The 113,219-nt window shown below is 72.8% G+C and carries 102 protein-coding genes and 1 pseudogene (1 of these 103 running past the window's edge); 63 read left to right on the top strand and 40 right to left on the bottom strand.

What is annotated here, in order from left to right; genetic code table 11:
- On the bottom strand, positions 1-8 hold the 5' portion of the coding sequence (locus ACIHAR_RS34145; protein ID WP_400023121.1) for a sensor histidine kinase. It extends 1,246 nt beyond the left edge of the window; only the first 8 of its 1,254 coding nucleotides appear in the window; it begins with the start codon at positions 6-8; the stop codon falls past the left edge of the window.
- A gap of 300 nt (positions 9-308) precedes the next feature.
- Between ACIHAR_RS34145 and ACIHAR_RS34140 the strand changes: the two genes are divergently transcribed.
- Positions 309-854, top strand: a complete 546-nt coding sequence (locus ACIHAR_RS34140) for a heme-binding protein (protein ID WP_365465439.1) — start codon at positions 309-311, stop codon at positions 852-854.
- Positions 855-953: 99 nt separating this feature from the next.
- Here ACIHAR_RS34140 and ACIHAR_RS34135 read toward each other — a convergent pair whose 3' ends face one another.
- On the bottom strand, positions 954-1,811 hold the full coding sequence (locus tag ACIHAR_RS34135; protein ID WP_365465436.1) for a DMT family transporter: 858 nt from the start codon (positions 1,809-1,811) through the stop codon (positions 954-956).
- A 171-nt stretch (positions 1,812-1,982) separates the two neighbouring features.
- Here ACIHAR_RS34135 and ACIHAR_RS34130 point away from each other — a divergent pair, with 171 nt between their 5' ends.
- Positions 1,983-2,462 (top strand): MSMEG_6728 family protein, encoded by a 480-nt coding sequence (locus ACIHAR_RS34130; protein WP_365465434.1) that lies wholly within the window; start codon positions 1,983-1,985, stop codon positions 2,460-2,462.
- 84 nt (positions 2,463-2,546) lie between these two features.
- Positions 2,547-2,960, top strand: a complete 414-nt coding sequence (locus tag ACIHAR_RS34125; RefSeq protein ID WP_400023100.1) for an ATP-binding protein — start codon at positions 2,547-2,549, stop codon at positions 2,958-2,960.
- Positions 2,961-2,993: 33 nt separating this feature from the next.
- On the opposite strand, the gene ACIHAR_RS34120 is transcribed toward ACIHAR_RS34125, so the two are convergent.
- The 3 genes from ACIHAR_RS34120 to ACIHAR_RS34110 all read right to left on the bottom strand — a co-directional run bounded on the left by ACIHAR_RS34120 (position 2,994) and on the right by ACIHAR_RS34110 (position 7,238).
- Positions 2,994-4,427 carry a 3-hydroxybutyrate oligomer hydrolase family protein gene (locus ACIHAR_RS34120; RefSeq protein ID WP_400023099.1) on the bottom strand — a complete coding sequence of 478 codons (1,434 nt, stop codon included), beginning with the start codon at positions 4,425-4,427 and terminating at the stop codon, positions 2,994-2,996.
- Between the two features lie 121 nt (positions 4,428-4,548).
- Positions 4,549-5,991 (bottom strand): PHB depolymerase family esterase, encoded by a 1,443-nt coding sequence (locus ACIHAR_RS34115; RefSeq protein WP_400023098.1) that lies wholly within the window; start codon positions 5,989-5,991, stop codon positions 4,549-4,551.
- A gap of 500 nt (positions 5,992-6,491) precedes the next feature.
- Positions 6,492-7,238: a rhomboid family intramembrane serine protease gene (locus ACIHAR_RS34110; protein WP_400023096.1), complete on the bottom strand. Its 747-nt coding sequence runs from the start codon at positions 7,236-7,238 to the stop codon at positions 6,492-6,494.
- A gap of 207 nt (positions 7,239-7,445) precedes the next feature.
- Here ACIHAR_RS34110 and ACIHAR_RS34105 point away from each other — a divergent pair, with 207 nt between their 5' ends.
- Positions 7,446-7,856, top strand: coding sequence for a VOC family protein (locus ACIHAR_RS34105; protein WP_365465420.1), 411 nt, complete (start codon positions 7,446-7,448; stop codon positions 7,854-7,856).
- 384 nt (positions 7,857-8,240) lie between these two features.
- Positions 8,241-8,705, top strand: coding sequence for a helix-turn-helix transcriptional regulator (locus ACIHAR_RS34100; protein WP_400023095.1), 465 nt, complete (start codon positions 8,241-8,243; stop codon positions 8,703-8,705).
- 331 nt (positions 8,706-9,036) lie between these two features.
- Here the strand turns inward: ACIHAR_RS34100 and glpK (ACIHAR_RS34095) are convergent, their stop codons facing one another.
- Together glpK (ACIHAR_RS34095) and ACIHAR_RS34090 are read right to left on the bottom strand one after the other, a co-directional pair.
- On the bottom strand, positions 9,037-10,542 hold the full coding sequence (glpK, locus tag ACIHAR_RS34095; protein ID WP_365465414.1) for a glycerol kinase GlpK: 1,506 nt from the start codon (positions 10,540-10,542) through the stop codon (positions 9,037-9,039).
- A 43-nt stretch (positions 10,543-10,585) separates the two neighbouring features.
- Positions 10,586-11,353, bottom strand: a complete 768-nt coding sequence (locus ACIHAR_RS34090) for an IclR family transcriptional regulator (RefSeq protein ID WP_384649701.1) — start codon at positions 11,351-11,353, stop codon at positions 10,586-10,588.
- Positions 11,354-11,550: 197 nt separating this feature from the next.
- Between ACIHAR_RS34090 and ACIHAR_RS34085 the strand changes: the two genes are divergently transcribed.
- Positions 11,551-11,979: an ATP-binding protein gene (locus ACIHAR_RS34085; protein WP_365465408.1), complete on the top strand. Its 429-nt coding sequence runs from the start codon at positions 11,551-11,553 to the stop codon at positions 11,977-11,979.
- A gap of 175 nt (positions 11,980-12,154) precedes the next feature.
- Here ACIHAR_RS34085 and ACIHAR_RS34080 read toward each other — a convergent pair whose 3' ends face one another.
- Both ACIHAR_RS34080 and ACIHAR_RS34075 read right to left on the bottom strand, forming a co-directional pair.
- Positions 12,155-13,489, bottom strand: coding sequence for a PP2C family protein-serine/threonine phosphatase (locus ACIHAR_RS34080; RefSeq protein ID WP_400023092.1), 1,335 nt, complete (start codon positions 13,487-13,489; stop codon positions 12,155-12,157).
- Positions 13,490-13,589: 100 nt separating this feature from the next.
- Positions 13,590-14,348: an IclR family transcriptional regulator gene (locus ACIHAR_RS34075; protein WP_365465403.1), complete on the bottom strand. Its 759-nt coding sequence runs from the start codon at positions 14,346-14,348 to the stop codon at positions 13,590-13,592.
- A gap of 370 nt (positions 14,349-14,718) precedes the next feature.
- On the opposite strand from ACIHAR_RS34075, the gene ACIHAR_RS34070 reads away from it, so the two are divergent.
- Genes ACIHAR_RS34070 through ACIHAR_RS34055 form a run of 4 tightly spaced genes read left to right on the top strand, consistent with a single transcriptional unit; the run spans position 14,719 to position 18,162 of the window.
- Positions 14,719-15,057, top strand: a complete 339-nt coding sequence (locus ACIHAR_RS34070) for an antibiotic biosynthesis monooxygenase family protein (protein ID WP_365465400.1) — start codon at positions 14,719-14,721, stop codon at positions 15,055-15,057.
- Entirely contained in the window at positions 15,054-15,941 is an 888-nt protein-coding gene (locus ACIHAR_RS34065; protein WP_400023091.1) for an NAD(P)-dependent oxidoreductase, read from the top strand. The genes ACIHAR_RS34070 and ACIHAR_RS34065 overlap by 4 nt, the downstream gene beginning before the upstream one ends.
- A complete protein-coding gene (locus ACIHAR_RS34060; protein ID WP_365465394.1) occupies positions 15,938-16,924 on the top strand; it encodes an amidohydrolase family protein in 987 nt (328 codons plus the stop codon). The genes ACIHAR_RS34065 and ACIHAR_RS34060 overlap by 4 nt, the downstream gene beginning before the upstream one ends.
- Complete coding sequence (locus ACIHAR_RS34055) at positions 16,921-18,162, top strand: cytochrome P450 (RefSeq protein ID WP_365465391.1); 1,242 nt, start codon at positions 16,921-16,923, stop codon at positions 18,160-18,162. The genes ACIHAR_RS34060 and ACIHAR_RS34055 overlap by 4 nt, the downstream gene beginning before the upstream one ends.
- Before the next feature lie 176 nt (positions 18,163-18,338).
- Here ACIHAR_RS34055 and ACIHAR_RS34050 read toward each other — a convergent pair whose 3' ends face one another.
- Entirely contained in the window at positions 18,339-19,031 is a 693-nt protein-coding gene (locus tag ACIHAR_RS34050) for a CAP domain-containing protein (RefSeq protein WP_384649685.1), read from the bottom strand.
- Between the two features lie 796 nt (positions 19,032-19,827).
- Here ACIHAR_RS34050 and ACIHAR_RS34045 point away from each other — a divergent pair.
- The 3 genes from ACIHAR_RS34045 to glpK (ACIHAR_RS34035) all read left to right on the top strand — a co-directional run bounded on the left by ACIHAR_RS34045 (position 19,828) and on the right by glpK (ACIHAR_RS34035) (position 22,657).
- Positions 19,828-20,121, top strand: coding sequence for a hypothetical protein (locus tag ACIHAR_RS34045; RefSeq protein WP_400023089.1), 294 nt, complete (start codon positions 19,828-19,830; stop codon positions 20,119-20,121).
- Positions 20,122-20,269: 148 nt separating this feature from the next.
- Entirely contained in the window at positions 20,270-21,115 is an 846-nt protein-coding gene (locus ACIHAR_RS34040) for an MIP/aquaporin family protein (RefSeq protein ID WP_365465387.1), read from the top strand.
- A 24-nt stretch (positions 21,116-21,139) separates the two neighbouring features.
- Positions 21,140-22,657, top strand: a complete 1,518-nt coding sequence (gene glpK / locus ACIHAR_RS34035) for a glycerol kinase GlpK (RefSeq protein ID WP_365465384.1) — start codon at positions 21,140-21,142, stop codon at positions 22,655-22,657.
- Positions 22,658-22,674: 17 nt separating this feature from the next.
- On the opposite strand, the gene ACIHAR_RS34030 is transcribed toward glpK (ACIHAR_RS34035), so the two are convergent.
- Positions 22,675-23,028 (bottom strand): hypothetical protein, encoded by a 354-nt coding sequence (locus ACIHAR_RS34030; protein WP_400023088.1) that lies wholly within the window; start codon positions 23,026-23,028, stop codon positions 22,675-22,677.
- On the opposite strand from ACIHAR_RS34030, the gene ACIHAR_RS34025 reads away from it, so the two are divergent.
- Complete coding sequence (locus ACIHAR_RS34025) at positions 23,010-23,924, top strand: CHAT domain-containing protein (protein ID WP_400023087.1); 915 nt, start codon at positions 23,010-23,012, stop codon at positions 23,922-23,924. The genes ACIHAR_RS34030 and ACIHAR_RS34025 overlap by 19 nt on opposite strands.
- A 2-nt stretch (positions 23,925-23,926) precedes the next feature.
- On the top strand, positions 23,927-24,268 hold the full coding sequence (locus ACIHAR_RS34020) for a CHAT domain-containing protein (protein WP_400023086.1): 342 nt from the start codon (positions 23,927-23,929) through the stop codon (positions 24,266-24,268).
- A 66-nt stretch (positions 24,269-24,334) separates the two neighbouring features.
- Here ACIHAR_RS34020 and ACIHAR_RS34015 read toward each other — a convergent pair whose 3' ends face one another.
- Positions 24,335-25,099, bottom strand: a complete 765-nt coding sequence (locus ACIHAR_RS34015) for a class I SAM-dependent methyltransferase (protein ID WP_400023084.1) — start codon at positions 25,097-25,099, stop codon at positions 24,335-24,337.
- A gap of 357 nt (positions 25,100-25,456) precedes the next feature.
- On the opposite strand from ACIHAR_RS34015, the gene ACIHAR_RS34010 reads away from it, so the two are divergent.
- Complete coding sequence (locus tag ACIHAR_RS34010; RefSeq protein ID WP_400023083.1) at positions 25,457-26,953, top strand: glycoside hydrolase family 6 protein; 1,497 nt, start codon at positions 25,457-25,459, stop codon at positions 26,951-26,953.
- An 86-nt stretch (positions 26,954-27,039) separates the two neighbouring features.
- On the opposite strand, the gene ACIHAR_RS34005 is transcribed toward ACIHAR_RS34010, so the two are convergent.
- Positions 27,040-28,002, bottom strand: coding sequence for a hypothetical protein (locus ACIHAR_RS34005; protein ID WP_400023081.1), 963 nt, complete (start codon positions 28,000-28,002; stop codon positions 27,040-27,042).
- A 645-nt stretch (positions 28,003-28,647) separates the two neighbouring features.
- Between ACIHAR_RS34005 and ACIHAR_RS34000 the strand changes: the two genes are divergently transcribed.
- The 5 genes from ACIHAR_RS34000 (at position 28,648) to ACIHAR_RS33980 (ending at position 36,419) form a co-directional block, all read left to right on the top strand.
- The gene (locus ACIHAR_RS34000) at positions 28,648-29,937 is read left to right on the top strand and encodes a glycosyltransferase (RefSeq protein ID WP_400023080.1); all 1,290 of its coding nucleotides are present in this window, start codon (positions 28,648-28,650) and stop codon (positions 29,935-29,937) included.
- A gap of 201 nt (positions 29,938-30,138) precedes the next feature.
- Positions 30,139-30,552: a hypothetical protein gene (locus tag ACIHAR_RS33995; protein WP_365465370.1), complete on the top strand. Its 414-nt coding sequence runs from the start codon at positions 30,139-30,141 to the stop codon at positions 30,550-30,552.
- Positions 30,549-32,462: a GMC family oxidoreductase gene (locus tag ACIHAR_RS33990; RefSeq protein ID WP_400023078.1), complete on the top strand. Its 1,914-nt coding sequence runs from the start codon at positions 30,549-30,551 to the stop codon at positions 32,460-32,462. Before ACIHAR_RS33995 ends, ACIHAR_RS33990 begins: the two co-directional genes overlap by 4 nt.
- A complete protein-coding gene (locus ACIHAR_RS33985; protein WP_365465364.1) occupies positions 32,459-34,312 on the top strand; it encodes a peroxidase family protein in 1,854 nt (617 codons plus the stop codon). The genes ACIHAR_RS33990 and ACIHAR_RS33985 overlap by 4 nt, the downstream gene beginning before the upstream one ends.
- Before the next feature lies 1 nt (position 34,313).
- Positions 34,314-36,419, top strand: coding sequence for a trypsin-like serine peptidase (locus tag ACIHAR_RS33980; RefSeq protein WP_400023076.1), 2,106 nt, complete (start codon positions 34,314-34,316; stop codon positions 36,417-36,419).
- A 230-nt stretch (positions 36,420-36,649) separates the two neighbouring features.
- On the opposite strand, the gene ACIHAR_RS33975 is transcribed toward ACIHAR_RS33980, so the two are convergent.
- Both ACIHAR_RS33975 and ACIHAR_RS33970 read right to left on the bottom strand, forming a co-directional pair.
- Positions 36,650-37,702: a sugar ABC transporter substrate-binding protein gene (locus ACIHAR_RS33975; RefSeq protein WP_400023119.1), complete on the bottom strand. Its 1,053-nt coding sequence runs from the start codon at positions 37,700-37,702 to the stop codon at positions 36,650-36,652.
- A 59-nt stretch (positions 37,703-37,761) separates the two neighbouring features.
- On the bottom strand, positions 37,762-40,299 hold the full coding sequence (locus ACIHAR_RS33970) for a SpoIIE family protein phosphatase (RefSeq protein ID WP_365465358.1): 2,538 nt from the start codon (positions 40,297-40,299) through the stop codon (positions 37,762-37,764).
- A gap of 456 nt (positions 40,300-40,755) precedes the next feature.
- On the opposite strand from ACIHAR_RS33970, the gene ACIHAR_RS33965 reads away from it, so the two are divergent.
- From ACIHAR_RS33965 to ACIHAR_RS33945, 5 genes are all read left to right on the top strand, one after another.
- Positions 40,756-41,844 (top strand): substrate-binding domain-containing protein, encoded by a 1,089-nt coding sequence (locus ACIHAR_RS33965; RefSeq protein ID WP_365465355.1) that lies wholly within the window; start codon positions 40,756-40,758, stop codon positions 41,842-41,844.
- A 46-nt stretch (positions 41,845-41,890) separates the two neighbouring features.
- Positions 41,891-42,664, top strand: a complete 774-nt coding sequence (locus ACIHAR_RS33960; protein ID WP_365465352.1) for an ATP-binding cassette domain-containing protein — start codon at positions 41,891-41,893, stop codon at positions 42,662-42,664.
- The gene (locus ACIHAR_RS33955; protein ID WP_400023075.1) at positions 42,658-43,944 is read left to right on the top strand and encodes a sugar ABC transporter permease; all 1,287 of its coding nucleotides are present in this window, start codon (positions 42,658-42,660) and stop codon (positions 43,942-43,944) included. Before ACIHAR_RS33960 ends, ACIHAR_RS33955 begins: the two co-directional genes overlap by 7 nt.
- A gap of 156 nt (positions 43,945-44,100) precedes the next feature.
- Positions 44,101-45,696, top strand: a complete 1,596-nt coding sequence (locus ACIHAR_RS33950) for an alpha/beta hydrolase (protein ID WP_400023073.1) — start codon at positions 44,101-44,103, stop codon at positions 45,694-45,696.
- 392 nt (positions 45,697-46,088) lie between these two features.
- Entirely contained in the window at positions 46,089-48,242 is a 2,154-nt protein-coding gene (locus tag ACIHAR_RS33945) for an RICIN domain-containing protein (RefSeq protein WP_400023117.1), read from the top strand.
- On the opposite strand, the gene ACIHAR_RS33940 is transcribed toward ACIHAR_RS33945, so the two are convergent.
- A complete protein-coding gene (locus ACIHAR_RS33940) occupies positions 48,233-50,305 on the bottom strand; it encodes a SpoIIE family protein phosphatase (RefSeq protein WP_365465462.1) in 2,073 nt (690 codons plus the stop codon). The genes ACIHAR_RS33945 and ACIHAR_RS33940 overlap by 10 nt on opposite strands.
- Before the next feature lie 450 nt (positions 50,306-50,755).
- On the opposite strand from ACIHAR_RS33940, the gene ACIHAR_RS33935 reads away from it, so the two are divergent.
- Together ACIHAR_RS33935 and ACIHAR_RS33930 are read left to right on the top strand one after the other, a co-directional pair.
- Entirely contained in the window at positions 50,756-51,064 is a 309-nt protein-coding gene (locus tag ACIHAR_RS33935) for a hypothetical protein (protein WP_400023071.1), read from the top strand.
- 259 nt (positions 51,065-51,323) lie between these two features.
- Positions 51,324-52,508 (top strand): PP2C family protein-serine/threonine phosphatase, encoded by a 1,185-nt coding sequence (locus ACIHAR_RS33930; RefSeq protein WP_400023069.1) that lies wholly within the window; start codon positions 51,324-51,326, stop codon positions 52,506-52,508.
- Positions 52,509-52,690: 182 nt separating this feature from the next.
- Here the strand turns inward: ACIHAR_RS33930 and ACIHAR_RS33925 are convergent, their stop codons facing one another.
- From ACIHAR_RS33925 to ACIHAR_RS33905, 5 genes are all read right to left on the bottom strand, one after another.
- Positions 52,691-53,569: an SDR family oxidoreductase gene (locus ACIHAR_RS33925; RefSeq protein ID WP_365465459.1), complete on the bottom strand. Its 879-nt coding sequence runs from the start codon at positions 53,567-53,569 to the stop codon at positions 52,691-52,693.
- Between the two features lie 798 nt (positions 53,570-54,367).
- The gene (locus ACIHAR_RS33920) at positions 54,368-55,999 is read right to left on the bottom strand and encodes a phytoene desaturase family protein (RefSeq protein ID WP_400023068.1); all 1,632 of its coding nucleotides are present in this window, start codon (positions 55,997-55,999) and stop codon (positions 54,368-54,370) included.
- Entirely contained in the window at positions 55,992-56,555 is a 564-nt protein-coding gene (locus tag ACIHAR_RS33915; RefSeq protein ID WP_400023067.1) for an SRPBCC family protein, read from the bottom strand. The genes ACIHAR_RS33920 and ACIHAR_RS33915 overlap by 8 nt, the downstream gene beginning before the upstream one ends.
- A 68-nt stretch (positions 56,556-56,623) precedes the next feature.
- Positions 56,624-57,484 (bottom strand): restriction endonuclease, encoded by an 861-nt coding sequence (locus ACIHAR_RS33910; RefSeq protein ID WP_400023066.1) that lies wholly within the window; start codon positions 57,482-57,484, stop codon positions 56,624-56,626.
- Between the two features lie 606 nt (positions 57,485-58,090).
- On the bottom strand, positions 58,091-58,552 hold the full coding sequence (locus ACIHAR_RS33905; protein WP_400023065.1) for a hypothetical protein: 462 nt from the start codon (positions 58,550-58,552) through the stop codon (positions 58,091-58,093).
- Positions 58,553-58,695: 143 nt separating this feature from the next.
- Between ACIHAR_RS33905 and ACIHAR_RS33900 the strand changes: the two genes are divergently transcribed.
- Both ACIHAR_RS33900 and ACIHAR_RS33895 read left to right on the top strand, forming a co-directional pair.
- Positions 58,696-59,343: an HAD family hydrolase gene (locus ACIHAR_RS33900; RefSeq protein ID WP_400023063.1), complete on the top strand. Its 648-nt coding sequence runs from the start codon at positions 58,696-58,698 to the stop codon at positions 59,341-59,343.
- A gap of 419 nt (positions 59,344-59,762) precedes the next feature.
- Complete coding sequence (locus ACIHAR_RS33895; RefSeq protein ID WP_400023061.1) at positions 59,763-61,064, top strand: phytase; 1,302 nt, start codon at positions 59,763-59,765, stop codon at positions 61,062-61,064.
- Between the two features lie 237 nt (positions 61,065-61,301).
- Here the strand turns inward: ACIHAR_RS33895 and ACIHAR_RS33890 are convergent, their stop codons facing one another.
- Positions 61,302-62,783 carry an MFS transporter gene (locus ACIHAR_RS33890; protein WP_400023060.1) on the bottom strand — a complete coding sequence of 494 codons (1,482 nt, stop codon included), beginning with the start codon at positions 62,781-62,783 and terminating at the stop codon, positions 61,302-61,304.
- 481 nt (positions 62,784-63,264) lie between these two features.
- Here ACIHAR_RS33890 and ACIHAR_RS33885 point away from each other — a divergent pair, with 481 nt between their 5' ends.
- Both ACIHAR_RS33885 and ACIHAR_RS33880 read left to right on the top strand, forming a co-directional pair.
- Positions 63,265-64,590, top strand: coding sequence for an alpha/beta fold hydrolase (locus ACIHAR_RS33885; RefSeq protein ID WP_400023058.1), 1,326 nt, complete (start codon positions 63,265-63,267; stop codon positions 64,588-64,590).
- Positions 64,591-64,775: 185 nt separating this feature from the next.
- Complete coding sequence (locus ACIHAR_RS33880) at positions 64,776-65,288, top strand: molybdenum cofactor biosysynthesis protein (RefSeq protein WP_400023056.1); 513 nt, start codon at positions 64,776-64,778, stop codon at positions 65,286-65,288.
- A 12-nt stretch (positions 65,289-65,300) separates the two neighbouring features.
- On the opposite strand, the gene ACIHAR_RS33875 is transcribed toward ACIHAR_RS33880, so the two are convergent.
- Both ACIHAR_RS33875 and ACIHAR_RS33870 read right to left on the bottom strand, forming a co-directional pair.
- The gene (locus tag ACIHAR_RS33875; protein WP_365465314.1) at positions 65,301-65,750 is read right to left on the bottom strand and encodes an ATP-binding protein; all 450 of its coding nucleotides are present in this window, start codon (positions 65,748-65,750) and stop codon (positions 65,301-65,303) included.
- A 212-nt stretch (positions 65,751-65,962) separates the two neighbouring features.
- Complete coding sequence (locus tag ACIHAR_RS33870) at positions 65,963-66,235, bottom strand: hypothetical protein (protein WP_365465311.1); 273 nt, start codon at positions 66,233-66,235, stop codon at positions 65,963-65,965.
- 163 nt (positions 66,236-66,398) lie between these two features.
- Here ACIHAR_RS33870 and ACIHAR_RS33865 point away from each other — a divergent pair, with 163 nt between their 5' ends.
- Positions 66,399-67,133, top strand: a complete 735-nt coding sequence (locus ACIHAR_RS33865; RefSeq protein WP_400023054.1) for a hypothetical protein — start codon at positions 66,399-66,401, stop codon at positions 67,131-67,133.
- A gap of 315 nt (positions 67,134-67,448) precedes the next feature.
- Positions 67,449-67,919 (top strand): hypothetical protein, encoded by a 471-nt coding sequence (locus ACIHAR_RS33860; protein ID WP_365465305.1) that lies wholly within the window; start codon positions 67,449-67,451, stop codon positions 67,917-67,919.
- A 33-nt stretch (positions 67,920-67,952) separates the two neighbouring features.
- Here the strand turns inward: ACIHAR_RS33860 and ACIHAR_RS33855 are convergent, their stop codons facing one another.
- Positions 67,953-68,405 (bottom strand): NAD(P)H-dependent oxidoreductase, encoded by a 453-nt coding sequence (locus ACIHAR_RS33855; RefSeq protein ID WP_365465302.1) that lies wholly within the window; start codon positions 68,403-68,405, stop codon positions 67,953-67,955.
- Positions 68,406-68,539: 134 nt separating this feature from the next.
- Between ACIHAR_RS33855 and ACIHAR_RS33850 the strand changes: the two genes are divergently transcribed.
- A complete protein-coding gene (locus tag ACIHAR_RS33850) occupies positions 68,540-69,829 on the top strand; it encodes a DUF3500 domain-containing protein (protein WP_400023053.1) in 1,290 nt (429 codons plus the stop codon).
- An 82-nt stretch (positions 69,830-69,911) separates the two neighbouring features.
- Here the strand turns inward: ACIHAR_RS33850 and ACIHAR_RS33845 are convergent, their stop codons facing one another.
- Complete coding sequence (locus tag ACIHAR_RS33845; protein ID WP_365465296.1) at positions 69,912-70,148, bottom strand: hypothetical protein; 237 nt, start codon at positions 70,146-70,148, stop codon at positions 69,912-69,914.
- A 276-nt stretch (positions 70,149-70,424) separates the two neighbouring features.
- Here ACIHAR_RS33845 and ACIHAR_RS33840 point away from each other — a divergent pair, with 276 nt between their 5' ends.
- The 7 genes from ACIHAR_RS33840 (at position 70,425) to ACIHAR_RS33810 (ending at position 76,479) form a co-directional block, all read left to right on the top strand.
- Positions 70,425-70,892: a hypothetical protein gene (locus ACIHAR_RS33840; RefSeq protein ID WP_365465293.1), complete on the top strand. Its 468-nt coding sequence runs from the start codon at positions 70,425-70,427 to the stop codon at positions 70,890-70,892.
- Positions 70,893-71,178: 286 nt separating this feature from the next.
- The gene (locus ACIHAR_RS33835; protein WP_400023051.1) at positions 71,179-72,609 is read left to right on the top strand and encodes a sensor histidine kinase; all 1,431 of its coding nucleotides are present in this window, start codon (positions 71,179-71,181) and stop codon (positions 72,607-72,609) included.
- Positions 72,606-73,028, top strand: coding sequence for a roadblock/LC7 domain-containing protein (locus ACIHAR_RS33830; RefSeq protein ID WP_365465287.1), 423 nt, complete (start codon positions 72,606-72,608; stop codon positions 73,026-73,028). Before ACIHAR_RS33835 ends, ACIHAR_RS33830 begins: the two co-directional genes overlap by 4 nt.
- Positions 73,025-73,387 (top strand): DUF742 domain-containing protein, encoded by a 363-nt coding sequence (locus ACIHAR_RS33825; protein WP_365465284.1) that lies wholly within the window; start codon positions 73,025-73,027, stop codon positions 73,385-73,387. Before ACIHAR_RS33830 ends, ACIHAR_RS33825 begins: the two co-directional genes overlap by 4 nt.
- A complete protein-coding gene (locus ACIHAR_RS33820; protein WP_400023049.1) occupies positions 73,359-73,982 on the top strand; it encodes a GTP-binding protein in 624 nt (207 codons plus the stop codon). The genes ACIHAR_RS33825 and ACIHAR_RS33820 overlap by 29 nt, the downstream gene beginning before the upstream one ends.
- The gene (locus ACIHAR_RS33815) at positions 73,979-75,241 is read left to right on the top strand and encodes a cytochrome P450 (RefSeq protein ID WP_400023047.1); all 1,263 of its coding nucleotides are present in this window, start codon (positions 73,979-73,981) and stop codon (positions 75,239-75,241) included. Before ACIHAR_RS33820 ends, ACIHAR_RS33815 begins: the two co-directional genes overlap by 4 nt.
- Positions 75,238-76,479: a cytochrome P450 gene (locus ACIHAR_RS33810; RefSeq protein WP_400023045.1), complete on the top strand. Its 1,242-nt coding sequence runs from the start codon at positions 75,238-75,240 to the stop codon at positions 76,477-76,479. The genes ACIHAR_RS33815 and ACIHAR_RS33810 overlap by 4 nt, the downstream gene beginning before the upstream one ends.
- 119 nt (positions 76,480-76,598) lie before the next feature.
- On the opposite strand, the gene ACIHAR_RS33805 is transcribed toward ACIHAR_RS33810, so the two are convergent.
- From ACIHAR_RS33805 to ACIHAR_RS33795, 3 genes are all read right to left on the bottom strand, one after another.
- Complete coding sequence (locus tag ACIHAR_RS33805) at positions 76,599-78,122, bottom strand: helix-turn-helix domain-containing protein (RefSeq protein WP_365465272.1); 1,524 nt, start codon at positions 78,120-78,122, stop codon at positions 76,599-76,601.
- Positions 78,123-78,271: 149 nt separating this feature from the next.
- On the bottom strand, positions 78,272-79,858 hold the full coding sequence (locus ACIHAR_RS33800; RefSeq protein WP_400023043.1) for an MFS transporter: 1,587 nt from the start codon (positions 79,856-79,858) through the stop codon (positions 78,272-78,274).
- 165 nt (positions 79,859-80,023) lie between these two features.
- On the bottom strand, positions 80,024-80,497 hold the full coding sequence (locus ACIHAR_RS33795) for a MarR family winged helix-turn-helix transcriptional regulator (RefSeq protein ID WP_365465266.1): 474 nt from the start codon (positions 80,495-80,497) through the stop codon (positions 80,024-80,026).
- 170 nt (positions 80,498-80,667) lie between these two features.
- Between ACIHAR_RS33795 and ACIHAR_RS33790 the strand changes: the two genes are divergently transcribed.
- From ACIHAR_RS33790 to ACIHAR_RS33770, 5 genes are all read left to right on the top strand, one after another.
- Entirely contained in the window at positions 80,668-81,309 is a 642-nt protein-coding gene (locus ACIHAR_RS33790; protein WP_400023041.1) for a TetR/AcrR family transcriptional regulator, read from the top strand.
- 656 nt (positions 81,310-81,965) lie between these two features.
- Positions 81,966-82,586 carry an L-threonylcarbamoyladenylate synthase gene (locus tag ACIHAR_RS33785; protein ID WP_365471253.1) on the top strand — a complete coding sequence of 207 codons (621 nt, stop codon included), beginning with the start codon at positions 81,966-81,968 and terminating at the stop codon, positions 82,584-82,586.
- Positions 82,587-82,755: 169 nt separating this feature from the next.
- Positions 82,756-83,511 carry a dienelactone hydrolase family protein gene (locus ACIHAR_RS33780; RefSeq protein WP_400023040.1) on the top strand — a complete coding sequence of 252 codons (756 nt, stop codon included), beginning with the start codon at positions 82,756-82,758 and terminating at the stop codon, positions 83,509-83,511.
- A 146-nt stretch (positions 83,512-83,657) separates the two neighbouring features.
- Positions 83,658-84,851: a glycoside hydrolase family 64 protein gene (locus ACIHAR_RS33775; RefSeq protein WP_365471259.1), complete on the top strand. Its 1,194-nt coding sequence runs from the start codon at positions 83,658-83,660 to the stop codon at positions 84,849-84,851.
- Between the two features lie 165 nt (positions 84,852-85,016).
- On the top strand, positions 85,017-86,522 hold the full coding sequence (locus ACIHAR_RS33770; RefSeq protein WP_400023038.1) for a metallophosphoesterase family protein: 1,506 nt from the start codon (positions 85,017-85,019) through the stop codon (positions 86,520-86,522).
- A gap of 248 nt (positions 86,523-86,770) precedes the next feature.
- Here ACIHAR_RS33770 and ACIHAR_RS33765 read toward each other — a convergent pair whose 3' ends face one another.
- Entirely contained in the window at positions 86,771-87,763 is a 993-nt protein-coding gene (locus tag ACIHAR_RS33765; protein WP_400023037.1) for a TauD/TfdA dioxygenase family protein, read from the bottom strand.
- 267 nt (positions 87,764-88,030) lie between these two features.
- Here ACIHAR_RS33765 and ACIHAR_RS33760 point away from each other — a divergent pair, with 267 nt between their 5' ends.
- The 4 genes from ACIHAR_RS33760 to ACIHAR_RS33745 are packed head-to-tail and all read left to right on the top strand — an operon-like array spanning position 88,031 to position 92,652.
- Positions 88,031-89,440 (top strand): extracellular solute-binding protein, encoded by a 1,410-nt coding sequence (locus tag ACIHAR_RS33760; protein ID WP_400023116.1) that lies wholly within the window; start codon positions 88,031-88,033, stop codon positions 89,438-89,440.
- Positions 89,437-90,387, top strand: coding sequence for a carbohydrate ABC transporter permease (locus ACIHAR_RS33755; RefSeq protein ID WP_400023036.1), 951 nt, complete (start codon positions 89,437-89,439; stop codon positions 90,385-90,387). Before ACIHAR_RS33760 ends, ACIHAR_RS33755 begins: the two co-directional genes overlap by 4 nt.
- A gap of 13 nt (positions 90,388-90,400) precedes the next feature.
- Complete coding sequence (locus tag ACIHAR_RS33750) at positions 90,401-91,255, top strand: carbohydrate ABC transporter permease (RefSeq protein ID WP_365471271.1); 855 nt, start codon at positions 90,401-90,403, stop codon at positions 91,253-91,255.
- Entirely contained in the window at positions 91,252-92,652 is a 1,401-nt protein-coding gene (locus tag ACIHAR_RS33745; RefSeq protein ID WP_400023035.1) for a glycoside hydrolase family 32 protein, read from the top strand. Before ACIHAR_RS33750 ends, ACIHAR_RS33745 begins: the two co-directional genes overlap by 4 nt.
- Here the strand turns inward: ACIHAR_RS33745 and ACIHAR_RS33740 are convergent.
- A complete protein-coding gene (locus tag ACIHAR_RS33740; protein WP_388751334.1) occupies positions 92,615-93,679 on the bottom strand; it encodes a LacI family DNA-binding transcriptional regulator in 1,065 nt (354 codons plus the stop codon). The two genes, ACIHAR_RS33745 and ACIHAR_RS33740, sit on opposite strands and share 38 nt — an antisense overlap.
- A 96-nt stretch (positions 93,680-93,775) precedes the next feature.
- Here ACIHAR_RS33740 and ACIHAR_RS33735 point away from each other — a divergent pair, with 96 nt between their 5' ends.
- Both ACIHAR_RS33735 and ACIHAR_RS33730 read left to right on the top strand, forming a co-directional pair.
- Positions 93,776-94,606 carry an aldo/keto reductase gene (locus ACIHAR_RS33735; protein ID WP_365471280.1) on the top strand — a complete coding sequence of 277 codons (831 nt, stop codon included), beginning with the start codon at positions 93,776-93,778 and terminating at the stop codon, positions 94,604-94,606.
- Positions 94,607-94,746: 140 nt separating this feature from the next.
- On the top strand, positions 94,747-95,328 hold the full coding sequence (locus ACIHAR_RS33730) for a DNA polymerase ligase N-terminal domain-containing protein (RefSeq protein ID WP_400023034.1): 582 nt from the start codon (positions 94,747-94,749) through the stop codon (positions 95,326-95,328).
- 148 nt (positions 95,329-95,476) lie between these two features.
- On the opposite strand, the gene ACIHAR_RS33725 is transcribed toward ACIHAR_RS33730, so the two are convergent.
- Positions 95,477-95,914 carry a hypothetical protein gene (locus ACIHAR_RS33725; RefSeq protein ID WP_400023032.1) on the bottom strand — a complete coding sequence of 146 codons (438 nt, stop codon included), beginning with the start codon at positions 95,912-95,914 and terminating at the stop codon, positions 95,477-95,479.
- A gap of 83 nt (positions 95,915-95,997) precedes the next feature.
- On the opposite strand from ACIHAR_RS33725, the gene ACIHAR_RS33720 reads away from it, so the two are divergent.
- On the top strand, positions 95,998-96,699 hold the full coding sequence (locus ACIHAR_RS33720; protein ID WP_400023115.1) for a helix-turn-helix transcriptional regulator: 702 nt from the start codon (positions 95,998-96,000) through the stop codon (positions 96,697-96,699).
- A gap of 159 nt (positions 96,700-96,858) precedes the next feature.
- Here the strand turns inward: ACIHAR_RS33720 and ACIHAR_RS33715 are convergent, their stop codons facing one another.
- From ACIHAR_RS33715 to ACIHAR_RS33705, 3 genes are all read right to left on the bottom strand, one after another.
- Positions 96,859-97,326 (bottom strand): peroxiredoxin, encoded by a 468-nt coding sequence (locus ACIHAR_RS33715; protein ID WP_365471292.1) that lies wholly within the window; start codon positions 97,324-97,326, stop codon positions 96,859-96,861.
- On the bottom strand, positions 97,323-97,730 hold the full coding sequence (locus ACIHAR_RS33710) for a hypothetical protein (protein WP_365471295.1): 408 nt from the start codon (positions 97,728-97,730) through the stop codon (positions 97,323-97,325). The genes ACIHAR_RS33715 and ACIHAR_RS33710 overlap by 4 nt, the downstream gene beginning before the upstream one ends.
- Before the next feature lie 102 nt (positions 97,731-97,832).
- Complete coding sequence (locus ACIHAR_RS33705; protein WP_400023114.1) at positions 97,833-98,684, bottom strand: AraC family transcriptional regulator; 852 nt, start codon at positions 98,682-98,684, stop codon at positions 97,833-97,835.
- Positions 98,685-98,717: 33 nt separating this feature from the next.
- Between ACIHAR_RS33705 and ACIHAR_RS33700 the strand changes: the two genes are divergently transcribed.
- Positions 98,718-99,848 carry an MFS transporter gene (locus ACIHAR_RS33700; protein WP_400023112.1) on the top strand — a complete coding sequence of 377 codons (1,131 nt, stop codon included), beginning with the start codon at positions 98,718-98,720 and terminating at the stop codon, positions 99,846-99,848.
- A gap of 2 nt (positions 99,849-99,850) precedes the next feature.
- Here the strand turns inward: ACIHAR_RS33700 and ACIHAR_RS33695 are convergent.
- Positions 99,851-99,958 (bottom strand): annotated as a pseudogene (locus tag ACIHAR_RS33695) (MarR family transcriptional regulator); the annotation flags it as partial.
- Between the two features lie 248 nt (positions 99,959-100,206).
- Between ACIHAR_RS33695 and ACIHAR_RS33690 the strand changes: the two are divergent.
- From ACIHAR_RS33690 to hemC, 3 genes are all read left to right on the top strand, one after another.
- Positions 100,207-101,187, top strand: coding sequence for an ATP-dependent DNA ligase (locus ACIHAR_RS33690; protein WP_400023031.1), 981 nt, complete (start codon positions 100,207-100,209; stop codon positions 101,185-101,187).
- A 144-nt stretch (positions 101,188-101,331) separates the two neighbouring features.
- The gene (locus ACIHAR_RS33685) at positions 101,332-102,108 is read left to right on the top strand and encodes an NPP1 family protein (RefSeq protein WP_400023030.1); all 777 of its coding nucleotides are present in this window, start codon (positions 101,332-101,334) and stop codon (positions 102,106-102,108) included.
- 291 nt (positions 102,109-102,399) lie between these two features.
- Positions 102,400-103,335, top strand: coding sequence for a hydroxymethylbilane synthase (gene hemC / locus ACIHAR_RS33680; RefSeq protein ID WP_400023028.1), 936 nt, complete (start codon positions 102,400-102,402; stop codon positions 103,333-103,335).
- A 6-nt stretch (positions 103,336-103,341) separates the two neighbouring features.
- On the opposite strand, the gene ACIHAR_RS33675 is transcribed toward hemC, so the two are convergent.
- Positions 103,342-103,863: a hypothetical protein gene (locus ACIHAR_RS33675; RefSeq protein WP_365471309.1), complete on the bottom strand. Its 522-nt coding sequence runs from the start codon at positions 103,861-103,863 to the stop codon at positions 103,342-103,344.
- A gap of 44 nt (positions 103,864-103,907) precedes the next feature.
- Entirely contained in the window at positions 103,908-104,642 is a 735-nt protein-coding gene (locus tag ACIHAR_RS33670) for an ATP-binding cassette domain-containing protein (protein ID WP_400023027.1), read from the bottom strand.
- Between the two features lie 233 nt (positions 104,643-104,875).
- On the opposite strand from ACIHAR_RS33670, the gene ACIHAR_RS33665 reads away from it, so the two are divergent.
- Both ACIHAR_RS33665 and ACIHAR_RS33660 read left to right on the top strand, forming a co-directional pair.
- Positions 104,876-105,667 carry an RNA polymerase sigma factor SigF gene (locus ACIHAR_RS33665; protein ID WP_365471315.1) on the top strand — a complete coding sequence of 264 codons (792 nt, stop codon included), beginning with the start codon at positions 104,876-104,878 and terminating at the stop codon, positions 105,665-105,667.
- Between the two features lie 337 nt (positions 105,668-106,004).
- Positions 106,005-106,808 carry a VOC family protein gene (locus tag ACIHAR_RS33660; RefSeq protein ID WP_365471318.1) on the top strand — a complete coding sequence of 268 codons (804 nt, stop codon included), beginning with the start codon at positions 106,005-106,007 and terminating at the stop codon, positions 106,806-106,808.
- Positions 106,809-106,891: 83 nt separating this feature from the next.
- Here the strand turns inward: ACIHAR_RS33660 and glgX are convergent, their stop codons facing one another.
- Positions 106,892-109,015: a glycogen debranching protein GlgX gene (gene glgX / locus ACIHAR_RS33655; RefSeq protein WP_365471321.1), complete on the bottom strand. Its 2,124-nt coding sequence runs from the start codon at positions 109,013-109,015 to the stop codon at positions 106,892-106,894.
- A gap of 26 nt (positions 109,016-109,041) precedes the next feature.
- Positions 109,042-109,551, bottom strand: a complete 510-nt coding sequence (locus tag ACIHAR_RS33650) for a pep a2 (RefSeq protein WP_365471324.1) — start codon at positions 109,549-109,551, stop codon at positions 109,042-109,044.
- Between the two features lie 291 nt (positions 109,552-109,842).
- On the opposite strand from ACIHAR_RS33650, the gene ACIHAR_RS33645 reads away from it, so the two are divergent.
- The 3 genes from ACIHAR_RS33645 to ACIHAR_RS33635 form a co-directional block, all read left to right on the top strand.
- A complete protein-coding gene (locus tag ACIHAR_RS33645; RefSeq protein WP_365471327.1) occupies positions 109,843-110,139 on the top strand; it encodes a DUF5133 domain-containing protein in 297 nt (98 codons plus the stop codon).
- Positions 110,140-110,232: 93 nt separating this feature from the next.
- On the top strand, positions 110,233-112,188 hold the full coding sequence (locus ACIHAR_RS33640; protein ID WP_400023026.1) for an alpha-1,4-glucan--maltose-1-phosphate maltosyltransferase: 1,956 nt from the start codon (positions 110,233-110,235) through the stop codon (positions 112,186-112,188).
- Between the two features lie 33 nt (positions 112,189-112,221).
- Positions 112,222-113,219, top strand: a 998-nt coding sequence (locus ACIHAR_RS33635; RefSeq protein ID WP_400023025.1) for an alpha-amylase family glycosyl hydrolase, incomplete at its 3' end; no start/stop codon positions are given.

The following is a 113,219-nucleotide window of genomic DNA, read 5'->3' as shown; positions in this document are numbered from 1 at the left end:
GCGTGCATGACGGCGCCCAGCCATCGGCTGTCCGGGTCGTCCGGCTTCGGTATGCGCACGTGCCTCCTTCCGCCCGTCTGCCCAGTCCTGCCTTGCCCTGTTGCGCTGAACTGCGCAAACACTCCCATTGTCACGGCTCGGGGCAGTCGGCGGGTCAACCGATCGGACGACCCCGCCGTCACCCGTTCCGAAGGCCGGGAGCAGCCGGAACACCGACCGTCCGCCCCGGGCTGCCGGGCGAGGGTGGACGGCAGACGGGCAGCCGGGACCACAGGCGGGCTGCCCCACCATCCGAGGAGCAGACCAGCATGAAGACCCTCTCCAGGCGTGCCCGCATCACCACCGGCGCCGCCGCCCTCGCCGCCGTCGGCGCGGCGGCCTTCGGCACGGTGTCCGCGAACGCCTCCGCGCCGGCCGCCGTACCGCCCGTCGCCGCCCCGGCCGGCGCCACCACCACCTCCACACACCTGACGGTCGACGCCGCCGCCCGGGCCGCGCAGGCCGCGCTCGACGCCGCCGAGGCGGACGGCCAGCGGGTCACGGTCGCCGTCGTCGACCGCAACGGCAACACCGTCGTCACCCTCCGCGGCGACGGCGCCGGTCCGCAGTCGTACGCGTCGGCGGAGCGCAAGGCGTTCACCGCGGTGTCCTGGAACGCACCCACCTCCGAGCTGGCCGCCCGCCTGGAGCAGACGCCCCGGCTGAAGGACATTCCCGGCACCCTGTTCCTCGGCGGCGGTGTCCCGGTCACGGCCCGCAACGCGCCGATCGCGGGCATCGGTGTGGCCGGGGCCCCGTCCGGCGCGATGGACGAGAAGTACGCGCGGGCGGGCGCGGCGGCAGTGGCCCGCTAGCGATTCCCCCGGTCGCGCGGCACCGGCCCGTCAGCGCCCTCCCGCCGGGCGCGCGGCACGGCCCGCTGCGACGGTGCGCCCGCGTGGTGTGGCCTCGCCTCATTTCAGGACGTCGACGAGGTGGGGCACCACCCGGGTCAGCCGACGCACGCCCCACAGGATCAGGAGCGCGCCGAGCACCTCGGGCAGCAGCCACCAGCCCGTGCGGATCGTCTCGTCGAACAGCACGACGCCGAGCAGGAGGCTCACCGCCGCGTCCCCGATGGTCAGCGCGGGCTGGGAAGCCACCAGCGGTCCGGCCTGCAGGGCGTTCTCCAGCAGCAGGAGTGCCGCGACGCCGGTGAGCGCGAACCCGTAGGTCTGCCACGTGGTGAGGAAGGCGGGCAGTCCGGCGTCGGCGAGGCGTGCCGTGGCGGACTTCAGCAGCGCGGCGGTCAGCGCGTAACCGATGGCGGCCGCCGCCGCCAGGGCGGCGGCACGGAACAAGGGCGACGACGAGGACCGGGCGGCCGCGACCGCCGCGGCCATCGCTCCCAGGGCGCAGGCCACCACCGGGATCCACCGGTCCATGGGGGCCTGGTGCTGCATACCGGAGGGGGCTGCCGCGGCCAGGAGCAGGGCGAGTCCGCCCACCACTCCCCCGACGGCCCACCAGGCGTCGGACGACAGCCGTCGGTGCAGCAGGGGCACGGCGACCAGGAGGGCGAAGGGCAGCTCGAGGATGAACAGGGGCTGCACCAGGGCCATGGGCCCGTTGACCAGGGCCAGCGCCTGGAACACCGCGGCTCCCAGTACGCCGGCGATACCGATCGACCAGGCAGGCTGCCGCGCGAGGGCGAGCAGGAGCCGAAGCCCGCCGCCCTGGGCCACGGTGGAGGCGGCCTTGCGCTGGAACGCCGTACCCACCGCGTTGCTGGCGGCCCCGAGGACGGCGAAGAGCACGGCGAGCACGATCATCCCTCCACCATGCCTGGCTTTCGCCGCGCCTTCAGCACGGGCGGCGAACGGACGCCGACGACTCGTCCGCGAGTCGGTTCGTCCGCGAGTCGGTCGCGCCGCGCGGGGCCCGCGGGTCCGGTCTCCTCACCCCCGGTTGCGGAAGTCCGTCCGTCATGCCCGGTATGGACCATGCAGACCTTTCTGCCGTATCCCGACTTCGTTGCGTCGGCCGCCGTCCTGGACCCTCGCCGACTGGGCAAGCAGCGCGTCGAGGCGCTCCAGGTGCTGCGCGGACTGACGGTCGCGGGATACGGCTGGCGGCACCATCCGGCGGTGCGCATGTGGTCGGGGTACGAGGAGGCGCTGGTCCGCTACGGCCTGGAGGTCTGCGCCGTGTGGACGGCGAGCGGACATGCCGACACCTGCGCCGCCTCGCTGGTGACCGGCTTCGGCCGGGAGCGTCCCGACGGCGGCGTGCGCACGCAGGGACAGCTCGCCGCGGCGGGCGAACTGCCTCCGTGGCTGGGCGACCCCGCCTTCCACCTCAGTCACCGGTCGGCGCTGGTGCGCAAGGATCCGGCGTTCTACGCACCGCTGTTCCCGGATGTCCCCGCGGATCTGCCGTACGTCTGGCCGACGTCGGACCGGGCCCCCCGGCCCGAGGGGTGACCGTCACCCTTTCGGGTGGTGGTCACCTCGGCGGCCGGGGTACACGGCCGCCAGCCACGGCAGTGTCTCGGGAAAGGGACGAGGATGGACCGATCAGCGCTTCGGGCAGTCGGGTGGGCACGCACCCTCCCCATGGACAGCACGGTGAAAGCGGCCCGCGACTGGGCCCGTCAGCACCTCGACACCCTGGGCTGGACCACCGAAGCCCCGCAGACCGTCGACGCCGTCGTGCTGACGGTCTCCGAACTGGTCACCAACGCCCACCGCCACGCCCGCAGCAACGCCCAGCTGGTGATGACGTGGGACAGCCGCTGCCTGCACATCGCGGTCCACGACGCCTCGGCCGAACTGCCCGCCCCCCGGCAGCCCGGCATCGACCATGTCGGAGGGCGGGGCATGCTGCTCGTCGACGCGCTGGCCGACAGCTGGGAAGCGCACCCGTGCCCGCACGGCAAGACCGTCACGGCCTGCTTCCGCCCGTCTGCGGCGAAGCCCTGAGCCCTGTCAGGCGGCCGAGCCGGTCGGGGGAGGTCATCCGTCGAGGCGGCAGCGGGTGAGCAAGGTGGCGGGGTCGGCGTTCCGCGGCCGGGAGACGGTGCGGTTCGCGGGTGGCCGGTGGCCGGTGGTGAGCCAGCCCTCCAGGGCGGTGAAGGCCGAGCGGTGGCAGGGAAGGAGGGGCCGGAGCCGGTCGGGGAAGCTGTCGACGAGTGCGTCGGTGTGGGTGCCGTCCTCGACGCGGTAGTACCGGAACAGGTCGCCGCGGCCGGCTTCCCGGACCATCCGGGCGTAGACGTCGGAGTCCTGGCCGATGGGGAGCAGGACGTCGAGGGTGCCGTGGAGGGTGATCAGCGGTTTGCCGATGCGGCCGGTCAGCGAGACGCGCTCCACCGCCTTTCGGACGGAGGCGGGGCGGGTGGTGTAGTCGTAGTCGGCGTCGCAGCCGGGGACCGATCCCGGGGCGCAGTACGGTGTCCCGGCCTCCGTCACGCCGTCGAAGGAGGGGTCGAACTCCTCTCGGTAGATGCGCTGGGTCAGGTCCCAGTAGACCTGGTGGTGGAACTGCCACAGGAACTCCGACCCGGCCGGGAAGCCCGCGCGGTGCAGCTCCGCCCGCGCCTGGTCGGCGGCGGGTCCGCCCGCCGCGAGGGCGGGGTAGTGGCGCAGGGCGGACGGCAGGAAGGTGAACAGGTTCGGGCCCTCGGAGCGCCAGAGCGTGCCTTCCCAGTCGACCCCGCCGTCGTACAGCTCCGGGTGGTTCTCCAGCTGCCAGCGCACGAGGTAGCCGCCGTTGGACATCCCCGTGACCAGGGTGCGTGCCGGTGGCCGCCGGTAGCGCTGGGCGACCACCGTGCGGGCGGCGCGGGTGAGCTGGGTGAGCCGGGAGTTCCATTCGGCGACGGCATCGCCGGGACGGGAGCCGTCGCGGTGGAAGGCGAGGCCGGTGTTGCCCTTGTCGGTGGCGGCGTAGGCGTAGCCGCGGGAGAGCACCCAGTCGGCGATGGCTCGGTCGTTGGCGTACTGCTCGCGGTTGCCGGGGGTGCCGGCCACGACCAGGCCACCGTTCCAGCGGTCGGGCAGCCGCACGACGAACTGCGCGTCGTGATTCCAGCCGTGGTTGGTGTTGGTGGTCGAGGTGTCGGGGAAGTAGCCGTCGATCTGGATTCCGGGCACCCCGCTGGGAACGGCCAGGTCCTTGGGGGTCAGCCCGGCCCAGTCGGCCGGGTCGGTGTGGCCGGAGTTCACGGTTCCGGCGGTGGTCAACTCGCCCAGGCAGGCGGCCTGCTGGTGGGCGGCACCCGGTACGCGTACCTGGGCGAGGCGCGCGCAGTGGCCGGCGGCCGCATCGGCGGCCGGCCGGGCACTGGCGTGCGACGGGAGCAGGGCCGCGGCAGCGGCCAGGGCGACGGCGCCGAGGACGGTGCGTCTCCTCGACGACGAGGCGGCGGCGCCGGGAAGCAGGGCCATGGAAAGCCTCCTGGAGAGCGGGAAGTTGACGCGCTGGAGGCTAGGCCGCTCCCGACCGGGCCGAACATGTGTGGGCCCACCATGACGACCGCCCGTCGTCAGTGGGCCGCCGCCATGACTTTCAGGGGCAGGTGGCGTCCGCGAGGGTGAAGTAGCCGGCGGGTGACTCCTTCAGGGTGTGGGTGACGAACACGTTGTACAGACCCATGTCCTGCTGGGAGCCCTTCGCGTAGGTGCGGCCGCCGCTGGTCGTGGCCCGTCCTGCCTGGACATGGCCGTAGTTGTGGTCGGTCCAGCAGACGGCCGTGGCCCCGGTGGTGCGCGCGGTGAGCGTGGCGGACAGGTGTCCCGTCCTTCCGTCGGCGTCGCGGGCGGCGGCCGCGTAGGTGTGGGAGGAACCGGGGGCCAGGCCGGTGTCCGTGTACGCCGTCGCGTCGGGCGTGGCGATCGGCGCGCCGTCGCGGTGGACGACGTAGCCGGTTGCTCCGTCCACCGGGTTCCACCGCAGGCCGACGGTGGTGTCGGTGACGCCGGTCGTGGCCAGGCCCGTCGGGGCGGGCAGCGCACCGGGCTGGGAGTTGGAGCCCGCCAGTCCGAAGAACCGGGAGATCCAGTAGCTGGAGCAGATCGAGTCCAGGAAGTAGGGGGCACCGGTGCTTCCGCACTGCTCGGTGCCGCTGCCGGGATCGACCGGCGTGCCGTGCCCGATGCCCGGTACCCGGTTCACCTCGACCGCCACGGAACCGTCCGCGGCCACGTACTCCTCCCGGCGGGTGGAGTCGGGCCCGATCACGGACGTACGGCTGGGTGTCTGGGACAGGCCGTGCAGCGCGGTCCACTGGTCGCGCAGTTCGTCGGCGTTGCGCGGTACGACGGTGGTGTCCCGCGCTCCGTGCCACACGGCCACGCGGGGCCACGGACCGGACCACGAGGGGTGGGCGTCCCGGACGCGCCCGGCCCACTGGGCCGGGGTCAGGTCGGTTCCGGGGTTCATGCACGTGTAGGGGCCGGTGTCCCTGGTGCAGTCGTACGGAATCCCGGCGACGACCGCGCCGGCCCGGAAGACGTCCGGATAGGTGGCGAGCATCACCGACGTCATGGCGCCCCCGGCCGACAGACCGGTGACGTGGATCCGCCGGGGGTCCGCGCCGTAGGCGGAGACGGTGTGCGCGGCCATCTGCCGGATCGACGCGGCCTCGCCCTGGCCCCTGCGGTTGTCAGTGGTCTGGAACCAGTTGAAGCACTTGTTGAGGTTGTTCGCGGACGTGGTCTCGGCGAACACCACCAGGAACCCGTACCGGTCGGCGAACTGGGGCAGGCCGGAGTGGTCGGCGTACACCTGGGCGCTCTGGGTGCAGCCGTGCAGCGCGATCACCACCGCGGGGTTCGCGGGCAGGGACGCGGGCCGGTGGACGTACATGTTCAGCCCACCGGGATTCGCGCCGAAGTCACCGACACGGGTCAGGCCGACCGCCGCGTGAGCGGTCGGCGGCGGGCCGAGGAGGGCCGCTCCCAGCACGAGCGCCACGACGGCGACGAGTCGGGCCGGCGCTCCCGCGCGCACGGGGGTTGCGGGGCGCGGCAGTGGAACGGCAGACGGGCGTGCGGAGGATTCACGGGACGGTGGGGGGACGGCTTCCCTGAACGGCGACGCGCGCATGGCGGCTCCCTCGGTGACACGCGGGGACACGGCACCGCTCGTTCACGTGGGGTACGCGAAGCGGGGAGAGCGGCCGGCCCGGTGCCCGGCACCGTAGGGTCGTTCAACGTGCAACGGTATGGCGGGAAGCACCACAGCCCGTCGGGCACGAGGCGGACCGGGGTGGATTGCGCCGCCGCGCGGCGTCTGCTAGGAGGTGTCCGCAATGTCGCGTCGTCCGCCCGGAGGGCGGGGCCTGCGGCGTCTGGTGCGTGCTCTCGGCGTGCCGGGCGGACGCCCGCGTACTGGTCGTACTCGGGTGTTCGCCCGGTGCGGCGAGAGTGCGTGCCAGGCGTCGCGGGCCAGGCGAGACTCGCGGACACCCCCTAGCCCCTCACCGGCAAGAGCGCGCCGTCCGCCGGTTCCTAGAGCAGGCCGAGGTCGCGGAGTTCCTTGTGCAGGTCGGCTCGCGGGTGGCCGGACGGCGCCGACGGCTTGCCTTGCGTGAGCTGCCCGGTGTCGCCGTCCGCGCGTCCGGGGCCGGCTGCGGGTCCGGATACGTCGCCGCGCGGGCGCCGGTTCCGGAACAGCCAGGCGCCGACCAGCCCGCCGATCAGCCCTCCGAGGTGCCCGAGCCAGCTCACGCCCGGCGTTCCGGGCACGGCCACGGTGAGCAGGTACGCGAACGAGGCCGCCATGACGACGCCGATCAGCGAGTCGATCAGGTGCCGGTCGAAGAGGCCGCGCACCACGACGTAGCCGAAGTACCCGTAGACCAGCCCGCTGGCTCCGACCGTGTTCGCCGCGCTCTGCTCGAAGATCCAGACCGTCAGTCCGCTGGTCACGGCGACGAGCAGGCTCAGCGCCAGGAAACGGGCGACGCCTCGGTAGGCGGCGAGGAAGCCGAAGACGAAGAGCGGCCCGGAGTTGCTCTCGATGTGGGCCCAGTTCCAGTGCAGGAAGGGCGCGCTGAGGACGTGGGGCAACGCACCGGGCTCGCGGGACACCACGCCGTAGTCCCGCGAAAGGCCGTACTCGGCCGCGACGTTGGCGAGCTGGACCAGCCAGACGAACGCCACGAACGCGAACATTACGAAGAACGCCTTCCGCGCCTCCGCGATCATCTGCTCGGGTCCGACGGGCCCCGCGCCGACCCGGTTCCTCTCCCCCATGCCCCACTCCCTCCCCCGACGGACGTTCCCGGCACACGCTACCGGCACGCCGGGCGGCCGCGTCGACCGGCGGCATCCACCGGGACGACCCCGACCTGAGCGTGCCCCGTCCGCGAAGAACGGCCTCGCGGCTCGAAGTGACCGGATCCGTCGGATCGGTCAGGAATCGAGAAGCGCGGGCAGGGAGCCGCCCCTAGCATGATCGTCATGGACATCACCATTCATACGACCGTCCTCCCCCACGACGACCCGGACGAGTCCGTGGCCTTCTACCGCGACATCCTCGGCTTCGAGGTCCGCAGCGACGTCGGACAGGGCAAGATGCGCTGGATCACCGTCGGCCCCGTCGGTCAGCCCGGCACGTCCATCCTTCTGGCGCCGCCGGCCGCCGACCCCGGTATCACCGAGGACGAGCGCCGCACCATCGTCGAGATGATGGCCAAGGGCACCTACGGCTGGATCCTGCTGGCGACCCCGGACCTCGACGGCACGTTCGACAAGGTGCAGGCCCGCGACGCGGAGGTCGTCCAGGAGCCGACCGAGCAGCCGTACGGCATCCGCGACTGCGCCTTCCGCGATCCCGCGGGCAACCTGGTCCGCATCCAGGAACTTCGCTGAGCCGTCCGGTCATCGACGCGGCCGTGACAGCCGGCGTCGCGACCATCCGCGCGGCACGCGGCGGCCGGCTCGCGCGGGCCACTGTTCTCGGCCACCCTTCGGCGGCCGACCCGCGCAGAGCCGCCGAGTACGAACCGCCGAAGGCCGGCCGCCGAGGGGCGGCCGTCGGGGGCGGCCGTCGAGGCACGCGCACGTCGGCCGGCCGGCCACAGGGGCGGCGTCCCGTCCCCTCCTCGCCGGGACGGCCATGGGTCTCCGTGCCGTGCCGCCGCCGTCGAGCGGTCGCCAGGCCTGCTCGGACTGCTCGGACCTGCTCAACCGGCGCGGCGACCACGGGCGGGCCGGTCATCGCCATCGAGCACCTCGAGGAGAAGGAGTTCTCTCATGTGTCACCCCTCGTGGGGGCGCGCACGCACCGCGGCACAGCGCCTGAGCGACCTCGCGCGGCTGCGCCGCGTCCGTGACCGGATCGACCGGGAGTACGCGCAGCCGCTCAACGTCGAGGCGCTCGCCCGCGGCGCGAACATGTCGGCCTCGCACCTCAGTCGCCAGTTCCGGCTGGCCTACGGTGAGTCGCCGTACAAGTACCTGATGACCCGTCGCATCGAGCGTGCGGCGGCGCTGCTGCGTCGTGGCGACCTCAGCGTCACCGAGGTCTGCTTCGCGGTGGGCTGCTCGTCGCTGGGCACCTTCAGCACCCGCTTCACCGAGCTGGTCGGCATGCCGCCCAGCGCCTACCGGCGCCACGCCATGAGCGCCGCGTCCGGGATGCCCCCGTGTGTCGCGAAGCAGGTCACCAGGCCGGTCAGGATCCAGGAAGCGCCGGCCGCCGAGCCGCAGCCGGTCTGACGGCCGCGGCGTCCGTCGCGTCCGCCGACCTCGACACCGCCCCGAGCGGGTTCGCGTGGGCGGCCGCATCGCCGGCCCCCACGCTGTACGCCTGCGAGGCCCTTACGACCCTCGCGCTCACCCGCGCCCTCGCCGCGGCAGCGACGGCGATCGGCGCCGTCCCGGCGACAGGGCGGGTGAGCCGGTGTCCATTCCGCGGCACCACCTCACCGGCCCCGCCCTGGCGCGGATCTCGGGTCGATGACGGAACGACGAGCCGACGGCCCCCACCCGTGGCCTTCGTCGGCACGCCGGTGTCGCCGACCGGTCGGACGGCCGTCCTGACCCACGCCTACGCGGGTTTGATCCACCCCACCGACCGCTCCACGGCCCGCTGCCAGTTGTCGTACTCGGACTCCCGCCGCTCGGGGTCCATGTCCGGCAGCCACTGGCCGGCCCGGTGCCAGTTGCGTCGCAGCACCTCCAGGTCCGGCCAGTAGCCCGCGGCGAGCCCGGCGGCGTAGGCGGCGCCGAGGGAGACGGTCTCGGCGACCATCGGCCGCACCACGGGCACGTCGAGCACGTCGGCCACGAACTGCATGAGCAGGTTGTCCGAGGTCATGCCCCCGTCCACCTTGAGCTGGGTCAGGGCGACCGAGGAGTCGGCGTTCATGGCGTCGACGACCTCGCGGGTCTGCCATCCGGTGGCCTCCAGGACGGCCCGCGCCAGGTGGCCCTTGGTGATGTACGAGGTGAGTCCGACGATGACCCCGCGGGCGTCGCTGCGCCAGCGGGGCGCGAACAGGCCGGAGAAGGCGGGGACGATGTAGCAGCCGCCGTTGTCCTCGACCGTGCGCGCGAGGGTTTCGATCTCCGGCGCGCTGCTGATCAGCCCCAGCCGGTCGCGGAACCACTGGACCAGCGCGCCGGTGACGGCTATCGACCCCTCCAGCGCGTAGACCTGCGGCTGGTCCCCGATCTTGTACGCGACGGTCGTGAGGAGTCCGTGCCGGGACCGTACGACATCGGTCCCGGTGTTGAGCAGCAGGAAGCTGCCTGTTCCGTACGTGCACTTCGCCTCGCCCGGTGAGAAGCAGGTCTGGCCGAACAGGGCGGCCTGCTGGTCACCCAGGGCGGCCGTGATACGGACGCCGGAGAGGACCGAGCGGGCGACGCCGTAGCTCTCGGCGGAGGCCCGGATCTCGGGCAGCATGGGGCGGGGGACCCCGAAGAACGACAGGAGCTCCTCGTCCCAGGCGAGTGTGCGGATGTTCATCAGCATGGTGCGGCTGGCGTTGGTGGCGTCGGTGATGTGCAGACCGCCGTCCGGGCCCCCGGTGAGGTTCCAGATCAGCCAGCTCTCCATCGTGCCGAACAGCACCTCGCCGTTCTCGGCGCGCTGTTCCAGCCCGGGGACGTGGTCGAACAGCCAGCGGATCCGCAGGGCCGAGAAGTAGGTCGAGGGGGGCAGCCCGCACCGCTCGAGGAAGAAGTCGTCTCCCGGATCACGTCTGAGGTCGTCGACGAGCGGTGCCGTGCGGGTGTCCTGCCAGACGATCGCCCTGCCCAGGGGGGCGCCCGTGCGCCGGTCCCAGAGCACCGTCGTCTCCCGCTGGTTGGCCAGGCCCATGGCGGCCACCTCGTCCGCGCCGACGCCGCCTTCGGACAGCGCATCGGGCATGACGCGCTGCAGATTGCGCCAGATCTCGACGGCGTCGTGCTCGACCCATCCGGGTTTGGGGAAGTACTGCTGGTGCTCCCGCTGGGCGACCGACACCAGCCGTCCGTGGTGGTCGAACAGAATGCATCGGGTGGAGTTGGTGCCCTGATCGATGGACATTACGTACCGTTCAACCATGATCGGGTCTGCCTTCCGATGTGCCGAGGAGGTGGCCGTGGTGTCACCAGCGAGCGGCGCCCAGGTCTCTGGAGATCGCCCGTGCGGCCTCACGGAGCAGGGTGATCAGGCTCGGCCGGGGGTGGCCCTGGCTGTCGCAGATCCTCTCGACGGGGCCGGACAGTCCGATGGCGCCCACCACGAGGCCGCCGTGCCCGCGGATCGGTGAGGCGACGCTCGCCTCTCCCATGCTCATCTCCTGGACCTCGCCGGCCCATCCGATGTCCCGGATCTCGGCGAGTGCGCGGGAGAGCTGCTCCGGGACGACCAGGGTGTGCCGGGTGTAGGCCTCGAGCTCCGGCTCCAGGGCCGACTCGAGGGATGCCGTGCCGAAGGCCAGCAGGACCTTGCCGAGCGAGGAGGCGTGCAGCGGCAGCAGCGAGCCCACGTCCAGGGTCTGGAGGGTGTCGTCCGGCCGGAACACATGGTGGACGACGAGGACCTTGCCCTCCAGGGGAGTGCCGAGGCGGACCGCCTCCCCGCTCCGGGCGGCCAGGGCGTCGGCCCAGTTGATGGAGCGCGAGCGCAGCTCGTTGACGTCGAGGTAACTGGTGCCCAGGTGCAGCAGGGCCGCTCCGAGCTGGTACTTCCCGGTCGCCGCGTCCTGCTCCACGAAGTCCACGTGCTGGAGCGTGCGCAGAATGCCGTGGGCGGTGCCCTTCGCCAGCCCGAGCGAGGCCGCCACCTCGCCGAGCCCGAGTCGGCGGGGCCCACCGGCGAGCAGACGCAGGATCGCCGCCGCCCGCTCGATCGACTGAACAGGGCCGGCCATGGAACGAGCTTATTACCGCCGCGGACGGCCCGCTGTACGTGGAGGCCGACGCCTCGCTACCAGGGGCGGGTGAACGTTCGGTAATGCCGACCCGCGTTCATTGACCGGCTTTGTCCCACTCCGTAGCGTGCACTGAAGCCCGGCAAACGCGCGCTGAGGGCCGCGTACGGCCGGCAGAGCCCATCGGAGGACACCAGATGACGGTAGAGCTCAACACCATGCTCAGGGAGGTCGTCGAACACGTATGGCGACTTCCGCCCGTCACGGGCGCCGTCTCGGCCGTGCGTCGACGCGCCGGAGCGGTCCTGACCGAGTGGAACGTCGCCCCGGAGCTGGTCGAGGACTCGCTTCTGGTCGTGTCCGAGCTGCTCACCAACGCGTTCGTCCACGCCCTGCCGCCGGCGGAGCTGCGGCTGACGCGGTTCCGCGACGGCGGGCTCGAGACCCTGCGCGTCGAGGTCACCGACGCGGGCCCCGCGCTTCCGCCGGCGAGCCGGTGCTCCGAGGAGATCGACCCGGACGAGCACGGCCGGGGCGAGGAGATCGTCCACGCGCTGGCGACCCGGCACGGCATACGCGTCCACGCCGGTGGGGTCACCCGGTGGGCCGAACTCGTCGCGGCGTGAGGCGGCGCGCCCCCGCCGGACTCGTCACGGCGTGAGGCGGCGCCCCTACGCCTGATTCGTGGCCGCTGAGGCGGCGCGCCACCGCCGATCTCGTCGCGGAGCGCCCCCGCGAATTCGTGGCTTCTTGGCGGCGTGAGGCGACGCCCCCCGCACGCCCCCCGCCGGTCAGAGCTGGTCAGGCCTGATCCTGCAGGGGGCGCCCACGGCTGTTCCCCGGGCGCCGGGCGCCCCGCCCGACGGTGAACGGCAAGCGGGCCGTCAGGGGGTGGGGGCCGCGACCGGCGCCGGACGCCGCTTCGGGCCTCACCCGCTTCGACAGCGCCGGTTCGGCCGTGCCCGGCTCGGCGACGGCCGGCTCCCCGGCCTCGGCCGGCTCGGCACCGTCCGGCTTGCGCAGGAGGAGCAGCGCCGCGTCGTCATGCAGCCGGCCGCCCACGTGCGCCAGCAGCTCCTCATGGAGCGCGGTGAGCGTACGCGCCGGCTCCTCGCACACGTGGCGCTCCAGCCCCTCGGCCAGAGGGTAGAACGCACGCCCGTGGTCACGGGCCTCGGTGACCCCGTCGGTGTAGAGCAGCAGCTGGTCCCCGTCGGTGAAGGGCAGCACCTGGAGGACGGGGGCCTGCCCCGACAGGGCGCGCAGGCCGAGGGGCGGGGTCGGATGGGCGGGCTCCAGCGTGACGATGTCACCGCACGCGCGCACCATCAGCGGCGGGGCGTGCCCGCAGTTGACGACCTCGAGACGGCCCGACGGCGGGTATCCGGCGACCACGGCGGTGACGAAGTCGTCGCTGCCCAGGTTGCGTGCCAGGCTGCGCTCGATCCTCGCGACGACGTCGAGGAGATCGGGCTCGTCGTAGGCGGCCTCGCGGAAGACACCGAGCACGAGTGCGGCGGTCCCCACGGCCGGCAGACCCTTGCCGCGTACATCACCGACGATCAGCCGCACACCGTGCGGGGTGGACAGCAGTGCGTAGAGGTCGCCGCCGATCCGGGCCTCCGCCGCCGCGGCGCTGTAGCGGACGGCCACCCGGAACGGGCCGACCGTCTCGGGTATGGGCTTGAGCAGCGCGTGCTGCGCGGCCTCCGCGACCGAGCGGACGTCCGCGAGCACCCGCTCACGGCGCCCGCGCAGCGAGCTGGCCAGGCCGCTCGCCAGGGAGACGGCCACTATGGCGGACAGGACGGCCACCATGTCACGGGTGTGCACGCCGTCCCGGGTGCCGAGCGCCACGCTCAGCACCGCGGCGAGGAGACCGACGCAGAGGACGCCGCGGGGGCCGTTGGTGGTCGCGGCCAGCGCCGGGCCGGCCGCGAGCAGCGGCAGCCAGATCATCCCCGCTCCGCCGACGAGGTCGACGACCACCACGAGGGAGACGACGAGCACGGGGAGTACGGGGATGCCTGCGGCGAGGTGCGGGGCGGCCCGTCGCCGGGCCGACGTACGTCCCCCTCGGTTGCTGAACGGCCGTATCGGCCAATGGGCGCCACCATGGTCTCGGGCCTGACTCATGTTTTCGTCCGCGGTCCTCACCTGTCTGCGGGTGCACTCCCGACATGTCCGTTTGGTCCAGGAAAACGTGTTCGGCTCGGGCGTCACAAGGAGAGGATTTTCAGATAGTGAGCGAGAGGCCCCGCGTCACGCGGCTCGCGGTCGGGATCAGCCGCGCCCGGATCTCCCTCAGCCGGGAGAGCCCCTCCGCCGGCAGCGAGACGCCGAGCGAGCCGATCGTCTCCCCGCTGTACACGGGCACGGCCACGCAGACCGTGCCGAGGGCGTACTCCTCCAGGTCCGTGACGGCCGGGGCCACCGGGGAGGAGTCGAGCCGCCGGAGCAGCTCCGGAGGGCTGGTGATGGTCCGGGGGGTGAGGTCTGCGAGGTGGTGCCGGGAGAGGTAGTCCTTGCGGGACTCGTCATCCATCTCCCGCAGCACGGACTTGCCCAGCGCGGTGGCGTGCCCCGCGTCCTCGAAGCCCACCCAGAGGTCGACCCGGGGTGCCCGGGGCCCGTCGACGATCTCCGCCACCCGGATCTCGCCCTCCTCGTAGAAGGTGAGGTAGGCGGCGGTCGCCAGCTCGTCCCGCAGAGCGGCGAGCGTGGGACGGACCCGGCTGAGCAGCGCCTGCCCGCGGCCGGCGGTGTGCAGCGCCTCGAGCTTGTCGCCCAGGACGAACCCGCCGTCGTCCAGCTTCCGCACGTATCCGTCGTGCACGAGCGTCCGCAACAGGTGGTAGGCGGTGGCCAGGGGCAGGCCCGTCTCACGCGCCAGCTGCTTCGCCGGCGCGCCGTTCACGTGCGCGCTCACCGCCTCCAGCAGACGGAAGGCTCGCTGCACGGAGGTGATGAGCGTCGGACCGTCACGAGCACCCACACCCCCAGCGTGCGCCGAGCGCGTGGCGCAGGCAAGAGTCGCCCTTCTCCATCGGGGGGCGGAGGGGCTGCGCCGACGGAGTCGGGGCGGCCGTTCCGCGCCGCCTCCACCCTCCCGTTCCCGTCCGTGACGCCCCCTGCGGACCCGGAGGCGCCGGTTGCCCCAGCGGCTCGTCGGGCCCCGTGGTGCGGTCTCGCGGCACGCTCGGACCGGCGAAACGGGTACCACCGCTCACTCACCCGAACAGCTCAACAGCGGAGCGTGAACCCCTTGTGCCCACTGGCCCCCGCCCCATTCGGAGTTGCGTCCGCACGGGCGACATGAGTCGGTAGGAGTCGTGTCCTGCCAGATCTCACCATCAGGAGGAGATATGGGCACCGAACAGAACGGCCACTCGGCCGACAAGCTGTCCGTCGTCTTCACCGTCCGCGTGATCGAGGGCGGCGAGCGAGGGTTCCTCGAAATGTACGACCGGATCCGGAAGTCCGTCGCCCGGACTCCCGGCCACATCGTCGAACGGCTGGGAGAACCCGTGGACGACTCCCGTCAGTGGGTGATCACCAGCGAATGGGAGACGCCCGAGCACTTCTTCGCCTGGCAGCAGAGCGAGGAGCACCAGGCGCTGGTCGCTCCGCTGCGCCAGTGGGTCGACTCGACGCAGTCGCTGCGGTTCCGGGTCGTCAAGGAGACCGTGGGGGTGAAGTCATGACGCGCATGACCACCGGCTCCGTCGCCGTGATCGGCCTGGGCAGGATGGGCACCGGCCTGGCCACCCGTCTCCTGGACCAGGGGATACAAGTGCGGGTGTGGAACCGCACCCCGGAGCGGGCCGCACCGCTCGCCGAGGCGGGCGCCTTCGTGGCGGCCCACCCCGCGGAGGCCGTCGAGGGGACGAGCACCGCCATCTGCAGCGTCGCCGACGGCGAAGCCCTGGGCGAGGTGCTGCGCGGACCCGACGGCGTGCTGGCCGCGGGCGCCTACCCCGGCACCCTGATCTGCGCCAGCACCGTCGCCCCCGAGGAGGTCGTGCAGATCGCCGGGGATCTCCCCACGGTCCTGGACGTCGGCATGCTCGGCAACCGCGACCACGCCCGCGACGGCGAGCTGCGGCTCTTCGTCGGCGGCGAGAAGCAGGTGTTCGAGGCCGGCCGGCCGCTGCTGGAGATGCTGGGCAAGGAGGTCGTCCATCTGGGCGCACTCGGGTCCGGCATGCGGATGAAGCTGCTCCTCAACCTGCTCATGGGTGTGGAGGTGCAGGCCATGGCCGAGGCCACCGAACTGGCGGCCGCCTCCGGCCTCGACCGGCAGCTGGTCCTCAAGACCATCGCGGGCAGCGGTTTCGCCTCGCCCGTCATGGCGTTCAAGTCGAGGCGCCTGGCCTCCGGCCGCTTCGAGGAGCCGGACTTCCGGCTGCGGCTGATGGCGAAAGACCTCATGCTCGCTTCCAAGCAGGCAGCGGCGGCAGGGCTGCATCTGCCACTGGCGGCCGCCGCGGCCGAGACCCACGTCCGCGCCACCGAGCAAGGGCTGGGCGACGAGGACTGTGCCGCGGTCGTCCGCGCACTCACACCGAACCCTGGAAGCGACACATGATCATCGACATCCACGGGCACCTGTCCCCACCGGAGGCGGCCGAACGCTTCCCCATGCCCCCGAGCCTGACCGACGTCGACGGCATGCTCGCCGCTCGCGCGGAGGCCGGCATCGACCTCACCATCATCGGCAGCCCCGTGGGCGCCGGCGCGATGGCGCGGGTCCCGGGCGTCGACAACTACGCGCAGCCCCGCGACCGGCTCCGTGGCTTCCACGCGTGGATGTCCGGGCTGATCGCGAAGTTCCCGGACCAGTTGCGCGGCTACGTGTACGCCAACCCGTTCGGCGACGACGATCACCTCGAAGGGGTGCGGGAGACCCTGGCGGACCCCGCCTTCGTCGGCCTGATCACCACGTCCAGCGTCCACGGGGAGCTGCTCGGCTCCCCGCGTGCGGACTCCTTCTTCGCGCTGGCCGCGGAGGCGGGAGTACCGGTCCTGGTGCACGCCCCGGCCGAGCCGGTGGGCACGGAACGGGTCGAGGAGACCGGCTTCGTCGAGCAGATCGGCCGGTTCGGCGACCTCACCGTCGGCATGGCCATGATCGCGTTCGCGGGATGGCTGGACAAGTACCCCGGTCTGCGGCTGATCGGCGCGACCGGCGGCGGCGCGATGGCGCTGCTGCCGGAGCGCCTGCAGACGGCGGCGCGCCCCCGGCACTGGGCCGGGGGGGCACCGCCCCCCGGCGGGCCCGCGGCACGGGCCTCCGCCCCTCGGTCCGCCGAGGCGCCGGTAGCCGACCCGGCCGCGGCACTCCAGCGCATGTACGTCGACACCAGCCCGTTCAGCCAGGCGCACCTGGCGCTCAACGCCGAGGTGCTCGGCCCCGAGCGGATGCTGTTCGGCACCGACTCACCGCCCATGGCGGCGCCGCTGGAGGACTTCGTCCGCATGATCGAGAAGCTGCCCGTCGACAAGGCGTCCCAGCAGCGCATCCTCGGCGGCAACGCCGAAGCCCTCTTCGACCTGAGGAGTCGTCCGTGACCACGACGCAGGACGCCATCACCGCGGCCGAGCGGTGCAGCCCGGAGTACCGGCGCGACCCTCACGCGGTCTACGCCCGCCTCCGGGAAGAGGCCCCGGTCTGCCCCATGAGACCGCCGCACGGCAACGAGACGTACCTGATCACGCGGTACGAGGACGCGCGGGCCGCCCTGTCGGATCCGCGGCTGAGCAAGGACATGTACGGGGCCATGGACACCTACCGGAGGATCTTCGGTGACTCGTCCGTGGCGCTGGACGACAACATGCTCAACTCCGACCCGCCCAAGCACACCCGGCTGCGCAAGCTGGTCAACTCGGCCTTCACACCACGGCGCGTGGAGGCCCTGCGGCCGCAGATCCAGGACATCGTCGAGAGGCTCCTCGACGAGTGCCCGACCAGGGAGCCCTTCGACCTGCTGCCCGCGTTCGCGTTCCCGCTGCCGATCATCGTGATCTGCGAGCTGCTCGGCGTACCGCCCGAGGAGCGGTCGCGGATGCAGTACCTGTCCACCACGGTGGCGCAGGCCGGGTTCAGCGAGGAGTCCAGACGGGCCCAGCAGCAGGCGGAGGTGGATCTGCACGGGTACTTCACGGACCTCGTCGCCGCCAAGCGCAGCCGTCCCGGTGACGACCTGATGAGCGCGCTCATCCAGGTGCGGGACAACGACGGCGGGCTCACCGAGAACGAGATGGTCTCCACGGCGTTCCTGGTGATGTTCGCGGGTCACAAGACGACCGCGTACCTCCTCGGCAACGCCGTCCACCACCTCCTCGCGCATCCCGCACAGCTGCGCGCGGTGCACGAGAACCCCGAGCTGGTCGGCCCGGCGGTCGAGGAGGTGATGCGCTACGACGGCTCCGTGGAGAGCTCGACGTTCCGCTACGCGACCGAGGACGTGGAGTACGCCGGGACGCGGATCCCGAAGGGCGCCCTGGTGCAGATCGCGCTCAGTTCGGCCAACCGCGATCCGCGGAAGTTCGACCGCCCGGACGAGTTCGACGTGACGCGGCAGGGCAACGCCCAGAACGCCCATGTCGGGTTCGGTCACGGCATCCACTACTGCCTGGGCGCGCCGCTGGCCCGGCTGGAGATGGAGCTGGCCCTCGTCGGCCTGTTCGGCCGGTTCCCGAGGATGACGCTCGCCGACCCGGCGGGCGAGCCGCGGTGGATGACGGTTCCCTTCCCGGCCTTCCGCGGCCTGGCGGAGCTGCCGGTCGTGCTGGATCCCGCCGGGTGACCGACGGCGTCCCGGCAGCGGGAGCGCGGCAGCCCCACGGCGCCGCCTCCCCTGCCCCTCCCCGCGGCACGGCCACATGACCGGTCCTCTCCCGGGCACGCCGGACGGGCCCCTCGCTCGAGGGGCCCGTTCGGCGTCAGTCGTTTCCCACGGGGTGCGCAGGCCGGCCCGAGCGGTCAGCGGGCCGTGGCGAAGTTCTGCGTCCAGTAGTTGCCGGGCTGTGCGAGGCCGACACCGATCTCCTTGAAGGCGCAGTTCAGGATGTTGCGCTTGTGGCCGGGGCTGGACATCCAGCCCGCCATGACCTTCTCGGGGGTGGAGTATCCGTAGGCGACGTTCTCGCCGTAGGTGCGCCAGTTGTAACCGGCGCGCGTGATCCGCTCACCCGCGTCGGAACCGTCGGAGCCCGTGTGGGACATGTTCTTGTGGCTCGCCATGTCCGCGCTGTGGGCCTGGGCGGCCTGCGACAGCTTCGCGTTCAGGGTCACCGCCGAGCAGCCGGCCTTGCTGCGCTCGCTGTTGACCAGGGTCACGACGCGCGCCACGGCGGTGGACGCCGGGGCTGCCGCGGTGGGGGTGCTCGCGGAGCTCGGAGCGGTGGGCTGTCCGGATGCGGCGGCTCCCGTCGAGGCCGGCGCGGGGGTCGTCGGCGATGCCGAGGCCCCGGGCCGCGAGGTCCCCTCGTCGTCCGTCCACCGGCCGTCCCAGGACCCGTTCCTCCAGTTCTTCCACTGACCGGAGGACTCGGCGCCCGCGGCGCTGTCCTCGTCCATGCAGGCCATGGCGGCGGTCGGTATCGCCAGCGCGCCAAGTGCGACGGCGGCGATGGCTATGTGCCGGTGACGCGTCTTCCTGCGGTGCTTGCTCATGCGGGCCTCGCTCGGTCGTCTCGAGGGCGCCTGTCGTGGCTCGGCTCTGCGCGGACGCTGGGCCTGACCTGCAAAGACGCCGTTTGCGGCCGTCATTCTCAAACGCGAACCGAGGAGGGGCAACGGGCCTGTCCACTACCGCGCTTCGTAGTCGTCGGAGGCTCTTGAATCCGGCGCGGGGATGTGCTGACCCAGCCGGCCCGCACCACGTCAGTACCTGACACACAGCCAGGAACCCATCGGCGCCCGGGAGACGACGCGGAGGGGACGACCGCCGGACGCACCCTTGGAGCATGTGCGCCGTATGTCCGCTTACAGGTGGCACATCCGCCTATATCTTCCGGGCGCGAAGTACTACCCGACGACGTTGATACCGGAAGCCCGCGTGACGGATGTCACCGAGAGCGGGTGCAACCATTTCCGCCGGGCGCCCGGCCCCGTCGTCCACGAGCTTCCGCATCGTCCCGGCCGGGGTGCGGCGTCCGGTCCCCGCGGCATCGACCACTGCCATGCCGCCGCTACCCGTACGGCCGCCAACGACCGCTCGCCGGCCGCTCGTTACCTGCCCGTGCGGCTCGTGGCGGCGGGCGCCATCGTGACCGACGCCGTCACGGCACCCGGGACCGGGGCGAGGACCGCCGGGGGCCGCGACACCCGACGGACTCCGGTACGACGTGCTTGAGCGGCGATGCCGACGGCTCCCGACGGACGGGCCGACAGCGGGTGTCGTGCGCAACGCATGCGACCGGCCTCTGCGTGAGATGTACGTACGCCTGCGGGGCGACGGTGAGAACAAGTGCGACATACCAGCCAGGCCGTCCCCCGTCCGCGCGTCCGGCGTTCGCGGCGGCACGCCGGGCGCCTCGGCGCGGACCGCACCGCGCTGCGCATCGCCCTGAGGGAGCCGCTCGCGCACGGCGAGCGGGCGGCGGTCGCCTCGGACGTGTCGATCACCGTTCCCGAGCGCAACGCCGGCTTCGGCCGCGGGAGGGCGCTCCGTTTCCTCTTCGCAGGGGACTTCCCCGGCGTGCGGGGCTTCGCCCGGGCGGCGGGGTCCGTTCCGCAGGGCCGACCGGAGGCCTGTGCGTGAGGTCGCAAACCCGGCGGATTGTACGTCTAGTCGCTTATAAGCGAATATTCAGTCACATCTGCGACTTTTTCATGATCGCCTTATGCTGATCTGAGAATAGCTCTGGCAGTCGACAGCCGGCCCTGCAGCCGGCGGAAAGCGGGCTTCCATGGCTGAGCGGTTCAAAAGGTCGGGGCTGGTCGGCGAGTTGTCGGCCGAGTTCGCCGGCACGATGATTCTCATCCTCTTCGGCTGCGGCGTGGTGGCCCAGGTGGTTGCGGGCGGCGCCCTCACGACTCCCCCGGGAGGCCTCGGAGACCACGACAGCATCGCCTGGGCCTGGGGCCTCGGCGTCACCCTGGGCGTCTACGTCGCCGCCCGGCTGAGCGGCGCGCACATCAACCCCGCGGTGACCCTCGCCCTGGCGGCGTTCAAGGGCTTCCCCTGGAGCAAGGTGCTGCCGTACGCGGTGGCCCAGACGGCGGGAGCCTTCGTCGCGGCGCTGATCGTGCGCTGGAACTACACCGAGGCGCTCGCGAAGGCCGACCCCGGCCACACCATCAAGACACAGGGCGTCTTCTCCACGCTGCCCGCCAACGGCAACCCCAACCTCCCGTTGTACGAGTGGGGCGCCTTCCGCGACCAGGTCATCGGCACCGCTCTCCTGCTGCTCCTGGTAATGGCCGTCACCGACCTGCTCAACAACCCGCCCGGCGCGAATCTGGCCCCGTTCATCGTCGGTCTGATCGTCGTCGCCATCGGTATGGCGTGGGGAACCAACGCGGGTTACGCGATCAATCCGGCTCGTGACTTCGGGCCCCGGCTGGCGAGTTTCATCACCGGCTACGGCGGAGCGTGGCGAGATCAGTACGGGAACCTCTACTTCTGGGTGCCGATCCTCGGTCCCCTGATCGGCGGCCTGCTCGGTGCCTTCCTGTACAAGTTCCTCGTCGGGCGGTTCCTGCCGACGGCCGAGCCCGAGCCTCCCGGCCGCGTCCCCACTCCCGAGCGCTGACACGAGCAACAGAGGCGGCACACCATGGCTGACTTCGTCGGAGCGGTGGACCAAGGGACCACCAGCACCCGATTCATGATCTTCGACCACGACGGCAACGAGGTGGCGAGGCACCAGCTGGAGCACACCCAGTTCCTTCCGCAGTCCGGGTGGGTGGAGCACGACCCGGTGGAGATCTGGGAACGCACCAACTCGGTGATGCAGACCGCTCTGCGGACCGGCAACCTGTCCCCGGAGGACCTGGCGGCGATCGGCATCACCAACCAGCGGGAGACCACGGTCGTGTGGGACCCGCGCAACGGGCGCCCCTACTACAACGCCATCGTCTGGCAGGACACCCGCACCGACTCCATCGCCGCCGCCCTGGAACGCTCGGGCCAGGGCGACGTCATCCGCCGCAAGGCGGGGCTGCCGCCGGCCACCTACTTCTCCGGCGGCAAGATCCAGTGGATCCTGGAGAACGTCGACGGTGTCCGCGAAGCGGCGGAGAAGGGCCACGCCCTCTTCGGCAACACGGACGCCTGGGTCCTGTGGAACCTGACCGGCGGCCCCGACGGCGGTATCCACGCCACGGACGTCACCAACGCCAGCCGCACCATGCTGATGGATCTGGAGACCCTCGACTGGGACGACGAACTGCTGGGCTTCTTCGACATCCCCCGCGCGATGCTGCCCACCATCAACCCCTCCTCGCACCGCGAGGCGTTCGGCGTCACCCGCTCCTCCCGCCCCATGCGGGCCGCCATCCCCATCAGCGGGGTGCTCGGCGACCAGCAGGCGGCCACGGTCGGACAGGTCTGCTACGCGCCGGGCGAAGCCAAGAACACGTACGGCACCGGGAACTTCCTCGTCCTCAACACGGGCACAGAGCTGGTGCGTTCGCAGCACGGGCTCCTCACCACCGTGGCGTACCAGTTCGGCGACAGCCCGGCGATCTACGCCCTGGAGGGCTCCATCGCGGTGACCGGGTCCGCGGTGCAGTGGCTGCGCGACCAGATGAAGATCATCAACAGCGCGCCGGAGAGCGAGACCCTGGCCCGTACCGTCGCGGACAACGGCGGCGTGTACTTCGTCCCCGCCTTCTCGGGCCTGTTCGCTCCGTACTGGCGCTCCGACGCCCGCGGCGCGATCGTGGGCCTCGCCCGGTACAACGACAACGGCCACCTCGCACGGGCCACCCTGGAAGCCATCTGCTACCAGAGCCGCGACGTCGTCGAGGCCATGGAGCAGGACTCCGGAGTCCACCTCGACGTCCTCAAGGTCGACGGCGGAGTGACCGCGAACGACCTGTGCATGCAGATCCAGGCGGACGTTCTCGGCGTTCCCGTCAGCCGGCCCGTCGTCGCCGAGACCACCGCGCTCGGCGCCGCCTATGCGGCGGGTCTCGCCACCGGCTTCTGGCGGGACACGGACGAACTGCGCACCCACTGGCAGGAGTCCAAGCGCTGGGAGCCCCAGTGGTCCGACGAACAGCGGGAAGAGGGCTACGCGGGCTGGAAGAAGGCGGTGGAGCGCACCCTCGACTGGGCCAAGGTCGAGTAACCCGGCCCGCCGGGCGGTCAGTCGGCCTTCCTGAAGAGCTCGGACATGGCGTCTCCCGTGTCCTGGGCCAGCAGTCCCGTCGCGTCCGGGGCGATCAGGCCCACCCGCGTGGCCAGTTCCCTGCCGTGGACGTCGACGGCGGCCTCGATGAGGCCCGCGAGGGCGTCAACGGCGGTGCGGGCACGGGCACGGGACACCGCCGCGCAGCCCGCGGCGACCAGGGCGGCCGGCCACCACCAGCAGGCCAGCAGGGCGTAACCCACGGCCCAGGCGGCGAGGCGGGCGGCGGCACCGAAGGAGTCACGGGCGGACTGGTTGCGCCGCGCCGGGTACGCGGGCGGAAGTCCGGGACGTGTTCGGTGAGGAGTCACCGGGCGAAGCCGCGCCTGAGGGGAGCGCGGCTCCCGCCTCCGACGCCCCGGCGGACCGGCGCCAGCAACTGGCCGCCGCATGGCGGGAACTCACCTCCCGTATCCGCGCCGAGCACCCCGGACTGGGCCTCCTGCGTCCGGTGCGGGAGTGGGACGAGCGCGAACTGCGCGCGACGGCCGCTGAAGGCCCGGTGGTCCTGGTCAACGTCTCTCCGTACGGCAGTGACGCCCTGATCGTCACCGAGCGCTCCGTGGACGCCGTGCCGCTGCCGGGGCTCGACGCGCGGACCACGGCGGCGCGCCGGCAGGTTTTCCAGGACGCGCTGATGCGCATCGAGGCGCCGGGGACCCCGCGCAAGCAGTCGCAGCGCGCCCAGCAGGTCGTCCGGGACACCCTCGGCTGGCTGTGGCGGGAGGTCACCGGCCCCGTCCTCGACCACCTGGGCGTGCCGTCCGCACCCGCCGGACCGTGGCCCCGCGTGTGGTGGTCGCCCGGCGGCGCCCTGGGCACCCTGCCCCTGCACGCGGCGGCCCCGGCCGACGGCGCGCCCGGCGCGCTCGACCGTGTCGTGTCCTCGTACACGCCCACGCTGCGGGCCCTGCACCACGCACGGCAGCGTGCCGTCCGCCCGGACGCGGTCAGCGGCACGCTGGTCGTCAGCGTGGCGGAGGCCGACGGAACGCCTCCGCTGCCCGGCGCACGCCGCGAGTCGCAGCACCTGGCCGGGCTGCTGCCCGGCGCCGCGGTGCTGGCGGACACCTCCGCCACCCGCTCGGCGATCGTCGCCGCCCTGCCGCGCCACGCGTACGTGCACTTCGCCTGCCACGCGCTGAGCGCCTGGAGCGTCCCTCCCGCAGTCGGCTGGTCCTGCACGATCACGGCGCACACCCGCTGACCGTGCGCGACCTCGCGCGGCTGCGGCTGCCCTCCGCCCGGCTCGCCTACCTGTCCGCATGCGACACCCTGCGCACCAGCACCGACCTCGCCGACGAGGCCGTCCACATCGTCAGCGCCTTCCAGATGGCCGGCTTCCCGCACGTGGTCGGCTCCCTGTGGCACGTGGTCGACGCGATCGGAGCCGAGGTCGCCCGGAGCGTGTACGAGGCCCTGCACACGGGCGGCGGCGCGCTGGACGTCGGCCGGACGGCCCAGGCCCTGCACAGCACCGTGCGCGCCCTGCGTGACACGTATCCCGCGACGCCCAGCCTGTGGGCCTGCCAGGTGCACGCCGGTCCGTAGAGGGTGTCCAGCACGGACGGCCCGTCGGCGTCCGTGCCGGACGGTGCCTTCGCTGCGGCTTGGGCGTCAGGGCTTGACGGCGTGCAGGACCCGCAGACCGCGGGGCCCGCTGTCGTCGTGGCGTACGACGAGGCCGGCCGCGCGGCACTCGTCGGTCAACCACCGGGAGGACAGCCGGAGTTTGGGGTAGCTGCTGGTCCTCAGGTGCCAGGCGCCGTCCTGACGGACGTGCAGCAGATCGTGGACCAGGACCCTCTCCTCGTCGACGTACTCCAGGAAGCAGGTGAGGATGCGGTCGTCGGTGCTGCGGACGGGGAGGAACCGTTCCGTGCCATGGAGTTCACGGGTCAGATCGCGGTAGGTGGCGACGAAGCTGCCGCCCGGGCGGAGCGCCTCGGCCACCTCGGTGATCAGCTTCCGCACGTCCGCCCGGGCCGGCAGGTGCGGCAGCGTGTCCCCCATGCAGACCACGGCCGCGGCGGAGCCCGGGGCGAAGTGGCGGGGCAGAGCACCGCGGATGTCCTCCTGGACGGGGCGGACGGTCTCCGCGGTGCCGGATCGCCGGGCGTGCTCCATGAGTTCGTCGAGGAGCACGGCACTGGTGTCGACGGCGGTCACCGGCGTGAAGCCGAGGCGGGCGAGGGCCAGGCACTGCGGGCCGGGGCCGCAGCCGAGGTCCACGGCGGCGGCCCCGTCCTCCGGGCGCGCGACGAGCCCGAGTCCGCGGAGGAGTTCCGCCTGCGCCGTTGCCACGGCCTCGATGTCTCCGCCCAGCATCCAGGTGTAGTGCTCGGCGAGCAGGCGGTCGTAGTGGTCGGCGGCGGTGGTCATGTGCGTTCCTTTCGCAGCGGCGGCGTCCGCCGGCGGCCGACGCCGTCGTGGTGGTGTCGACGCCCGGCTGCCGTGCGAGGACGGCGGGACGCTCGGGCGACGCGATCCTGGCACCGCGGAGCGGCGGGCCGAAAGGGAGATTGCAGCCATGCGCCGGGGTACGCGGGCGTCGGTGCGGGGATATGGCACACCTCACAACTCCTCGTCGCAGGTGGTGCCGTGACGAATGGTCAGTGGATCATGGACGCGGGTCCGTGCCTGTGTCGATCGATCGTGCGGAAGGGGGCGCTTTCACTCGGGTGTGCCCCCGTGCCGTTCCCGGCCGGCCCACCCCGACGGAAGAAGGACCGTTTCCCGATGATCACCACGTCCAGGCTGCTACGGGCGGCCGCGGCGCCCGTGCTGGCCGCCGCCCTGCTGACGTCCACCACCCCGTCCGCCTCCGCGGCCGAAGCCCAGCCGGTCTACGGCGAGCTTGCGGTCAACGGCGACTTCGCCGCCGGAGCCGACGGCTGGTGGTCCACGGGCGCCACCACGACGGTCACCGACGGGGCCCTGGTGGCCACCGTCGGCGCCGGAACCGTCAACCCGTGGGACGTCATCGTCGGCCAGGACGGCATCCGGTTCCGTCCTGGCGTCCGGTACACGCTGTCCTTCGACGCCAAGGCGTCCGTGGCGGCGACGGTGCGGGCGACCGCGCAGCTCGGTGCCGAGCCCTACACCGCGGCACTCGACCGGGCCGTCGAGCTGACGACCGACTCCCGGCACTTCTCCTGGACGTTCACCTCCGGGATCGACACCACGACCGGAGCCCTGAACTTCCAGCTCGGCGGGCAGTCGGTGGGGACGGACTTCGTCCTCGACAACGTGTCCCTGACCACCTCCACAGCCCGCGAGGGCTTCTACACCGACCCCCGCAACAACGCGGCGACGTGGGTCGACGCCAACCCGCGCGACGATCGCGCCGGAAAGATCGGGGCCGCCGTCGCGGACCACAACGCCGTCAAGTGGTTCGGTGACTGGGACGCCGACGGCAACCCCGCCACCGGCATCCGGACCGAGGTGTCGGACTACGTCGGCGCCGCCGCCGCACGGGGACTCCTGCCTGTCCTGGTCGCCTACAACATCCCGGGCCGGGACTGCGGCGGAGCCTCCTCCGGCGGTGCCGGTTCCCCGGATCTGTACAAGGCGTGGATCGACGAGTTCGCCCAGGGCATCGCGGGCCGGCCGGCGATCGTCGTCCTGGAGCCGGACGCGGTGGCCCAGTCCTCGGACGACGCCTGCATGCGGGGCAGCGCGGAGCAGCGCTTCGACATGCTCTGGTACGCCACGCAGCACCTGCAGCGGCAGGGCACGCTCGTGCGGACGTACCTGGACGCCGGCAACGCCACCTGGACGCTGGGCCCGGACCTGAGCGGCACGCAGGGCATCGGCCTGGAGAGGATGGCGTACCTGCTCAACCGCTCCGGCGTCTCCATGGCCCGTGGAGTCTCGGTCAACGTGTCCAACTTCGACGACACCGCCGTCTCCGACGACTACGCCCAGCGGCTGACCGCCCGGCTCGCGACCGACTTCGGCCTGTCCGTCGGCTGGGTGGTCGACACGTCCCGCAACGGCAACGGCGCCTACGTCGTGCCCGGGTCACCCGCCAGCGGGCACGTGGGCTTCTGCAACCCGCCCCGGCGCAAGCTCGGCGTGACGTCCCGCGCCGGCAGTCCCGGTGGGGCGGACTACCAGCTGTGGATCAAGAACCCCGGTGACTCGGACGGCGACTCCGCGCAGTGCCCGGCGGGCTCTCCGGCGGCCGGCCGGTTCTCCCCGGAACTGGCCGAGGCGCTGGTCGACGGCAGCTGAGAGCCGACCCCGCGGGCCCGAAGCGGAGCGTGCGGCAGGGCGTCCTCGCCCGCACGCACACGCGCACGGGCCGGCGGCCGGAGCGCTCACGACCTGCGTGAGGACAGCCGGTCCAGTTCCGCGGCGGCCTCCCGCGCCTCCTGCTCGGCCCGCACGAGCGCCTCGGCGGCCTCCTGGCTACGCTGCCCGGCGGCCTGTTCCTCGTCGGCGGCTCGCCGCTGTTCCTCCCGCAGCTGCCGCAGACGCCGCTCGGCGTCGGTCACCCGCTGCCGGGCCTCGTCGTGGCGGGCATGGGCCCGGGCCAGTTCCGCGTCGGCGTCGATACGCCGGTCACGGCAGGCGCGCAGGCGCCGCTCGGCGTTCTCGGCCGCCGTTCTGGCCCGCGTGAGCTGCCGCTGACGCTCACGGCGCCGCTCCGCGAGTTCGTCCTGCGCCCGGGCCGAGGAAGGCGCGGCTTTCGGCGAGGCCGAGGGAGGCGCGGCTTTCGGCAGGGCCGTCCCGGGCGTCGCACCGGCGGAGGGAGCGGTGCCGGTGACGAACTCCGACGGCGGGACGAGGGCGGACACCAGCCGGCCCCCGGCCCACTGGTCGGCGGCAGCCTGATCGGCGAGCACCGCGTGCAAGGTCGCCTCGACCTCCTGCTGGACCGCGCCCGACAGCCGGTGCCCCGCCTCGAAGGCGAGGTGCGCGGCCTGCCGGGACAGTTCGGAGACGACACGGCGGCGCTGGACGGACAGCTCCTTCACGCCGGCGCTGTCCAGGCCGCGGTAGGCCTCGCGCAGGGCTCGCCCCAGCTCCAGGAACCGCCGGCTCTCCTGCGGCTCGGACCGCAGCAGCAGGTTCGCCGCCCAGGCCGCCAGGGAGGGGCGGCGGGCGGCGCGGACGGCGCGGGCGTCCTCGGCACGGCCTTCCGCTCCGGCCGCGGCGGCCAGCTCCTCCCGACGGGCGACGAAGCGGGACGGCGGGGTGGTGTACAGCTCGTCCAGGGCGGCCTCCACGCCGTCCCCGTCCCCGTCCCCGCCCTGTCGGCGTCCGCCTCTGCGCTGCATGCCTCCCAGGCTCCGCCGGGCCGGGCGACCTCGCACATCGGAGCGCGGGCGTGGCCCGGCCTCCGTAGGCCGCGCCCGGCAATCTTGCCTGCCGATCCCGCACGGTGGGACACTTCCGAACCGCCGCCTGCCCGCGAACCCGTGGGTGCACCAGGCGCTGCACTGCCCTGTACGACCGGCTGATCGCGACAGCGAGGGAGTGGGCGTGTCACGTACGCGGAGGCGGCCGGGCGCGGGCCGGTCCGGGCGGGTTTGCGTGGGCGCGGCGGCAGCCGTCCTCGCCGTCGTGTGCTCCGCCCGCGGGGGCGGCGGCAGTGCGGGAGACGGCGCGGCCCGCCCGGCGAGCCGCGACCCCGAGGCGGACCTTCGCGGGTGGCGGCTCGCGGCGTCGCACCGTTGCTTCCGGTGACCGTGCCCGGGCCGCGCGCCGGAGATCGACGCGGGCACGCCGCCGGTGCCCGTCCTCGCGGGACCGTCGGCTTCTTCGGCGCGCCTCGCGGACAGCGGTCCGGGCGGCCCCGCCCGGACCGGCCGGTGCTCCTCACCCGTTCCGGGCCCGGGGCCCCGTGTCCCCCCGGCGCCCGCAATCGCCCGGTCCTGGGCCCGGACAACGCCGTACTGATCGAGAAGACGGGAGAGAGATCCTTGAGCGGACCCCTGACCATCCTCTTCGCGCCGGAGAGCGCCTACGGCCCGACGAACAACTGCGTCGGGATCGGCGACGTCCTGCGCCGCCGGGGCCACCGCGTGGTGTTCGCGGCCGAGGCGTCCTGGAAGGGCAGACTCACCGGGCTGGGCTTCGAGGAGGACCTGATCGACCTCGCGCCGCCGCCCGAACAGCCACAGGACGCGGGCCAGTTCTGGAAGGACTTCATCCGGGACACCGCCCCGGAGTTCAGGAAGCCGACGATCGAGCAGCTGCGGACCTGGATCAGGCCGGTCTGGGACGAGCTGATATCCGGCGCCCGGTACTGCGAACCGCAGCTGAAGGCGATCGTCGACCGGGTCCGGCCGGACGTGATCGTCGAGGACAACGTCGTCTGCTTCCCCGCCCTGACCACGGCGGGCGTGCCGTTCGTGCGGATCGTCTCGTGCAACCCGCTGGAGGTGAAGGGCGAGCACCTCCCTCCGCCGTTCTCCGGCTACCCGGCCGAGGACCGCGGCGGCTGGGCGGAGTTCCGTGCGGAGTACGACCGGACGCACCGCGAGACCTGGGCCGCTTTCGACGACTGGGTGACGCGGCAGGGGGCGCGGCCGCTGCCCGATCTGGAGTTCATCCACGAGGGAGACCTCAACCTGTACGTGTATCCCGAGATCGCCGACTACACCGCGGCGCGCCCGCTGGGCCCCGGATGGCACCGGCTGGACTCCTCGGTCCGGGAGACCGACGAGGAGTTCACCCTGCCCGCCGAGCTGACGGGCGGCGGCACGGACGACAGCGCACTGGTCTACTTCAGCCTGGGTTCGCTCGGCTCCGCCGACGTCGAGCTCATGCGCCGGGTCGTCGCGTCGCTGGCGCGGACCCCGCACCGGTACATCGTCTCCAAGGGTCCCCTGCACGACGAGATCGAACTGCCGCCCAACATGTGGGGTGCGGAGTTCCTGCCGCAGACGCGGATCCTGCCCCTGGTGGACCTGGTCATCACGCATGGCGGGAACAACACGACCACCGAGTGCTTCCACTTCGGCAAGCCCATGATCGTGCTGCCGCTGTTCTGGGACCAGTACGACAACGCCCAGCGGGTGGCCGAGCTGGGCTTCGGCGTCCGGCTCGACCCCTACCGGTTCACCGACGCCCAACTGCACGGTGCGCTGGCCGAGTTGCTGGGCGACACCCGGCTGCGGTCCACCATGACCGAGGCCGCGGAGACGATCCGTGGCCGCGACGGACTGCGGACGGCCGCGGACCTGATCGAGCGGACCGCGGCGGGCTGATCCCGGGCGCCTGGCCGCCCGCCGGCCCCGAGGACGGCCAGGCCCGGGCCACGACGGTGCGCGGTGCCCCGAGGTGCAGCAGGGCAGTTGATCCCATAACGTGGAACTTGGAGTGCTTCCAGGGGGGTTTCAGCTCCCTTGCCGGGAGGTTCGGCGGTAGTAGCCGTCGCCGTACACATCACTCCACCCTCAGGAGACACGATGGCCAGGCACCGTGCCGTCACCCGCCCCGCCTCGCTCTACGCGCTCGCCGGAATCCGGATCGTCAACGGCGCCACCGGACTGCTGGCCCCCGACCTGCTGATCCGGCGGCTCGACCCCGACCGTGAACCGCTCAGCCCAGCGGCCGTCTACGCCTTCCGGCTCTTCGGGATCCGTACGGTCCTGCTCGGTCTCGATCTGCTGACCAACCGCGGCGAACGGCTGCGGGAGGACCTGCGCGAGGGCGTCCTGATCCACGGCAGCGACACCGCGACCGCGGCCATGCTCGGCCTGCGCGGTCTGCTGCCGCCGCGCACCGCCGTGCTGACCACCCTGATCTCGGCGACCAACACCGTCCTCGCCGCGACCGCCGGCGTCTCCCTCACCGACTCCGCCCGGGGGAAGCGGAAGTGACGGCGGAGGGCGCTGCCGCTCCCCCGGCGGAGACGGGTTTCGACTACGTCGTCGTCGGCGCCGGTGCGGGAGGCGGGCCGCTGGCGGCCAACCTCGCCGAGGCGGGACTGCGCACCCTGCTGCTCGACGCGGGCGGTGCGGAGGAGAACGACAACTACCTGGTTCCCGCCTTCCACGCGGACGCCTCCGAGGACCCCGTCCAGTGCTGGAACTACTTCGTCCGGCACTACGCCGACGAGGCGCAGCACCGGCGCGACAGCAAACTCGTCGCGGACCGGGGCATCCTCTATCCGCGCGCCGGGACGGTCGGCGGCTGTACCGCGCACCACGCGCTGATCACCGTGTACCCGTACAACCGCGACTGGGACGCGATCGCCGAGGAGACCGGCGACACGACGTGGAACAGCACGGCCATGCGCCGCTACTTCGAGCGGCTGGAGCGCTGTACGTACCGCCCGAGGCCCAAGGAGCCGCCCGCCGGCCGGCTGCCGGCCGCGCTGCTGAAGGCCCTGCCCTTCGTCGCCGCCCGGTACCGCAACGACGCACGGCACGGATTCGACGGCTGGCTGCCGACCGCGCTCGCCGATCCCGAAGTGGCGCTGCAGGACAAGCAGTTGCTGAAGGTGATCCTCTCCGCGGCGGAGGGGGAGCTCGTCGACTTCCTCGACCGGCCGCTGTCGCCGCTGGAGGGGTTCAGCGCCTTCGTCGACCCCAACGACTGGCGGGTGCAGACGCGTGCCCTGGAAGGACTGTGGCAGATCCCGATCTCCACGGCGCAGGGACGGCGCAGTGCCGTGCGCGAGCGTGTCGAGGCCGTGCGGCGCAGTCGTCCGGACCGTCTGGTGGTCCGTACGCATGCCCTGGTGGCCCGGGTCGTGCTCGACGAGAACGGAGCGGCGACCGGTGTCGACTACCTGGACGCGGCACACGCCTACCGGGCGGATCCCGCGAGCGGGCAGGCGACCGGGCCGCCGGCCCAGCGCAGGGTCCTGGCCTCCCGCGAGGTGATCCTGGCCGCGGGGTCCTTCAACACGCCCCAGTTGCTGATGCTGTCGGGCATCGGACCGCGCGAGGAGCTCCAGGAGCACGGCATCCCCGTACGGGTCGACCTCCAGGGGGTGGGCGGCCACCTCCAGGACCGGTACGAGGTCGGGGTGGTCAGCCGGATGGACCGCGAGTTCGCGGTCGTCGGGGACTGCTCCTTCCACGCCCCGGCTCCGGGCACCGAACCGGACCGCTGTTACCGGGCCTGGCGCCGCGGTGAGGGCCTGTACACCACCAACGGCGCCGTCCTCGGTGTCACGCACAAGTCCCGTCCGTCGCTGGACGCTCCCGACCTGTTCGTCTTCGGCGGTCCCTTCGACTTCCGGGGCTACTACCCGGGTTACTCGGCGGAGCTGACCCGCCATCGGGACCGCTTCACCTGGGCCATCCTCAAGAGCCGCACCCACAACACCGGGGGCCGGGTGCGGCTGCGCTCCGCCGACCCCCGTGACACCCCGCTGGTGAACTTCCACCACTTCGGCGAGGGCACGGACAAGGACGAGGTGGACCTCGAGGCGATGGCCGACGCCGTGGAGTTCGTGCGCGGGATGAACCGCAGGGCCGGCTCCGTGATCCTCGAGGAGCTGTGGCCCGGCAAGGAGGTCCGCGGCCGGGAGGCCGTCCGCCGTTTCGTGCAGGACGAGGCGTGGGGCCACCACGCCTCCTGCACCTGCCGGATGGGGCGGGCGGACGATCCCTCCGCCGTCGTCGACAGCGACTTCCGGGTGCGCGGGGTGGACCGCTTGCGGATCGTCGACGCCTCGGTCTTCCCGCGCATCCCCGGTTTCTTCGTCGCCACCCCGATTTACATGATCAGCGAGAAGGCGAGCGACGTGATCCTCGCCGCCCAAGGAGTCACGCGATGAGCAAGCAACCACGCGCCGCAGGGCGTTCCCCGGCCGGCTACCGCACGTCCCTGCTCTGGCGGATCATCACCGGCGGCGCCGAATGGCTGGACCGGCGCGTCGGCTGGGACAGACTGCCCGTCCTGCCGGGCCTGCTGACACTCCTCGGACTGCGCGTCCGCCTCCGTCAGCGGAACCTCCACGACCCCGGCCGGCTGCCCTCGGTGAACCTGCCCCAGCCCGCGCCGCCCGCCGAGAGCCACAAGGTCAACCGGACCGCCGACGGCAGCCACAACGACCTCGCCGAGCCGCGGATGGGCATGGCGGGCACCCGCTTCGGCCGGAACATCCCGCTGGACCGGATCCCTCCGGCCACGCCCGAGGAGGTGCTGTCCCGGCCGAGCCCCCGCGAGGTCAGCCGCGCGGTGCTCACGCGCGACGAGCTGATCCCGGCCGAGTCGGTCAACTCCCTGGTCGCCGCCTGGCTGCAGTTCATGGTCCGGGACTGGTTCAGTCACGGGACGAGCCCGACCGAACGGCCGTGGGAGGTGCCGCTCCTGGACGACGACCCGTGGCCGGAGCGGCCCATGCACATCATGCGGACCCCGGACGACCCGACCCGCGACCCGCAGGCGCCCGCCGGGACGCCCGACACCCGGGTCAACGTGTCCTCCCACTGGTGGGACGCGTCGCAGATCTACGGGACGAACGAGACCGAGCAGCGCCAGATGCGCGCGGGTGAGCTGGGGAAGCTGCACCTGTGGGACAGCGAGCAGTCCCCGGTGCCCTCGGACCCGTCCCGCGACCCCTCGCGTATCCCCGGCTTCTGGCTGGGGCTCGCGATGATGCACGACCTGTTCGCGCGGGAGCACAACGCGATCTGCGACCACCTGCACGGCGCGTACCCGTCCTGGGGCGACGAGGAGCTGTTCCAGCGGGCGCGGCTCGTCAACGCCGCCCTCCTCGCCAAGATCCACACGGTGGAGTGGACCCCGGCCGTGATCAGCCACCCCACCACGGTCAAGGCGCTGCGCGCCAACTGGTGGGGCGTGGCGGGCGAGCGCGTCCACAACCTCTTCGGCCGGATCAGCGACAGCGAGGTCGTCAGCGGCATCCCCGGCGCGGCCACGGACCACTACGGGGTGCCGTACTCGCTGACCGAGGAGTTCGTGGCGGTGTACCGCATGCATCCGCTGGTGCGCGACGAGTGGCATCTGCGCGCCGTCGCCGACGACGCGTCCCTGCGCCACTGCACCTTGCGCGACATCTCGGGCCCCGGGGCGCTGAAGTTCCTGGAGACGACCGACATGGCCGATCTCCTCTACAGCTTCGGCACCCTCCATCCCGGACTGGTCACCCTGCACAACTTCCCCAGGTTCCTGCAGGAGTTCGAGCGTCCGGACGGGCATCTGCAGGACCTCGCCGCCACCGACATCCTGCGCTCCCGGGAGCTGGCCGTCCCCCGGTACAACGAGTTCCGGCGGCTGCTGCGGCTGAAGCCCGCGCGGAGCTTCGCGGAGCTGACGGACAACCCGGCGTGGGCGGAGCAGATCGAGCGGCTCTACGACGGTGACATCGAGAAGGTCGACCTCACGGTCGGGCTGTACGCGGAGAAGCTCCCGAAGGGGTTCGCCTTCAGCGACACGGCGTTCCGCATCTTCATCCTGATGGCCTCGCGCCGGCTCAACAGCGACCGCTTCTTCACCGAGTACTACCGCCCCGAGGTGTACTCCAAGGCCGGCATGGCCTGGATCGACGACAACAGCATGATCACGGTGCTGCTGCGTCACCACCCGGAGCTGCGCACGGCGCTCGCCGGTCTGACGAACGCCTTCGTGCCGTGGCACACCGCCGGAGGAACGGTGACGTGACATGGATGCTACGGACAGGTCCCGCGAGGAGCGGGAACGCCAGACGGCGGCGGCCGCCGCGCGGTACGCCGAGACCAGCGACCAGCGGCAGACCGTGGAGGCCCGGCAGGACGCCGGGGTCACCTTCCCCGACTCCCAGCAGGCGCTCGCGGCCCGGGCGGCCCGGCTGCTCGACCGGCACGCGGTGCCGACCGCCCTGGTGGTGGAGGCCGTCCGCGCGGAGCCGCTGAGCGCGCCCGCCGCGTACGAGCGCATCCTCGGGGTGTCCAAGGAGCTGCAGGCGTGGAGCTTCCTGCCGCGCGGCGCGCGGGCGGCCCGTACCGTCGCCCGGATCTCGGTGCGGGAGAACGGCCGCGAACTGCCGATGGGCACCGGCTTCCTGGTGTCACCGAGCCTGCTGATGACCAACCATCACGTGCTCACCGACGCGGCGGTCGCCCGGCAGTGCTACGTCGAGTTCGACGCGCAGGTCTCCGTCGACAACACCCCGCAGGCGCCGACGCGGCTGGAGCTCGACCCGGAGGGCTTCTTCGTGGCGGACGAGCGCCTGGACTTCGCCCTGGTGCGGGTCGAGGCCGGTCCGGACGGGCGGCCCCCGGGGGAGACGTTCGGCTGGAACCGGCTCAGCGTGCAGCTGGGGAAGCTGGTGATCGGCGAGCCGGTCAACGTCATCGGTCACCCGATGGGGCGCCTCAAGGAGATCGCCGTACGCGACAACATGCTGCAGGTGCGTCTGGACGACTTCCTCCACTACCGGACGGACACCGAGCCGGGCAACTCGGGTTCGCCGGTCTTCAACGACCAGTGGGAGGTGGTGGCGCTCCACCACAGGGGTGTGGCGAGGACCGACGACCAGGGGCGCGTCCTGCGCCGCGACGGACGGGTCTGGCAGCCCGGTGACGGCGACGACGCGATCGACTGGGTGTCCAACGAGGGCGTGCGCATCAGCTCCGTCCTGCAGCACCTCGCCGCCCTGCCCCTCACCTCCCGGGAGCGTGCGCTGCTGGCCGAGATGGGCCCGGAGTCCGGGCTGGGCCCCGCGGAGGCCGGCGTCGCTCCCCTCGCGGGCCCGGCACCGGCCGTCGTCGCTCCCGTCGCGGGTCCGGCCCCGGCGGTCGCGACCCCGGTCGCGGGTCCGGCACCGGCCGCCGTCGCCGTGCCGCGCCCCGCCGCGGAGGCGGCCCCCGCCGGGCGTGCGGGGCTGCGGGCCAGGGGCGGCGCGTTCGGCGGGCACCGGCACCTGGTCTTCCTGCACGGCCGCTCCCAGGAGGGCAAGGACCCCGGGAGACTGCGCCGCGCCTGGGCGGCCGGACTGAACCAGGGGCTGGTCCGCGCCGGGCTCGATCCGGTCGATCCGGAGGACGTCTGGTTCCCTTACTACGGCGACCGGCTGGTGCAGGCGCTCACCGCGCACGAGGCCGTCCCGCGCGTGGTCGAGGCGCCGACGGCCCGGGCGGCGGAGGTCGTCGCACCCGCCGCCCCCTCCGCCCGCGCGGTGTACGAGGAGATCGTCGGCGAGGCGGCCGCGAAGTGGCACGTCCCGTCCGAGGAACAACTGGCCACCGAGCGGATCGGCCTGGGTGACGTGGTCGGCACCCTGCAGCGGCGGTTGAGCTGGCTGGCCGCCCGCAGCGACCTCGACACGTGGGCCATCGCGCTGGTCTTCCGTGACGTGGCCGCCTACCTCGACGACCGGCGCGTCCGGGACGAGGTCCTGGACTGCGTGCTCGGCACGATGCCGGATGCGGGAGAGGTGGTGCTCGTCAGCCACAGCCTCGGCACGGTCGTCGGCATGGATCTGGTCACCCGGCTCTCCCCCGGTGTGCAGCTCGTCCATCTGACCACGGCGGGGAGTCCCCTCGGCCTGGACAGCGTGTACAGCAGGCTGCTCGTCGGCGGCCCGAAGCGACCCGACAGGGTGGCGGACTGGCTCAACGCCTGGTGCCCGACGGACGCCGTGGCCATCGGATGCCCGCTGAACGACGACTGGGCGGACGGACTGACCGACCTGGCCGTCCTCAACTCCCGCGACCGGGCCCACGACATCGAGGAGTACCTCGCGCACGCCGAGGTCGCCCGGTCGATCGACAGGCACCTCGTGGGCTGAGCCGGGCCGACGGCGTCCGCGGCCGGCGATGGCTCACGGACGCCGTGGGCGAACTGTCAGGGCCCGCCCGGCGGATCACGCCGCAGAGGCGGAGGCTGCCACGCGGCTCCCGAGCCGCTCTCGCCTCCCGGCGGCTGATCCGCCGGGCGGGCGCCGGCCGTATCGATCGGAAGCGTCGCCGGCGGTCGCAGCGGGTGTCGACAGTCGCAGCCGGTGTCGGACAGTCGCTGCTAGCGGCCGAGGCCGGCCTTGTCGCAGGCGCCGCGGAGCTCGGGGGTGCAGATCTGGTCGAGGGTGTACACGCCGTCCTCGACCAGGGTCTCCTCGATGGTGCCGGCGGTGACCGCGGTCGCGCTGAGCAGGACCGACGGGACGTTCTTGGTGGTGGGACTGTCGGTCGTCTCCGAGGCGATGTCGCGGACGTCCTCACCGCGCCCCAGGGCCACGGCCATGGCGGCGGCTTCCGCGGCCTGCGCCCGGAAGGGCTTGTACACCGTCATGTACTGCTCCCCTTTGACGATGCGCCGCACGGCGTCGAGGTCGGCGTCCTGGCCGGTGACGGGGGGAAGCTTCTCGACTCCGGCGCTCTTGAGGGCGGAGATGACGCCCGCGGCGATGGCGTCGTTGGCGGCCAGGACGCCGTCGATCCGGTTCGGGCCCAGGGCCGCGATGGCCGCGGACATGTTGGTGTGGGCGTTGTCCGAGCTCCAGCCCTCGGTGTTGTAGGACCTGCCGATCGTCACCTTGCCCGCGATGACGGACAGCGCTCCCCTGCGGTACCACGCCGCGTTGGGGCTGGTCGGGTCGCCGTTCATCATGACCACGGTCCCGTCTTCTCCGGTCCCGTCTTCTCCGGTCCCGTCCGCCATGGCCCTGAGCAGCGCCTCGCCCTGGAGCCTGCCGACCTGGGCGCCGTCGAAACTGACGTAGCCCGAGATCGGGCCCTCGGCGAGCCGGTCGTAGGCGACGACCGGCACACCGGCCCGGCGGGCCTCCTGGATCGACGAGCGCAGCGCCCTGGTGTCTGCGGCGTCGAGGATCAGGACCCTGACGCCCTTGGTGATCATGGAGGTCACCTGTTGCCGCTGCATCGTCGCGTCGTTCTCGGCGTTGGCGTACGCCATGGTGCAGCGGGGGCAGAGCTCTTTCAGCTCCTGCTTGATCAACGGCTTGTCGGAGTGCTCCCAGCGTGGGATCGCCCGGCTCGGGAGCAGCAGGCCCACGGTGAAGCTGTCGGCGTCCGCGTCGTCCCTTCCTTGGCAGGACGACAGCGACACCGCCATGACCACGGCGGCGAGGGCCGCGACGGCGTGTCGCGCGCGGAGCCGCGCAGGGGTGGCCCTCACGGCGGACCCCCCGGTGCCGCCGTCAGCGGCGCCGCCCCCTCGGGAGCCGGTGCGCGCCGGGGCACGACGATCTCGCTCCACACCTGCTTGCCGCCGGCCACCGGCATCGAGCCGAAGGAGTCCGACATGGCCTCGACCAGCATCAGGCCCCGCCCGCCGGTCGACTCCCAGTCCACGATCACCGGCTTGGCGGGCGCGCGGGGCGAGGAGTCGCTGACGCAGACCCGCACCCGGTCCCCGCGGAGCATCAGGTCGATGCGGACCGGTCCCTGGGTGTGCACGAGGGCGTTGGTGACCAGTTCGGACACCACCAGGAGCACCGCGTCGGCCGCCTCCTCGACCTTCCACCGGCGCAGGGTGCGCGCGGTGAACCGGCGGGCGTGCATGACGGCGTCGGGCAGTCGCCACACCGCCCAGCCGGCCTTGATCGGCCGGGTCTTCATGCCGTCGTAGCGCAGGAGCAGCAGCGCCACGTCGTCCTCACGGCGGCCGCGGTCGCCGAGCAGCTGGTCGGCCATGCGCCCCGGATCCGTCGGCTCCGCCGCGGCGAGCGCGAGGCGGGTCTGCTGCATGCCTTCGTCCAGGGGCAGGTCGGCGGCCTCCACGAGGCCGTCGGTGACCAGGGCGAGGACCGTGCCGGGGGTCAGGGGCACCGAGGTCATGGGGAACTCGGCCTCGGCGAGGACGCCGAGCGGGGGACCGCCCTCGACCTGCACCTCCTCGGTGCTGCCGTCGGGGTGGCGGACCAGCGGGGAGAGATGCCCGGCCCGCACGAACAGGATGGCGCCCTCCTCCATGTCCACCTCGGCGTAGCAGCAGGTGGCGAAGAGGTCGGTCTCCATACCGACGAGGAGGCGGTTGGCGTGCGAGATGACCACGTCCGGCGGGTGTCCCTCCACCGCGTAGGCCCTGACCGCGGTGCGCATCTGGCCCATGATCGTCGCGGCTCCGGCGCTGTGTCCCTGTACGTCGCCGATGACCAGCGCCACGCGGTCCTCGGTGAGGGCGATGACGTCGTACCAGTCACCGCCCACCTGCAGCCCGCGCCTCGCCGGCAGGTAGCGGGCGACGGCCGTGCCGCCGGGCAGTTCCGGGAGCCGCCGCGGCAGCAGGCTGCGCTGCAGCATCGTGGCCAGCTCCTCCTCGGCGTCGTGCGCGTGCGCCCGTGTGAGCGCCTGTCCGACGAGCGCGGCGGTGGCGGTGAGGAAGGACCGTTCCTCGGGGACGAACTGGTGCGTCCGGTCCCAGCCGACCAGGCACACACCGGTGACCCGGCCCTTGGAGGGCAGCGGCAGCACGGCAAGACCGCCGGTTCCGACGCCCTCCAGACCGGGTTCGAGGACGGTTCCGGCGGGCCACAGATCCATGCGGCCGTCCCGCAGGGCCGTCCGCAGGGCGGGCAGGGCGCCGATGGGCAGTTCGGGCCACTCGGAGCGCCACGCGGAGCGCCACATCCGCGGCCAGGCGGCCTGCTCCGGCGGGTCGAGCACGGTGACCATGAGCCGGTCGCCCTGCACCTCGGCGAGGGCCACCCGGTCGGCGCCGAGCGGCTCACGCAGGGCGGTGACGACGAGCCGGCTGACGTCCCGGACCGTCATCACCTCGTCGAGTGCGGCGGTCAGCCACTGGATCCTGGAGACGTCGTCGGCCCCGCGGCGCAGTACGGAGGTCGACGTCACCACGCCGAGGACCCGCTCCGGGCGGTCGTCGGCCGGTGCCGCCACACGGCACGCCAGGCTCAGCCAGCGCATCTCGCCGCTGGGGCAGCGGACCCGGAACTCCAGCTCCCGCCGGCCGAACGTCTGGGTGGACGGTTCGAGGACCGATATCAGGGCGTGCATGTCCTCCGGCAGGGCGTGGGCGAGCAGGGTCTCCGCCTTGCCGTCGAAGGCGTCCGGTGTGATGCCGACCAGTTCGAGCAGGGTGTCGTCCGCCTCCACGAGACCGGTGTCCGGCACCAGGAGGAAGGAGCCGACGCCCAGGCCGCGCAGGGCGGACGTCAGCAGCGACGCCGGTGCCGGGCGGCCGGCCGCGCCGCGCAGCACGCCGCTGATCGCGTCGGCGTACCGCTCGAGGAAGCGCCGCCGTTCGGCCTCGAATCCGTACACCCCGCCGCCCAGGACGACGAGGCAGCCCGGCCGTCCGCCCTCCGTGCGCAGGGGCAGTGCGCCGTACGACACGTCGTCCCGCAGGGGGGTCGGCCCGCCCTCGTCGTAGGAGGCGAGCGCCCTGGGGTTCAGCCACAGGGGCCGGTCCATGCGGCAGGCGTGGGCCGCGGGAGAGGCGCCGGACAGCGACAGGCGTTCCGGCAGCGTGTACTCGGCGGCGGTGCATCCGGCCGTCTCGGCCAGCCGGAGTTCGTCGCTCCCGGGCACGGGCACGTAGACGGCCGCCAGGAGCGCCCCGGCGAAGGTGAGGGCCCGCTCGCTCGCGGTGGACCCGGGCACCGGAGGCGGTGGCGACGTGTGGGCGGGGCCCGCCCCGGGAGCCGGCGGCTCCGAGACTCCGGCCCGGCCACGGCCGTCATGAGGCATGTCCGCGACCTACCTCCCGTACTGGCAGCAGGTGTCGACAGGTGGAGATCCGGCACCCACACACCAGAATCGCATATGCGGATGAAGTGGACAGATTGCCGTGGCTGCACTCCATTCGCAGATCACCACGGCCGGTGTCACACTGACGACGTGGCCGTCTTGCCGCTCTCGCGCGGCATGTTCCAGGCGGACGGTCGGCGCCTGCTCCGTCGTCGTCCGCGGGCTGCTTCGCGAGCGGTGGAGCCGCGGCCGCGGGTCCGGACCGACGGCGCCGGCCGGCTCTCCCCGGCCGCCTTCCCCACGCCCCGGCGCCTGCGGCCGGTGCGGCCCCGCAGCGCGGCACACCCGTCCTCGGCGCCCCGGCACGTCCGCTCCGCGCCCCCGCCCGCACCCCGCGCCGGCCGCCGGCGGCGAGCGCGGACCGCGCGCCGGACCGGCCGAAGGGAGGTCTCTTCGATGAAGGCCCGCCTACGGGGCGCGGTCGTGGCCGTGGCCGCCTTCTCGACGACCGTCGCCCTCGCGACCTGCGGGCCGGGCGCCGACACCGGCTCCGACGGGGACGGCACTCCGACGATCGCCCTGCTGCTGCCGGACGCCACCACCGCCCGCTGGGAGACACAGGACAGGCCCCTGATGGAGAAGGAGATCAGGCGGCTGTGCGGCGACTGCGCCTTCGAGCACGTCAACGCCAAGGGAGAAGTCGCCCTCCAGCAGCAGCAGATGAACTCGATGATCGCCAAGGGGGTCGACGCGATCGTGCTCGTGGCCGTGGACGGCCGGTCGCTCAGCGCCGCGGTCGGGAAGGCCCACGAAGCGGGGATCCCGGTCATCGCCTACGACCGTCTCTCGCAGGGTCCGGTCTCGGGCTACGTCTCCTTCGACGGCGAGGAGGTCGGCAGGCTCCAGGGCACGGCTTTGCTGAAGGGCATGGGCGAGAGGGTCGCGGACGGCCAGATCGTCATGATGAACGGCGATCCCAGCGACCCCAACGCGGTGTCGTTCAAGAAGGGCGCGCTGTCCGTCCTCACGGGCAGGGTGAAGATCGGCAAGGCGTACGACACCATCCAGTGGAGGGCGGAGGCGGCGAACCTGAACATGGCCGGGGCCATCGCCGCCCTCGGCGCCGGCAACATCCACGGGGTGTACGCCGCCAACGACGGCCTCGCCGCGGGCACCATCTCGGCCCTCCGGGCGAACAAGGTCGAGCCGCTGCCCCCCGTCACCGGGCAGGACGCCGAGCTCGCGGCCGTGCGGCGCATCGTCAGCGGCCATCAGTACATGACCGTCTACAAACCCTTCGCGCCCGAGGCTTCCGGGGGCGCCGCGATGGCGGTGGCCGCGGTCCGTGACGAGAACCTCGACCGGGTCGCCACCGACACCGTGACGACCCACGGCGGGGGGACGGTTCCGGCCATCATGCTGGCCCCCGTGGCCGTGACCGTCGACAACATCAAGGACACCGTGGTGAAGGACGGTGTGTACACCGTCCAGCAGATCTGCACGCCCCGGCTCGGGGCGGCCTGCGACCGGGCCGGGCTGACCTGAGGGACGGGGCCCGCGACACGCGGGCCCGGGAAGGAGATGGTTGTCCGTGCCGGCTCCCCCCTTGCTGGCGCTGCACGGTGTGTGCAAGCGCTTCGGCGTCGTCGAGGTGCTCCAGGACATCGAGTTGGAGATCCACGCCGGTCAGGTCGTCGCGCTGCTGGGCGACAACGGAGCCGGCAAGTCGACGCTGGTCAAAGTGATTTCCGGGGTCGCGCCGGCCGACCGGGGCGCCGTCGAGTGGGAGGGCCGGACGGTGCAGATCAAGCGCCCCCACGACGCCCGGGACCTCGGCATCGCCACCGTCTACCAGGACCTCGCGCTCTGCGGGAACCTCGACGTGGTCGGCAATCTGTTCCTCGGGCAGGAGATCCGCAGGTTCGGCTTCCTGGACGAGGTGGAGATGGAGCGCCGCACCAGGCACCTGCTGGAAGGGCTGACCCGGGAACTCCCCGATCTGCGCGCCCCCGTCGTCTCCCTGTCGAGCGGGCAGCGGCAGACGGTCGCCATCGCTCGTTCGCTCCTCGGCGACCCGCGGGTCCTCCTGCTGGACGAGCCGACCGCGGCTCTGGGCTTCCAGCAGACCACCGAGGTCATGGACCTCGTCGACCAGCTCCGTGACCGTGGCCTGGGCGTGCTGCTCATCAGTCACAACATGGGCGACGTGAAGGCTCTCGCGGACCGGGCGGTCGTGCTGCGCCTCGGCCGCAACAACGGTTTCTTCGACGTGAACACCGCGTCGCAGGAACAGATCATCTCCTCCATCACCGGCGCCACGGACAACGTGCCCCGCCGGCCGGCCCCGCAGGAGGCGGCGTGGTGAAAGGGTTGCGCAGCAGTGCGGAGACCTCGCGGCCCGCCGAGCCGGCCGCGTCCGACGCCGTCACGCGTCGGCCGTGGCACGGGCGGGCCGCCGTGCGGGCGGTGGACGGCTGGGTCGCCGCCCTCCGGCGCAGGGTGAGCGCCGGCGAAGTGGGCTCGCTGCCCGTGGTGCTCGTCCTCGCCGTGGTCTGGATCATCTTCCAGTCCCTGAACGAGAACTTCCTCTCCCCCCGGAACCTGTCCAATCTGAGCGTCGACATCGTGGGTACGGGGCTGATCGCTGTCGGTATCGTGTTCGTGCTGCTGCTCGGTGAACTCGATCTGTCGGTCGGCTCGATCAGCGGCCTCGCGGCGGCCGTCTTCGCCGTCCTGAACGTGTTGAACGGGGTGCCGGAGTGGCTCGCCGTCATCATGGCGGTACTCGCGGGAACCCTGACGGGGACCGTCCAGGGCTACTCCTTCGCCAAGACGCGGGTACCGGCGTTCGTCGTCACGCTCGCGGGGCTGCTCACCTGGAACGGCATCATGCTGTCCATCCTCGGGACCAGCGGCACCATCAACCTGGACGAGAGCGGGTTCGTCGCCAGACTGACCAGCCACTACTTCACCCATGACGCCGTCGCCTACGGCCTGGCGGCGGTCAGCGCGGGCGCGGTCTTCCTCGTGTGCCACCAGGACCGGCGGCGCCGCAGGGCGATGGGCATGCCGCACCGGTCGCTCCTGGACGTCGTGGTGCGCGCGGGAGGCGTCGCGGTGATCGCCTTCTCCGCGGCGTACGTGCTGAACCGGTTCCAGGGGCTGCCGCTCGCCCTCCTGGTGTTCCTGGTGGTGGTGGCAGGCCTCGACATCGTGCTCCGGCACACGCACTACGGCCGGCAGGTCTACGCACTCGGCGGCAGCGTCGAGGCGGCCCGGCGCGCCAGCCTCAGCGTGACACGCGTGCAGACGGCGGTGCTGGCGGTCTCGGGCACGATGGCCGCGGTCGGCGGCCTGTTCCTGGCCTCGCGCATCACGTCGGTGAGCCAGAACTCGGGTTCGGCCGTCCTGCTGCTCAACGCGATCGCGGCGGCCGTCATCGGCGGCACCAGTCTGTTCGGCGGACGCGGCACGACCTGGTCCGCGGTGCTGGGCATGCTGGTCATCCAGTCGATCGCCTCCGGCATGGCGATCACCGACACGCCCCCCGCCGCGCAGTTCGTGATCACCGGCGGGGTGCTCTTCGCCGCGGTCGTCATCGACTCGCTCTCCCGGCGCTCGCAGGAGGCGCACGGGCGGGCCTGACACCGCCGCCTCCCGGCACGCCGGCGCGCCCTGTCCCGCACCGTGCCGGGAGTGCCCGAAAAACACCTGACGCGTCATCAACAGCCTTGTCCGGCAAGGATCTTCCCACCATGCTGAGTTCCTCCTGTGAACTCCCGATGCATGGAGGATCGTTCCTTGCCTCTCAACCCCCCGCCGGCGCCGCGCTCCAAGGGGCGCGGAAGACTGGCCCTCGGAGCACTGGTCGCCGCGTTGTTCGGCCAGTTACTCACCGGCACCGCCGTCGCCGTGCCCTCGACCGAGACACCGCCGACCGGGCGCATAGCCTGGGAACCGTGCGCGTCGCCCTCGGGCGAGGGCACGTTCGAGTGCGCGACCATCAAGGTGCCCGTGGACTGGAAGCGGCCGCGGGGCGCCACCATCGATGTGGCGCTCGCCCGGCACCGGGCCACCGACCCGGAGCGCCGGATCGGCTCGCTGCTGATCAACCCGGGCGGGCCGGGTGGCTCCGGCGTGAGTTTCGCCTTCAGCGCCCCCGACGCCTTCTCGCCCGAGCTGCTGGAGCGCTTCGACATCGTGGGCTTCGACCCGCGCGGCGTCGGCCTCAGCAACCCGGTGACCTGCGACTCGGACCGGGTGGCCGCGCAGGGAGCACTGCTCCACCCGGACAGCGCGTCCTCCTTCGCCGCCCTGCGTGAGGCGAACCGCGCGCTCGGCGAGAGCTGCCGTGACCTCACCGGCCCGCTCGTCGACCACATGGACACCACGAGCGTCGTCCGCGACATGGACGCGATCCGCGCCGGCCTCGGCGAGAAGCGGATCAGCTACTACGGCGTCTCCTACGGCACCGGGATCGGTCAGCAGTACGCCGAGCGCTACCCGCACCGCGTCCGCGCGATGACCCTCGACTCGAACATGGACCACAGTCTGGGCACGTGGGCCTACCAGCGGACCGAGACGGTGGCGATGGAGGAGTCGTACGGCCAGTTCGCCGACTGGTGCGCCCGTACGCCGTCCTGCGCGCTGCACGGCCAGGACGCCCGCGCCCTGTTCGACTCGCTCTACAAGCGGGCCGACGCCGGTGCGCTGGTCCTGCCGGGCGACCCGCCCTACACCGTCACCACCCAGGACCTCCAGAGCCTCGCCTTCGGCTCCATGTACGACCCCTTCACCTGGTTCCAGTTCGCCGAGGACCTCGCCTTCCTGGACGCCTCCGACCCCGCGGCGGCCCGGTCCCTGAAGGAACGCGGCGAGCCGACGGAGTTCGCGTACCTGCCGGTGATGTGCCAGGACTACGACTTCGACGTCCCCTCGTACGCCACCCTCGCCCGCTACGAACGCGCACTCGCCCGTCTCGCGCCCGTCACCCGGCTCAGCTCCCTCGCCTGGACCGACCTGACCGGCTGCCAGAACTGGCCGACCGAGGTCACCAACCCGCCGCACCGGCTCCGCGTCGACGGCACCCCGCCGATCCTGGTGACCAACAGCCGTTACGACGTGGCCACCCCGCACTCCTGGGGCTCCAACGCGGCCCGTCAGATCGGCCGCGAGGCGGTGTTCCTCACCTACGACGGCGTGGGCCACGGCGACTACTGGCTGAGCCCGTGCGCGCGTGACGCCATCGACACCTACCTCCTCACCCTCCAGACCCCCCGGAAGGGCACGCACTGCCCGGCGGTCTGGCCGACCTCCCCCTCCGCCCAACGGCAGACACCGGGCGACGGTCTCGTCAACCCGCTGCCCGAGCTGCTGGGCACGGGAACGCACAGGTGAGCCGCGCCCCGCGTCCGCGGTGACATGGCGGACGTGAGGCGGTTCCGAGGGACAGGGACACGCGCCGTTCTCCGCCGGACGGGCGGCGGCGCGTGCCCCTCATCCGGCCCGGGCCTCGGCGTCCGGGCCGTTCAGCCGGGCACGCCCGCACTTAACTCATTCCTTACTTCACCTCTTGACGGAAGTGGTCCATACCTTTAGGTTCGGCGAGCGGCCCGCCTTCCGGTCCTGAATGATTGACATGCGCACGGCAGGTCGGCCCCCACCCCCACTCCCCCACAGGAGGCCCCGTGCACCTCTTCCTCCGCGCCCGCGGTTCGTCCCGCCGCAGAGCCGCGCGGTCCGCCCGGTCCTGGGCGGTGGCCGTGTCGGCCGGGGCGGCGACCTTCTCGCTGCTCGGCGCCGCCCCCGCCCCCTCCGGCCCGACCGCCCCGTCCGACCGGACGGCCGCGGCCGTCGCCGCGTTGCCCACGGGCTGGGCGACCGTCGTGAACACCGGCAGCGGCAAGTGCCTGGACGCCCGAGCCGCCGGAACGGTCAACGGCACCGCGGTCCAGCAGTACGCCTGCAACGGCACCACCGCCCAGCAGTGGGGCTTCACCGCCACCGGCGACGGCTACGTACGGATCGGCAACCGCAACGCCGCCGACCAGGTCGTCGACGTGACCGACGTGTCCACCGCCGACAACGCGCCCGTACAGCTGTGGACCTACGGCGGGGGCGCCAACCAGCAGTGGCTGCCCGTGGACGAGGGCGGCGGCGCCTACCACTTCGTCAACCGGCACAGCGGCAAGTGCCTGGACGTGCCCGCCGCCTCGACCGCGGACAGCGTGCAGCTGGTGCAGTACGCCTGCAACGGCACGGCCGCCCAGCGCTTCCGGGTCGCGCCCGTGAACACCGCCCCCGGAGACGTCGACCTCGGCCCCAACGTGGCCGTCTTCGACCCCTCGATGCCGTCGTCCACCATCCAGAGCCGGCTGGACACCATCTTCCGGCAGCAGGAGACGAACCAGTTCGGCTCCCAGCGATACGCGCTCCTGTTCAAGCCCGGCACGTACAGCAACGACGTCAACGTCGGCTTCTACACCCAGGTCCTCGGCCTGGGCCAGTCCCCCGACTCGGTCACGATCAACGGCGCCGTGCACGTGGAGGCGGACTGGTTCCCGCCGCAGAACGCCACCCAGAACTTCTGGCGCGGCGCCGAGAACCTCTCCGTGAACCCGGCCGGCGGCACCGACCGGTGGGCGGTGTCCCAGGCGTCGGGGTACCGGCGCATGCACGTCCGCGGCAACCTGGAGCTGAGCGACGGCGGCTGGTCCAGCGGCGGCTTCATGGCCGACAGCAAGATCGACGGCCAGGTGCGCTCCGGCAGCCAGCAGCAGTGGCTGACCCGCAACTCCCAGCTCGGCAGCTGGACCGGCTCCAACTGGAACATGGTCTTCGTCGGCAGCCAGGGCGTACCGGGCAACACGTTCCCCAACCCGCCGTACACCACCGTCGGCCAGACGCCGACCGTCCGCGAGAAGCCCTTCCTGTACGTCGACGGCTCGGGCGCCTACCGCGTGTTCGTCCCCGCCCTGCGGACCGCTTCCACGGCCACCACCTGGGCCAACGGCAACGCGCCCGGCACCTCGCTCGGCATCGACCAGTTCTACGTGGTCAAGCCCGGCGCGACCGCCGCGCAGATCAACGCCGCCCTCGCCGAAGGCCGGAACCTGCTGGTCACACCCGGCGTCTACCACCTGAACCAGACCCTGCGGGTCACCCGGCCCGACACCGTGGTCCTCGGGCTGGGACTGGCCACCTTCATCCCGGACAACGGCGTCACCGCCATGACGGTCGCCGACGTCGACGGTGTGAAGATCGCGGGCGTCCTCTTCGACGCCGGCACCACCAACTCCCCGACGCTGGTGGAGATCGGCCCGGCCGGCTCGTCCGCGAGCCACGCCGCCAACCCGACCTCCCTGCACGACGTGTACTTCCGCGTCGGCGGAGCCGCCGTCGGGAAGGCGACCACCAGCCTCGTCGTCAACAGCGACCACGTCATCGGCGACCACATGTGGATCTGGCGCGGCGACCACGGCAACGGCATCGGCTGGAACACCAACACCGGCGACACCGGCCTCGTCGTCAACGGCGACGACGTGACGATGTACGGCCTGTTCGTCGAGCACTACCAGAAGCACCAGACCGTCTGGAACGGCAACGGCGGGCGCACGTACTTCTACCAGAACGAGATGCCCTACGACCCGCCCAACCAGGCCGCCTGGATGAACGGCTCCACGCGGGGCTACGCCGCCTACAAGGTCGCCGACCACGTCACCAGCCACCAGGCGTACGGGCTCGGCAGCTACTGCTTCTTCAACGTCGACCCCAGCGTGACCGCGGAGCGCGCCTTCGAGGTCCCGAACGACCCGAACGTCCGCTTCCAGAACATGGTCACCGTCTCACTCGGCGGCACGGGCACCATCCGGCACGTCATCAACGACCGGGGCGGCCCATCCAACTCCTCCACCAATGTGGCCAACCTCGTCAGCTACCCCTGACCGTCGTACCGCAGGACGAGGAGGGCGACGTCGTCGATGCGCTGCCCGGCCGTGTCCGCCTTGCTCAGCAGGTCGTCGATGAGCCGGTCCAGGTCCCGGTCGTCGGCGTCGGCGAGGTGGCCGGCCAGGCGGGAGACGGCGTCGTCCAGGTCGACCCCCGGCATCTCGATGAGGCCGTCGGTGTAGAACACGAGCATCAGCCCGGGCGTGAGCGGGATCTCGGTGACGGGGAAGTCTGCGTCGGGGTCGATGCCCAGGAGCGGTCCGGGCACCACATCGAGCGGCCGGGGCGCGCGGCCGGGGAGGCGCAGGAGCGCGGGCGGGTGGCCGGCGCTGGCCAGCGACACGCGCCGGCCGGCGAAGTCGAGGTGGGCGTAGAGACAACTGGTGAACAGGTCCGGCGCGAGATCGGTGAGGAGCCGGTTGGTCGCGTTGAGGACCTGGTCGGGGGTGGAGCCGAGGGTCGCGTGGGCGTGGACGCCGGTACGGACCTGCCCCATCAGCGCGGCGGCGGCGACGTTGTGGCCCTGGACGTCGCCGATGACGGCCGCGGCGGCGGTGTCGCCGAGCCGGATCACGTCGTAGAAGTCGCCGCCGATGTCCATCCCCCGGGTGGCGGGCAGATAGCGGGCGGCGACCCGCAGCCCGCCGACCGCGGGGAGGAGGCGCGGCAGCAGCGCCTGCTGGAGGCCGTGGGCGAGTTCGTGCTTGGTGTCGTACAGGCGGGCGCGGTCGAGCGCCTGGGCGACGAGCCCGGCGAGCGACGTCATGACGGCGCGCTCCTCGGCCGTGAACGCGTGGGGACGATCGTAGGACAGGACGCAGATGCCCACGGGCCGGCCGGAGATGATGAGCGGCAGGAAGGCCCAGGCCTGCTTGCCGCTGACCCGGGGCGCCTCGGGATAGAGGCGCCGCATCTCCTCCGGGTCGGCGAAGAACGCGGGGATGCCGGTGTCGAGGCTGTGCCCGGCCGGGGTGAAGGAGGTGCCCACGGGCAGGCCCTGGAGCTGTTCGATGGCCTCGGCGGTGTAGCCGCGGTGTCCGGTGATGTGCAGCCGGCCGGCGTCGGCGGTGGACAGGACGAGCCCCTGGGCGCCGAGGGCGGGCATGATCTGGTCGGCCACCAGGTCGATGACGTCCTGGACGCCGACCACCTCGGTCAGGGCCGCGGCCAGGTGGGTGAGCTGGTACAGCCGGCCGGCGCGCGACGGCGTGGCGTTCGACTCGGAGCGGTGGGGTGCCGGCCAGGGCGGCGGCTCCGCACCGGTGGGGACGATCCGGACGCTGATGCCGCTGGCGTCCGGAAAGAGGTGGAAGTCCAACCAGTGGTCCGGCGGGCGGCACGCGGTGAAGGCGACGGGTTCCCGGCTGATCACCGCGGCACGGTAGCTGTCCTCGTAGGCGGGGTCGTCCAGCCAGCGCAGCGACTGCCACGGCAGGGTGCCCAGCAGTTGACCGGCGGCGCGGCCCAGCAGGGCGCAGGCACCGGTGCTGAGGTAGGTGAAGTGCCCCTCCAGGTCCAGGGAGCAGCTGCCGCCGGGCAGGCGCTCGGCGAAGTCGGCGGCGGCCTCGGCGGGGCTCGCGAGCCGGTGGCCGGTTCCCGCCGCGAGGACCCGAGGCGGTTCGCCGCAGGGCGACGGCTTGCCGTGCTCCACGGCGTCCTCGAGCAGCCGGGCCAGGCGCCGGCAACTGGACTGGATGTGGCCCCGCTCCCGCCGGGTCATGTGCGGAGGACGGGTGGCCGGCCACATCAGCAGCAGGGTGCCCCACCGCCGGATGCCGGTGACCGGGGCGGCGACCAGCGCCAACGGGTAGGGAAGCGCCAACGCGGTGCGCGGATAGTCGTGGGCCAACTGCCCCTGGCTGCCCGCCCAGACCATGCGGTCGTCGCGGAACGCGTCGGTCACCGGGGCCGGGGACGCCAGGGGAACCCTCGTCCAGGGCACGGCGAACTCGGCGGGCGCCCCGCACAGCACGTCAAGGCAGAGAACCTGTTCGTCCGGTGAGATCAGGTACAGGGCGCCGATGGACGCGCCGGTCCGCCGCACGGTCTCCGCGAACATGGCGTCCAGTCGCTCGGAGTCGGCGACCGGGTCACCCAGGCTGGTCACGAGGCACCCCCCGGCATCGCCGCGGCGGAGTGCCGGAGCGGCCGCGGGCGGCGTTCCGACACCGTCGGGGCCTGGTGCCGCGCGTCGCTCCCGGCCTCGCCTCCGGGGAGACGGTACGCCCGCGCCGGGCGGTCGGCGCGGCGGGCGCCCGGGGTCCGGTCGGCGCCGTGGGCTCCTGCCGCGGAAGCGGGCCTCCTCGACACCCGGAAGCCCATTTCGCCTCTTTTGTCACGGTCCGCCATGGCATCCGTATTTCCCGGTGGGCCGCCGGTATGCAGCGGTCCGGACGCACGACCCGCGCGATACGGCACGAAGCGCACCAAAGGCATGATTAGGGCCGTACCAGCCTCTTTCACCGACCTGCCTGCCGGCATTTCGCCCGTGCCGCATGATGAGCGGGCCATGCACCAGCCCGTCCCGACGAGCCGCGCGCCTCTGCCCGTCCCGACGTGCCGCGCGCCCCTGCCCGTCCCGACGTGCCGCGCGCCCCTGCCCGTCCCGCGGGCCGCCTTGTTCGCCGTGGTCGGCACGGTCCTGGGCATGAGCGCCCAGCATCTGCTCGCCGAGGGTCCGGTGCCCTGGGCGCGGGGCGGGGCAGCGGCCGTCGTCCTCTTCGCCCTCGGGCTGGCCGGAACCCGCAGGCCGCGCCGCCTCGTCACGGTCGGCCGGATTCTGCAGAGACGGCGCGGCCCGCCTACAGGCCCCCGTTGACGACCCCCCGGTCCGCCGCGCCAACCTCCAGGTACCGCCGCTTCCCCGACGACCGCACGAACACCCCCACCTGTGCCGTGTCGTCCCGCGGCAGTGCTCCGCACGCTCCGGGGCGGTCCGCCGGGGGCTCACTCCGAGCGGGGCGGCATCTGTCCGCGCGCGGTCGTGCGGGGCTGCCCGACACGCCGCGCCGGAGGGCGAAGAGTGCGGGAGGGTGGTGGCGAGGGATGCACCGTACGTCGCACGAGCGGGAGGGACGGTGGGTACGTCGAGAGATCCGGACGGCGCGGCCGCGGTCGGCGGCCGGAGCCGGCCGACGCCTCCTCTGCGCTGGTCCGTCATGCTGGGCTGGCTGGTGGGTCTCACGGCGGTCCTGGCGGTCGTCGGGGTGTTCCTGGGCCGGGAGACCAGGCTGGCCCCGTTCCTCGTGGTGGTGCCCGCGCTGGTCGCCGGGCGGGGCACCGTGCGGCAGACCGCCGTCGCCTCCGGGTGGGCGACGGCCATGATCGTCGGAGCGCTGTTCGACGCCGCGGAGGACACGGTGGGCGACGCCGTGGCGACCGTCGTCTTCACACTCGTCTTCAACGGTCTCAGTGTCGCGCGAGCCGCCCAGCGGGTCCGCAAGGAAGGGGAGATCGCCCGGCTGCGCTCCGCCGCGGCCGCCCTGCAACGGCAGTTGCTGCGGCCGTTCCCCCTGGTGACGGACCACCTCCTCGTCCACGGCCTCTACCAGCCGGTGGAGGAGGACAGCCGGGTGGGCGGGGACGTCTACGAGGTCGTCGCCTCCCCCTACGGCAGCCGTGTGTTCATCGCCGACGTCCAGGGCAAGGGGCTGCCGGCCATCAGCGCGGCCTTCGCGGTGCTGAGCGCCTTCCGTGAGGCGGCCGTGTCCGAGCCCACGCTCACCGGCGTCGTCGACGCCCTGGAGGAGGCGGTGCTGCGGCACAACTCCTTCGCCGCGCAGGTCGGCGAGAGGGAGCGCTTCGTGACGGCGCTGGTCCTCAACGTCGACGCCGGGGACGAGGTCCAGGCGATCAACTGCGGCCACGTCGCCCCCCTGCTGCTCGACGACGAACGGGCCGCTCCGGTCCTGCGGGGCGAGCCCTGTGTCCCGCTCGGCCTCGACGCCCTCGCTCCGGAGCCGCGCACCGTCGAGTGGTTCGGCTTCCCCTCCGGCGGCACGCTGCTGCTCTGCACGGACGGCGTCACGGAAGCCCGCGATCCTTCGGGCGCCTTCTACCCCCTCGAACAGCGCGCCGCGGGCTGGGGCGGGATCCGCGCCGGCGACGTGCCGGCCACCGTCTACCGCGACCTGCGGCGCCACGCGGCGGGGACGCCCACCGACGACACCGCCCTGCTCGTGCTGCGCCGCAGGGCGAGGACCGACGGCGGCCCCAGGGCGGGGACCGACGGCGGCCTCAGGGCGGGGACCGACGGCGGCTGAGGCGGAGTCCCCGACCGGGGCAGGGTTTCGGTCCGATCACGCCGTCTCGGGGCCGACCACGCCGTCCAGAAATCGACCACGTCGTGTCAGAACCCCCGATTTCTGCCGTCTGGAAGCCGGTCTTGCCGTGGGGCAGCCGATCAGGGCCGTCTCGAAGCCGGTCGCCGCCGTGTGGCATGTGGTCACGCCGTGGTCGCCGAGCGGCCGTCGGCCCGGCCGCCGGCACCGAGCGGCCCCGTCGGACGCAGGGGACCCCGGGCCTCCAGGCGGGGCAGTACGCGCCGGCACCGACGCAGCACCAGAGGAGGCAGCGCGGCACGTGCCACCTGGGCCAGCCACAGCCAGGCCGGCACGTAGACGGCGGTACGTCGTTGCTCCAACGCCCGCACCAGCCGCTCGGCGACCTCGTCCACCGCGTGGACGCGCCGGGCGGGCAGCGGCATGTTCGCGCGCAACTCGCGCAACACGGTGTAGTGCTCGGCGTCGCGGATCATGTCGGTGTCGGTCCAGCTCAGGTAGGCGATGCCCACCGCCACACCGTGGTGGGCCTCCTCCGCCCGCAGCGAGTGGACGAAGGCCTCCACGCCCGCCTTGGAGGCGCAGTAGGCGCTCATCATCGGGGCGGCACCGATCGACGCCAGCGAGGCGATCTGGAAGAAGTAGCCCTCGGTCCGCCGGAGGTCGGCCAGGAACGTTCGCGCCGTCAGGGCGCTGCCGGTGAGGTTCACGTCGACGATCCGGCGCCAGGATTCCATGTCGGCCGTTGCGAAGGGACCTCCGGCGGCGATGCCGGCGTTCGCGACGACGGCCGACGGCGGGCCCAGTCGCCGGCGGATCGTTTCGGCCGCGTGCGCGAGGGCAGCTGCGTCGGTGACATCGACCTCGAGGGCCAGTGCCGGGGTGGGCAGCGAGGCGGCGACGGCCTCCAGGGCCGGCCCTTCGTGCCCGAGCAGAGCCAGCCGGGCTCCACGCCGGGCGAGGGCACGGGCCTGGGCCGCCCCCACGCCACGGGCGGCCCCCGTCACGACGACGGTACGGCCCCGGAGAGGGCTTTCCTGCACGGCCGACCGTGAGTCCGACAGGGCTTGCGGGCTGTCCGGCGGGCCTGGAGCGCTCTCCGAGACGGAGTGGTCCGAGACGGAGTGGTGGGTCTCGGAGACGCCCTGACGGCGACCCGAAGTGGCGGGCCCGCGGTCCGGCTCGCCGGGTTGCGAGCTGTCCGGCACGTCGGGACTGCCCTCCAGGCCGGACTTGCGGGTCTCGGACAAACCTTGGCCGCTGCCCGGAACGTACGACCCGCGGCCCGGCATGGCCCAACGGCTGTCCGGCACGTCAGGACGTTTCTTCAGCCCGGGCCGGCGCGTCTGAGGCAAACCCTGGCCGACGCCCGGAACGTCCGGCCCACGGCGGTCCGGCACGGCCTCACGGCTGTCCGGCACGTCAGGACGGCCCTCCGGCACAGACCGGCGGATCCCGGGCACGCCCTGGCCGCCGCCGGGCACGGCGGGCCCGCGGTCCGGCACGGGTCGCGGGAAGTCCGGCGGGGTTCGGCGGTGGTCCGGCGAGGTTCGGCCGCGGTCCGGCACCGGTCGCGGGACGTCCGGCGGCTTTCGGCCGTGGTCCGGCGAGGTTCGGCCGCGGTCCGGCACCGGTCGCGGGACGTCCGGCGGCTTTCGGCCGTGGTCCGGCGAGGTTCGGCCGTGGTCCGGCGGGGTTCGGCGGTGGTCCGGCAGGCCTGGACGGGTGTGCGGCGCTGTGTCTGCCACGGCTTGCTCCGAATCGGTTGCGGAGGTGGTGCCCCACCGCGTCGCCGGGGCGAGGCGTCCCCGCCGGGCTCAGGCGAGGCGTCCCCGCCGGGCTCAGGGGACGGGGGGCGGTCTGTCTCCGGCGCGGTCGCGGTGGGCGAGGACGCGTTGCATCCGGGACAGGCCCGGGGCCCTGCGGCGCCGCAGGGCGGCCCGGGCCGCGTTGGCGCCCGGCGCCCCGTGCACGCCCCCGCCCGGATGGGCGCCCGCCGAGGCGAGGAACAGTCCGCGCACCGGCGTCTCGGGCCGTCCGGTGCCGGGCACGGGCCGGAAGACCAGCTGCTGGTGGAGGGAGGTGGTGCCGCCGTTGATGGCACCGCCGAGGAGGTTGGCGTCCAGTGCCTGGAGCGTGGGCGGGGCGAGCACGCGGCGGGCGCGGATGAGCGACCGGAACCCCGGCGCGAAGCGTTCGACCTGGCGTTCCACACGGTCGGCCATCACGTTCTGCTCCCGCTCGTCCCAGGTCCCGGTGAGGCCCTCCTCCCCGGCGTCGGACGTGACGTGGTGGGGGACGTGGGTGTACGCCCATGCCGACTCGGTGCCGCGCGGGGAGCGGGAGGCGTCCGCCGTGGTCATCTGCCCGAACAGGGCGAACGGGCGGTCGGGCACCTGACGCATGGCGATCTGGGCCGCGAAGCGGGTCAGCTCGTCGAGGCCGTCGGCAAGATGGACGGTGCCGGCCCGTCCGGCCCGCTCGGCCCGCCAGGGCACGGGGCCGTCGAGGGCCCAGTCGACCTTGAAGGTGGCGAAGTCCCACTGGAACCGCTTGAGGTCCGCCAGGAGTTGTGCGGGGAGGTGTTGGGGTTCGACCAGTTCGCCGTAGAGAGCGGGGACGGACACGTCCGCGAGCACGGCGCGCCGTGCGGCCACCTTCTCCCCGTCCGTGGTGCGTACGCCGACGGCTTGTCCGCCGTGGACGAGTATCCGGCCGACCCGCTGGCCGCAGCGCAGGGTGCCCCCGCGTGCGCGCAGCCGGTGCACGAGGGCCTCGGTGAGCGCGCCCGCACCGCCGGCGGGCACCGGGAATCCGTACGTCTGACCGAGCATCGACATCAGCCAGCCGAAGCCGCCGCTGCCGGCGGCCTCCGGCGCGAGGTCGGCGTGCAGCGCGTTGCCGGCCAGCAGCAGCCTGCCGCCCTCTCCCCCGAACTCCTCGTCGCCCATGCGCCGCACCGGCAGGACGAGGGTTCGCGCCAGCCGCAGCCCGCCCGCTCCCCGCAACCGTACGGCGAGCCGCGTCGTCGCCTTGAGCGGCGGGAAGGGAGTGAACAGGGCGTCGAGGATGTCGGGGCGCAGGCGTTCCCACACGGTGTGCAGACGCCGCCAGGCGGCGCCGTCCCCGGCGTGGAAGGCGTCGAGGGACTCGGCGGTGACGTCGATCCTGCGGTCCAGGACCGCGCAGCGGCCGTCGGTCAGCGGGTGCGCCAGCACGTGGGGCGCGTGACTCCACCGCAGGCCGTGGTCCTCCAGGCGCAGCGCGGTGAGCACCGGGGAGGCCACGGCCAGCGGGTAGAAGGAGCTGAAGAGGTCGGTGACGAAGTCGGGGTCGACCCCCCGGTCGTGGCGGACCCCGCCTCCGGGCTCGGGCTGCTCCTCCAGGACTTCCACGCTCCAGCCCGCGTCCGCGAGCAGGTTCGCCGCCACCAGCCCGTTCGGTCCGGCCCCGATCACCACGGCGTCAGGCATCGCCGTCCCCGCCGCGATCGGCCCTCAGGGAAGTCCCGGAGGCCCCGGAGGCCCCAGAAAAACCAGAGGAACCGGATGACTCGGATCGTTCGGAGGCAGTCCGGCCGCTCCCGTCACGGCGGGCGGCCTCGGTCTCGCACACCCGGGCCAGTCTGGCCAGCATGGCCCGGTGCCGTATTTGGATCAGTGCCTCCACGCCCACGTTGTGCAGCGCTCCGCCCGCGCCCTGCAACGGGTGTTCGTCCACGATCACCAGGCAGTGGTCGCCCCAGGGGCGCAGTTCGATGGCGATTCTGGCGGTGCCGAGCACACCCGCCCGCGCCTCCAGTTCCAGTCCGACGCCCTCGTCGCAGCGCCGTACGACCGTCTCGTTGGTGAGGCGCGCGGGCCCCAGGCGGACCTCGTATCCGATCGCCGAGCCCGTCTGCGGCCACCGGCCCCGCACCGGGTGCGACTCCGACGTTCCCACCACCCAGTCCGCGTACCGATTGCCGTCCGCCAGGACGGCCCACACGGTCGCGGGGTCGGTCTTCACCAGACGATGCCGAACCGCCACAGCAACCTCCCGTGCTCGCCGTTCGTTCACCGCCAAGTGCCCACTACACGGCCGACGAACCAGGATGATCACGGATATTCCCGGCAGGGCGCCGCCGAGACGCCGCCCGCCTGCGGCTCGCCGTCGGCGCGGCGCGGCTCCCAGGGGACCGGCCCTGTGCCCGCCTCCCATTCCGCCAGGCGTTCGCCGTCCACGCAAACGATTCCGCACTGCTCGGCGTACTCGGCGGCGGGCGCCGTGAAGTCGCTCGTCGTGACGAGGACGGCGACGTCGGCCGCGTGGACCGTGAAGCAGGTGCCGCCGAAGCGCTGCAGGTCCTGGGAGCCGACCCTGTGGCCGACGGCGTAGCGCTTGCACTGGATGACGACGCGCCTTCCGTCGGGCGTCAGCGCCAGGACGTCGGCGCCCAGGTCCCCCGCCCCGCCCACGACCTCGACGTCCGTGCAGCCGTCGCGGGCGCACAGATCGGCCACGGCCTGTTCGAACGCGGCCGGATCCAAGGTCTCGTCCAGGACGGGAGGAACCTCTCGGGCGACGGTGGCCGCCGGCGCTCCCTCGTCGAGCGGTCCGGCGGGCGCGCCCACGCGCGCGTGCGGGTCCACGCCGGCGTCGGGCGGGGCGGTGTCCAGTGCGTGGGCCGCGGTCTCGGCCGCTTCCTCGAGGGCTTCGGTGGCGTGCCGCACGAGCCTGCGGGCCGACCACCGTCGCCGGCCGCGACGGCAGGCGACGACCACGGCGACTGCCGTGAGGACCACTGCCGCGGCCCAGGCGGGGCGGTGCTCCGCGACGTCCGCCGCGGTACGGACCAGCAGCCCCCCGAGGCTGAGCAGGAGGGCGAGGAAGGCGAAGAAGAAGGCCGTCGCCCGCAGATCGAAGCGACGGCCGCGCGCGGCGCGCCGGGGACGCAGCGGGCGGGTGGGTGCGGTCACGGTGTTCTTCCTCCCCGTCGAAGGCCTCGGCGACGATCACCGAGGCGCGCGCCCGACCGGACGGCTTCGCGTCCCAGGGCGATGACAGCGGCCCGCGCCGGACGGGCGGCGTAGCCCCGCGCCGGACGGCTGACGTCGCCCCGAGTCGGGGCAGGCGACGGCGGCCGAGCCGGGGCTGATCACGGCGGCCCGAGCCGGAGCCGGTACCGGCGTCCTGAGCCAACGCCGATCACGGCAGCCGGATCCCAGGCTCAAGGCAGGCGTCATCGGCCGGCCGAGGCCTGGAACGGCGACCGGCACCACGGCCGACGACCGCAGCACAAAACCGAACCCGATGACTCACCCCGAGCCGGAGCAGGCGTCAGACGCCCACGCTCCAATCCGATGACGGCGGCCGATGTCGGCCACGCCGACGACCGCAGCCCCCGCCCAAGCCCGACACAGAGCCGATTACTCCAGCCCGAGTCACCGTCAGGGCCGATGACGGCGGCGGACTGCCGGGCGGCCCTCGGCCGCCCGTGGTCCGCCGCCGTCGGCAGAGGCTTCCGGGGGAACGCACGGGTCGTCCGGGGCCGCCGCAGCCCGGGCACCCGTGGTGATGAACCGTCAGATCCGTCCGCCGGTGAGCCGGGTGATCGGCCCCTGCGTGTGGCGGCCGGAGCGGCGGCCCGCCGCATAGGACGCGGCGGTCAGCGCGGTGAGTCCGGCGCTCACGCCGGCTGCGACCAGCTTCCGCTGGGCGATGACCGTCCACGCCGTCTTGGCCGTGGCCGCGACGTGTCCCGAGGTGACGACGATCGCCTGGCGGCCGGCTTCGACACCTCGGGCGGCGCTCTGCGCGGCGCTCTGTGCGGCGCCCGTCGTCACCTCGGCGGTGCGCACGGCCGCGGACTTCGCCGCTGACGAGGCGTCACCCACCGTGGCGGCGGCGTTCTTCGCGGTACGCGAGGCGGGAGCGGTCGCCTTCTCCGCGGTCCCGCGGGCCTTCTCCGCGGTCCCACGCGCCTTGGCCGCGGTTCCCCGCTTTCCTGAGTTTCCTTCGTTCGGTTGGGTGTTCGGTTCAGTCATGGACTTCGCTTTGCCTCTCGCTCCGGCGGCAAACCCTCAGTACCGCAACGTCCGCCCACCGTCCACGACAACGTCCGCCCGCAGTCCACGACGAGGGCCGCCCGCGGGTGGGGCCGGTTCACCGCGTGGGTAGGTTCACGGCCATGCGCCTCGCCCTCTTCGACCTGGACGGCACCCTGGTGGACCGGACGTCCGCCTTCCCCGACGCGATAGCAGACCTCTGTCACGACCACGGGTACGGACCCGAGATCGAGCGGTGGCTGCTGACGGAGCTCGCCGACCACGCCGACCGCGGCGACTTCGGGCGGCTGCGCGCCACCTTCGGACTGCGCGAGTCGGCCGATCACCTGTGGCGGGTGTACGTCGGCCGCATGGCCGCAGCCGTCGCCTGCCGGCCCGCCGTCCTGCACAGCCTCACACGGCTGAAGGAGAACGGCTGGAGCGTCGGGGTGGTGACGAACGGGTCCTCCGACATCCAGCGGGCCAAGGTGCGCGCCACGGGCCTCGCCGATCTCGTCGACGGCATCGCGGCGTCCGGCGACATAGACGTCCGCAAACCCGATCCGCGCCTCTTCGAGCTGGCCGCCGCACGGTGCGGGACGCAGCTCACCGCCGACGACTGGATGACCGGCGACCATCCGGAGAGCGACATCCAGGGCGGTCACGGAGCGGGCCTGCGGACCATCTGGGTCGCGGGCAGGTCCTGGCCCCGGGAACTGACGGTGCCTCACCACACTGTCTCCGACGTCGTCGAGGCCGTCGACCATCTGCTCGCCCACTCCTCGGCATAGCCCGCACGTCCGAGGCCCTCCCTGCGCAGCCCGCAGGGACGACGCCGTCCCGCGCGGGATCGGAAGGGAGCCTCGGCGCAGGGCCGGCCGCACGGCTGGGGGCGCCGCCGACGTCCACCCGACGCGCGCCCCCGCGCGGAGCACGGTGCGTTCGCGGGTTCACCGGGATGATGGAACGGAGTACCGGGGCCACACCCGGCTCGCGGTGGTCACGGCAGTCCCGACACGGGGCGTCGAGCGGGACCGACCTGCGGGACGCACTGCGAGGGCGACCCGAAACCGCGCCGGGTCCACGGCAGTTGTTCCGCCCGTGGGCGCCTTCTCTTCACCCGCCCGCCGCTCGCCCGTCCACCCGGAACACCAAGATCACCACGTTTGTCATGCCCGCTACGGAAGCCCGCTACGGAAGGAAGATCGACGTGGCCAGCTCTCTCCTGCGATCGTTCGCCGTCCCGCTCCTCACGGCGTCACTCGCTCTCACCGCCGCGCTCCCCGCGGCCGCGGAGGACGACGACGTCCTGCCGGCCGTCCCGCCCCGGGTCGAGACCCCGGCCCTCTTCGACGACGACGAGGGCGGCAACGCCGACGCCGACGACCCCGCGATCTGGCGCAACGCGGCCGACCCCGACGCGAGTCTGGTCGTCGCCACCGCGAAGGAGGGCGGACTGCGGGTCTACGACCTCGGCGCCCGACTCGTGCAGTCGATCGCCGCGCCGGCCGGGCCGGGGGCCGAGGACGCACCGGGCCGTTTCAACAACGTCGACCTCGTCCACGGGCTGCGGCTCTCCACGGGCCGGGCCGACCTGGCGGTCACCACGGACCGGGGCAACGACCGCCTGCGCGTCTACCGCATCGACCCCCGCACCCCCGGCCGTCCCCTCACGGACGTCACCGACCCGGCCGCCGCGCCGGTCTTCTCGGCGGACCAGGCCGAGATCAACGAGCAGCGCACCGCGTACGGCCTCGCCACATGGACCGACCCGGCGACCGGCCGGAGCTACGCGCTCGTCAGCCGGCGGGAACGCACCACGATCGCCCTGCTCGAGCTCACCGCGACCGCCGACGGCAAGGTCGGCTACCGCAAGCTGCGCACGCTGAACCTGCCCTCGTCCTTCCGCCTGCCCGACGCTACGTCCTGGTCGCCGTGCGTGGAGCCCGGTGAACTCCCCCAGGTCGAGGGCATGGTCGTCGACCCGGCCAACGGCATGCTCTACGCCGGCCAGGAGGACGTCGGCATCTGGCGCATGCCCGCCTCCCTCACCGGCACCCCCCGGCTCCTCGACCGCGTGCGGGAGTACGGCGTCCCCGGCACCTACGACGAGGCCACCGAGGAGTGCGTGAGCGGGGACGACCCGGGCTACGGCGGCACCCGGCTGTCGGCGGACGTCGAGGGCCTGACCCTGGTCCAGCGGGCCGACGGCGACGGCTACCTGCTGGCGTCCAGCCAGGGCGACGACACCTTCGCCGCCTACGACCGTGAACTCGACGACGCCAACGAGTACGAGGGCGGCTTCCGCGTCGCCCCCGTCGCGACGGGGCCGGACGGCTCGGAGGAGTGCGACGGCGCGGCCGCGCTCAACGCACCGCTGGGCAGCAGGTACCCCCGCGGTCTGCTGGTGGTCCAGGACGGCCACGACGACGCCGGCGACGCCGAGGACCGCGCCGCCACGAACTTCAAGTTCGTCGACCTCGGGGACGTACTGACCGCGCTGGACGACTGAGACGACGGACGGGGGCGGGGGCAGGATCGGAGGCGAAGGCGGGGCGACGGAACCCAACGGGCCGTCCCAACGAACCGTCCCACCGCCCTCGTCGACACCGGCGGCCCCCGTGCCCGGGCCCCGCACTCACTTTCCTGTCACAGGGCACCGGGCACCGGGCACCGGGCACCGGGCACCGGAGTGCGGGATTCCCAGGTCTCGACCAAGCCTGTGCGGACCTGGTCCTGCGGGGGCGGTTCACATGCCGCCGGGTCCGGTTCCGCCCTTGAGGCGTTCCAGGTCGGAGGGGCGGACCTGGATGACCAGGACGGCGATCAGGGCCGCCAGCAGCGCGAAGACGGCCGCCATGACGAAGGCGGACGAGACGCCCGCGGTGAGGACCTCGTCGGACCAGGGCGGCGGCAGTTCGCCGGTACGCCGGAAGCGCAGTTGTTCGGCCGGGGTGGCCTGGGCCAGGAAATCGGGCACCTGTTTCTCCGCCTCGTCGCGGCTGGCCGTGCCGAAGACCGTGACCAGGATGGACAGGCCGAGCGAACCTCCCACCTGCTGGGTGGCGTTGAGGAGGCCGGAGGCCGCTCCGGTCTCCCGCGTGGGGACGTTGGAGAGCGCCATCAGGGTCAGGGAGACGAACTGCGTGCCCATGCCCATGCTGAAGACGAGCATCGGGCCGAGGACACTGCCCGCGTAGGTGGAGTGGACGTCGGTCAGGGTCAGCCAGGCCAGGCCCACCGCGGACAGGAGGGCGCCGCCCACCATGAAGGGTTTCGGGCCGAACGTCGGCAGGAAGCGGGAGGCCAGGCCGGCCCCGATCGCGATGACGGCGCTGACCGGCAGGAAGGCGAGCCCGGCCCGCAACGGGCTGAAGTCCAGCACGTTCTGCACGAAGAGCGTGAGGAAGAAGAACATGCCGAAGATCGCGGCGGCGAGGCAGAGCATGATGCCGTAGGTGCCCGCGCGGTTGCGGTCGGCGAACATGTGCAGCGGTGTGATCGGTTGCCTGGAACGCCTCTCCACCAGGAGGAACAGCGCCAGGACGACGACGGCCCCGGCGAACGACGCCAGGGTGAGGGCGTCGCGCCAGCCGTCCTGGGCGGCCCGGATGAAGCCGTACACCAGCAGGACCATGCCCACGGTGGACGTCGCCGCGCCGGCGAGGTCGAAGCGGCCGGGACGGCGCTCGGACTCGCTGATCCACCGGGGTGTCGCGAGTGCGATGAGCAGACCGATCGGGACGTTGACGAACAGGACCCAGCGCCAGTTCAGCCACTGCACCAGCATGCCGCCCGCGAGCAGGCCGATCGCGCCGCCTCCCGCCGACACCGCGGCGAACACCCCGAACGCCCGGTTGCGCTCCGGTCCTTCGCGGAAGGTGGTGCCGATCAGGGCGAGGGCGGTCGGGGACGCGATGGCTCCGCCGACGCCCTGCAGGGCGCGGGCGGCCAGGAGTTGGCCCGGTCCCTGGGCCAGGCCGCCCAGGAGGGAGGCGAGGACGAACACCAGGACGCCGACGACGAAGACACGCCGTCTGCCGAGGATGTCGCCGGCCCGGCCCCCGAGCAGCAACAGCCCGCCGAACGTGAGGGTGTAGGCGCTGACCACCCACGACAGGCTCGTGGTGGAGAAGTCCAGGGAGCGCTGGATGTCGGGCAGCGCGATGTTCACGATCGTGATGTCGAGGACGACCATCAGCTGGCAGGAGGCGATGACCAGCAGCGCCATCGCGTGTCCGCCACCGCCCCGTCGCGGGGTGGCGGTTCGGGTAGCTGAAGTCGGCCGGGGCGTGCTGCTCATGACGTGCCGCCCGCCCGGAGGCGGGCCCAGGGGGGTCAGCGAGCGGACGCGCCCACTGTCGTGTCCACCGTTCGACCGTACGCCCCTGGTGGGACGGTCACCACTCGATCACCGGGCGGGAGGAACGGCGGTGTGTCATGTCGGAGTGTGCACGGGCGCGTTCGGGGGCCGCCTGTTTCGCGCCTCGGGAACCGCATATTACTGAACCGTAACCTACCGACGGGTACCCCGGGTAACACCTCCGTGGTTACCGTCCTGACAGTTCGTCTAAGAACACGCTTTGACAGCGGTACGGGGCAGCGGTGGACGACCGGCGCTCCGTGCCGGGGCGGCCCGTCCCCACCGGGCCGTCAGTCACCCGAGCCGCAGAGGAAGGCTCGGCCTCCCCATCTCCCCCAGGAGGTCCGCCATGCCCGCCCCCACCCGTCTGCTGGCCGCCGCCGTCACGGCCGCCGCCTGCATCGGCACGACGGCCGTCCCGACCGCGGCCGCACCGGACACCGACGCCGTGGTGTCGCGCGGTGTCACCATCCCGGCGTTCTACAACCCGCCCGCCTCGCTCCCCGCGGCCGACGGCGCCCTGATCCGCACCGAACGGCTGCCCCTCGCGCTGAGCCTGCCGGGTGTCGACGGTCCGTTCCCCGGCAGAGCGACCCGGCTGATGTACAAGTCCACGGACTCCAACGGGCAGCCCGTCGCGGTCACCGGCGCCTACCTCGAACCCACGGCCGCCTGGAAGGGCGAGGGCCCGCGGCCGCTGGTCGCGCTGGCGCCCGGGACGATGGGTCAGGGCGACCAGTGTGCCGCCTCCCTCGGCCTCGAACGGCCGCTCCTGCTCAACGGGCAGACACTGTCCGTCGGTTACGAGAACCTGGCGATCCACCGGATGCTGGCCCGGGGCATCGCCGTCGTGGTCACCGACTACGCCGGGCTGGGCTCGACGGACCGGCTGCACACGTACGTCAACCGGGTCGACGAGGCGCACGCCGTCCTGGACGCCGTCCGGGCGGCGAAGGCCCTGGACGGCACGTCGCTCACGGAGGGCTCCCGGGTGGCGCTGTTCGGCTACAGCCAAGGGGGCGGGGCCACGGCGGCCGCCGCCGAGCTCCAGCCCTCCTACGCGCCCGACGTACCGCTGGCCGGGACCTACACGGGCGCCACGCCCGCGGATCTCGTCGCCGTCACCAAGGCCATCGACGGCAGCGACCTGGCCGGCGCGCTCGGCTGGTCGGTCAACGGGTTCCTGCAGACCGACCCCGCCCTGCGGCCCATCGCCGACGCGCACCTCAACGCGAAGGGCAAGGCGGCGCTCAAGGACCTGTCGACCATGTGCGTCGGCGACGCCCTCCTCGCCTACAACTCGGCGCGCAGCACCTCCTGGACCACGCACGGCCGCTCCCTGAGCGACATCATCCAGGCGGAGCCGGCACTGAAGGCCTTCCTGGCCGACCAGCGCATCGGCACGCTGAAGCCGGCCTCCCCGGTACGGGTGGCGACCGGCACGGCGGACGACCTCGTGCCGCACGCACAGTCCCGGGAGCTCGCCGCGGCCTGGTGCGCCAAGGGAGCCGACGTCACCTACAAGCCCGTCGTCCTGCTGCCGCTCGGCCGGGCCCTGCTGAACCACTTCGCCCCGCTGATCGCCGACCAGGGCGAGGCGATCTCCTGGCTGACCGACCGGCTCAACGGCGAGCCCGCCGCCTCGAACTGCGCGAAGATCGGCCGGCAGCCCTGAGCGCGGGACGGGCGGCGTCGTGGCCGTCGGCGGCCGCCGCCCGTCCCCGGCACGGGTTCCGCCCCGTGTCGGGGCCCGCGCCCACGGCCTGTCGTTCGGATCAGGACGCGGTGCGGCGACGGTGCTTCCCAGCGCCGGACCCGGCGGCTGCGACGTGGTCCGCACGACTGGCCTAAAGTGGAGCCGTGATCGAGGTGGAGGTCGTGCAGCTGCTGGTGTCGCCGGTGCACCGGTTCGCCGGGCGCCCCGCCGACGGGCCGGCGGACGGCCCGGACGGCGAGACGGTGGAGTCGGTGGAGGTCCGCGGCGGTCTGGGACTGGTCGGCGACCGCTACTACGGCCGCCCGGCGCACCGGGACGCGGCGGTGACCCTGATGTCCGCCGAGAACCTGCCTCTCGACATCAACCCCCACGTCGACCTGCGGCACACCCGCCGCAACGTCCTGCTGCGGGGCGTGGACATCGACTCGTACGTCGGCTCGACGATCGTCCTGGACGGCGCGCACGGTCCCGTCACGTTCGCCGTGAACCGCCCGGCCAGGCCCTGCGCGTGGATGGACGTCGTCATCGGGCCGGGCGCGCAGCGGGCCTTGCGCGGCAAGGGCGGTGTGCGCTGCACGCCATTGTCCGACGGGGTGCTCGCCCTCGGCAGGGCGACGTTCCACGCGATCGACGGCGACGGCGCCGCCGCTCGCTGAACGGCGCCCCGCTCACAGCCCGTCGAGCAGTCCCAGGCGCGCGACGATCCGCTTGCCGACCGGTTCCCGGACGACGGCGAAGTCCTGGGCGACGGCCATGACGATCTCCAGGCCGTGCTGCCCCACCCGCGTCGGATCCGCCCCCCGCGGCACCGGCAGTGCCGGATCGCCGTCCCAGACCGCGATCTCCACGGCGGCGCCCACGATGCGCAGGTGCAGCAGGACCGGCCCGGAGGCGTGGCGCAGTGCGTTGGTGACCAGTTCGCTCACCACGAGCCGCGCCACGTCCAGTGTTCGCGCGGACACCGGCACCCCGTGCTCACGCTGGACGCGCGCGAGGAAATCCCCCGTCAGATGCCGTGCTCCGGCGATACAGCCGTCTTTGCCGTCCAGGGCCACCGTCGTCTCGACAGGTGCCTCGCCGGACCCGGAGGACCGTTCGCCGGGCGGGACTGGTTCCATCCGGACCGCCTTCACTACCCCGTTCATGGCCGCCCGCCTACCCCGGAACCGGCCCCCTATGCCTCAGGCGCACCACTGGCGTCCACGCGGGCGTCATCGGCCGTTTCGACGGCCGATCGCGCCCGCCGACCGGCCGCCCGGCGGCCAGGGCGCACATCCGGACCCGTGCACCCTGACCGCGGTAGAAAGGTGCCCGGTCGGAGAGTGCCCGGTCAGAGGGTGCCCGGCGCGTCCCCCCGCCAGTCGAAGCGGCCGCCGTCGGCCGGGCGGCGCACGTACAGGGCCCGGCCGCCCGGGCCGTAGCGGCCTATCTCCGTCGTCAGGGCGACCTCGGGCAGATCGCCGTCCGGGTGGTCGGTGACGTCCAGCAGCAGGCCGTCGAGCGGCCCGCCCACCAGCTGCGCGTACGCACGGTCCGGGCGGGGGCCCGCGTCGTCGTGGTCGGCGCCGTACACCCGGCCCCGCATGAAGTCAGCCTCGTCCATGACCAGCAGCTTGGCACCCACCACTGACAGCGGCCCCGCACCGGCTCGTGCGGGGCCGACGGTCGCCCTTCGGCCAAGGCGGTGGCGCGAAGACGTCGGACACGGGCAGGTCGTCACCCGGCGGGTATCAGCCCCTTACACGTCGTGCTGTACGGGGTGGGGGGTGCCGGCCCTGGGGGGACGCGAACGCGCGGGGCAGCGGACGCCGGCGGGCGAGCCGGTGCGCGGGTCGGAGGGCGAGTCGCCGCGCGCCCGGCGCCGCCGGGTCGTGCGCGAGCTTCGGGCCGCCGGCCGCGACGGGCCCGGGCTGCGCGAGGTACTGCCCGGTCTGGCCGTCCTGGTCGTCCTCGTGTGCGGTGCGACCGCGGGCCTCGCGGCGGCGGGACGCGCCGTCGGCGTGTGGGTTCCCGGGGTCGCCCTCGCGGCGGTGGCCGTCGCCGGCGTCGTCGTGCGCCGTCGCACCCGGCGGCCGACCCGGCGGCGCCGGGGCTACTACAGCGCCGAGGAGCTGGCGGAGCTGGACATGCCCGGGCTGGTGCTCGCCGTGGCCCGCATGCTGCGGCGGGACGGGTGGCGGGTGACTCCGCCTCGCGTGCACAGCGTTCCCCACCTGGCCGCGCGGGACGGGCGGGGGCGGCTGCTCGACGTGGCGTTCCGGCCGGTGGCCGAGCCGTTGCCGGACGAGGAGGCGGCCTGCTCCTGCCGATCACGGGCGCGGTCCGGGCCCCGGACGCGGCTCGTCGTCCACCGCGGCTCGTTCACGCACCGGGACGAGGTCTGGGCCGCGCGCCAGGGGCGCACCCACCTGATCGACGGGGCCCGTCTCCGGTTGTGGGCGCGCGGGACGCCGCTGGCGGAGATCGCCGCCGTCGGGCGTCCCGCGCCGCGCCGCCTCTGACGGCGGCGGGCCGTCCGTCCGAGCCGGACCACCGCCCGTCCCGGGCTTCGAGGGCTCCGTGGGTGGGTCGTCGAGCCCGTGACCGCACAGCCGGCCGGCCGCCCCCGGTCCAGCGAGCCCGACCGCGGCCGGCGTGCCTGTCCCGGTTCCCGGTCGATCGCCCAGGCGTCCGCCACCGGGCCGACGCACCCGAGACTGTCGGGGTTGAGCGGCGCGGGAGGCGCACGGCTCTGACCCGTTCGAGTGGTCGTCCTCCGCGTGCCGTCGTAGCGTCGGTACAGCACCGAGGTCGCAGACAGGCGGGCGGGAGCTGACATGCGCGGACACACCACGAGGACGGCGGCCCTGCTCTGTGCCGCACTGGGACTCACCGCGGCGATCGGTACGGCCTCGGCCGCGCCGCCGGCGTCACCGCCGGGGACGGAGCGGACCGCCGCGCGGCAGTCGGCGGCTCCCGTCCTGGTCGACTGCTTCTGGCGCCCGGAGGTGCGGCCCGACGAGTTCATCCTGGCCTGCGGTGACGGCAACAGCCGTCTCACCTCGCTGAAGTGGGACCACTGGCGCGCGGACTCGGCGAGGGCGACCGGGATCAACCTCGTCAACGACTGCAAGCCGTACTGCGCCGTGGGCACCTTCCGCTCGTACCAGGTCGTCGTACGGCTCGACGAGCCGCAGGCCTGGGAGAAGGACCCGCAGGTGCAGCGCTACGGCCGGATCAGCCTGGAGTACCCGGCGGAGCGGCCGGAACAGTTCGAGAAGGTCGAGAGCTACCCGCTGTGGGACTGAGCCGCGAGGCGGTGCGGGCGGGCGTGGCACCGGTCAGTCCATCAGTCCCGCGGCGGTCGTCGCGCCCAGCTCCCAGCAGGCCTCCAGGTCCGCCTTGCCGGGTTCACCGGTGACGCGCACGGGTTCGGCGGCGCGCCGCCAGCCCAGGCCCGTGGTGATGGCCTCGATGCCGCGGACCGCGCCGGTGACGTCGTTGCCGCCGTGCACGTAGTAGCCGAAGGGGCGGCCGCGGGTGGTGTCGAGGCAGGGGTAGTAGACCTGGTCGAAGAAGTGCTTGAGGGCGCCGGACATGTAGCCGAGGTTGGCAGGTGTGCCCAGCAGGTAGCCGTCGGCGGCCAGGACGTCGGAGGCCGTGGCGGCGAGGGCGGCCCGGCGGACCACGCGGACCCCTTCGATCTCGGGGTGCGTCGCGCCGGAGACGACGGCTTCGAACATCGCCTGGCAGTTCGGCGAGGGCGTGTGATGGACGATGAGCAAGGTGGCCACGGCACCGAACCCTGCCCGCTCACCGGTCCTGCCGCAAGCGGCGCTTTCGCACCCGTACGGCGTGGCGCGCACCGGCCGCCCGGGCGCCGCCGCGCTCACAGCTCCGCTTCAGGTCCGTCGTGGAGCGTGGGGCCATGCACGGACACAGACCACGTACTCCCGGAGCCGAGCGCACCAGGCGCTGGTTCCTGAACAAGGCGCTGCTCGCCGGCGGTGTCGCCGCGGTGGCGACGATGACCGGCTGCTCCTCGGACTCCTCCGGTAACGCGGCCTCCGCCTCGGGCGCTCCGAGCGGCATGCCGTCGGGCGGTCCCGGCGGCATGGGGCCGGGCGCGAGCGAGGTGAAGTACGCCGACTTCGTGGGCGTCACCACCGACGGCAAGGTCGTCGAGGACCTGTACTCGGTCCACTCCACCGGCGTCTCCACGGACGCGGTGGTCAAGGCCGCGCAGGCCTTCCTCGACGGCCTGTCGGCGACGCAGCGGCGGGCCACCCTGTTCGACGTGCAGGCCGACGAATGGCTGGCCTGGAGCAACGTCGACGGGTACGAGCGCGAGGGCGTCCGCATGGGCGACCTGAGCGAGAAGCAGCGCGACCTCGGGTACGCGCTGCTGGGGGCGGCCCTGTCGGCGGACGGTCTCACCCAGACCCGCAACATCATGAAGCTCAACGCGTTCCTGGGCGACTACAGCGGCGGCGGCAAGGAGACCCTCACCGAGGGACACTACTTCTTCACCGTGATGGGCACGCCGTCGACGAGTCAGCCCTGGGGCTTCCAGTACGAGGGCCACCACGTCGCCATCAACTACTTCGTCCTGGGCGACCAGGTCGTGATGACGCCGACCTTCATGGGCTCCGAACCGACCTCGGCCACCTACCAGGGCGAGAAGATCACCCTGTTCCGGAAGGAGACCGCGGCCGGCCTGGCCCTGATCCGCGCCCTGACCGACGAGCAGCGCGGCAAGGCCGTCTCCACGACCGAGCAGAAGGCGGGCGACAACTTCAAGGCCGGGGCCGGAAAGGACAACCTCCGGCTCGCCTACCAGGGACTGCCCGGATCCGGCCTCACGGACGCCCAGCGCGCGAAACTCCTCGAACTGGTCGGCGTGTACGTCGGTTACATGGCCGAGGGGCACGCCGCGGTGAAGCTGAAGGAGGTGGAGGAGCACCTCGACGACACGTACTTCTCCTGGCTCGGCGAGACCGACGACGACTCCGCCTTCTACTACCGGGTGCACAGCCCGGTCGTGCTCATCGAGTACGACGCTCAGGCCCCGCTCGCCTACGGCACGGAGAACGGCGGCGGCATGGGCGGCCCGGGCGGAACGCCGACGCAGCAGCACATCCACACCGTCGTCCGCACGCCCAACGGCGGCGACTACGGGGTGGACCTGCTGAAGCTCCACCTGGAGAACGACCACTGAACCGCAGAGCGGTCCCGCCGACGGCGGGGCCCGGACACCGGGACCGTCCCACGGTGTCCGGGCCCTCCGGGACAGGCGCGTGTCAGCCGCCGCTCAGACGCGCGCGCAGCAGGTCCTTGCCCAGTTCGGCGCCCTTGCGGCTGTCCGCCTGAGCCTTGCGGAACAGATCCGCGACCTCGGTGTCCTTGGCGCGTTCGGCGTCCTGGATGTAGGTCTCCAGCCGCAGCGCGTTGTTCAGACACGCCTCGACGTACCAGATGAGGTTGTAGTCCTTGTCCCGGGTACCGGTCACGTCGCCGGTTTCCGTGCCAGTGGCCATGCGGGCCTCCTCCCAGCGTGATCTTCGACGTTGGTGGCTCGGTCGCCGGGTACCCACCGCGCCCGGGGGCACACCGGCCGCGCGCGCCCGCCGCCCGAACGGGGGCGCGGGACTCGAACGAACCACACCGAAACGCCAGGGTCCGCCACCCCTTCCGCCACATAGAAATATCTACCAGCATGCATCTGCCGAGTCGGCGTGCGGCCGGCGTCGGCCCGTGCCCGGCATCCCACGTGTCCGCGCGCGGGGTATGGGCGGATCACCTACGGAGCCTTGATGAGCGATGTGATGTGGGGGCGGGGCGTGGAGTGGCTCGCCGCCGCCGCGAAGGACCCACGGGTCTGCAAGCGGAACTGGGACCAGGGCAGCGGGATCGTGCTGCTGGAGGCGGGGCGGTACTGGGACGTGCTGAGCGTGCCGGACCGTCTGGGCCTGCTCACCCTGGACCTGCTGTGGCAGCCGTCGCTGCCCGTGCCGGGGCCGACACTGGTGGACACCGCGGCCCACCGGGTGGGCTTCTTCCTGCCGCCCGAACGGGGCAGCCGGTGGATCGGCGCCGGGCTGCGGCACGCGGGCCGCGGATCCTGGGTGGCCGTGCCCCCGCCGTACCGTCCGGCCCGGTTCCTGGAGTGGCTGGTGCCGCCGGACGGGACCGGTGCGCTGCACGCGCCCGGACGGCTGGAACTGGCGTTACGTCAGGCGAACGGCACGCTCGCCGTCCTGGCCCCGCAGGGCGGCGGGTAGTCCGTCACGGGCCGGGGCACAGCAGCCTCCGGTCCGCCCGTCGACCCTGTGATCACCTTCACGCCGACCGGTTTTCGGCACCGCTCAACTCCCTTACCTCGGGCGGCAATTCAGACAGTCGGCGCAGAAGCGAAGAGATATCGAGCACTTTCGGAGCGAAGTCTCACTCGACCGTGCGAGATCGACCGATGACGGTGTGTACTGTGCTGCGGGCGTCCGGTCCGCGGACCCGGACCCACCCCTGTCCTCGCGCCATCGAACGCCGACCCCTTCTGGAACCGAATCGATGATCGAATTACCGGACCTGGTGGCCGGTGGCCTCGCCGCCGGAACACTGTCCGCGCTCGCCCTCGGCGGCGGGCTGCTGCGGTTACGACGGCAACAGACCCGGCAGCGTGCGGAGATCACCGCGCTGCGCACCCAACTGGAGGGCTCGTCGAGGGCGTTCACGGCGGAGGTCGACCATCTCGCGGCCCGCCGGGTGCCCGCCGCCGCCCGCCAGGTCGCCCATCCCCACCTGGCCGTGCCCGGCCCGCTCCAGCCGCTGACCTTCGGAACGCCACTGGGCATCGCCCTGGAGAACGTGCTCCTGGCGGTGCGGTCCGAGGTGGCCGAGCAGCGCACCCGGGTCGACGCCGCCGCGCAGGCCGGGATGCGCGGCGCCACCCGCGAGATCCAGGCCGCCCTCTACCGGCTCCAGGACGCCCTGCGCGGTCTGCAACAGCGCTACGACGACCCGGAGTTGACGCAGACCCTCTTCCAGCTCGACCACGAGAACGAGCAGTCGCTGCGCCGCGCCCAGGTCGCCGCGGTGGTCTGCGGGGCCTGGGTGGGACTGGCGCGCGAGGAGTCCCACCTGGTCGACGCGGTCACAGGCGGTCAGGCACGGCTCGCGGGCTACCACCGCGTCCAGGTCCACAACCATCTGGAGCCCGGCACGGCCCTGGTCTCGCACGCCGTGGAGCCCGTCGCCATCATCGTCGCCGAACTCCTGGACAACGCGCTGCGGCACTCCGCACCGGACACCGACGTCGTGGTGAGCCTGGAGCACGTCCACCACGGCGTGTGCGTGACCATCGACGACGCCGGCCTCGGCATGACCCAGGACGAACGCGACCGCGCCCAGCGCCTGGTGGCCGGCACCGCCCCCATCCTGCTGACCGACCTCGGCGACCCGCCCCGCATGGGACTGGCCGCGATCGGCCGGCTCACCCGGCAGTTCGACCTGGGCGTCGACGTCTCCTCGGCCTCCCCCTACGGCGGTGTGCGGGCGGTCCTGCGGGTCGACAGCCACCTCCTCAGCCACCTGGACCCGGCGGACCGGCCACCGGCGCCCAGCGCCCCGCGCACGACCCGCAGAACATCCACGGCCTCCACGACAGCACCAGCCTCCCCAGCCCCACCGGCGGCACCGGCAGCACCGGCCGCCTCCCAAGCCTACGGCACGGAGGAGACGGCCCCGGACACCCCACGGCACCACACGCCCCGTGACGCCGACGGGCTGCCGCAGCGCCGCCGCCGCACCCGGGCCGCCGCCGCGCCGGAGCGCTCCGCGCCGCGCCCGCCGGCGCGGAGCCCGGAGGAGGCCGCGGCCGCGCTGGGCGCGCTGCAGTCCGGCACCGCGGCGGCCCGCTCCGGCGCCGGAACCGCAGGCGAGGGTCCCTCGCCGGCGGCCCACGACACCGACCACACCGACGAAGGGGGAGCGGCCCGATGACCAGCCGCAACACAGGCGACACGGCATGGGTGCTGGAACCGATCCTGCAGGTGCCGCATGTGGTGGCCGCCGTCATGCTGACCCGGGACGGGCTCGTGACGGGGTACACCGACGCGCTGTCGCAGCCGTCGGCCGAGCGGGTGGCCGCCATCACCAGCACCGTGCAGGGTGCCTGCCGGACCGCGGCGGCCGCGTTCGCCGACCGGGACCGGGCGGAGGTGCGCCAGGTCGTCATCGAGTCGGACCACGGCTACGTGCTGATCGTGCCGACGGACCACGGCACCTGTGTGGCCGCCTACGGGGACGGCGAGGTGCGCCTGGACCTGCTGGCGCACCGGGTGCACTCCCAGGTGGCGCGGCTCGGCGAGAAGGCCATGGCGGCCGCGCCCCGAGGAGCCGACGACACCGCTCCCGCATGAGCGGCCGCCCCGTCGGCCGCCCCCTCGTTCCCGCGTACCTGTCCACCGGTGGGGCGGCCCGGCCCAGCCGTCCGCACCTGGAGCGGCTGTCGGTGCTCACCCGCAGTGACGCACCCGCGCCGCCCGGGCTGCCCGCCGCCGAACTCGCCCTGCTGGACGCCCTGGAGGGCGGCTCCCTCACGGTGGTGGAGGCGGCGGCGCTGCTCCGGCTGCCGGTCTCCGCGGTGCGCGTCCTGGCGGCCCGCCTCGCCGACCGGGACCTGGTCCTCACCCGCGCGCCGATCCCGCCCGCCGAACGGTTCGACCCCGACCTGCTGAAGAGAGTGGCCGATGGCCTCCGCGCCCTCAAGCACGCCTAGCGTCGGCGCACCCGACGCGATCCACCTGCCCGACACCGCGCGCGACCTGGTGAAGATCCTGGTCGCCGGGCCGTTCGGGGTGGGCAAGACGACCCTGATCGACTCCGTGTCGGAGATCCGGCCGCTGCACACCGAGGAGCACCTCAGCGAGGCGTCCGCCCGGGTGGACGACCTGGCCGGGGTGCGGGAGAAGGAGACGACGACCGTCGCGATCGACTTCGGCCGGATCAGCCTGCCCGGCGGGGTGGTCCTGTACCTGTTCGGCACGCCCGGCCAGGAACGGTTCCGGTCCCTGTGGGACGACATCGCCTACGGGGCGCTCGGTGCGCTCGTCCTGGTCGACAGCCGCCGGCTGGACGCGTCGTTCGACGTACTGGGTCTGGTGGAGGAGAGCGGGCTGCCGTACGCGGTCGCCCTCAACGCCTTCCCGGACGCGCCGCGCCACCACGGCGAGGAGCGGTTGCGGCGCGCCCTGGACCTGGAGCCGGGCACGCCCATGGTGACGTGTGACGCGCGGGACGCGGACTCCTCGATCGACGCGCTGCTCGCGCTGGTCGACCATCTGATCGACGGTGACGCCGTGGAGGCCCGGTGACGACCTATCCCGCGGACCAGGAAGACTTCACGCGGTCGGCGCCCGTGCGGCTGTGGGAGGACGGCTTCGCGCCCGACCCGCACCGCTACTACGCGGCCCTGCGCGCCCAGGGCCCCATCGGATGGGCCGAGTTGGCGCCCGGGGTGCCGGCGTACGTGGTCACGGACCGGCGGGCCGCGCTGGACGTGCTGCACGACACGGAGACGTTCTCGCACGACCCGCGCGCTTGGGAGGAGACGGTCCCCGCCGACTCGCCGGTGCTCGGCATGATGCGGTGGCGGCCCAACGCCCTGTTCGCCGACGGGGCCGCCCACGTCCGCTACCGCGCCACCCTGATCGACGTGTTCGGCCTGGTGGAGCCCCACGACCTGCGGGCGCGTGTGCACCGGGCGGTGCGGCTGCTGGCGGGCCGGATCGGGCCGCGCGGCGAGGCCGACCTGGTCGGCGACTTCTCCCGGCCGCTGATGGCGCTGGTCCTCAACGACCTGTTCGGGCTGCCGGACCGTCAGGGGGACCGGCTCAACGAGGGCCTGGGCAAGATGATGGAGGGCGGCGTCCAGGCCGCGGAAGGCGAGGCGCAGTACGCCCAGTACGTCCTGGAGCTGATCGCGGCCAAGGTCGAGCGGCCCGGCGAGGACCTGCCCAGCCGGCTCCTCGACCATCCGGCCGGGCTGACCCGCGAGGAGGTCACCTGGCAGGTGTTCCTCACCCTGGGCGCCGGGTACGAGCCGACCGCGAACCTGCTGTCCAACACCCTGTCCCGGGTTCTGGGCAACCCGGCCTACTACTCCACCCTGACCAGCGGGGCCCGCCCGGTCATGGACGCGGTGGTGGAGGTGCTGCACCACGAGACGCCGCTGGCCAACTACGGCATCTACTACGCCCGCAGGCCGGTGGCCTTCCACGGAGTGTGGCTGCGGGACAGGGTGCCCGTGGTGGTGTCCTACGGGGCGCTCGGCGTCCCCCGTGGCCCGCACGGCGCGCCCGACGCCGGGCGGGAGGCCCCCGAGGTGCGGCACCCGAACGACGCCTCGCATCTGTCGTGGGGCGCGGGCCCGCACGCGTGCCCGGTCAAGCAGCACACGCTGCTGCTGGTCACCGAGGCGATCGAGCGGCTCACCCAGTGGCTGCCGGACCTGGAACCGGTCCTGCCCCGCGAGCGGCTGACCTGGCGGCCGGGCCCGTTCCACCGCTCGCTGACCGCTCTGCCCGTCCGTTTCAGCCCCCGCTCCCCCGACCAGCCAGGAGTCAAGCCGTGACCGTGACCGACCGCATCGACCGCTTCGTCCTCGACCCGTTCGGATCCGACATCCCGGCCGAGAGCGCCCGGCTGCGCGCCCTCGGCCCGATCGTGCCCGTGGCGTTACCCGGGGGCATCCCGGCGTGGGCGCCCACCGGCTACGACACCCTCAAGGAGCTGATCCTCGACCCGCGGGTCAGCAAGGACCCGCGCCGGCACTGGCGGTTGTGGCCCGAGATCGGCGAGCACCCCTCCTGGGGCTGGATCCTGGGCTGGGTCGGCGTGGTCAACATGCTCTCCACGTACGGCGCCGACCACGCGCGGCTGCGCAAGCTGGTGGCGCCGAGCTTCACCCACCGGCGCACCGAGGCGCTGCGGGAGCGGGTGGAGGCGATCACGGCGGAGCTGCTGGACGCGCTCGACGCCGCGGGTGCGGACGGCGGTGTGGTGGACCTGAAGGCGGGGTTCGCGCATCCGCTGCCGATGCGGATCATCTGCGAACTGTTCGGAGTGCCGGAGGAGTTGCGGGGCGCCACCGCCCGGCTGATCGCGGCGATCATGGACACCTCCGACCCGAGCCCAGAGCACGCCGCGTTCGTGCAGGAGCAGATCGGCACGGTGCTGGGCGGGCTCATCGCGCACAAGGTGGAGCGCCCGGGCGACGACATGACGACCGAGCTGATCCGGGTGCGTGACGAGGACGGTGACCGGCTCAGCGGCGAGGAGCTGCTGTACACGCTGCTGCTGGTGATCGGCGCCGGGTTCGAGACGACCGTCAACCTCATCGGGAACGCGGTGGTGGCCCTGCTGGACCGGCCGGAGCAGCTGGCGGCCGTGCGGCGCGGGGAGATCGGCTGGGAGGCGGTGGTGGACGAGACGCTGCGGGTGCACCCGTCGATCGCCTCCCTGCCGCTGCGGTTCGCGGTCGGGGACCTGACGGTGGGCGACGTGACGATCCCGGCGGGGGACGCCATCATCACGACGTACGCGGCGGCGGGTCTGGATCCGGCGCACTACGGGCCGGACGCGGACGTGTTCGACGCGGCCCGCGGGGCGGACGACCATCTGGCGTTCGGGATCGGTGTGCACCGGTGCATCGGGGCTCCGCTGGCGCGGATGGAGGCGCTGACGGCGCTGCCCGCCCTGTTCGGCCGGTTCCCGGACCTGCGGCTGGACACGGCCGCGGAGGAGTTGCGGCAGGTGCCGTCGTTCATCGCCTTCGGCTGGCGGGAGATACCGGTCCGGACGCGGGCCTGAACGGCCGCGGGAGCCCGACCGGTCCCCCGTTCCGGTCGTGCCCCCGCGATGCGTCGAACCTACGTGCCGGGCGCACGGCTTGGGAATCGTGCCGGTGCCCGCTCACGGGGCCGGAGGACTCACCTGTGCACAGGTGAGTCCGGAAGGCCCGATTCCGTCACGGGGAGATCAGGTCGTCGGAGGTCACCGGTCGTCAGATGGGCGAGGACGACCTCGTAGAGGTCACTGCCCGCGGCGAGGAGCTGGCGTTCGAGGACGGGCTCGGCGCTGCGGACGTGTTCGCGCACGGTCTGGGCGTGCACGCCGAGCAGGTGGGCGGCGCGTTCGGAGTTGCCGCCGGCGGCGATCCAGGTGCGCAGGGTACGGCGCAGGTCGCGGCTGCCGAGGTCCAGACGGGCGAGCAGGTCGTGTGCCCAGGCGCGCAGCGCGGGACCGTCGAGCACGTCGTCGAGGCGGTCGGGGGCCGTGGCGGCGCCGGGGTAGCACTCGGCGATGCCGACCTGGGCGTTGAGTGCGAGGTGGACGGTGGCGCGGACGGTGAGGTCGGAGAAGTCCGTGCCGAGGAGGGTCTCGACGCGTTCCATGCGGGCGCGCACGGTGTTGCGGCTGACGCCGAGGACCTTGGCCGCGGCGACGGCCGTGAACTCCAGGCCGAGCCGCGTGGTGGCGAGGAGTTCGGCGCGGGTGTGGTGCGGGAGCGTGTCGAGGGGGCGCAGCAGACGGGTCGTCCAGGCCCGCAGGACGGCGGGGTCCATCAGGCGTTCGGGGTGGGTGCGTTCGGCGTAGACGGCCGTCTTGTCGGGGCGGAAGCGGGCGACGGCGAGGGCGCTCACGGCCTGCCCGTAGGCGGTGGCGGTGTGGGCGAGGCTCTGCGGGGCGCTGCCGCCGAGGAAGGTGTCGGGCTGCCGGTCGCACAGGCCGCGCAGTTCCCTGCCGGCGGTGTCGTGCGGGGTGACGACGATGACGTGGGCGTCCATGGCGGGGCAGCGGACGACCAGGGCGTGGTCGCGGGTGGCGGTCAGGCAGGCCTCGGCGAGGCGGTCGCGGTCCTCGGGGGTGCTCTCGGCGACGTACACGCAGGCGGTGTCGGTGTCGAGGAGGCCGGGCCACAGGCCGGCGGCGACCCGGCGGGCGGCGATGGTGTCCTCGACCATGAGCAGTTGGAGGATGGCCAGGCGCAGGTCGGAGGTGGCGCGGGCGAGGCGGTCCCCGGTGGCGGTGGTGCGCTCGGCGCGCAGCAGGAGTTCGAGGGCGGCCGCGGTGTGGGTGACGACCTCGGAGGCGCGCCGGTCGAAGGGGGCCGTGCGGGAGACGGTGAGGACCCCGGCCCCGGCGGGCGGCGGGAGTTCGACGCGGAGCAGCCGCACGTGGCGGCCGCCGCCCTCCCAGGCGGCCGAGGCGATGCGTCCGGTGACGATGTCGGCCGCCAGGTCCTCTTCGAGGGGGGTGGACGCTCCGGCGAGCGGGGCGCCGGTTCCGTCGCGCAGGGAGACGGTGGCGTCGACGGTGGCGCCGAGCCACTGGACGACCTTGCGGATGTCGCGTCCGGTGGGGCGCAGGTGGTCGAGGAGTTCCTGCGCCCACGACGGCTCGGCGCCGTCCGTCACCCGTGTGTGACGGTTCTCGTCGTCCCGGCCGGCCATGTCGTCGCTCTCCTCGTCCCTCGCGGCCCCGGTCGGGCCGAACCAGTCATATCGGTCGGGGACGTTACCTCACGCGGGCGGCGGGGGCGTCTGTGCTCCGCCCGCTGGGCGTCCGTGCTCCGCCCGCGGGGGCGGGCGGAGCGGCGGAGTCAGTCGGTCGGGGTGGTCCTGCGGATGCCGACGGCGGCGAGGACGGCCCCCGCGACGCACAGCAGGCCGGTCACCACGGCGGCCGCGTGCAGGCCGTTCATGAAGGCCTGGCCGCTGCCCTCCACGACGGCCGCCCTCAGCGGCCCGGGCATGCTGCCGGAGACGGGCGCGACGCCCATGGCGACCGCGTCCTCGGCCTTCCGGAGCCCGGCCGCCGCGGCAGCCGGGACACCCGCGCGGACGAGTTCGTCGCCGAGGGTGGAGCCGACCTCGGCACTGATCACGGAGACCAGGACGGAGGTACCGAGGGCGCCGCCGATCTGCAGCGTGGTGGCCTGCAGTCCGCCGGCCACGCCGCCGTCCCTGACCGGGGCGTTGCCGACGATGGCGTCGGAGGAGGCCGCCAGCACCATGCCGACGCCCAGGCCGAGCGCGACGAACGGCGGCCACATGGTGGCGTAGGAGGAGTCGGTGGACCAGGTGAGCATGCCGAAGCAGGCCGCGCCCTGCAGGACCATGCCCAGCGGCATGCAGAGGCGCGCGCCGAACCGGCCGGTGAGGGCCGCGCCGAGCGGCGAGGCGACGAGCGAGGCGAGGCTGAGCGGGAGGGTGCGGACGCCGGCCTCGACGGGCGAGTAACCGCGCACGTTCTGCAGGTAGAGCATGATGAAGAAGATCGCGCCGAGCATCACGAAGAAGTTGAGCGCGGTGACCAGCGCGCCGACGGTCAGCGTACGGCTGCGGAACAGGCGCATCGGCAGCAGCGGGTGCTCGACGCGGGACTCGTACCAGCCGAAGACGGCGAGGACGGCGAGGCCGGCCAGGAGGGCGGCCCAGGTGCCGCCCGAGGTCCAGCCCCACGTCTCGCCCTTCACGACGCCGAAGACGAGGCTGAGCAGACCGGCCGCGAGCAGGACGACGCCGGGGACGTCGAAGCGGTGGTGTCCGGTGGAGTTCCTCGACTGCGGGAGGACGACGGCGCTGAAGGCGAACGCGACGACACCGATGGGGAGGTTGATGTAGAACACCGACTCCCAGGTGACGTGCTCGACGAGCAGACCGCCGACGATCGGGCCGAGCGCGGTGGAGACGGCGGAGACCATGGCCCAGATGCCGACCGCCATGCCGAACCTCTTCGGCGGGAAGACCGCGCGCAGCAGGCCCAGGGTGTTGGGCATCAGCAGCCCGCCGAAGACGCCCTGCAGGGCCCTGAAGACGATCACGCCGGTGACGGAGCCCGACAGGCCGATGGCGACCGAGGAGAACGCGAAGCCGGCGACGCCGGCCAGGTAGAAGGTGCGCCGGCCGAAGCGGTCGCCGAGCTTGCCGCCCAGGATCAGGGTGGCGGCGAGGGCGAGCAGATAGGAGTTGGTCACCCACTGCAGGTCGGCGGTGGAGGCGTTCAGGTCGCGCCCGATCTCCGGGTTGGCGATGGCGACGACGGACGCGTCGAGCTGCACCATGAACAGGCCGAAGGCGACCGCGCAGAGGGTGAGCCAGGGGTTCGTACGGAAACGGCCGGGGGCCGGGGCCTGCTCCGCGCTGTGCGCGGGCACGCCGGAGTGATCCACGGTCGTGGACGGCATGGAGAAACCTTGTCTGTGTGAACGACTCGACGGACCGGTCCGACACACGGGGTCGGGAAAGCGGTTCGGCGAGGCGGGAGAAGAGGGGGAGAAACGGCGGCGCACGGGACGAACGGCCCCTCGTGGCGCACGGCCGGTGGACGTGAGCGCGCCGGTGCCTGGTCGTCAGTGCGCGGCGGCGTGCAGGTGACGCGAGAGCGACGTGAGCGCGCCCAGCGCGGAGCCGAGGGCGTCCATCTCGCCGTCGGTGAGGGAGAGCAGCGCCTCGTTGAGGAAGGCGGTCTCGAGGTCGCGGACCTCGCCGAGACGCCGGCGCGCGGTGGCCGTCAGGTACAGGTGGGCGACGCGCTTGTCGGTGCTGTCCTGGCGGCGCTCCAGCTCCCCCCGTTCGGTGAGCTGGGAGACGAGGGCGCTGACGTTGTTGGGCTTCATCAGCAGGGCCTCGGCGGCCTCGCGGACGGTGGTGCCCTCCTGCTGCGCGACGAACCTCAGCAGCAGGAGCTGTCCCTCGGGCGGCTTGGGGTGGGGGTAGGCCGACGCGACCCGGCGGTCCAGGGCCCGGTGCAGCGCGGGGAGGCAGACCGCGAGCGCGGAGGCCACGCGGTCGGCGTCCCGGGAGGGCGCGCTGGTGTCGGACATGACCTGCAGCATAGGTATGGAGACATACCTATGTCAAAGGAGGTGAGCGAGCCCACACCGTTCGTGACCGGCTGTCCCAAGAGCCCCGTACCGTACGATGTGGGCGTCCAGCCGGGACGCGACCTCGCAGGTCAGCGGCCCCTTCGCAGTCGACCGGAAGAGCGCCTGCCGTGGCCAACCTACGCGCCGCACAGAAGGAGATGACCCGCCGGCTGCTGCTGTCGACGGCAGTGGGGCTGTTCGAGGCACGGGGTTACGCGGGGACGACGGTCGACGACATCGCCAAGGCCGCGGGCACCACACGGGTCACGTTCTACGCCTACTTCCCGTCACGGGCGGCGTTGATGAAAGCGCTGGTCGCCGAGGCCGACGCGCTGCTGGAGCACGGCACGGAGTCGGCGGGCGCCGGAGCACGGGATCTCGCGGCGGTGGTGCGCGAGGGCCGCCGGGAAGGCTTCGAGGCCTGGCTGCGGGACAGCTCACGCCAGTGGCCCCGGCTGCGCCCGTACGTCCTGGCCGCGCACGAGGCGGCCGTGGTGGAGCCGGAGCTGCGCGACCTGGTCGACCACTGGTTCGACGCGGTCGTGGCCGACATCGTGACCGGCCTGGAGCAGGCCGGGCGTTTCGACCCGGCCTCCCGGCGCCTGCGCGGCTTCCTGGCACTGACCCAGCTCGACCAGCTCTCGCGACGCTGGATGCGTCACGGGTGGGAGACGGACCCCGTGACGGCCCTGGGACTGCTCGCCGACAGTTGGGCGCACCTCCTGGGGGAAACCGGGGGCACGAACCCCGCCGAGCCGGAGGAACCCTGACCGCACCCGCCGCGCCGCCGCCCTCCCCGTCGGGCCTGCCGCGACACCGCCCTCGCCCCGCCGGGCCTGCCGCGTCGCCAAACCCCCCGCCCCCTCGCCCCCACCGCCTCGCCGACCCTCGCCCCGCCGGGCCTGCCCCGCCACCGACCCCGCCCCGTCGGGCCTGCCGCGTCGCCGAACTCCCCGCCCCCTCGCCCCACCGCCTCGCCGACCCTCGCCCCGCCACCGGCCTGCTCTTTCACACCTGCCGCGTCGCCAACCTCCCCGCCCCCTCGCGCCCACCACGCCGTCGACCTCGCCCCGTTCGGCTGCCCCGCCGCCGGCCCCGCCCCGTCGGCTGCCGCGCCGCCCGGCCCCGCTCCCCCACATATGCCGCGTCGCCAACCTCCCCGCCCCCTCGCGCCCGGCGCGCCGCCGACCCCCGCCCCCTCGCGCCCGCCGCGCCACCAACCCCGCGCCGCAGACCCCGACCCGCCGCGTCGCCGACCTCACCCCGTCGCGCCCGCCGCGCCACCAACCCCGCGCCACCAATCTCGCGCCGCCGCCCCGCCGGCCCCTCCCCCGTCGCGCCACCGGCCCCGCCCCATCGCTCCTTCCGCACGGCCGGCCTACGGGCCTGTGCCGCGCGCCCCCGCGCCACGGCATAAGCTCGGCGGATGGCGAAGTACTACGACGTGCACCCCGAGAACCCCCAGCCGCGCACCATCGCCCAGGTCGCGGCCGCCATCCGGGACGACGCACTCATCGCATACCCGACGGACTCCTGCTACGCGCTGGGCTGCCGGATCGGCAGCCGGGACGGCGTCGACCGGATCCGGTCCATCCGGGAGCTGGATTCCCGGCACCACTTCACCCTCGTCTGCCAGGACTTCGCGCAGCTCGGGCAGTTCGTGCGGGTGGACAACGACGTGTTCCGCGCGATCAAGGCGTCGACGCCCGGCAGCTACACCTTCATCCTCCCGGCGACGAGGGAGGTGCCGCGCATGCTCCAGCACCCGAAGAAGAAGACGGTGGGCGTGCGCATCCCGGACCACGTCGTCACCCAGGCCCTGCTCGCCGAACTCGGTGAACCGCTGCTGTCCAGCACCCTGTTGCTGCCCGGCGAGGAGGAGCCGATGACCCAGGGCTGGGAGATCAAGGACCGGCTCGACCACGCGGTGGACGGGGTGCTCGACTCCGGGGACTGCGGGACCGAGCCGACGACGGTCGTCGACTTCTCGGGCGGCGAGGCGGAGATCGTGCGGCACGGGGCGGGCGACCCCTCCCGCTTCGAGTAGAGGGACGGTCGCCTCGCGTAGAAGGACGGGGCCTCGGGTAAAGGGACGGTTTCGCGGGGCGGGGCGCCTCCCGGCCGGTTGGATGGTGCATGCAACGATGGCCGCGGCCGGCCCGGCCCCGCCGGGCGGGCCCCGCTGCTCGCCCCGTGAACCGCAGAGAGGCACCCCCATGACGTCCGTACAGGGAACCGCCGTGGACGTCCCCACCGAGGACGGTGTCGCGGACGCCTATCTCGCTCGTCCCGGCGACGGGTCACCCCGTCCCGGTGTGCTGCTGTACCAGGACGCCTTCGGGTTGCGTCCGCATCTGCGGGCGATGGCCGACCGGCTCGCCGGGGCCGGCTACACGGTGCTGGTGCCCAACGTGTTCTACCGTCACGGGCGCGCGCCGGTCGTGGAGCTGCCGGAGTTCATCGATCCCTCCGCGCGCCCGCGCATCTTCGAGAAGCTGCGCCCGGTCATGCGGTCCCTGACCGACGACCTGGCCATGCGGGACGCCGGGGCCTTTCTGCGCCGGCTGGACGAGAGTCCGCTCGTCGCGGACGGCCCGGTCGCGATCACCGGTTACTGCATGGGAGCCCGGCTCGCCCTGCTGACCGCGGGCGCCCACCCGGACCGGGTCGCGGCGGTGGGCGGCTTCCACGGCGGGCAGCTCGCGACGGACGCGCCGGACAGCCCGCACCTGGTGGCCGACCGCATCAGGGCCGAGCTGTACTTCGGCCACGCGGACGACGACCCGTCCCTGCCGCCCCAGCAGATCGAGCGCCTGGAGGAGGCGCTGACCGCGGCCGGCGTCCGCCACCGCTGCGAGGTCTACGAGGGCGCCCACCACGGCTTCACCCAGGCCGACACCGCCGCGTACCACGAGGGAGCCGCGGAGCGGCACTGGGCGGCGCTGCTGGATCTGCTGAAGCGCACCTTCTGACAGCGACCCGGGGCGCCCGCGGCGAGCCCGCCGCGGGCGTTTTCCTTGCCACAGTTATTGACATGCCCACACCTCGATGCCACTTTGAGAGCGCTCTCAACAAGGTACGGACCAACCCCACAGGCCTACCAGCACGGAGGTGGAGAGTGCTCCGCACACTCAGGTCCCGACTGGCGGCAGCGGCGGGAGCCGCGGCTCTGGTCGGCACGCTGCTCACCCTTGGACCCCCGGCCCAGGCCGCGGTCCCCGACACCATCCCACTGAAGATCACCAACAACTCGGGCCGCGGCGAGCCCCTGTACGTCTACAACCTCGGCACCCTCCTGACAACCGGTCAGCAGGGCTGGGCGGACGCGAACGGCACGTTCCACGCGTGGCCCGCGGGCGGCAACCCGCCGACGCCGGCGCCCGACGCCTCGATCCCGGGACCGGCCGCCGGCCAGTCCACGACCATCCGCATCCCCAAGTTCTCCGGCCGCATCTACTTCTCGTACGGGCAGAAGCTGGTGTTCCGGCTGACCACCGGCGGGCTGGTGCAGCCGGCCGTGCAGAACCCGAGCGACCCGAACCGCAACATCCTCTTCAACTGGTCGGAGTACACGCTCAACAACTCCGGGCTCTGGCTCAACAGCACGCAGGTCGACATGTTCTCGGCGCCGTACGCGGTCGGCGTCCAGCGCTCCGACGGGAGCACCATCAGCACCGGGCGCCTGAAGCCGGGCGGCTACAACGGCTTCTTCAACGCCCTGCGCGGACAGCCCGGCGGCTGGGCCAACCTGATCCAGACCCGCCCCGACGGCACCGTCCTCAGGGCACTCTCCCCGCTCTACGGCGTGGAGACCGGGGCCCTGCCGAGGTCGGTGATGGACGACTACATCAACCGCGTCTGGCAGAAGTACGCCACGACGACCCTGACGGTGACCCCGTTCGCCCACCAGCCGGGCACCAAGTACTACGGCCGGGTCTCGGGCGGCGTCATGAACTTCACCAACGGCGCCGGCGCGGTCGTCACCAGCTTCCAGAAGCCGGACGCCGACAGCGTCTTCGGCTGCCACCGGCTGCTGGACGCGCCCAACGACGCGGTGCGCGGGCCGATATCCCGCACCCTGTGCGCGGGCTTCAACCGGTCGACGCTCCTGGTGAACCCCAACCAGCCGGACACCACCTCGGCCAACTTCTACCAGGACGTGGTGACCAACCACTACGCCCGTAAGATCCACGCGCAGATGGCCGACGGCAAGGCCTACGCGTTCGCCTTCGACGACGTCGGCCACCACGAGTCGCTCGTGCACGACGGCGCTCCGCGGCAGGCGTACCTGACGCTCGACCCGCTGAACTGAGAAACGTCGACGTCCCGCTCGCGGTGGGAGCCCGCCCGCGGGACGTCGACCCTCGATGGACGGCCGGCCGGCCGCCAAGGCGGCGTCCTCCTCGGCGGCTCGGAGGGTCGTCGCCGGTCCGAGGGCACCCGCAACGGCTCTCCGGATCATTGCTACGGTTCACCGGTGTCTGACTCCTCACGCGATACCGCCGAAGGCGCCGGCTGGGGCGACGCCGGCCGAGGTGTGTACCAGCAGCTCATGCCGGGCGACGGCAAGAAGATCTCCTGGCTCGACCCGAGGATGCTGTGGGCGGCGCGCAACGGTGTGCTGGCGTCGTGGTTCGGGGATCCCACCGGCCATACGCGCGCCCGCTGGGTGGCGCAGCGGGAGGCGGCCGGGGCACCCGCCGACAAGGTCGTCCGGCGCACGGACCCGGACCGCTTCTCCTTCCTGGTCATCGGTGACACCGGTGAGGGCGACGATCCCCAGTACGCCGTCGTGCCGGGCTTTCTGAAGGTGGGTCAGGACACCCGGTTCGCCGTCCTGGCCAGTGACGTGATCTATCCCGTCGGCAGCGCGGACGACTACGACGGCAAGTTCTTCCGGCCGTACCGGGACTACCAGGGGCCGATCTACGCGATACCCGGCAACCACGACTGGTACGAGGACCTCGGCGGGTTCATGCGCGTCTTCTGCGACGACGCCCCGCCGCTGCCCGCCGAGCCCGCCCCGCGCCCGCTGACCCGCGCCTGGCTGCGCTCGCTGCTGTGGCACCGCCCCCGCCCGGCGGACGGCCGACGCCTCGACGAGGCACGGGCGTTGCGGGCGGCGCCGGCACAACAGGCCGTGCAGCCGGGCCCTTACTGGGCGATCGACTCCGGGCCCGTGCGGATCATAGGCATCGACACCGGCCTGCTGGGCACGCTGGACGCCGAACAGGGCGCGTGGCTGCGCGAGGTGTCGCAGGGGCCGCGCCCGAAGATCCTGATCACCGGCTCCCCGCTGTACGTGGACGGCGAGCACCACCCGTGTGCCATCGAGGGCGGCGGCACGGTCGACGAGATCGTGCGCGACCCGGAGCACCACTACGTCGCGGCGATCGGCGGCGACATCCACAACTACCAGCGGTATCCGGTGCGTCTGTCCGACGGCCGCACCCTGCAGTACGTCGTCGCGGGCGGCGGCGGCGCGTTCATGCACGCCACGCACACCATCGCGCGCGTCGACGTCGCCGGCGTGACCGAGGCGGACTTCCGCTGCTACCCGCTGCGCGGCGACTCCCTCGCCTTCTACAGCCGGCTGTACGGCCGCCGGCTGCGGATGCGCCGCTTCTTCACGCTCACCGAGGCCGAGGCGACGGCCGTGATCGCCGAGCGCCTGGGCATCCCGCCGACCCGGACGCCGGGCGGGGAGGTCCGGCTCACCCGGCGGATCCGGCTGGTCGCCAGTCTGCTGGGGGCCGGCCGCCGGCCCGACCGCAGCGCGCGGTTCCGTCTGCCCGTGCGCAAGATCTACACGTCGCTGTTCTCGCCGAGCTCGGCGACGTACAGTCCGCCGTTCTTCAAGTGCTTCCTGCGCCTGGACGTGAGCCCGGAGGCCGTCCGGCTGCGCTGCTACGCGGCCACCGGCAACCGCGCGCAGGAGCTGGACCCGCCCGTCGAGGACGAGGTCACCATCCCCCTGGTCTGAGCACCGGCGCCCCGCGACCGGAGGAAGGCGGGACACGGGCCGCCGGACCCCGCGGGAGCCCAGCGCGGCGAACCGACCGAGGCCGTGGTCGCGCGGACGAACGCCCGTGACCGGCGCACGTGGTCCACGGCGCACGTGCGTCGGTCGTGTTCCTGCCCCGTGCGTCCGTCGTGCTCCCGTGGGGGGGGGCGGCCGCCCGTCATCCGTGCGGCGCCCGCCTCATTGCCGGTGCCGCCCGGGCGGCCGCCTCACCAGCGCCCTGGCTCGGTCCCGGTCACCGGCTCGGACGGCTTGCCGTCCACGCCCACCGGCACGTCGCCCGCGAGCATCACCCGGTGCATGGTGCGGGGGAAGCCGAGGTGGGCGTTGTCGCCGGGGGCGAGGTGGATCGTGGCCCGGTTGTCCCAGAAGGCGACGCTGCCCGGCTCCCAGCGGAAGCGGACGGTGTACTCGGTCCGGGTGGCCTGGTCGAGGAGCATGTCGAGGACCGCCGCGCTCTCCGCGCGGGAGAGGCCGACGATCTGCTCGACGTAGTAGCCGTTGACGTACAGCACCCGCTCCCCCGTCTCCGGGTGGACCCGCACCAGCGGGTGCACGGAGGCGACCTGGTGGTCGAGGAGATGGCGCACGTAGGCGTCGTCACCGGGGCGGGACTGGTAGCCGACGCCCAGGCGGTGCTCGGCGCGCAGACCGTCCACGAACCGCCGTACGGGGGCGGACAGGCCGGCGTACGCGGCCGCCAGGTTGGACCAGGTGGTGTCGCCGCCGTAGGGCGGTACCGTCTCGGCGCGCAGGACGGTGGCGGCCGGCGGGTCGATACGGGCGCCGTGGTCGCAGTGCCAGCCGCGCTGCAGGGTGTGCCGGCGGCGGCGGAGCCACTCGTCGTGTTCCATGCCGAACCGGCCGCCGAGCTCCAGCCGGTCGGCGGTGGTCTCGATCTCGGGCACGTCGGCCGGGGAGGCACCGCCGCGCTTGCGCAGGACGACCGGCTCGCCGAACCGCCGGGCGAACGCCACGTGTCCGGCATGGTCGAGGCGCTGCCCGCGGAAGAACACCACCTTCCAGCGCAGGACCGCCGCCCTGATCGCGGAGACCTGGGCTTCGTCGAGGCTCCCGGCCAGGTCGACGCCCGTGATCTCGGCGCCGATGTGCCCGGCGACCGGGTTCACCTCGATGCCGGCCTCCCGCGCGGTCCGCTCGACCCGCCCGTCGAGGTCCGTGGTCCGGCTGTCCGTCGTCATACGCGCTCCGCTCGTCGTCGGGTACGGCTCCTGGAAGATCGTGACAGCGAATCGGCTCCGCGGCGACAGGGCCTCGGGATTCAGCGCCTGGGACCGCGGCGGCCCGCGGGGCGGTCCCGGCGCCGTCCTGCGCGCGGTTCACGGCCCGCTGCGGCACCGTACACCTAACTCGTTAAAGGTGAAGGGATGCACGACCCTTGACACGGCCGGGACCCGGTTCCCATCATCTGGGGCGTCGCCCTGAACTAACACGAGTTAGGCATGCTGATGACCGACTCGCACCTCTCCCGCCGCGCGCTGCTGCGGTACGGCGCCTACGGTGCCGGCGCCGCGGCGCTGACCGGCACCGCCGCGAGCTGGGACCGGCTCACCGGAGCCGACATCCCCGGCCGCGACGACGGCTCCCTCGTCGTGGCCACCCTCGGACCGGCGTACGGCCCGGAAGCGGTCCGCACGCTCACCGAGGGCTTCCGTGAGCTGCACCCCGACATCAAGCTCCGGATCAACGCCGTGCAGGCCGTCGACTGGTCGGACTTCTTCGCGAAGATCCTCACCCAGATCGCGGCGGGCACCGCGCCCGACCTGGTCTACGTCGCCACCGAGGGCGTCCAGCTGTTCGCGCGGCGCCTCGGGGTCGCACTGGACGCCTGGGTGAAGCGGGACGCGGCCGAACTGCGCGAGTACTTCGCCGACGTCCACCCCTCCCTGGTGGAGTCGATGATGTACGAGGGGAGCCTCTACCAGCTCCCGGTCGAGTTCAACGCGGCCGACATGTACCTCAACAACGAGGTGCTGCGGCGGGCGGGCGCGGACTTCCCTGCGCCCGACTGGACGCGCGACGACTTCACCGCGCTGCTGCGGGACATGAAGAACTCCAGCGGCGCCCGGTTCACGCCGTACTTCTGGACCAACCGGCTGTGGGGCGGCGTGGTGCCCTGGCTGTTCGCCAACGACACCAACCTGCTCGCCGAGTCCAAGGCGCCGGGCGGCGCCTGGCTGTGGGACACCTTCTATCCGGCCGCCGAGCGGCAGGGGCGCGGCGGCGGCTTCCGGTGGACGACCCCGCAGGCCACCGACGCGCGCGTGGAGGAGGCCTACGACTATCTCGCCTCCCTCGTCCAGGAAGGGCTGTGCACGCGCCCCGAGGGCGGCAACGGGCAGAACCTGATCGGCGTGTTCTCCACCGGCCGGGTCGGGGTCACGCCCGCGGGCGGCTTCTGGGCGGGCGGCCTGCACCTGGCGGGCATGCGCGCCGACGGCTTCGACGTGCAGTACTTCCCGTGCCGGCACACCCAGCGCATGCAGTTCGGCGCCGCCGGTTACGCGCTGCTGCGCACGTCGAAGCGGCAGGAGGAGGCCTGGGAGTTCATCAAGTACGCCGCCCGCCGGGACACCCTGACGCGACTGTTCAGGACCAACCAGACCACCCCCGCGCGCCGCTCGATGCTGACCGCCGACCGCTATCGGGAGACCGGCCCGGACCACTGGCAGGTCTTCTACGACACCCTCGACAAGTTCCCCGACACCGGGCCGATCCCGGCGCCGCCGCAGGTCGCCGAGGTCGAGCAGGTGCTGCTCAAGCACACCGGTACCGCGCTGGCCTCCCGGCGCGCGGTGGCCCCCGCGCTGCGCCGGATGCAGGGCGACCTGGAGAAGGCCATGGAGCGTGACGTATGACGAACACCCACATACCCGTCCGGCCGCAGCGGCCGGCCGCGCCACCGGCCCCCGCGCCCCGGCTCTCGGCCCGGGACCGTGGCACCCGGCTGCTGGCCACGCTGTTCCTGGCGCCCACGATCGTCGGCATCGCCGTCTTCACGGTCGTCCCGATCATCGGCTCGGTGGCTCTCAGTCTGTTCCACTGGAACGTCATCGACGACCCCCGCTTCGCCGGGGCCGCCAACTACCGTGAGGTCTTCACCGATGCGACGGTGCTGGTCTCCTTCCGCAACACGCTGGTCTTCATGGTGTTCGCGGTCGCGCTGCAACTGCTGGTCGCCCTAGTGCTGGCCCTGGCGGTGAACGGGCGGATGCCGGTGTGGCTGCGCTCGGTGTTCCGGTCGGCGTTCTTCTTCCCGCTGGTGCTGTCCGCGGCATCCGTCTCGGTGGTGATGAAGTACCTGTTCAACCAGGACTTCGGAGTCGTGAACTGGCTGCTCGGACTCGTCGGCGTCGCTTCGGTGCCCTGGCTGACGTCCGAGAACGCGGCGATGGCCACGGTGGTCCTGGTCTATGTCTGGCAGCAGTTCGGGTTTTCGTTCCTGCTGTTCGTCGGGGGCCTGAACAACATCCCCAAGGAGGTCCACGAGGCCGCCGCGCTCGACGGCGCCACCGGACCGCGCAAGCACCTGAGCATCACCCTGCCGCTGCTGTCGCCCACGCTGCTGGTCGCGTCGGTCGTGGGCATCATCAACGCCCTCCAGGTCTTCGAGCAGCCGTACGTCCTCACCGACGGCGGGCCCGGCGACGCCACCCGGACCGTCGTGATGGTCATCTACGAGAGCGCCTTCGAGCAGCTCCGGTTCGGTGAGGCCTCCGCGGTGGGTGTGCTGCTGTTCGTGCTGATCATGGCGGTCACCGCCCTCCAGTTCCGGCTCAGCCGGCGTTTCGTCCACTACCAGTGAGCCGGTGAGTTCCATGAGCCAAGCAACCCTGTCCACGAGCCGTACCCGGCACGCGCTCGGACCGTGGGCCCGGATCGCCGGGCTGACCGTGTGCGCGCTGCTCACCCTGGGCCCGGTCGTCTGGACCGTCTCCACCTCGCTGCGCACGCCGGCCGAGGCATTCGACCTGCCCCCGAGGATCATCCCGACGGACCCGTCCGTGGAGGCGTACCGCGGGGTCTTCGACCAGATCGACGTATGGCTGCTCGCCCTCAACTCCACGCTGGTGACCGCGTTGATCGCGGTGGGCCAGATGGTCACGGCCGGTCTCGCCGGGTACGCCTTCGCACGCCTCGAGTTCCGGTTCAAGAAGCCGCTGTTCGGGCTGGTCCTGGCGACCATGATGGTGCCGTTGCAGGTCACCGTCGTGCCGGTGTTCCTGGTGCTGAAGTCGATGGGTCTGACCGACACCCTGCTCGGTCTGATCGTCCCTGCGTTCCCGACCGCCTTCGGGACCTTCCTGATGCGCCAGTACTTCCTGGGCATGCCCAGGGACCTGGGCGAGGCGGCGATGCTGGACGGCTGCGGGCCCTGGCGGATCTTCCGGTCCGTGTACGCCCCGCTGGCCGCGCCGGGCCTGGCGATCGTCGGTGTGCTGGCCTTCAACTACCACTGGAACGAGTTCTTCCGCCCGCTGATCCTCGAGACGTCCGGCCAGAACTACACGCTGCCGCTGGGTCTGGTCTCCCTCCAGGGCAACCTGGGCACCGGCTCCATCTCGGTGGTGCTCGCCGGAGTCGTCCTCTCCATGATCCCCGCCGTCGCCGTGTTCGTCGTCGGTCAGCGCCCTCTGCGTGAGGGCATCACGTCCGCAGGAGTCAACCGTTGAGCCTCACCGCTCAGTCCCCGGACTTCGGCGCCCCGCGCTTCCGGGTCCGTCCGCCCGCCCACTGGATCAACGACCCCAACGGGCCCTTCCGCTGGCGGGACCGGTACCACCTCTTCTACCAGCACAACCCCGCCGCCCCGGTGCACACGAACGTCCACTGGGGCCACGCCTCCAGCGCCGACCTCGTCGAGTGGGAGCACCATCCGATCGCGCTCACCCCGACGCCCGGCGGCCCGGACGAGGCGGGCTGCTGGTCGGGGTGCGTGGTCGACGACGACGGCGTACCGACCGCGGTGTACACGGGCGTCGACCGCCACCACACCGGCCTCGGCACGATCTGCCTGGCGCGGGCGCTCGTCCCGGAGGACGAGACGCTCACCGAGTGGACGCAGCTTCCGGCGCCGGTCGTGACCGGCCCGCCCGCCGGCCTGGACGTGGTCATGTTCCGCGACCCGTTCGTGTTCAGGAGCGGTGGGCGCAGATGGGCACTGGTCGGCGCGGGGCACGCCGACGGAAGGCCGTCGGTCCTGCTGTACGACTGCGACGACCTGACCGACTGGCGGTTCGCCGGGGTGTTCCTCGACGGCGCCGACCCGGTGGCGGCGGATGCCTTCGGCGACAAGGCGGTGGGCTGGGAGTGCCCGCAGCTGTACGCGACGGCGGGCGGCGACTGGGTGCTGGTGTTGTCGCTCTGGGACGGGAACCCCTGCCACACCGGCTATCTGACGGGGCGCCTGACCTCCTCTGAAACAAGCAAGTTGTGTTTCGCCCCGCGCGCCGGCGGGCGGCTCGACCACGGCCGTGACTTCTACGCCCCCGCCGTGCTCCAGGAGCCGGACCGGGCGTTGATGTGGGGCTGGTCGTGGGAGGCCCGCGACCGGGAGGAGGTCGAGCGTGTGGGCTGGGCCGGGGTCCTGACCGGACCGAGGGTCGTGGACGCGCACCCGGACGGCACCCTGCGGGTCGTACCGGCGCCGGAGCTCGAACTGCTGCGTGCGGCCGAGCCGTTCGTCGTCGCACCGGGCCGGGGTGGCCGGCTGCCGGAGGCGTACGACCTGACCGTCACCGCGTCGGGCCGCACCACGGTGCGGCTGCTCCGGTCGGCCTCGGGCGCGGAGCTGACGGTCGTGCTGGACCCGGAGGAGGGCACCGTGACGCTCGACCGGGGTGACTGGCCCAGGACAGGGCCCGAGGGGTCGGCGCCGATCGTCGTGCGGGCGCCGGCCGACCAGGTGCGGATCCTGGTCGACGGCTCGCTCCTCGAGCTCTTCGCCGGCACGCGGGCGATGGTCACCGAGCGGGTCTACCGGCGACCGGACGACGTGCCCGAGCTCCTCGTGACGGGCTCCGGGGCCACGGTCACCGGCTGGGAGCTGGTCCCACCGACGCACGGCTGATCACCGGACAGGCCAGGCGCTGCACCGTCGCGGGCGGCGTCCTGCCGGTGTCGATGGCGTCGAGGAGGAGGCGCGCGGCGGCGTCGCCCATCGCCCGGTGCGGCAACGCGACGGTGGTGAGCGGCGGGGTGAGGAACTCGGCCATGTGTTCCTGGTCGTCGTAGCCGACCACCGACAGTTCGCCGGGGACGGCGACGCCGAGCCGGGTCGCGGCGTGCAGCACGCCCGCCGCGACCCGGTCGTTGTAGCTGAAGATCCCGGTGGGGCGCCGGTCGGCGGGGACGCCGTCCAGGACGCGCATCGCGCCCTCGTACCCGCCGGCGATCTCGCCGCCGCTGCGGACGACCCACTCCCTGGGGACCGTGATCCCCTCGGCGCGCAGCGCGTCGCGGAAGCCGCGCAGGCGGTCGACGGAGGCGATGTCGTCCTGCCCGCCCACCACGGCCACCCTGCGGTGCCCCTCCTCCAGCAGCAGCCGGGCCGCCGTACGGCCCCCGGCGCGCTCGGCGGGGACGACGGCGGGCAGGGACCCGTCCTCCGGCAGGCAGTTGGCGAGCACGGAATGGGTGCGGTGCAGCCCTTCGGGAACGCGGACGCGGCGCAGCGACATGGCGGCGTAGATGATGCCGTCCACGCGGCGGTCGAGGAGTTCGGCGACCGCCGCGTCCTCCTTCGCGGGGTCTCCCCCGGAGTCGACGGTCAGGACGAGGTGGTCGCTGCTCCAGGCGGTCTCCATGGCGCCGCGCAGCAGCCTGCCGGCGAACGGCGACGACGCGATCTCGTCGGTGACCAGCCCGATGACGGCCGTGCGGCGGCGGCGCAGACCGCGGGCGACGGGGTCGGGGCGGTAGCCGAGGCGGGCGGCGGCCTCGCGGATGCGTTCCTGGGTGGCGGGCGAGAGGTTGCCCTCGGCACGGCCGTTGAAGACGAAGGAGACCGCGGTGTGCGACACACCGGCAAGGCGGGCGACGTCCCGTGAGGTGGGACGCGCGCCCGACGCCGTTCCCCTGCCCTCGGCGCTGTCCATTCCGTCCGCTGCCTTCATTCCCCACCCGCCCGGTTGATCAACCTCACCCTATCCGTGAGCCTGGGGGGACGACACAGGCGAGGGGAAGGCCCGAAAGTGATCGACATCCCGGTGCGCACACTCAACGACGGCACACGGCTCCCGGCCGCCGGCCTGGGGACCTGGCCGATGGACGACGCCCAGGCGGAGGAGGCGGTGGCCGGGGCGCTGGGCCTGGGCTACCGCCTGATCGACACGGCGACGAACTACCACAACGAGACCGGCGTCGGCCGCGGGGTGGCCCGTGCCGGTGTCCCCCGCGAGGAGATCGTCGTCACCACGAAGCTGCCGGGCCGCCACCATGGCTACGAGAAGACCCTCGCCTCCTTCGAGGAGTCCCGCCGCCGCCTCGGCCTCGAGTACGTCGACCTGTACCTGATCCACTGGCCCCTCCCCCGCGTCGGCAGGTACGTCGACTCCTGGCGAGCCATGATCAAGCTGCGCGAGGACGGCCTGATCCGCTCGATCGGCGTCTCCAACTTCACCGCCGAGCACATCGACCGGCTGGAGAAGGAGACCGGCGTCCTGCCGTCCGTCAACCAGATCGAACTGCACCCGCTCCTGCCCCAGGACGAACTGCGCGCCTACCACGAGGCCAAGGGCATCGTCACGGAGAGCTGGAGCCCGCTGGGCCGCGGCTCGTCCCTCCTGCGGGACCCGGCCCTGGTCACGGTCGCGGAGGCCCACGGGGTGACCCCGGCCCAGGCCGTCCTGCGCTGGCACGTCCAGCTCGGCGCGGTCCCGATCCCGAAGTCGTCCGATCCCGAGCGGCAGCGGGCGAACCTCGACGTGTTCGGTTTTGAGCTGGGGCCGGAGGAGATGACGGCGATCGGGGACCGCGAGCGGCGGCGGCTGGGCGGGGATCCGGAGGTGCACGAGGAGTTCTGAGGCGGCGGGGGCGCGTCGGCGGCCGGTGCCCGCGTGACCGTCCGCCGGGACGTCGGCCGCGTCGGCTGCATCGGCGGCATCGGCCGCGTTGGGCGCGCCACCTGGTCGGGTACCCGAGGGCTCTCGGGAAGGAGACACCGGTGGGTGAGCGGGAGCGGCTGAGCGAGTACCGCCGGAAGCGGGACTTCCGGCACACCGGTGAACCGCAGGGGCGGCCGGCGGCGGCCGGGGACGAGCCCCGGTTCGTCGTGCAGGTCCATGACGCGAGCACGTTGCACTTCGACTTCCGACTGCAGGTGGGCGACGTGCTCAAGTCGTGGTCGGTCCCGAAGGGCCCCTCGGCCCGGCCCGCGGACAAGCGGCTGGCCGTGCCGACGGAGGACCACCCGCTGGAGTACGAGGAGTTCGAGGGGGTCGTCCCTCAGGGGGAGTACGGGGGCGGGACCGTCATCGTGTGGGACCGCGGGACGTACGAGCCGTTGAGTCACGACGCCAAGGGGAGGCCGGTCGACTTCGGGGAGGCGCTGGAGCGGGGGCACGTCTCGTTCCGGCTGCACGGGACGAAGCTGCGCGGTACGTACGCGCTCACCCGGTTCCGGGGCGAGGAGGCGTGGCTGCTGGTGAAGTCGGGCGGCGGACGGGGGCACGGCGCTCCGGACCCGCGCCGGGCGCGTTCGGTGACCAGTGGGCGGACGCTCGCCCAGGTGGCCGCCGGGGAGTGAGCGGCGGGACGTGGGCGACGGTGACGGGTCCGCTCGACTCGTCGTACGAGACGCCCTCGCCGGAGCCGCCTGCCGAGTGGACCGGGGGCGGGCGAGCGGGTGAGCCACTGGTGCTCGCCCGCTCTGTCGCCGCCGGTGCCCACCGCTGTCAGCGCGGCTGCCGCTTGCCGTGGTAGCGCTGGGCGAGCCGGGCGAGGGCGACCGCACCGAGCAGCAGTCCGAAGTCACGCAGCGCGATGTCGTAGTGGCCGGGGATGGTCAGCAGGTCGACGATGATGCCGGCGAGCCATCCGGCCACCAGCCAGGCCCCGAAACGCGGGGTGAGGGCGACGGCGAGGCCCGCGACGATCTCGATGACACCGACGGCGTACATGGCCGCCTGGGCGTTGCCGGGCACGACGTCGTCGATCCACGGCGCGAGGTAGACGGGCCAGTCCACGAGCAGGTTGGCGAACTTGTCCAGCCCGAACAGGATCGGCGCCACGGTGAACCCGGTGCGCAGGATGACGAACGCCTGGTAGCCGGGGTCCTTGAGCGCGGTCCGCCCGGGGGTGGCTGACGTGCTGTTTGTGGTTGCGGAGGACATGACGCGCTCCTTCTATCGACAACTTTCACTAACGATAGAAGCGCGCGAACCTTCTTTAGTCAATGGCCGTGTGTTTTACACTGGTGTTCGTGGATCACCCGGAAGAAGCACCCCACCCCGACGTCTCCGCCGTCGCCGCCCTGGACGAGCCGACCCGCAGGAGGCTGTACGACCACGTGGTGCGCCGGCCGGCACCGGTCAGCCGCGACGAAGCGGCCCATGCGCTCGGGCTGGCGCGCCAGACCGCGGCCTTCCACCTGGACCGTCTCGCCGACGAAGCACTCCTGGACGTCGTCTACGAACGGCGCAGCGGCCGCACCGGTCCGGGAGCCGGCAGGCCCGCCAAGCTCTACAAGCGCTCCGCCCGACAGGTCACCGTCAACCTGCCCGAACGGCACTACGAGCTGGCCGGGCGGCTCCTCGCCCAGGCCATGGAGGAATCGGAAGCCACCGGTGAACCGGTGCGCGCCGTCCTGCACAGAAAGGCCCACGCTCTCGGCGTCCAGCTCGCCGGGCAGGGCGGCACGGACGTGTTCGGGCTTCTGGAGCACCACGGTTTCGAGCCCCGACTCGAGGATGACGCGATCGTGCTGGGCAACTGCCCCTTCCACGCGCTCGCCCGCGAGCACACGCAGACCGTCTGCGGCATGAACCTGCACCTGCTCCGCGGCGTCCTCGCAGGGTTCGACGAAGACAGCCTCCTGGCGTGCCTGGCCCCGAGTCCCGGCCACTGCTGCGTCCGCCTGGAGCCGGTTTCGTCCCCGCCCGAAACAGCGCGCGCCTGACGCACGACGGCCTCCTCGCCCGGGTGACCCGTCGTCGGTGCGGGCACCCTCCCCCCAGCCCGTCACCATGCCCGTCACCGCGCTCACCCGCGCGCCCACAGCCTTCGTCCCGCCGCATCGACCGCGGCGGGACGGGGGCCGGCGGCCCTGGGACGGCTGTCAGGAGCGGTGGGCGCGCAGCACTTCCAGGGCCCGGTCGGCGTGGGTGTTCATGCGCAGTTCGCTGCGGACGACCTCCAGGACGGTGCGGTCCTGACCGATGACGAAGGTGACCCGCTTGGTGGGGGCGAGGGAGAAGCCCCGCTTCACGCCGAACCGTTCCCGGACCGCGCCGTCGGGGTCGGACAGCAGCGGCATGCCGAGGGTGTGCCGTCCGGCGAACTCCCGCTGCCGGTCGACGGGGTCGCCGCTGATGCCGACGGGGCGCGCGCCCACGGCGGCGAACTCCGCGGCCAGGTCGCGGAAGTGGCAGGCCTCCGCGGTGCAGCCGGCGGTGAGGGCGGCGGGGTAGAAGAAGAGCACCACCGGGCCGTCGGAGAGCAGTTCGGTGAGGCGGCGTGTCGTCCCGGTCTCGTCCGGCAGCGCGAAGTCCTCGACCACGTCACCGGTCCGCGGCGCCTTGCTCATGAGCGTCCCTCCGTGTCCTCGGCGATCCCGCCGCGCCGGGCGGCCCCGGCGACGCTGCGGGCCCACAGCACGAGGGGGACCTGCAGCGGCAGCCGGCCGAACGCGGCGGCCTTGAGCGGGGCGGGCCGGTGCCGCCAGTCCAGCGCCATCTGGACGTTGGCGGGGAAGACGCCGACGAAGAACGCGCCCGTGGCGAGGGCGGCCGCCTTCCGGGTCCGCGGCAGCGCCACGCCCGCCGCCAGCGCCAGCTCGGCGACGCCACTGGCGTACGTCCAGGTCCGGGGTGAGCCCGGCAGGGCGCGGGGGATGATCGCGTCGAAGGTGCGCGGCGCGGCGAAGTGGGCGACACCCATACCGGCCAGCAGGCCGGCGAGCAGCAGGGGTGAGCGTTCAGACCGGGGCACGGTTCCTCCTCTGACGGCCTGACGCGCGATCCTACTGGAGGGTAGGGAGTGCTCCCGCGGCCGGGGCTGCCAACTCGCCGTACCGTTACGGGCGGTGACGCCTCAGGGTGCGGGCGGGCCGGAGAGGCCTGGCCCGTCGTCCCGGCCACGGCGCAGGTGTGCGCCCGGCGTGTATCCGAAGGAGCGGCGGAACACGTCGATGAACGCGCTCGCGGAGGACCAGCCGCAGCGATGGGCGACCGTCGTGACCGGTGTGCCGTCGGCCAGCAGGCGCAGGGCGTGGTAGAGGCGGGACTGGGTGCGCCACTGGGGGAAGGTCATGCCGAACTCGCGCCGGAAGAGGCGGCTGAGGGTGCGTTCGCCGGCTCCGGTCTCGGCGCCCAGCGCGGCGAGGGTGCGCCGGTCGGCCGGGTCGGCGTGGACGAGGGCGCACACCGCGGCCAGGCGGGGGTCGGCGGGGGTGGGCAGCCGCATCGGCTGCTGCGGTGAGGCGCGCAACTGGTCGCGCAGGACGGCGAGGAGGCGTGCGCGTTCGGGGCTCGTGTCCCCGGGGGTGCGGGTGTAGGCGAGGATCAGCTCGCGCAGGAGGGGTCTGACCGCGAGGGTGGTGGGGGCGTCCAGACCGGGCGGGTTGTCGTCGGCGGGCAGTCCGACGAGGTGCAGGTCGAGGTGGCCGTACGCGCGGTGGGCGTGCACCGTTCCGGCGGGCACCCACAGGGCGCGGGTGCCGGGCGCGAACCACGTGCCGGCGTCGGTGGTGACGGCCAGGACGCCGGAACCCGCGTACACGATCTGGTGGTCGTCGTGCCGGTGGGCGTCGATGCGCTGCCCGGCGGCGAGGACCTGGGTGCGGGTGGGCGCCTCCGGGGTGTGGCGGACCTGCGACGGGTGGCGGGTGTGCGACACAAGGCGGCAGATTATCGGAAGCGCGACAGACTCCGTCGCCGCGACGATCGCCGGGTGTCCGAGAAACGATCCGTCGTCCTGATGTCCCTGGGCCATGCGTGCGTGGACGTGTACCAGGGGGCCGTGGCCGCGCTGGTCCCCTTCTTCGTCGCCGAGCGCGCCTACTCCTACGCCGCCGCCTCCGGCATCGTCCTGGCGGCCTCCCTGCTGTCGTCGGTGGCGCAGCCGCTGTTCGGTGTGGTCACCGACCGGTGGGCGCTGCCGTGGCTGCTGCCGCTCGCGGCCCTGGCGGCGGGGGCGGGCGTGGCCGCCGCGGGGGTGGGCGGCTCGTACGCGCTCACGCTGGTGGCGGTGGCCGTCTCCGGGGTCGGAGTCGCCGCCTACCACCCGGAGGCCGCGCGGGCGGCGCGTGCCGTGGCGGGCGGCCGGCACACGGCGATGGGCTGGTTCGCGCTCGGCGGGAACGTGGGGTTCGCGCTGGCGCCGCTGGTGGTCTCGGCGGTGGTCGGGGCGGGCGGCCTGCGGTCCACTCCGCTGCTGGTGGTGCCCGCGGTGGCGGGGGCGGCACTGTGCGCGGCCGCGGTGCGCCGGGCGGGCCCGCATGCCGTGGACGGTGCGGCGGCCGAGGGGGCGGGCGCCGACGACTGGGTGTCGTTCCTGCGTCTGTCGGGGGCGGTGGTGTGCCGCTCGATCGTCTTCGTGGGCCTGAGCGCGTTCGTCGCGCTGTACGTCCGTGAGCGCGTCGGCGGCGGGCCCGCGGCAGGCACGGCCGCGCTGTGCGTGCTCTACGCGGGCGGCGCGGTGGGGACGCTGGCCGGCAGCCGGCTGGCCGGGCGGTACGGGCGGCTGGCGGTCGTGCGCCGGTCGTACCTGGTGACGGTGGTCGCGGTGGCCGGTGTGGTGTGCGTGCCGGGCCCGGCGCTGTACCTGTTCGTGGCGTTGGCCTCGGCTGGGCTGTACGTGCCGTTCTCCCTGCACGTGACGTTGGGCCAGGACTGTCTGCCCCGGCGCATGGGCACCGCGAGCGGGGTCACCCTGGGGCTGACGGTGAGCGTCGGGGGGATCGCGGCCCCGGCCGTCGGCGCGCTCGCGGACGCGACGTCCCTGCAGGTCGGACTGCTCCCTCTCGTCGTACCGCCCGTGGTGGCCTGGCTTCTGCTGCGAGGGCTGCGCGAACCGGCTCCCGCGGGCGGCGCGCCCGAGCGGACCTGAGGTCAGGCTCCGTCCGAGGGGGCTCCGGCGGCCCGGTCGGTGTCCTCGTCGCCGGCGTGGGAGAGGAAGTCGTCGACCATGCGGTGGAAGAGGGTGGCGAGCTGACGCAGTACCACTCCCCCACCCGAGGCGGGCATCGGCCGCCCCGGCGGCTGCGGCCCCACCGGGGCACGGGGCGTCACCCCCGGTACGGACGGCCCGCCGCAGGAACCGCCCGCCCCGCCCATCGCGTCGTCCCCTCCCAAGACCCGCATCCGCCACCCCCCACACTCCTCGCCTCCCCTCCCCCTCCCCTCCGTTCAGGGGAAACGCCCGGACCGCGCGCGTGGCGTGGGGCCGTCCGGTCGACACCTCACCCGTGACCCTGCCGCTGATCCCCCCCATGCTCGCCACCCCCGGCACCCTCCCGCCCGCGGCGCAGGACGCGCGTTGGGCCTACGAGACCAAGCAGGACGGGCAACGGGTGGTGGTCTACCTCGCCGGTGACGGGAGTGTCGTGCTGCGCGCCCGCTCGGGGGAGGAGATCACCGCCGCCTACCCCGAACTGCGCTCGCTGGGCGGCGCGCTCGGGCGCACGGCCGCCGTGCTGGACGGGGAGGTGCTCGCGCTGGACGAACAGGGCCGGGCCGACTTCCAGTTGCTGCAGTCCCGGATGGGGCTGGTGCAGGCGCCGGCCAAGGCGGCGCGGCTCGCGGCGGCGGCGCCCGTCCACCTGGTGCTGTTCGACGTGATGCATCTGGCCGGCCGCTCCCTCGTCCGGCTCCCCTACCTGCGGCGGCGGGCCCGGCTGGAGGCGCTCGGTTTGGAGGGCCCGTCCTGGTCGACTCCGGGCGCGATCGTCGGGCACGGGCGTGAGGCGCTCGAGGCGACCCGCGCGCACGGCCTGGAGGGGCTGATGTGCAAGCGGCTGGACTCGGTGTACGAGCCCGGCGTGCGCTCCCGGGCCTGGATCAAGATCCGCAACATGCTCACGGCGGACGTCCTGGTCGGCGGCTGGCTGCCCGGCAAGGGCCGGCTCACGGGCCTGCCCGGCGCCGTCCTGGTCGGGCAGCGCGCGGGATCCGTCCTGCGGTACGTCGGCAGCGTGGGCACCGGCTGGAGCGAGGCGGAACGCGCGGAACTCACGGCGCTGCTGCGGACGCTCGCGACCGACGTGTGCCCCTTCGACCCGGTGCCGGCGGCGCCGAACGCGCACTGGGTGCTGCCCCGGCTGGTCGGCGAGGTCCGCTTCAGCACCCGTACCCGGGCGGGGCTGCTGCGCCAGCCGTCCTGGCTGCGGCTGCGCACGGACCTCACGCCCGAGGAGTCGGCGGCCGACATCCCCGACAATCCCGCCTGATGTGCCGTCATGATCCGAGTGTTGGGCTGCGCTTCACCACGGATACGCCTGCGACCTCTTGGCGCGGACGGGAAAAGCCGGGAAGCTGAACCGCCTTTTCCCCCACAGCCGTTGGGCCGCTCACGCGGCCCGGAGGAGGACGCAGTGTCGTCACCGAAGTTCAAGGCGCACCGCCGCAGATGGCTCACCGGCCTCGCCGGTGCCGCAGCGCTCGTCGTCGCCTTCCCCACGGTCGCCTTCGCCGCCCCGCCGCAGGCGCTGCCGGCCAACGCCGATGCCGCCGAGCGGACGTACCAGCCCGCGTTCGACTACGACACGGACGGCTGCTACTCCACGCCCGCGATCGGCCCCGACGGCACGGTCAACGGAGGTCTGAAGCCGACCGGTTCGCTCAGCGGCGACTGCCGCGACGCCTCCGACCTGGACAACACCAACAGCTACTCGCGCTACAAGTGCAACAACGGCTGGTGCGCCTACCTGTACGGCCTGTACTTCGAGAAGGACCAGGCCCTGTCGGGCACCAGCATCGGCGGGCACCGCCACGACTGGGAGCACGTCATGGTCTGGGTGCAGAACGGCCAGGTGCGGTACGTCTCGACGTCCAACCACGGCTCGTTCACCGTCACCGCGGCGTCCGGTGTCCGCTTCGACGGCACGCACGCGAAGATCGTGTACCACAAGGACGGCATCAGCACCCACTGCTTCCGGCTCGCGAACTCCAACGACGAACCGCCGGAGAACCACAAGGGCACCTGGCAGTACCCGCCGCTGGTCGGCTGGAACGGCTACCCGGCGGGCGTGCGCGAGAAGCTGAGCGCGTACGACTTCGGCAGCGCCCACTTCGGCCTCAAGGACGCCTCCTTCGCCAACCATCTCAACTCGGCGAAGCCGTCCGGGATCACCTTCGACGCGTACGCGTGACCCGACGGCCGGGATTCGGTCCCGGGGTGGAGGACCCGAGCCGTGCGCGGGTTCGGCCCCGGGCCCGATCCCGGTGCGCGGCCGGGACCGTAGCGTCCGGTGCATGACCACGAACGACACGAGCGGACGGCTAGACGAGGCCTACGAACGACTCCACACGACGGGCCCGGAGCGGCTGGGACGGCTCTCCAACCACGCCCCGACGACCGGCTCGGCGCCGCCGCCAGGGAGAAGGTGCGCTTCACGCTGACCGTCGAACCGTGACCCGCGGGAGGGACTATCGTGTCCCGCATGTCCGCTCCGGAGCTCATCCGTATCGTCTCCCGCGACTCGCCCATGGCCCTGGCCCAGGTGGAGCGTGTCCGCGCGGAGTTGGCCGCCCTGCATCCCGGTGTGCGCACCGAGGTCGTCCCCGTGAAGACGACCGGCGACAAGTGGATGGGCGATCTGTCCAAGGTCGAGGGCAAGGGCGCGTTCACCAAGGAGGTGGACGCGGCGCTGCTGGCCGGTGAGGCCGATCTCGCGGTGCACTGCGTCAAGGACGTCCCGGCGGACCGGCCGCTGCCCGCGGGCACGGTGTTCGCCGCGTTCCTGAAGCGGGACGACATCCGGGACGCCCTCGTGCACCCCGGTGGTCTCACCCTCGACGAGCTCCCCGCGGGGACGCGGATCGGCACCTCCTCGGTGCGCCGGGTCGCCCAGCTGGCCGCCACCCACCCGCACCTGGTGTGCGTGCCGTTCCGCGGCAACGCCAACCGCCGGCTGGAGAAGCTCGCGGCGGGCGAGGCGGACGCGCTGCTGCTCGCGGTGTCCGGGCTGGAGCGCATCGGTCGGCGGGACGTGATCAGCGAGGTGCTGTCGCCGGAGACGATGATGCCGCCGATCGGCGCGGGCATCCTCGCCCTGCAGTGCCGTGAGGGCGACGCGGACCTGATCGACGCCGTCAGCGGGCTCGGCGATCCGGCCACGCACCGGGAGGCGACCGCGGAGCGCATGTTCCTGCACGTGCTCCAGGGCCACTGCAACAGCCCCATCGCCGGGTTCGCCCGCGTCGACCGAAGCGGCGAGCTCTCCCTGCGCGCCTGCGTGTTCACCCCCGACGGCAAGACCCGGCTGAACGCCCACGAGTGGGCGGGCCGCCTCGACCCGGCCACGCTGGGCACCTCGGTGGCCGTCGCACTGCTGCGTCAGGGCGCCCGCGAGATCATCGACGGCATCCCGCACTAGGGCTTGTCAGGCGGTGCCCTCTTCGGCCTGGTCCCGCAGGAAGTTGCTCACCTGACGGGCCAGGCTCTCCCGGCCCGTCCCGGCCGCGGTTCCGGCGGTGCCCTCGTGCAGGCCGACCCCGCCCACCCACATCCGGCGCCCGGCCCATTCGTCGTCGACACGCAGCTGGACCTGTACGTCCACCGTGGCGAGCGCGGCCTCCGGTCCGGCGGCGTACAGGACGGCGGTGGCCCGGCGCAGCGGGTAGACGTCGAAACCCTCGATGAACTGCGAGTTGCGCCAGTCGATGAACGCGGCCTCCCCGTCGGGCCCGATCCGCACGTCGAGCTGACCGTCCTCGAGGTGGATGCCGAGGCTGCGCTCCCCGCGGTTCTCGACGGTCACCCGCAGACAGAAGTACGTCAGCCCTTCGGCGGCGTCGTCACGCCCGCGGGGCGGCTCCGCCCGCTCCAGGCGGTGGACGCGAACCCGCAGACCGGCATGCTCGTCGTACTCGTGCCAGTCCCCGACCACGTTCGGCTCGTACACAGTCCACCTCTCGCCTTGTTACGGGCTGCTTCCTATCCGTGTGCTCAGTGCACTGTCAAATGAGCGGAATGCGCTGTGGCCAGGGAATTCAACCCTTTTGATCGTTGATCAAGCCGTGCGCAGGGACGATCCGCATCCGGACCACACCGGGGCGGTCCGCGGGCGTGCCGCACATCACGTCCCGGCGGCACATCCCGGGCGGGATCCGCGGCACGTTCGAGGGCGCGGATGCGGCCGTGGTGCGTCAGTCCCACCCGGTCGCAGTAGTGGTCGGCCTCGTCCATGGAGTGGGTGGTGACCGGGACGGTCATGCCGGTGGGCTCCCGGACGGCGGTGATGTGCTCCCGGACACTCGTTTGGGCGCTCGGGTTCAGGCCGATGGTCGGCTCGTCGAGGATCAGCAGCCTCGGGACGCTGACCAGGGCCTGCGCCGGTTCGAGGCGGCGGACCATGCCGCGGGAGCAGGTGCCTGCGACCCGGTCGGCGGCGTCCGTGAGGTCGACGGCGGCCAGGGCCTCGGCGACGCGTTCGGCGCGTTCGCGGCGGGTCGGGCCGAAGACCCCGGCGAAGAGATGGGCGAGTCGGGTGCGGGCGACGGCGTCGGTGGTGACTGTCGGCCTCCTCGTGCAGCTGGACGGCGAGTGCGCGCAGGGCCGGGAGCGCGGCGCGCAGCGCCTCCCGGTCGGCCATGTCGCGGCGGGCGAGGTGGCGGCCGACGAGCGCGCACGCCGCCGCCTCCAGTCCTCCAGCCGGGCTTCGGCCGCCCCGGTGAGCAGCAAGCGTGGGGCGCACCGGTCGGCGGAGTCGGCCAGAGGCCAAGAAGGCCCTACAAGTCATATTATTTGTTTCATGTCGTCCCATACCGGGCATGTGGACAGATGTGCTTCGGACAGGAGGCACGTCCGTGGAATCCCGCCGAACGGGCCGGTCCCGGGTCTTCTCTGCCAGCTCCGAGCGCGCGTCCCACGGTGTCCGTCCATCCCCCGGCACCCTCCTGAGGGAGGCGCGCGTGATGCGTAGCACCGTCAGAACCAAGCAGCACCCCCATGACGACGCCCCCGACACCGCCGAGTCCTTCGCCCGGCTCGCGGAGTTGCCCGAGGGGCCGGAGCGCCGGGCGCTCCGGGACGAGCTGGTCCGGCTCTGGCTGCCCATGGCCGAGCGGATCGCCGTCCGTTTCCGGGGGCGCGGCGAGGCTCTCGAGGACCTGTACCAAGTGGCGGCCCTCGGGCTCGTCAAGGCGGTCGACCACTACGATCCGGGCCGCGGCCGCGCCTTCGAGGCGTACGCGGTGCCGACCATCACCGGAGAGATCAAGCGCCACTTCCGTGACCACATGTGGACGCTGCACGTGCCGCGCCGGGTGCAGGACCTGCGCAACCGGGTACGGCACGCCGCCAAGGAGCTGTCCCAGACCACCCCCGGGCGGCCCCCCACCGTCGCCGAGATAGCCGAGTACGCGCACCTGACCGAGGACGAGGTACGCACCGGGATGGAGGCACTGGAGTGCTTCTCGGCGCTGTCACTGGAGGCCGAGATGCCGGGCACCGACGGCTACGCCCTGGCGGACGCCCTCGGGGACGCCGACCCCGCTTTCGACACGGTGGTCGACCGGGTGGCCGTCACGCCCAGTCTGCGGGCTCTGCCGGAGCGCGAGCGGACCATCCTTTACCTGCGCTTCTTCGGAGGTATGACCCAGAGCAGCATCGCCGAACAGCTGGGCATCTCGCAGATGCACGTCTCGCGGCTGCTGAGCGGCTGCTTCGCCCGGCTGCGGGAGGAGATCGTCCCGGAAGCCAACTGAGGACGCGGGCGCGCGGCGGTACCGGATGCGGTCCAACGGGGGTGCGCCCGGGATCTGTGGGGGGCCGTCCCGGTCGACGAGGCTCTCCAGCTCCGTGCGGATCTCCTCGGGCGTCTCCCCGCCGCGCCCCCGGTCGGGGATCATCCGGCCTCCTCGAGCTGGTCGGCCTCTTGCCGGAGTCGGGTGATCCGGTTCGTTTCGTCGCGCGACTCGCGCGGTACTCGGGGCACTCCTCCATCGGGCCACCGGGCCTCCCGGCAGGCGCCGTGGACGGTTCCGGCCGGACACTGGGGGGAAGGCCCCCGGTCGCCGCCGACGGATCAGGAACGCGAGTGCCATGAACGATCATCCGACATCTGCCCCCGGTGCGAAGGAGGTCGTCTCCACGCACTCGGTGTTCGGCGCACCCTGCTGGGTGAGCCTGACCAGCCGCGACCTGGAGGCCACCCAGGAGTTCTACGCGGCCGTACTCGGCTGGGAGTGGCGCCGGGGGAGGCTCGGCGACCACTTCCGGACCGCTCTGGTCGGCGACGTCCCGGTCGCCGGGGTGGCCGCCGTCGCCGCGATGTGGCAGATGGCGGTCGCCTGGACGCCGTACTTCGCCGTGCCGAGCGCGGACGTGGCCGCGTCCCGCGCCCGGGAGCGCGGCGGCACGGTGGCCGTGGGCCCGATCTCCCTCCCGCCCGGCCGGGCGGCCCTGCTGGCCGACCGGGAGGGCGCGACCTTCGGCATCTGGGAGGGGCAGCTGAACAGCAACTGGAAGGCCTGGCGGCAGGCCTCCCCCACCTTCATCCGGCTGCACACCCGCGACGCCTTCGACTCCGCGATCTTCTACGGCGAGATCCTCGAGTGGGCCTCGGACCGGCCCGGCTGCTGCGAGGTCCACTACGAGGGCGGGGAGGTCGTGCTGCGCAGCGGGGGCGACATCGTGGCCCGGATCGAGTCGGGCGCGCTGGAGGCGGCGCCCGACCCGACGATCCGGCCGCACTGGCAGATCCACTTCGCCGTCGCCGACGTGTCGGCCTGCGCGCGGACCGCGGAGAAGCACGGCGGGAGCGTGCTGGCGGAGAGCGACGACGAGGCGGTGCTGCGGGACCCCGACGGGGCCCAGTTCACGGTGACCTCCCGCCGGGACCGCTGAGGGCCGGCCGCGCCGAGCGCGCCTCCCGGACGTGACCCACGTCCGGGAAGCGCGCTCGGCCCTTCTTCGGCCTGCCTTCCGCGCTACTCGGGGCTGGAGCGCTTCGGGGGACGGGACAGCACGACCAGGCCGCGGGCCTCGACCCGCACCTCGGCGCCGGCCTTGTACTCCGTCTCGTCGGGTTGTCCGTCGGACTCCACGGTGTCGACGCACACCGTCCACCGCTCTCCGTACTCGGCGCCGGGCAGCCGGAAGACGACGGGCTCCCAGTAGCTGTTCAGCAGCAGCAGGAAGGAGTCGTCGACGACGGGCCGGCCCTGCGGGTCGGGTTCGGCGATGGCGTCGCCGTTGAGGAAGACGCCGACGCAGTGCGCGTCGGAGCGCTGCCAGTCGCGGTCGGTCATCTCCCGCGCGTCCGGCAGCAGCCACACCAGGTCGGGCAGCGGCTGGCCGGCGTGCGTCACGGTCTCGCCGCGGAAGAAGCGGCGCCGGCGCAGGACGGGGTGGGCGGAGCGCAGGGCGACGAGGTGGCGGGTGAAGCCGACGAGGTCGTGCTGCTCGCGCGTGAGCCGCCAGTCGATCCAGGAGACCTCGTTGTCCTGGCAGTAGGCGTTGTTGTTGCCGCGCTGGGTGCGCCCGAGTTCGTCGCCGTGGGACAGCATCGGGATGCCCTGCGACAGCAGCAGCGTGGCGAGGAGGTTGCGCTGCTGGCGGGCGCGCAGCCGGCGGACGGCCGGGTCGTCGGTCTCGCCCTCGACCCCGCAGTTCCAGGACCGGTTGTGGCTCTCGCCGTCCCGGTTGCCCTCGCCGTTGGCCTGGTTGTGCTTGTCGTTGTACGAGACGAGGTCGCGCAGGGTGAACCCGTCGTGCGCGGTCACGAAGTTGACGCTGGCGCGCGGGCGCCGCCTGTTGTGGGCGTACAGGTCGGAGGAGCCGGTCAGACGGGAGGCGAACTCGGCGAGCGAGCCGGGTTCCGCCCGCCAGAAGTCCCGCACCGCGTCGCGGTAGCGGCCGTTCCACTCCGACCACAGGGGCGGGAAGTTGCCCACCTGGTAGCCGCCCTCGCCGACGTCCCACGGCTCGGCGATGAGCTTGACGCGGCTGATCACTGGGTCCTGCTGGATGAGGTCGAAGAACGCCGACAGCCGGGACACCTCGTGGAACTGGCGGGCCAGCGTGGCCGCGAGGTCGAAGCGGAACCCGTCGACGTGCATCTCGGTCACCCAGTAGCGCAGCGAGTCCATGATGAGCTGGAGGACGTAGGGGTGGCGCATCAGCAGGCTGTTGCCGGTGCCGGTGGTGTCGTAGTAGTGGGACCAGTCGCCGTCCACCAGGCGGTAGTAGGAGGCGTTGTCGATGCCGCGGAAGGAGAGGGTGGGGCCCTTCTCGTTGCCCTCGGCGGTGTGGTTGTAGACGACGTCGAGGATCACCTCGAGGCCGGCCGCGTGCAGCGCCTTCACCATCGCCTTGAACTCGGCGACCTGCTGCCCGCGGGTGCCCTGGGCGGCGTAGGCGTTGTGCGGGGCGAAGAAGCCGATGGTGTTGTAGCCCCAGTAGTTGGACAGGCCCCGGTCCTGCAGGACGCCGTCCTGGACGAACTGGTGGACCGGCATCAGCTCGATCGCGGTCACGCCCAGCGAGGTGAGGTGCCCGGTCACCGCGGGGTGCGCGAGACCGGCGTAGGTGCCGCGCAGCTCGGGCGGGACGTCGGGGTGGGTGCGGGTCAGACCGCGCACATGGGCCTCGTAGATCACCGTGTCGGCGTAGGCGAGCCTCGGCGACCGGTCGTCGCCCCAGTCGAAGGCGGGGTCGGTGACCACGCCGAGCAGGGTGTGCCCGGCGCTGTCCTTGGGGTCGGGCCGGTCGCCCGCTCGTTCGAAGAGGGAGGCGTGGTTGTCGATCTGGCCGTCCACGGCCCGTGCGTACGGGTCGAGCAGCAGTTTCGACGGGTTGCAGCGGTGCCCGGAGGACGGGTCCCACGGCCCGTGCACCCGGTAGCCGTAGCGCTGCCCCGGGCCGATGCCGGGCAGGTAGGCGTGCCAGACGAAGCCGTCGACCTCGCTCAGCGTCACACTGCGGCTGCTGCCGTCGTCGTCGACGAGCACGAGGTCGACGCGCTGGGCCACCTCGCTGAACAACGCGAAGTTGGTTCCCTCGCCGTCGAAGTCGGCGCCCAACGGGTAGGGGTGCCCGCTCCACACGGGCACCCCTGCACTCCGGTTCCGCCGCGAGGTCACCGGGCGCCCTCCAGGACGCCGTCCGACCCGTCCGCGGCGGCCAGGGCCGCGACCGGCAGATCGCGCGGCACCTGCAGCCCCTCCCGCAGGCTCGGCTCCGGCGCGGTCGGCACCAGCGGGACACGCTCGCCGGCACGGGCGCGCTGCGAGAACCAGATGACCTTGCTGCCGGTGGCGGTGGCACAGCAGCCCCAGCCGTCGCTCATCGCGGCGATGTGCTCCAGGCAGCCGCGCAGGTCCTGGTCCGGGCGCAGGTCGCGGTCGTCGCCCCCGACGGCGGTGATCAGATGCTGGCCGTTCCACCACATCTCGATCGACGTGTGCTTGTCCGTGGCGTGCTCGTCGATGGCCTTCAGCAGCATCTCGGCGCCGCGGCAGACGGGCTCGACGAGGGTCTCCAGATCCCAGTACCGGAGGTGCGCGGCCAGGATGCGCCTGACCTGTCCGACCCGTTCCGGACTCACGTCCACGTCGAGGTGGTAGTAGCAGGGCACTGCGGTCTTCATCGTCGTTTGCTCCTCACCGGCGAGGCTCCGCTTCGCTCGGCCTCACGACCGAGCCCCGAACACAAAGCGTGAGCGTTGATCGCTCCTGAGTCACAACCACAGTGCGGCCGCTACGCCATTCGTGCAACACGAGCACACCACGACCAAGATCCAACAGGACGTTGGGTGGTGGGCCGTGCACCATGAGTGAAGGCCTCGGGAGGATTGACGGTTCCGCACCTCTGCATACAGGGCCGACCCGCTCGTCGCGGGGCGATGTACCTCTCGAACTCCCGGAAGGTGAACAGCGCCATGCTGCTGCCAGCGAAGACCGAAGTAGCCAGACGCCTGCGCAGTTACCGCACCTGGGAGCGCGCGATGCTCGCGTGCCCCGGCGACCGCGCGGTGCGCGCCACCTTCGAGGACTGCGGTTACACCCTCTGCGTGCTGATGGGCAAGCGTTGCGCCCGGGAGGCAGCGGACGCCGCCGAGCAGTACCTGCGCGGGGGCACGGACGCCCGCCCCCGGCGGGGCGGCCGGAAGCGCGGGAAGAGCATGGCGCGCGTTTCGGCGGCGCGGCCCGTGCCGCGGGTGGCGGCTGAGCGTTAGCAGGGCGCGCCCGCGCCACGGCGGCCCGGCATCCGGCCGCGGGCGGCAGCGGCCTTTTCCAGTGCAGGTGTTTCGGTACAGCGGAGGTGCAGCGTGAGGTCCACGAAGGCGATCGGTCGTATCCCGGTGCGGGACGTCCAGCCGCTTGTGGAGTGCGGCAGGCGACCGGCCAAGTCCGTGGTCGGGGAAACGTTCCGGATCACCGCGACGGTGTTTCGCGAGGGTCATGACGCCATCGGCGCGAACGTGGTCCTCAAGAACCCGGACGGCCGCCGTGGACCGTGGATCCCCATGCGTGAACTCGCCCCGGGCAGCGACCGCTGGGGCGCCGAGGTGACGCTTGACGAGGTGGGCCGGTGGACGTACACGGTGGAGGCCTGGAGCGACCCCGTCACCACCTGGCGCCGGCACGCGGAGATCAAGATCCCCGCGGGCATCGACACGGGTCTCGTCCTGGAGGAGGGCGGCCAACTCCACGAACGGGCAGCCGCGCGCGTGCCGCGCGGTCCTGCGCGCGCGGTCCTGCGGGAGGCGGCGAGGAAGCTGCTCGACGACTCGCTGCCGGCGTCCGAACGGTACGGGGCGGCGCTCGCACCGGAGGTGGACGAGGTCCTCACCCGCCATCCGTTCCGGGAGTTCGTGTCCGCCGGCACGCCGGTGCCCCTGCTCGTCGAACGCGAACGGGCCCTGTTCGGCTCCTGGTACGAGTTCTTCCCCCGCTCCGAGGGCACGGCCGAGCGTCCGCACGGCACCTTCCGCACCGCCGCCCGCCGGCTCCCCGCGATCGCCGCGATGGGCTTCGACGTCGTCTACCTGCCGCCGATCCATCCGATCGGCACGACGTTCCGCAAGGGCCGCAACAACTCCCTGAGCGCCGGGGCCGAGGACGTGGGCGTGCCGTGGGCGATCGGCTCGCCGGAGGGCGGCCATGACGCCGTGCACCCGGAGTTGGGCACGATCGAGGACTTCGCCTGGTTCGTGGAGCAGGCGAACGCACAGGGTCTGGAGATCGCGCTGGACTTCGCGCTGCAGTGCTCCCCGGACCACCCGTGGGTGCAGAAGCACCCGGAGTGGTTCCACCACCGCCCGGACGGGACCATCGCCTACGCGGAGAACCCGCCGAAGAAGTACCAGGACATCTACCCGATCGCCTTCGACGCCGACATGAACGGCCTCGTGAAGGAGACCCTCCGCATCCTGCGGCACTGGATGGCGTACGGGGTGCGGATCTTCCGGGTGGACAACCCGCACACCAAGCCGGTGGTCTTCTGGGAGCGGGTCATCGCGGAGGTCAACCGCACCGATCCCGACGTGATCTTCCTCGCCGAGGCCTTCACCCGGCCCGCGATGATGCACACGCTCGCCCAGATCGGCTTCCAGCAGTCGTACACCTACTTCACCTGGCGCAACAGCAAGCAGGAACTGACCGAGTACCTCAGCGAGTTGTCGGGCGAGGCGGCTTCCTACATGCGGCCGAACTTCTTCGTCAACACCCCGGACATCCTGCACGCCTACCTCCAGCACGGCGGCCGTCCCGCCTTCGAGGCGCGCGCGGTCCTCGCCGCCACGCTCTCCCCCGCCTGGGGCGTCTACAGCGGCTACGAGCTGTGCGAGAGCACACCGTTGCACGAGGGCGGCGAGGAGTACCTCGACTCGGAGAAGTACCAACTCAAGCCGCGTGACTGGGAGGCGGCCGAGCGCGAGGGGCGCACCATCGCCCCGCTGATCACACGACTGAACGACATCCGGCGGCGCCATCCCGCGCTCCAGCGGCTCAGGAACCTCCGCTTCCACGGGACCGACAACGACTCCGTCATCGCCTACAGCAAGCGCGCGGGGACGGACACGGTGATCGTCGTCGTCAACCTCGACCCGCACCACGCCCAGGAGGCGACGGTCTCCCTGGACATGCCGCAACTCGGCCTGGACCACGGCGACCCGCTGTCCGTGCACGACGAACTGACCGGTGAGACGTACGCCTGGAGCAGGACGAACTACGTCCGCCTGGAGCCCGGCCGGGCGCCGGCCCACGTGTTCCACGTCCGGTGACCCGCAACCGCAGATCGGAGGCTCCAGAGCGCCATGACCGTCAACTCACCCGTCCCGGACACCTTCGAGGACACTCCCGCGAAAGACCGCGACCCGGATTGGTTCAAGCGCGCGGTCTTCTACGAAGTCCTCGTCCGCTCCTTCCAGGACAGCAACGGCGACGGCGTCGGCGACCTCAAGGGCCTCACCGCCAAACTCGACTACCTGCAATGGCTCGGCGTCGACTGCCTCTGGCTCCCGCCCTTCTTCAAGTCCCCGCTCAGGGACGGCGGATACGACGTGTCGGACTACACCGCCGTCCTGCCCGAGTTCGGCGACCTGGCCGACTTCGTCGAGTTCGTCGACTCCGCCCACCAGCGCGGCATGCGCGTCATCATCGACTTCGTCATGAACCACACCAGCGACCAGCACCCGTGGTTCCAGGAGTCCAGGAACAACCCCGACGGACCCTACGGCGACTACTACATGTGGGCCGACGACGACAAGCAGTACGCCGACGCCCGCATCATCTTCGTCGACACCGAGGTCTCCAACTGGACCTACGACCCGGTCCGCAACCAGTACTTCTTCCACCGCTTCTTCTCCCACCAGCCGGACCTCAACTACGAGAACCCGGCCGTTCAGGAGGAGATCCTGGCCGCCCTCCGTTTCTGGCTCGACCTCGGCATCGACGGCTTCCGCCTCGACGCCGTGCCGTATCTCTACGCGGCCGAGGGCACCAACTGCGAGAACCTTCCGGCGACCCACGCTTTCCTCAGGCGGGTCCGGAAGGAGATCGACGCGATGTATCCGGACACGGTGCTGCTGGCGGAGGCCAACCAGTGGCCCGAGGACGTCGTCGACTACTTCGGCGACTTCGCCTCCGGCGGCGACGAATGCCACATGGCCTTCCACTTCCCGGTCATGCCGCGCATCTTCATGGCGGTGCGCCGGGAATCCCGCTACCCCGTCTCGGAAATCCTCGCCAAGACCCCGGCCATTCCGTCGGGTTGTCAGTGGGGGATCTTCCTGCGGAACCACGACGAGCTGAC

This window comes from Streptomyces sp. NPDC052016, from assembly GCF_044548445.1.
Classification (GTDB): domain Bacteria; phylum Actinomycetota; class Actinomycetes; order Streptomycetales; family Streptomycetaceae; genus Streptomyces.
The sequence above is the reverse complement of the archived record's forward strand: the minus strand, read 5'-3'. Positions and strand labels throughout refer to the sequence as shown.

Excerpts from the sequence above, each read along its gene's own strand:
- ACIHAR_RS33780 (WP_400023040.1), top strand. The coding sequence starts at position 82,756 with ATGACGTCCGTACAGGGAACCGCCGTGGACGTCCCCACCGAGGACGGT.
- ACIHAR_RS33765 (WP_400023037.1), bottom strand. The coding sequence starts at position 87,763 with ATGACGACGGACAGCCGGACCACGGACCTCGACGGGCGGGTCGAGCGG.
- ACIHAR_RS33800 (WP_400023043.1), bottom strand. The coding sequence starts at position 79,858 with ATGCCGTCCACGACCGTGGATCACTCCGGCGTGCCCGCGCACAGCGCG.
- ACIHAR_RS33820 (WP_400023049.1), top strand. The coding sequence starts at position 73,359 with ATGGCCTCCGCGCCCTCAAGCACGCCTAGCGTCGGCGCACCCGACGCG.
- hemC (WP_400023028.1), top strand. The coding sequence starts at position 102,400 with ATGTCCGCTCCGGAGCTCATCCGTATCGTCTCCCGCGACTCGCCCATG.
- ACIHAR_RS33995 (WP_365465370.1), top strand. The coding sequence starts at position 30,139 with ATGGCCAGGCACCGTGCCGTCACCCGCCCCGCCTCGCTCTACGCGCTC.
- ACIHAR_RS34105 (WP_365465420.1), top strand. The coding sequence starts at position 7,446 with ATGGACATCACCATTCATACGACCGTCCTCCCCCACGACGACCCGGAC.
- ACIHAR_RS33850 (WP_400023053.1), top strand. The coding sequence starts at position 68,540 with ATGCACGGACACAGACCACGTACTCCCGGAGCCGAGCGCACCAGGCGC.
- ACIHAR_RS33840 (WP_365465293.1), top strand. The coding sequence starts at position 70,425 with ATGAGCGATGTGATGTGGGGGCGGGGCGTGGAGTGGCTCGCCGCCGCC.
- ACIHAR_RS33785 (WP_365471253.1), top strand. The coding sequence starts at position 81,966 with ATGGCGAAGTACTACGACGTGCACCCCGAGAACCCCCAGCCGCGCACC.
- ACIHAR_RS33980 (WP_400023076.1), top strand. The coding sequence starts at position 34,314 with ATGGATGCTACGGACAGGTCCCGCGAGGAGCGGGAACGCCAGACGGCG.
- ACIHAR_RS33935 (WP_400023071.1), top strand. The coding sequence starts at position 50,756 with ATGCACCAGCCCGTCCCGACGAGCCGCGCGCCTCTGCCCGTCCCGACG.
- ACIHAR_RS33650 (WP_365471324.1), bottom strand. The coding sequence starts at position 109,551 with ATGAAGACCGCAGTGCCCTGCTACTACCACCTCGACGTGGACGTGAGT.
- ACIHAR_RS33755 (WP_400023036.1), top strand. The coding sequence starts at position 89,437 with ATGACGAACACCCACATACCCGTCCGGCCGCAGCGGCCGGCCGCGCCA.
- ACIHAR_RS34070 (WP_365465400.1), top strand. The coding sequence starts at position 14,719 with ATGGGCACCGAACAGAACGGCCACTCGGCCGACAAGCTGTCCGTCGTC.
- ACIHAR_RS33795 (WP_365465266.1), bottom strand. The coding sequence starts at position 80,497 with ATGTCCGACACCAGCGCGCCCTCCCGGGACGCCGACCGCGTGGCCTCC.
- ACIHAR_RS33845 (WP_365465296.1), bottom strand. The coding sequence starts at position 70,148 with ATGGCCACTGGCACGGAAACCGGCGACGTGACCGGTACCCGGGACAAG.
- ACIHAR_RS33700 (WP_400023112.1), top strand. The coding sequence starts at position 98,718 with ATGTCCCTGGGCCATGCGTGCGTGGACGTGTACCAGGGGGCCGTGGCC.
- ACIHAR_RS33835 (WP_400023051.1), top strand. The coding sequence starts at position 71,179 with ATGATCGAATTACCGGACCTGGTGGCCGGTGGCCTCGCCGCCGGAACA.
- ACIHAR_RS33830 (WP_365465287.1), top strand. The coding sequence starts at position 72,606 with ATGACCAGCCGCAACACAGGCGACACGGCATGGGTGCTGGAACCGATC.
- ACIHAR_RS34100 (WP_400023095.1), top strand. The coding sequence starts at position 8,241 with ATGTGTCACCCCTCGTGGGGGCGCGCACGCACCGCGGCACAGCGCCTG.
- ACIHAR_RS34015 (WP_400023084.1), bottom strand. The coding sequence starts at position 25,099 with ATGACCACCGCCGCCGACCACTACGACCGCCTGCTCGCCGAGCACTAC.
- ACIHAR_RS34110 (WP_400023096.1), bottom strand. The coding sequence starts at position 7,238 with ATGGGGGAGAGGAACCGGGTCGGCGCGGGGCCCGTCGGACCCGAGCAG.
- ACIHAR_RS33985 (WP_365465364.1), top strand. The coding sequence starts at position 32,459 with ATGAGCAAGCAACCACGCGCCGCAGGGCGTTCCCCGGCCGGCTACCGC.
- ACIHAR_RS33725 (WP_400023032.1), bottom strand. The coding sequence starts at position 95,914 with ATGTCCTCCGCAACCACAAACAGCACGTCAGCCACCCCCGGGCGGACC.
- ACIHAR_RS33825 (WP_365465284.1), top strand. The coding sequence starts at position 73,025 with ATGAGCGGCCGCCCCGTCGGCCGCCCCCTCGTTCCCGCGTACCTGTCC.
- ACIHAR_RS33875 (WP_365465314.1), bottom strand. The coding sequence starts at position 65,750 with ATGGAACCAGTCCCGCCCGGCGAACGGTCCTCCGGGTCCGGCGAGGCA.
- ACIHAR_RS33905 (WP_400023065.1), bottom strand. The coding sequence starts at position 58,552 with ATGACTGAACCGAACACCCAACCGAACGAAGGAAACTCAGGAAAGCGG.
- ACIHAR_RS34050 (WP_384649685.1), bottom strand. The coding sequence starts at position 19,031 with ATGAGCAAGCACCGCAGGAAGACGCGTCACCGGCACATAGCCATCGCC.
- ACIHAR_RS34090 (WP_384649701.1), bottom strand. The coding sequence starts at position 11,353 with ATGGCCGGCCCTGTTCAGTCGATCGAGCGGGCGGCGGCGATCCTGCGT.
- ACIHAR_RS33970 (WP_365465358.1), bottom strand. The coding sequence starts at position 40,299 with ATGCCTCATGACGGCCGTGGCCGGGCCGGAGTCTCGGAGCCGCCGGCT.
- ACIHAR_RS34135 (WP_365465436.1), bottom strand. The coding sequence starts at position 1,811 with ATGATCGTGCTCGCCGTGCTCTTCGCCGTCCTCGGGGCCGCCAGCAAC.
- ACIHAR_RS33645 (WP_365471327.1), top strand. The coding sequence starts at position 109,843 with ATGCTGCTGCCAGCGAAGACCGAAGTAGCCAGACGCCTGCGCAGTTAC.
- ACIHAR_RS33940 (WP_365465462.1), bottom strand. The coding sequence starts at position 50,305 with ATGTTCGCGGAGACCGTGCGGCGGACCGGCGCGTCCATCGGCGCCCTG.
- ACIHAR_RS33715 (WP_365471292.1), bottom strand. The coding sequence starts at position 97,326 with ATGAGCAAGGCGCCGCGGACCGGTGACGTGGTCGAGGACTTCGCGCTG.
- glpK (WP_365465384.1), top strand. The coding sequence starts at position 21,140 with ATGGCTGACTTCGTCGGAGCGGTGGACCAAGGGACCACCAGCACCCGA.
- ACIHAR_RS33870 (WP_365465311.1), bottom strand. The coding sequence starts at position 66,235 with ATGGACGAGGCTGACTTCATGCGGGGCCGGGTGTACGGCGCCGACCAC.
- ACIHAR_RS34140 (WP_365465439.1), top strand. The coding sequence starts at position 309 with ATGAAGACCCTCTCCAGGCGTGCCCGCATCACCACCGGCGCCGCCGCC.
- ACIHAR_RS34065 (WP_400023091.1), top strand. The coding sequence starts at position 15,054 with ATGACGCGCATGACCACCGGCTCCGTCGCCGTGATCGGCCTGGGCAGG.
- ACIHAR_RS33900 (WP_400023063.1), top strand. The coding sequence starts at position 58,696 with ATGCGCCTCGCCCTCTTCGACCTGGACGGCACCCTGGTGGACCGGACG.
- ACIHAR_RS33660 (WP_365471318.1), top strand. The coding sequence starts at position 106,005 with ATGAACGATCATCCGACATCTGCCCCCGGTGCGAAGGAGGTCGTCTCC.
- ACIHAR_RS33885 (WP_400023058.1), top strand. The coding sequence starts at position 63,265 with ATGCCCGCCCCCACCCGTCTGCTGGCCGCCGCCGTCACGGCCGCCGCC.
- ACIHAR_RS34130 (WP_365465434.1), top strand. The coding sequence starts at position 1,983 with ATGCAGACCTTTCTGCCGTATCCCGACTTCGTTGCGTCGGCCGCCGTC.
- ACIHAR_RS33860 (WP_365465305.1), top strand. The coding sequence starts at position 67,449 with ATGCGCGGACACACCACGAGGACGGCGGCCCTGCTCTGTGCCGCACTG.
- ACIHAR_RS34040 (WP_365465387.1), top strand. The coding sequence starts at position 20,270 with ATGGCTGAGCGGTTCAAAAGGTCGGGGCTGGTCGGCGAGTTGTCGGCC.
- ACIHAR_RS33890 (WP_400023060.1), bottom strand. The coding sequence starts at position 62,783 with ATGGCGCTGCTGGTCATCGCCTCCTGCCAGCTGATGGTCGTCCTCGAC.
- ACIHAR_RS33975 (WP_400023119.1), bottom strand. The coding sequence starts at position 37,702 with ATGGCGGTGTCGCTGTCGTCCTGCCAAGGAAGGGACGACGCGGACGCC.
- ACIHAR_RS34060 (WP_365465394.1), top strand. The coding sequence starts at position 15,938 with ATGATCATCGACATCCACGGGCACCTGTCCCCACCGGAGGCGGCCGAA.
- ACIHAR_RS34005 (WP_400023081.1), bottom strand. The coding sequence starts at position 28,002 with ATGCAGCGCAGAGGCGGACGCCGACAGGGCGGGGACGGGGACGGGGAC.
- ACIHAR_RS33750 (WP_365471271.1), top strand. The coding sequence starts at position 90,401 with ATGAGCCAAGCAACCCTGTCCACGAGCCGTACCCGGCACGCGCTCGGA.
- ACIHAR_RS34010 (WP_400023083.1), top strand. The coding sequence starts at position 25,457 with ATGATCACCACGTCCAGGCTGCTACGGGCGGCCGCGGCGCCCGTGCTG.
- ACIHAR_RS34125 (WP_400023100.1), top strand. The coding sequence starts at position 2,547 with ATGGACCGATCAGCGCTTCGGGCAGTCGGGTGGGCACGCACCCTCCCC.
- ACIHAR_RS34085 (WP_365465408.1), top strand. The coding sequence starts at position 11,551 with ATGACGGTAGAGCTCAACACCATGCTCAGGGAGGTCGTCGAACACGTA.
- ACIHAR_RS33665 (WP_365471315.1), top strand. The coding sequence starts at position 104,876 with ATGCGTAGCACCGTCAGAACCAAGCAGCACCCCCATGACGACGCCCCC.
- ACIHAR_RS33760 (WP_400023116.1), top strand. The coding sequence starts at position 88,031 with ATGACCGACTCGCACCTCTCCCGCCGCGCGCTGCTGCGGTACGGCGCC.
- ACIHAR_RS33965 (WP_365465355.1), top strand. The coding sequence starts at position 40,756 with ATGAAGGCCCGCCTACGGGGCGCGGTCGTGGCCGTGGCCGCCTTCTCG.
- ACIHAR_RS34120 (WP_400023099.1), bottom strand. The coding sequence starts at position 4,427 with ATGGCCCTGCTTCCCGGCGCCGCCGCCTCGTCGTCGAGGAGACGCACC.
- ACIHAR_RS34080 (WP_400023092.1), bottom strand. The coding sequence starts at position 13,489 with ATGAGTCAGGCCCGAGACCATGGTGGCGCCCATTGGCCGATACGGCCG.
- ACIHAR_RS33920 (WP_400023068.1), bottom strand. The coding sequence starts at position 55,999 with ATGCCTGACGCCGTGGTGATCGGGGCCGGACCGAACGGGCTGGTGGCG.
- glpK (WP_365465414.1), bottom strand. The coding sequence starts at position 10,542 with ATGGTTGAACGGTACGTAATGTCCATCGATCAGGGCACCAACTCCACC.
- ACIHAR_RS33805 (WP_365465272.1), bottom strand. The coding sequence starts at position 78,122 with ATGGCCGGCCGGGACGACGAGAACCGTCACACACGGGTGACGGACGGC.
- ACIHAR_RS33740 (WP_388751334.1), bottom strand. The coding sequence starts at position 93,679 with ATGGACAGCGCCGAGGGCAGGGGAACGGCGTCGGGCGCGCGTCCCACC.